The 115343-nt window shown below is 48.0% G+C and carries 114 protein-coding genes, 3 tRNA genes and 1 pseudogene (2 of these 118 cut by a window edge); 39 read left to right on the forward strand and 79 right to left on the reverse strand.

The features are described 5' to 3' along the window. A protein-coding gene (locus tag AC2T0J_RS19970) for a Maf family protein (RefSeq protein WP_489807493.1) crosses the window boundary here: on the forward strand, positions 1–422 show its 3' portion. It extends 196 nt beyond the left edge of the window; only the last 422 of its 618 coding nucleotides appear in the window; its start codon lies beyond the left edge, outside the window; it ends in the stop codon at positions 420–422. Here AC2T0J_RS19970 and AC2T0J_RS19975 read toward each other — a convergent pair. Together AC2T0J_RS19975 and rluC are read right to left on the reverse strand one after the other, a co-directional pair. Continuing rightward, positions 405–1064 (reverse strand): HAD family hydrolase, encoded by a 660-nt coding sequence (locus AC2T0J_RS19975; RefSeq protein ID WP_489807494.1) that lies wholly within the window; start codon positions 1062–1064, stop codon positions 405–407. The genes AC2T0J_RS19970 and AC2T0J_RS19975 overlap by 18 nt on opposite strands. Before the next feature lie 14 nt (positions 1065–1078). Next, positions 1079–2065 carry a 23S rRNA pseudouridine(955/2504/2580) synthase RluC gene (gene rluC, locus AC2T0J_RS19980; protein WP_489807495.1) on the reverse strand — a complete coding sequence of 329 codons (987 nt, stop codon included), beginning with the start codon at positions 2063–2065 and terminating at the stop codon, positions 1079–1081. Between the two features lie 662 nt (positions 2066–2727). On the opposite strand from rluC, the gene rne reads away from it, so the two are divergent. Both rne and AC2T0J_RS19990 read left to right on the forward strand, forming a co-directional pair. Then, positions 2728–5880 carry a ribonuclease E gene (rne, locus tag AC2T0J_RS19985; RefSeq protein WP_489807496.1) on the forward strand — a complete coding sequence of 1051 codons (3153 nt, stop codon included), beginning with the start codon at positions 2728–2730 and terminating at the stop codon, positions 5878–5880. A 63-nt stretch (positions 5881–5943) separates the two neighbouring features. Beyond that, positions 5944–6942 carry a phosphotransferase gene (locus AC2T0J_RS19990; protein ID WP_489807497.1) on the forward strand — a complete coding sequence of 333 codons (999 nt, stop codon included), beginning with the start codon at positions 5944–5946 and terminating at the stop codon, positions 6940–6942. A 23-nt stretch (positions 6943–6965) separates the two neighbouring features. Here the strand turns inward: AC2T0J_RS19990 and AC2T0J_RS19995 are convergent, their stop codons facing one another. The 3 genes and pseudogenes from AC2T0J_RS19995 to AC2T0J_RS20005 all read right to left on the reverse strand — a co-directional run bounded on the left by AC2T0J_RS19995 (position 6966) and on the right by AC2T0J_RS20005 (position 9254). Continuing rightward, a complete protein-coding gene (locus AC2T0J_RS19995) occupies positions 6966–7778 on the reverse strand; it encodes a DODA-type extradiol aromatic ring-opening family dioxygenase (RefSeq protein ID WP_489807498.1) in 813 nt (270 codons plus the stop codon). Between the two features lie 8 nt (positions 7779–7786). Next, on the reverse strand, positions 7787–8731 hold the full coding sequence (locus AC2T0J_RS20000; RefSeq protein ID WP_489807499.1) for a glutathione S-transferase family protein: 945 nt from the start codon (positions 8729–8731) through the stop codon (positions 7787–7789). Positions 8732–8793: 62 nt separating this feature from the next. Further along, a pseudogene (locus AC2T0J_RS20005) lies at positions 8794–9254 on the reverse strand (DoxX family protein). Between the two features lie 129 nt (positions 9255–9383). On the opposite strand from AC2T0J_RS20005, the gene AC2T0J_RS20010 reads away from it, so the two are divergent. After that, on the forward strand, positions 9384–10301 hold the full coding sequence (locus tag AC2T0J_RS20010; RefSeq protein WP_489807500.1) for a LysR family transcriptional regulator: 918 nt from the start codon (positions 9384–9386) through the stop codon (positions 10299–10301). Positions 10302–10313: 12 nt separating this feature from the next. Here AC2T0J_RS20010 and AC2T0J_RS20015 read toward each other — a convergent pair whose 3' ends face one another. Further along, the gene (locus tag AC2T0J_RS20015) at positions 10314–11231 is read right to left on the reverse strand and encodes an aminotransferase class IV (RefSeq protein WP_489807501.1); all 918 of its coding nucleotides are present in this window, start codon (positions 11229–11231) and stop codon (positions 10314–10316) included. Positions 11232–11515: 284 nt separating this feature from the next. On the opposite strand from AC2T0J_RS20015, the gene AC2T0J_RS20020 reads away from it, so the two are divergent. Together AC2T0J_RS20020 and AC2T0J_RS20025 are read left to right on the forward strand one after the other, a co-directional pair. After that, positions 11516–12238, forward strand: coding sequence for a sulfotransferase-like domain-containing protein (locus AC2T0J_RS20020; RefSeq protein ID WP_489807502.1), 723 nt, complete (start codon positions 11516–11518; stop codon positions 12236–12238). 609 nt (positions 12239–12847) lie between these two features. Next, entirely contained in the window at positions 12848–13687 is an 840-nt protein-coding gene (locus tag AC2T0J_RS20025) for a mechanosensitive ion channel family protein (RefSeq protein WP_489807503.1), read from the forward strand. A gap of 117 nt (positions 13688–13804) precedes the next feature. Here the strand turns inward: AC2T0J_RS20025 and AC2T0J_RS20030 are convergent, their stop codons facing one another. Both AC2T0J_RS20030 and topA read right to left on the reverse strand, forming a co-directional pair. Beyond that, complete coding sequence (locus AC2T0J_RS20030) at positions 13805–14353, reverse strand: DUF2058 domain-containing protein (RefSeq protein WP_489807504.1); 549 nt, start codon at positions 14351–14353, stop codon at positions 13805–13807. Positions 14354–14365: 12 nt separating this feature from the next. After that, positions 14366–16999 carry a type I DNA topoisomerase gene (topA, locus tag AC2T0J_RS20035; RefSeq protein WP_489807505.1) on the reverse strand — a complete coding sequence of 878 codons (2634 nt, stop codon included), beginning with the start codon at positions 16997–16999 and terminating at the stop codon, positions 14366–14368. A 381-nt stretch (positions 17000–17380) separates the two neighbouring features. Here topA and astB point away from each other — a divergent pair, with 381 nt between their 5' ends. Next, on the forward strand, positions 17381–18721 hold the full coding sequence (gene astB / locus AC2T0J_RS20040) for an N-succinylarginine dihydrolase (RefSeq protein WP_489807506.1): 1341 nt from the start codon (positions 17381–17383) through the stop codon (positions 18719–18721). A gap of 58 nt (positions 18722–18779) precedes the next feature. Here astB and AC2T0J_RS20045 read toward each other — a convergent pair whose 3' ends face one another. Next, positions 18780–21002, reverse strand: a complete 2223-nt coding sequence (locus tag AC2T0J_RS20045; protein WP_489807507.1) for an Ig-like domain-containing protein — start codon at positions 21000–21002, stop codon at positions 18780–18782. 112 nt (positions 21003–21114) lie between these two features. On the opposite strand from AC2T0J_RS20045, the gene AC2T0J_RS20050 reads away from it, so the two are divergent. Together AC2T0J_RS20050 and AC2T0J_RS20055 are read left to right on the forward strand one after the other, a co-directional pair. Then, entirely contained in the window at positions 21115–22470 is a 1356-nt protein-coding gene (locus AC2T0J_RS20050) for a dicarboxylate/amino acid:cation symporter (protein WP_489807508.1), read from the forward strand. A gap of 93 nt (positions 22471–22563) precedes the next feature. After that, on the forward strand, positions 22564–23142 hold the full coding sequence (locus AC2T0J_RS20055; protein ID WP_489807509.1) for a lipid-binding SYLF domain-containing protein: 579 nt from the start codon (positions 22564–22566) through the stop codon (positions 23140–23142). Positions 23143–23256: 114 nt separating this feature from the next. On the opposite strand, the gene AC2T0J_RS20060 is transcribed toward AC2T0J_RS20055, so the two are convergent. The 7 genes from AC2T0J_RS20060 to dnaQ all read right to left on the reverse strand — a co-directional run bounded on the left by AC2T0J_RS20060 (position 23257) and on the right by dnaQ (position 28018). Then, positions 23257–24489: a lipoprotein-releasing ABC transporter permease subunit gene (locus AC2T0J_RS20060; protein ID WP_489807510.1), complete on the reverse strand. Its 1233-nt coding sequence runs from the start codon at positions 24487–24489 to the stop codon at positions 23257–23259. Next, positions 24486–25181: a lipoprotein-releasing ABC transporter ATP-binding protein LolD gene (gene lolD, locus AC2T0J_RS20065; RefSeq protein ID WP_489807511.1), complete on the reverse strand. Its 696-nt coding sequence runs from the start codon at positions 25179–25181 to the stop codon at positions 24486–24488. The genes AC2T0J_RS20060 and lolD overlap by 4 nt, the downstream gene beginning before the upstream one ends. 221 nt (positions 25182–25402) lie before the next feature. After that, positions 25403–25479 (reverse strand) — tRNA-Asp (locus AC2T0J_RS20070). A 42-nt stretch (positions 25480–25521) separates the two neighbouring features. Continuing rightward, positions 25522–25598 (reverse strand) — tRNA-Asp (locus AC2T0J_RS20075). Positions 25599–25625: 27 nt separating this feature from the next. Beyond that, positions 25626–25702, reverse strand: a tRNA-Asp gene (locus tag AC2T0J_RS20080). Between the two features lie 186 nt (positions 25703–25888). Further along, a complete protein-coding gene (locus AC2T0J_RS20085; RefSeq protein WP_489807512.1) occupies positions 25889–27292 on the reverse strand; it encodes a TIGR03503 family protein in 1404 nt (467 codons plus the stop codon). 33 nt (positions 27293–27325) lie between these two features. Continuing rightward, the gene (gene dnaQ / locus AC2T0J_RS20090; RefSeq protein ID WP_489807513.1) at positions 27326–28018 is read right to left on the reverse strand and encodes a DNA polymerase III subunit epsilon; all 693 of its coding nucleotides are present in this window, start codon (positions 28016–28018) and stop codon (positions 27326–27328) included. An 86-nt stretch (positions 28019–28104) separates the two neighbouring features. Here dnaQ and rnhA point away from each other — a divergent pair, with 86 nt between their 5' ends. Beyond that, a complete protein-coding gene (gene rnhA / locus AC2T0J_RS20095; protein ID WP_489807514.1) occupies positions 28105–28569 on the forward strand; it encodes a ribonuclease HI in 465 nt (154 codons plus the stop codon). A gap of 44 nt (positions 28570–28613) precedes the next feature. Here rnhA and yghU read toward each other — a convergent pair whose 3' ends face one another. The 3 genes from yghU to AC2T0J_RS20110 all read right to left on the reverse strand — a co-directional run bounded on the left by yghU (position 28614) and on the right by AC2T0J_RS20110 (position 30958). Beyond that, entirely contained in the window at positions 28614–29474 is an 861-nt protein-coding gene (gene yghU / locus AC2T0J_RS20100) for a glutathione-dependent disulfide-bond oxidoreductase (RefSeq protein ID WP_489807515.1), read from the reverse strand. A 69-nt stretch (positions 29475–29543) separates the two neighbouring features. Then, positions 29544–30521 carry an NAD(P)H-quinone oxidoreductase gene (locus tag AC2T0J_RS20105; RefSeq protein ID WP_489807516.1) on the reverse strand — a complete coding sequence of 326 codons (978 nt, stop codon included), beginning with the start codon at positions 30519–30521 and terminating at the stop codon, positions 29544–29546. An 11-nt stretch (positions 30522–30532) separates the two neighbouring features. Beyond that, positions 30533–30958, reverse strand: coding sequence for a GNAT family N-acetyltransferase (locus tag AC2T0J_RS20110; RefSeq protein WP_489807517.1), 426 nt, complete (start codon positions 30956–30958; stop codon positions 30533–30535). Positions 30959–31050: 92 nt separating this feature from the next. Between AC2T0J_RS20110 and AC2T0J_RS20115 the strand changes: the two genes are divergently transcribed. Then, positions 31051–32238 (forward strand): class I SAM-dependent rRNA methyltransferase, encoded by a 1188-nt coding sequence (locus AC2T0J_RS20115; protein ID WP_489807518.1) that lies wholly within the window; start codon positions 31051–31053, stop codon positions 32236–32238. 76 nt (positions 32239–32314) lie between these two features. Here AC2T0J_RS20115 and AC2T0J_RS20120 read toward each other — a convergent pair whose 3' ends face one another. The 6 genes from AC2T0J_RS20120 to AC2T0J_RS20145 all read right to left on the reverse strand — a co-directional run bounded on the left by AC2T0J_RS20120 (position 32315) and on the right by AC2T0J_RS20145 (position 41050). Continuing rightward, on the reverse strand, positions 32315–32617 hold the full coding sequence (locus AC2T0J_RS20120; RefSeq protein ID WP_489807519.1) for a PilZ domain-containing protein: 303 nt from the start codon (positions 32615–32617) through the stop codon (positions 32315–32317). Positions 32618–32787: 170 nt separating this feature from the next. After that, positions 32788–36684 (reverse strand): ATP-dependent RNA helicase HrpA, encoded by a 3897-nt coding sequence (gene hrpA / locus AC2T0J_RS20125; protein ID WP_489807520.1) that lies wholly within the window; start codon positions 36682–36684, stop codon positions 32788–32790. A gap of 145 nt (positions 36685–36829) precedes the next feature. Beyond that, positions 36830–37249, reverse strand: a complete 420-nt coding sequence (locus AC2T0J_RS20130; RefSeq protein ID WP_489807521.1) for a CBS domain-containing protein — start codon at positions 37247–37249, stop codon at positions 36830–36832. Between the two features lie 328 nt (positions 37250–37577). Next, the gene (locus AC2T0J_RS20135) at positions 37578–38600 is read right to left on the reverse strand and encodes an isoaspartyl peptidase/L-asparaginase family protein (protein WP_489807522.1); all 1023 of its coding nucleotides are present in this window, start codon (positions 38598–38600) and stop codon (positions 37578–37580) included. Between the two features lie 483 nt (positions 38601–39083). Next, positions 39084–39590 (reverse strand): hypothetical protein, encoded by a 507-nt coding sequence (locus tag AC2T0J_RS20140; RefSeq protein ID WP_489807523.1) that lies wholly within the window; start codon positions 39588–39590, stop codon positions 39084–39086. Between the two features lie 125 nt (positions 39591–39715). After that, positions 39716–41050 (reverse strand): DNA cytosine methyltransferase, encoded by a 1335-nt coding sequence (locus AC2T0J_RS20145; RefSeq protein WP_489807524.1) that lies wholly within the window; start codon positions 41048–41050, stop codon positions 39716–39718. A gap of 126 nt (positions 41051–41176) precedes the next feature. Between AC2T0J_RS20145 and AC2T0J_RS20150 the strand changes: the two genes are divergently transcribed. The 3 genes from AC2T0J_RS20150 to AC2T0J_RS20160 are packed head-to-tail and all read left to right on the forward strand — an operon-like array spanning position 41177 to position 41846. Continuing rightward, positions 41177–41404 (forward strand): hypothetical protein, encoded by a 228-nt coding sequence (locus tag AC2T0J_RS20150; protein ID WP_489807525.1) that lies wholly within the window; start codon positions 41177–41179, stop codon positions 41402–41404. Next, a complete protein-coding gene (locus AC2T0J_RS20155) occupies positions 41404–41640 on the forward strand; it encodes a hypothetical protein (RefSeq protein ID WP_489807526.1) in 237 nt (78 codons plus the stop codon). The genes AC2T0J_RS20150 and AC2T0J_RS20155 overlap by 1 nt, the downstream gene beginning before the upstream one ends. 26 nt (positions 41641–41666) lie before the next feature. Then, positions 41667–41846 (forward strand): hypothetical protein, encoded by a 180-nt coding sequence (locus AC2T0J_RS20160; RefSeq protein WP_489807527.1) that lies wholly within the window; start codon positions 41667–41669, stop codon positions 41844–41846. Between the two features lie 81 nt (positions 41847–41927). Here AC2T0J_RS20160 and AC2T0J_RS20165 read toward each other — a convergent pair whose 3' ends face one another. Together AC2T0J_RS20165 and AC2T0J_RS20170 are read right to left on the reverse strand one after the other, a co-directional pair. Further along, positions 41928–44339 (reverse strand): PKD domain-containing protein, encoded by a 2412-nt coding sequence (locus tag AC2T0J_RS20165; RefSeq protein ID WP_489807528.1) that lies wholly within the window; start codon positions 44337–44339, stop codon positions 41928–41930. Beyond that, the gene (locus tag AC2T0J_RS20170; RefSeq protein WP_489807529.1) at positions 44340–45170 is read right to left on the reverse strand and encodes a hypothetical protein; all 831 of its coding nucleotides are present in this window, start codon (positions 45168–45170) and stop codon (positions 44340–44342) included. A gap of 280 nt (positions 45171–45450) precedes the next feature. Here AC2T0J_RS20170 and AC2T0J_RS20175 point away from each other — a divergent pair, with 280 nt between their 5' ends. Beyond that, positions 45451–45789, forward strand: coding sequence for a hypothetical protein (locus AC2T0J_RS20175; RefSeq protein WP_489807530.1), 339 nt, complete (start codon positions 45451–45453; stop codon positions 45787–45789). On the opposite strand, the gene AC2T0J_RS20180 is transcribed toward AC2T0J_RS20175, so the two are convergent. The 43 genes from AC2T0J_RS20180 to AC2T0J_RS20390 form a co-directional block, all read right to left on the reverse strand. Beyond that, entirely contained in the window at positions 45786–53567 is a 7782-nt protein-coding gene (locus AC2T0J_RS20180) for an LPD38 domain-containing protein (RefSeq protein WP_489807531.1), read from the reverse strand. The two genes, AC2T0J_RS20175 and AC2T0J_RS20180, sit on opposite strands and share 4 nt — an antisense overlap. 7 nt (positions 53568–53574) lie before the next feature. Further along, entirely contained in the window at positions 53575–54864 is a 1290-nt protein-coding gene (locus AC2T0J_RS20185; protein WP_489807532.1) for a hypothetical protein, read from the reverse strand. Further along, positions 54864–55121, reverse strand: a complete 258-nt coding sequence (locus AC2T0J_RS20190; RefSeq protein ID WP_489807533.1) for a hypothetical protein — start codon at positions 55119–55121, stop codon at positions 54864–54866. Before AC2T0J_RS20190 ends, AC2T0J_RS20185 begins: the two co-directional genes overlap by 1 nt. Positions 55122–55150: 29 nt before the next feature. Further along, positions 55151–55624: a hypothetical protein gene (locus AC2T0J_RS20195; RefSeq protein ID WP_489807534.1), complete on the reverse strand. Its 474-nt coding sequence runs from the start codon at positions 55622–55624 to the stop codon at positions 55151–55153. After that, entirely contained in the window at positions 55621–56199 is a 579-nt protein-coding gene (locus tag AC2T0J_RS20200; RefSeq protein WP_489807535.1) for a hypothetical protein, read from the reverse strand. The genes AC2T0J_RS20195 and AC2T0J_RS20200 overlap by 4 nt, the downstream gene beginning before the upstream one ends. A gap of 3 nt (positions 56200–56202) precedes the next feature. Continuing rightward, positions 56203–56589 carry a hypothetical protein gene (locus AC2T0J_RS20205; protein ID WP_489807536.1) on the reverse strand — a complete coding sequence of 129 codons (387 nt, stop codon included), beginning with the start codon at positions 56587–56589 and terminating at the stop codon, positions 56203–56205. A 43-nt stretch (positions 56590–56632) separates the two neighbouring features. Then, entirely contained in the window at positions 56633–56770 is a 138-nt protein-coding gene (locus AC2T0J_RS20210; protein ID WP_489807537.1) for a hypothetical protein, read from the reverse strand. A 28-nt stretch (positions 56771–56798) separates the two neighbouring features. Continuing rightward, positions 56799–57191, reverse strand: coding sequence for a hypothetical protein (locus tag AC2T0J_RS20215; RefSeq protein ID WP_489807538.1), 393 nt, complete (start codon positions 57189–57191; stop codon positions 56799–56801). After that, positions 57169–61338, reverse strand: a complete 4170-nt coding sequence (locus tag AC2T0J_RS20220) for a phage tail tip fiber protein (RefSeq protein ID WP_489807539.1) — start codon at positions 61336–61338, stop codon at positions 57169–57171. Before AC2T0J_RS20220 ends, AC2T0J_RS20215 begins: the two co-directional genes overlap by 23 nt. Then, a complete protein-coding gene (locus AC2T0J_RS20225) occupies positions 61331–62989 on the reverse strand; it encodes a hypothetical protein (protein WP_489807540.1) in 1659 nt (552 codons plus the stop codon). Before AC2T0J_RS20225 ends, AC2T0J_RS20220 begins: the two co-directional genes overlap by 8 nt. Continuing rightward, complete coding sequence (locus AC2T0J_RS20230; RefSeq protein ID WP_489807541.1) at positions 62989–63192, reverse strand: DUF7940 domain-containing protein; 204 nt, start codon at positions 63190–63192, stop codon at positions 62989–62991. The genes AC2T0J_RS20225 and AC2T0J_RS20230 overlap by 1 nt, the downstream gene beginning before the upstream one ends. Further along, positions 63189–63659, reverse strand: a complete 471-nt coding sequence (locus AC2T0J_RS20235; protein ID WP_489807542.1) for a hypothetical protein — start codon at positions 63657–63659, stop codon at positions 63189–63191. The genes AC2T0J_RS20230 and AC2T0J_RS20235 overlap by 4 nt, the downstream gene beginning before the upstream one ends. 9 nt (positions 63660–63668) lie before the next feature. Next, positions 63669–64763, reverse strand: a complete 1095-nt coding sequence (locus AC2T0J_RS20240) for a hypothetical protein (RefSeq protein WP_489807543.1) — start codon at positions 64761–64763, stop codon at positions 63669–63671. Further along, positions 64760–65371 carry a phage adaptor protein gene (locus AC2T0J_RS20245; protein WP_489807544.1) on the reverse strand — a complete coding sequence of 204 codons (612 nt, stop codon included), beginning with the start codon at positions 65369–65371 and terminating at the stop codon, positions 64760–64762. The genes AC2T0J_RS20240 and AC2T0J_RS20245 overlap by 4 nt, the downstream gene beginning before the upstream one ends. A gap of 3 nt (positions 65372–65374) precedes the next feature. Further along, positions 65375–66028 carry a phage adaptor protein gene (locus AC2T0J_RS20250; protein WP_489807545.1) on the reverse strand — a complete coding sequence of 218 codons (654 nt, stop codon included), beginning with the start codon at positions 66026–66028 and terminating at the stop codon, positions 65375–65377. 15 nt (positions 66029–66043) lie between these two features. After that, positions 66044–66391, reverse strand: a complete 348-nt coding sequence (locus AC2T0J_RS20255) for a hypothetical protein (RefSeq protein WP_489807546.1) — start codon at positions 66389–66391, stop codon at positions 66044–66046. Positions 66392–66450: 59 nt separating this feature from the next. Continuing rightward, positions 66451–67383: a phage major capsid protein gene (locus AC2T0J_RS20260; protein ID WP_489807547.1), complete on the reverse strand. Its 933-nt coding sequence runs from the start codon at positions 67381–67383 to the stop codon at positions 66451–66453. A gap of 35 nt (positions 67384–67418) precedes the next feature. Then, entirely contained in the window at positions 67419–68378 is a 960-nt protein-coding gene (locus AC2T0J_RS20265; protein WP_489807548.1) for a hypothetical protein, read from the reverse strand. A 131-nt stretch (positions 68379–68509) separates the two neighbouring features. Then, on the reverse strand, positions 68510–68752 hold the full coding sequence (locus AC2T0J_RS20270; protein WP_489807549.1) for a hypothetical protein: 243 nt from the start codon (positions 68750–68752) through the stop codon (positions 68510–68512). After that, complete coding sequence (locus AC2T0J_RS20275; RefSeq protein ID WP_489807550.1) at positions 68749–70731, reverse strand: portal protein; 1983 nt, start codon at positions 70729–70731, stop codon at positions 68749–68751. The genes AC2T0J_RS20270 and AC2T0J_RS20275 overlap by 4 nt, the downstream gene beginning before the upstream one ends. Then, positions 70731–72245 (reverse strand): terminase large subunit, encoded by a 1515-nt coding sequence (locus AC2T0J_RS20280; protein ID WP_489807551.1) that lies wholly within the window; start codon positions 72243–72245, stop codon positions 70731–70733. The genes AC2T0J_RS20275 and AC2T0J_RS20280 overlap by 1 nt, the downstream gene beginning before the upstream one ends. A 69-nt stretch (positions 72246–72314) precedes the next feature. Then, complete coding sequence (locus tag AC2T0J_RS20285; RefSeq protein ID WP_489807552.1) at positions 72315–72878, reverse strand: terminase small subunit; 564 nt, start codon at positions 72876–72878, stop codon at positions 72315–72317. Then, positions 72878–73135 (reverse strand): hypothetical protein, encoded by a 258-nt coding sequence (locus AC2T0J_RS20290; protein ID WP_489807553.1) that lies wholly within the window; start codon positions 73133–73135, stop codon positions 72878–72880. The genes AC2T0J_RS20285 and AC2T0J_RS20290 overlap by 1 nt, the downstream gene beginning before the upstream one ends. A 5-nt stretch (positions 73136–73140) precedes the next feature. Next, entirely contained in the window at positions 73141–73383 is a 243-nt protein-coding gene (locus tag AC2T0J_RS20295; RefSeq protein WP_489807554.1) for a hypothetical protein, read from the reverse strand. After that, entirely contained in the window at positions 73380–73787 is a 408-nt protein-coding gene (locus AC2T0J_RS20300; RefSeq protein WP_489807555.1) for a C40 family peptidase, read from the reverse strand. Before AC2T0J_RS20300 ends, AC2T0J_RS20295 begins: the two co-directional genes overlap by 4 nt. A gap of 5 nt (positions 73788–73792) precedes the next feature. Further along, the gene (locus tag AC2T0J_RS20305) at positions 73793–74110 is read right to left on the reverse strand and encodes an HP1 family phage holin (protein ID WP_489807556.1); all 318 of its coding nucleotides are present in this window, start codon (positions 74108–74110) and stop codon (positions 73793–73795) included. 33 nt (positions 74111–74143) lie between these two features. Further along, positions 74144–74659: a hypothetical protein gene (locus AC2T0J_RS20310; protein WP_489807557.1), complete on the reverse strand. Its 516-nt coding sequence runs from the start codon at positions 74657–74659 to the stop codon at positions 74144–74146. Then, a complete protein-coding gene (locus AC2T0J_RS20315) occupies positions 74656–75042 on the reverse strand; it encodes a M15 family metallopeptidase (RefSeq protein ID WP_489807558.1) in 387 nt (128 codons plus the stop codon). Before AC2T0J_RS20315 ends, AC2T0J_RS20310 begins: the two co-directional genes overlap by 4 nt. 102 nt (positions 75043–75144) lie before the next feature. Then, positions 75145–75348, reverse strand: coding sequence for a type II toxin-antitoxin system TacA family antitoxin (locus AC2T0J_RS20320; RefSeq protein ID WP_489807559.1), 204 nt, complete (start codon positions 75346–75348; stop codon positions 75145–75147). Between the two features lies 1 nt (position 75349). After that, positions 75350–75604, reverse strand: coding sequence for a hypothetical protein (locus AC2T0J_RS20325; protein ID WP_489807560.1), 255 nt, complete (start codon positions 75602–75604; stop codon positions 75350–75352). Between the two features lie 65 nt (positions 75605–75669). After that, positions 75670–76017, reverse strand: coding sequence for a hypothetical protein (locus AC2T0J_RS20330; RefSeq protein ID WP_489807561.1), 348 nt, complete (start codon positions 76015–76017; stop codon positions 75670–75672). A gap of 118 nt (positions 76018–76135) precedes the next feature. Next, positions 76136–76660: a hypothetical protein gene (locus tag AC2T0J_RS20335; RefSeq protein WP_489807562.1), complete on the reverse strand. Its 525-nt coding sequence runs from the start codon at positions 76658–76660 to the stop codon at positions 76136–76138. 18 nt (positions 76661–76678) lie between these two features. After that, on the reverse strand, positions 76679–77038 hold the full coding sequence (locus AC2T0J_RS20340) for a RusA family crossover junction endodeoxyribonuclease (protein WP_489807563.1): 360 nt from the start codon (positions 77036–77038) through the stop codon (positions 76679–76681). Further along, the gene (locus AC2T0J_RS20345; protein WP_489807564.1) at positions 77035–77331 is read right to left on the reverse strand and encodes a DUF1364 domain-containing protein; all 297 of its coding nucleotides are present in this window, start codon (positions 77329–77331) and stop codon (positions 77035–77037) included. Before AC2T0J_RS20345 ends, AC2T0J_RS20340 begins: the two co-directional genes overlap by 4 nt. Beyond that, positions 77331–77762, reverse strand: coding sequence for a hypothetical protein (locus AC2T0J_RS20350; RefSeq protein WP_489807565.1), 432 nt, complete (start codon positions 77760–77762; stop codon positions 77331–77333). Before AC2T0J_RS20350 ends, AC2T0J_RS20345 begins: the two co-directional genes overlap by 1 nt. Next, on the reverse strand, positions 77759–77950 hold the full coding sequence (locus AC2T0J_RS20355; protein WP_489807566.1) for a hypothetical protein: 192 nt from the start codon (positions 77948–77950) through the stop codon (positions 77759–77761). The genes AC2T0J_RS20350 and AC2T0J_RS20355 overlap by 4 nt, the downstream gene beginning before the upstream one ends. Continuing rightward, on the reverse strand, positions 77947–78120 hold the full coding sequence (locus AC2T0J_RS20360) for a hypothetical protein (protein ID WP_489807567.1): 174 nt from the start codon (positions 78118–78120) through the stop codon (positions 77947–77949). Before AC2T0J_RS20360 ends, AC2T0J_RS20355 begins: the two co-directional genes overlap by 4 nt. Next, positions 78117–78662 carry a DNA N-6-adenine-methyltransferase gene (locus AC2T0J_RS20365; protein ID WP_489807568.1) on the reverse strand — a complete coding sequence of 182 codons (546 nt, stop codon included), beginning with the start codon at positions 78660–78662 and terminating at the stop codon, positions 78117–78119. Before AC2T0J_RS20365 ends, AC2T0J_RS20360 begins: the two co-directional genes overlap by 4 nt. Then, positions 78662–79270 (reverse strand): DUF6475 domain-containing protein, encoded by a 609-nt coding sequence (locus tag AC2T0J_RS20370; RefSeq protein ID WP_489807569.1) that lies wholly within the window; start codon positions 79268–79270, stop codon positions 78662–78664. The genes AC2T0J_RS20365 and AC2T0J_RS20370 overlap by 1 nt, the downstream gene beginning before the upstream one ends. After that, positions 79263–80123: a replication protein gene (locus AC2T0J_RS20375; protein WP_489807570.1), complete on the reverse strand. Its 861-nt coding sequence runs from the start codon at positions 80121–80123 to the stop codon at positions 79263–79265. Before AC2T0J_RS20375 ends, AC2T0J_RS20370 begins: the two co-directional genes overlap by 8 nt. Positions 80124–80716: 593 nt before the next feature. Continuing rightward, positions 80717–81034 carry a hypothetical protein gene (locus AC2T0J_RS20380; protein WP_489807571.1) on the reverse strand — a complete coding sequence of 106 codons (318 nt, stop codon included), beginning with the start codon at positions 81032–81034 and terminating at the stop codon, positions 80717–80719. Further along, on the reverse strand, positions 81031–82050 hold the full coding sequence (locus tag AC2T0J_RS20385; RefSeq protein WP_489807572.1) for a phosphoadenosine phosphosulfate reductase domain-containing protein: 1020 nt from the start codon (positions 82048–82050) through the stop codon (positions 81031–81033). Before AC2T0J_RS20385 ends, AC2T0J_RS20380 begins: the two co-directional genes overlap by 4 nt. Beyond that, positions 82047–82298, reverse strand: coding sequence for a LexA family protein (locus AC2T0J_RS20390; RefSeq protein ID WP_489807573.1), 252 nt, complete (start codon positions 82296–82298; stop codon positions 82047–82049). The genes AC2T0J_RS20385 and AC2T0J_RS20390 overlap by 4 nt, the downstream gene beginning before the upstream one ends. A gap of 826 nt (positions 82299–83124) precedes the next feature. On the opposite strand from AC2T0J_RS20390, the gene AC2T0J_RS20395 reads away from it, so the two are divergent. Beyond that, on the forward strand, positions 83125–83559 hold the full coding sequence (locus tag AC2T0J_RS20395; protein WP_489807574.1) for a hypothetical protein: 435 nt from the start codon (positions 83125–83127) through the stop codon (positions 83557–83559). A gap of 250 nt (positions 83560–83809) precedes the next feature. Here the strand turns inward: AC2T0J_RS20395 and AC2T0J_RS20400 are convergent, their stop codons facing one another. Next, positions 83810–84106, reverse strand: coding sequence for a hypothetical protein (locus AC2T0J_RS20400; protein ID WP_489807575.1), 297 nt, complete (start codon positions 84104–84106; stop codon positions 83810–83812). A gap of 515 nt (positions 84107–84621) precedes the next feature. Further along, positions 84622–84855 carry a hypothetical protein gene (locus tag AC2T0J_RS20405; protein WP_489807576.1) on the reverse strand — a complete coding sequence of 78 codons (234 nt, stop codon included), beginning with the start codon at positions 84853–84855 and terminating at the stop codon, positions 84622–84624. A 220-nt stretch (positions 84856–85075) separates the two neighbouring features. Here AC2T0J_RS20405 and AC2T0J_RS20410 point away from each other — a divergent pair, with 220 nt between their 5' ends. From AC2T0J_RS20410 to AC2T0J_RS20470, 13 genes are all read left to right on the forward strand, one after another. Continuing rightward, complete coding sequence (locus tag AC2T0J_RS20410) at positions 85076–85492, forward strand: hypothetical protein (RefSeq protein WP_489807577.1); 417 nt, start codon at positions 85076–85078, stop codon at positions 85490–85492. A 141-nt stretch (positions 85493–85633) separates the two neighbouring features. Then, positions 85634–85909: a hypothetical protein gene (locus tag AC2T0J_RS20415; RefSeq protein ID WP_489807578.1), complete on the forward strand. Its 276-nt coding sequence runs from the start codon at positions 85634–85636 to the stop codon at positions 85907–85909. Positions 85910–86147: 238 nt separating this feature from the next. After that, positions 86148–86975 carry a RecT family recombinase gene (locus AC2T0J_RS20420; RefSeq protein ID WP_489807579.1) on the forward strand — a complete coding sequence of 276 codons (828 nt, stop codon included), beginning with the start codon at positions 86148–86150 and terminating at the stop codon, positions 86973–86975. Continuing rightward, positions 86972–88711, forward strand: coding sequence for a YqaJ viral recombinase family protein (locus AC2T0J_RS20425; RefSeq protein ID WP_489807580.1), 1740 nt, complete (start codon positions 86972–86974; stop codon positions 88709–88711). The genes AC2T0J_RS20420 and AC2T0J_RS20425 overlap by 4 nt, the downstream gene beginning before the upstream one ends. Then, entirely contained in the window at positions 88711–89598 is an 888-nt protein-coding gene (locus AC2T0J_RS20430) for a Gabija anti-defense Gad2 family protein (protein ID WP_489807581.1), read from the forward strand. Before AC2T0J_RS20425 ends, AC2T0J_RS20430 begins: the two co-directional genes overlap by 1 nt. Positions 89599–89660: 62 nt before the next feature. Then, positions 89661–90056 carry a hypothetical protein gene (locus AC2T0J_RS20435; protein WP_489807582.1) on the forward strand — a complete coding sequence of 132 codons (396 nt, stop codon included), beginning with the start codon at positions 89661–89663 and terminating at the stop codon, positions 90054–90056. Next, positions 90056–90958 carry a recombination-associated protein RdgC gene (locus tag AC2T0J_RS20440; protein ID WP_489807583.1) on the forward strand — a complete coding sequence of 301 codons (903 nt, stop codon included), beginning with the start codon at positions 90056–90058 and terminating at the stop codon, positions 90956–90958. Before AC2T0J_RS20435 ends, AC2T0J_RS20440 begins: the two co-directional genes overlap by 1 nt. Next, positions 90955–91536 (forward strand): hypothetical protein, encoded by a 582-nt coding sequence (locus AC2T0J_RS20445; protein ID WP_489807584.1) that lies wholly within the window; start codon positions 90955–90957, stop codon positions 91534–91536. Before AC2T0J_RS20440 ends, AC2T0J_RS20445 begins: the two co-directional genes overlap by 4 nt. Further along, a complete protein-coding gene (locus tag AC2T0J_RS20450) occupies positions 91536–91853 on the forward strand; it encodes a hypothetical protein (protein ID WP_489807585.1) in 318 nt (105 codons plus the stop codon). The genes AC2T0J_RS20445 and AC2T0J_RS20450 overlap by 1 nt, the downstream gene beginning before the upstream one ends. Before the next feature lie 8 nt (positions 91854–91861). Continuing rightward, on the forward strand, positions 91862–92344 hold the full coding sequence (locus AC2T0J_RS20455) for a hypothetical protein (RefSeq protein ID WP_489807586.1): 483 nt from the start codon (positions 91862–91864) through the stop codon (positions 92342–92344). Further along, positions 92341–92631, forward strand: coding sequence for a hypothetical protein (locus AC2T0J_RS20460; protein WP_489807587.1), 291 nt, complete (start codon positions 92341–92343; stop codon positions 92629–92631). Before AC2T0J_RS20455 ends, AC2T0J_RS20460 begins: the two co-directional genes overlap by 4 nt. Then, entirely contained in the window at positions 92624–93034 is a 411-nt protein-coding gene (locus AC2T0J_RS20465; RefSeq protein WP_489807588.1) for a hypothetical protein, read from the forward strand. Before AC2T0J_RS20460 ends, AC2T0J_RS20465 begins: the two co-directional genes overlap by 8 nt. Positions 93035–93211: 177 nt before the next feature. After that, the gene (locus AC2T0J_RS20470; RefSeq protein WP_489807589.1) at positions 93212–93445 is read left to right on the forward strand and encodes a hypothetical protein; all 234 of its coding nucleotides are present in this window, start codon (positions 93212–93214) and stop codon (positions 93443–93445) included. Here AC2T0J_RS20470 and AC2T0J_RS20475 read toward each other — a convergent pair. Beyond that, positions 93416–94627 carry a tyrosine-type recombinase/integrase gene (locus AC2T0J_RS20475; protein ID WP_489807590.1) on the reverse strand — a complete coding sequence of 404 codons (1212 nt, stop codon included), beginning with the start codon at positions 94625–94627 and terminating at the stop codon, positions 93416–93418. The two genes, AC2T0J_RS20470 and AC2T0J_RS20475, sit on opposite strands and share 30 nt — an antisense overlap. A 167-nt stretch (positions 94628–94794) precedes the next feature. On the opposite strand from AC2T0J_RS20475, the gene sbcB reads away from it, so the two are divergent. Together sbcB and AC2T0J_RS20485 are read left to right on the forward strand one after the other, a co-directional pair. Continuing rightward, complete coding sequence (gene sbcB, locus AC2T0J_RS20480) at positions 94795–96231, forward strand: exodeoxyribonuclease I (RefSeq protein ID WP_489807591.1); 1437 nt, start codon at positions 94795–94797, stop codon at positions 96229–96231. A gap of 107 nt (positions 96232–96338) precedes the next feature. Continuing rightward, positions 96339–97997 (forward strand): flagellar assembly protein A, encoded by a 1659-nt coding sequence (locus AC2T0J_RS20485; protein WP_489807592.1) that lies wholly within the window; start codon positions 96339–96341, stop codon positions 97995–97997. 54 nt (positions 97998–98051) lie between these two features. Here the strand turns inward: AC2T0J_RS20485 and AC2T0J_RS20490 are convergent, their stop codons facing one another. Together AC2T0J_RS20490 and AC2T0J_RS20495 are read right to left on the reverse strand one after the other, a co-directional pair. After that, complete coding sequence (locus tag AC2T0J_RS20490; RefSeq protein WP_489807593.1) at positions 98052–99470, reverse strand: transporter substrate-binding domain-containing protein; 1419 nt, start codon at positions 99468–99470, stop codon at positions 98052–98054. Positions 99471–99627: 157 nt separating this feature from the next. Next, on the reverse strand, positions 99628–100803 hold the full coding sequence (locus tag AC2T0J_RS20495) for a thiolase family protein (RefSeq protein ID WP_489807594.1): 1176 nt from the start codon (positions 100801–100803) through the stop codon (positions 99628–99630). Positions 100804–101057: 254 nt separating this feature from the next. Between AC2T0J_RS20495 and AC2T0J_RS20500 the strand changes: the two genes are divergently transcribed. Genes AC2T0J_RS20500 through AC2T0J_RS20525 form a run of 6 tightly spaced genes read left to right on the forward strand, consistent with a single transcriptional unit; the run spans position 101058 to position 107985 of the window. After that, positions 101058–101462 carry a MerR family transcriptional regulator gene (locus AC2T0J_RS20500; protein ID WP_489807595.1) on the forward strand — a complete coding sequence of 135 codons (405 nt, stop codon included), beginning with the start codon at positions 101058–101060 and terminating at the stop codon, positions 101460–101462. Between the two features lie 3 nt (positions 101463–101465). After that, positions 101466–102635: an isovaleryl-CoA dehydrogenase gene (locus AC2T0J_RS20505; protein ID WP_489807596.1), complete on the forward strand. Its 1170-nt coding sequence runs from the start codon at positions 101466–101468 to the stop codon at positions 102633–102635. Between the two features lie 42 nt (positions 102636–102677). After that, positions 102678–104285, forward strand: a complete 1608-nt coding sequence (locus AC2T0J_RS20510) for a carboxyl transferase domain-containing protein (protein ID WP_489807597.1) — start codon at positions 102678–102680, stop codon at positions 104283–104285. A gap of 9 nt (positions 104286–104294) precedes the next feature. Beyond that, a complete protein-coding gene (locus AC2T0J_RS20515; protein ID WP_489810373.1) occupies positions 104295–105095 on the forward strand; it encodes an enoyl-CoA hydratase/isomerase family protein in 801 nt (266 codons plus the stop codon). A 3-nt stretch (positions 105096–105098) separates the two neighbouring features. Beyond that, positions 105099–107075, forward strand: coding sequence for an acetyl/propionyl/methylcrotonyl-CoA carboxylase subunit alpha (locus AC2T0J_RS20520; protein ID WP_489807598.1), 1977 nt, complete (start codon positions 105099–105101; stop codon positions 107073–107075). Beyond that, a complete protein-coding gene (locus AC2T0J_RS20525) occupies positions 107068–107985 on the forward strand; it encodes a hydroxymethylglutaryl-CoA lyase (protein ID WP_489807599.1) in 918 nt (305 codons plus the stop codon). The genes AC2T0J_RS20520 and AC2T0J_RS20525 overlap by 8 nt, the downstream gene beginning before the upstream one ends. Before the next feature lie 26 nt (positions 107986–108011). Here AC2T0J_RS20525 and AC2T0J_RS20530 read toward each other — a convergent pair whose 3' ends face one another. Both AC2T0J_RS20530 and AC2T0J_RS20535 read right to left on the reverse strand, forming a co-directional pair. Next, the gene (locus AC2T0J_RS20530) at positions 108012–109187 is read right to left on the reverse strand and encodes an MFS transporter (RefSeq protein WP_489807600.1); all 1176 of its coding nucleotides are present in this window, start codon (positions 109185–109187) and stop codon (positions 108012–108014) included. Positions 109188–109324: 137 nt separating this feature from the next. Continuing rightward, positions 109325–109870: an SRPBCC family protein gene (locus AC2T0J_RS20535; protein ID WP_489807601.1), complete on the reverse strand. Its 546-nt coding sequence runs from the start codon at positions 109868–109870 to the stop codon at positions 109325–109327. Positions 109871–110429: 559 nt separating this feature from the next. Between AC2T0J_RS20535 and glgC the strand changes: the two genes are divergently transcribed. Then, entirely contained in the window at positions 110430–111704 is a 1275-nt protein-coding gene (gene glgC, locus AC2T0J_RS20540; protein WP_489807602.1) for a glucose-1-phosphate adenylyltransferase, read from the forward strand. A gap of 10 nt (positions 111705–111714) precedes the next feature. Here the strand turns inward: glgC and AC2T0J_RS20545 are convergent, their stop codons facing one another. Beyond that, positions 111715–113007 carry a spinster family MFS transporter gene (locus AC2T0J_RS20545; RefSeq protein ID WP_489807603.1) on the reverse strand — a complete coding sequence of 431 codons (1293 nt, stop codon included), beginning with the start codon at positions 113005–113007 and terminating at the stop codon, positions 111715–111717. Between the two features lie 125 nt (positions 113008–113132). Here AC2T0J_RS20545 and AC2T0J_RS20550 point away from each other — a divergent pair, with 125 nt between their 5' ends. Continuing rightward, complete coding sequence (locus AC2T0J_RS20550; RefSeq protein ID WP_489807604.1) at positions 113133–113951, forward strand: acyl-CoA thioesterase; 819 nt, start codon at positions 113133–113135, stop codon at positions 113949–113951. Positions 113952–114142: 191 nt separating this feature from the next. On the opposite strand, the gene AC2T0J_RS20555 is transcribed toward AC2T0J_RS20550, so the two are convergent. Continuing rightward, positions 114143–115343 carry the final stretch of a TonB-dependent receptor gene (locus AC2T0J_RS20555; protein ID WP_489807605.1) on the reverse strand. The gene runs 1751 nt beyond the window's last position, so 1201 of the gene's 2952 nt are visible here — the last part of the coding sequence; its start codon lies beyond the right edge, outside the window; its stop codon occupies positions 114143–114145.

Below are 115343 nucleotides of genomic sequence, written 5' to 3' on the forward strand. Positions count from 1 at the left end.
TGATTATTGGCGGCGACCAGGTCGCTACCATCACCGATAAAACCGGCCAGGCCCACGTACTCGGTAAACCCGGCACCCTGGATAAAGCCATCGAGCAACTAGAGCTGTGTTCGGGGAATAAAGTACGCTTTATTACCGCTCTCAGCCTGGTGCATCAGGCCGGGCAACGCGAACAAACCCGTTTTGAGGACGTATTTGTAACCTTCTCTGCGCTATCCGATTCAGTGATTGAACGGTATCTGTTAAAAGAGCAACCTTACGACTGCGCCGGCAGCTTTAAAGCCGAAGGCGCCGGTGTGTTGCTGTTTGACAGAATTGAATCCCGGGATCCCAACACCCTGATTGGACTGCCGGTAATGCTATTGCGGGATATGTTGGCTGACTGGCAAATTAATCTGCTCGATTTAACCTTGCATCATTAACAAGCCGTGCAACTCAGCAATAGAATGCACAATGGCTTTGGGGTGATGCCTGGCTAAATTAACCGGGGCGTGCACACCATAACTCACCCCTACCCGGTCCATGCCAATAGCCTGCGCCATTTGCATGTCATAGGTGGTATCACCAATCATCAGCGCCTGCCCGGCTGACAGACCGCGCTCTTCGAGCAATTGCAACAGCATGTCCGGTGAAGGTTTAGAGTCAGCCTCGTCGGCACAACGGGAAGTCGTAAAAAAATGGCCAGTACCGGTTTGCTCCCAGGCCCGGTTGAGTCCGCGTCGGGCCTTTCCTGTGGCCACCGCTAAAACATTACCAGCATCTTTAAGGGCAACAAGCATATCAGTTACCCCGGCAAACAATGGGCAAGGTGTGGTATCTGCACCAAGGTACACCTCTTTATACGCCAGGGTTAAACGCTCAGCCAATTCGTCATCATCGATATTAAATAACTGCTTAATGGCTGGCTTTAAGCTGATGCCAATAATGTGGCTGACAGCGTCTGTTGACGGGATAGCAACCTCACATCGCTCTGCTGCTTTTTGCATACAGCTGACAATTTTCGCCGCTGAATCCATTAATGTGCCATCCCAGTCAAAGATGATCAGTTCGTACTGTTTGGTCATAATGCCCTGCTTTCTTATACTTTTTTAAGCGTGTTAACGGCGTGCGTTAATTGCTCATCGTAGGGCGCCTTAAAGGTCACCATCTCCTCGTTTTTAGGATGCATAAGCCGTAAACTGGAAGCATGCAAAAACAGACGGTTGAGCCCGATGCGCTTCATTTGTTTGTCAAATTCCGCATCACCGTATTTATCATCACAGGCAATGGGATGCCCGGCATGTAAACAATGCACGCGGATCTGATGGGTCCGGCCGGTAATGGGCGAGGCCTCAACCAGCGTGGCATTGTCGAACGACTGCAGAATACGGTACCGGGTTTCAGAAGGTTTACCCTGTTCAGATACACTTACCAATCGCTCACCGGATTGCAAAATGTTTTTTTGTAATGGGGCCTTCACTTTAAATCGATTGTGAGGCCACTCGCCAGCAACCAGAGCATGGTAACGTTTATCCATCTGGCTGTTACGCAACTGCTCGTGCATGTGGCGCAACGCAGAACGCTTCTTGGCCACTAAGATACAGCCGGACGTATCCCGGTCCAGACGATGCACCAGTTCCATAAATTTAGCCTCTGGCCGCAGCGCGCGAAGCCCTTCAATTAAACCAAAGCTCAAACCGCTACCTCCGTGAACCGCTAATCCTGAAGGTTTGTTAAACACAATAATATGTGAGTCTTCAAACAGGATGTGCTGTTCCAGACTGGCAATCTTTTCCAGTTTAGGGGATGGCAGTTGCGGGGTTTCACTCACCCTGACCGGAGGAACCCGAATCAAATCTCCTGCTACCAGTTTGTATTCAGGCTTAACCCGTTTCTTATTAACCCGCACCTCACCTTTACGTAAAATACGGTAAATAAGGCTTTTGGGGACGCCTTTTAACAAGGTACGCAGAAAATTATCGATGCGTTGCCCGTCTAAGTCGGGTTCAACTTCAATAAATTGAACCTGGGATGTGGGGGAATTATTGTCTGGTATTGTCACTGTCGAAGCGTCGGCTGTTTTCATAGGCGGCGATTCTAACGTATTTCATCTGCACATTCACTTAAGTCGACCCGGGGGCAAACAAAAACTACACCATTAAAGGCCATTTAACCCGGCATTATATTCGGAAATCAACCTCAGACAGGGTTAATTAGTACCTAATTACGCGTTTGGCTTGCCTATTTCAACCCTTTGGTGCGATAATCAAATTGTTTTAACCGAAACGACACCGAAAGGTTTTCGTCAGACTCGTTGTTAAAATAACGTTAAACTAAAAAGTTAAACAACTGGTCGCAGAGTCTGTATTGCCACCAAACTACCCCATTGCGGAATTATCAATTGAGTAGGTAATACAACGTGCGTTGATGAACAATCACGTAGCTGAAAACTTGCGACAATGGCAAAAATAATGTGCCGTTTAGTTATACAGAATTGAATTGACATTGTTCACTGACCCGCGAAGTCCAGGTTGGTGCACAGATACAGAAAACTTGTACAGGGCCGTCGTTCCCGACACCCAATAAAGACAGAAACGCTTTTTTGAAGTAGTAAAAAGCGAATAAAATCAAGGGTAATACGACAAAACAACAAGATCCCTGCCCAACGTGAGGTTGCGCGGTGAGGTTTTGCACAGTCACTTTAATTGTGTATCTGAACGGCTGTAAGCAATAACAGAGTTAGATACAATGAAAAGAATGCTAATCAATGCAACTCAACAAGAAGAGTTGCGGGTTGCCCTGGTAGACGGGCAACGCTTGTATGATTTGGATATAGAAAGTCCCGGGCACGAGCAAAAGAAAGCGAATATCTACAAAGGTAAGATAACCCGTGTAGAACCCAGCTTGGAAGCTGCCTTTGTTGACTACGGTGCCGAGCGCCATGGTTTCCTTCCCCTCAAAGAAATCGCCCGCACTTATTTCCCGAAAAATTACAAACTCGAAGGTCGTCCGAACATTAAGGACGTCATCAAGGAAGGTCAGGAAGTTATCGTTCAAATCGATAAGGAAGAACGCGGCCAGAAAGGCGCAGCGCTGACTACTTTCCTGTCGCTGGCAGGTAGCTACCTGGTATTAATGCCCAATAATCCGCGTGCCGGTGGGATTTCTCGCCGTATCGAAGGCGATGAGCGTACCGATCTTAAAGCCGCACTGTCGAAGCTGGACCTGCCTGATGGCATGGGCCTGATTGTTCGTACCGCGGGTGTAGGTAAATCCTACGAAGAACTGGACTGGGATTTACGTGTTCTGCTGACACACTGGGAAGCGGTTTCCAAAGTCGCTGAAGAGCGCCCTGCGCCGTTCCTTATCCACCAGGAAAGTAACGTAATTGTACGTGCGATCCGAGACTATTTACGTCGCGATGTGGGTGAAATCCTGATCGACAAACAGGGTGTATACGAACAGGCATTACAGCACATTGAACTTGTACGTCCTGATTTTGCTAACCGCGTTAAACTATACAAAGGCGATGTACCACTGTTCAGTCATTACCAGATTGAAAGTCAGATTGAGTCGGCTTTCGAACGCGAAGTGCGCCTGCCTTCAGGCGGCTCAATTGTTATTGACCCGACCGAAGCACTCACCTCTATCGACATCAACTCTGCCCGCTCAACCAAGGGCGGCGATATTGAGGAAACCGCACTCAATACTAACCTTGAAGCCGCCGATGAAATTGCCCGCCAGTTACGCTTGCGAGACCTTGGTGGCCTTGTGGTTATCGACTTTATTGATATGACGCCAGTGAAGCATCAGCGTGAAGTTGAAAACCGCATGAAAGAAGCTGTACGTCCGGATCGTGCCCGTGTTCAACTGGGTCGTATTTCCCGCTTTGGCTTGCTTGAAATGTCCCGTCAGCGTCTTCGCCCGTCACTGGGTGAGTCAGCCCATAACGTGTGCCCACGTTGTTCCGGTCATGGCACCATCCGTGGCACAGAATCTTTAGCGCTGTCGATTCTGCGTATTCTTGAAGAAGAAGGTATTAAGGATAACACCGGTCAGATTGAAGCCCAGCTACCGGTGCCGGTTGCCACCTACCTGCTAAACGAAAAACGCAAAGCAGTTCAAAACATTGAGAAGCGTCATAACGTTAGCCTGATTATTATTCCGAATCCTAATCTTGATACCCCGCATTACCAGATCTTACGTCACCGTGCAGACGATGTGGTTTCTGACGCCAGTTACAATATCAGCCTGGCTGAAGTAGAAACTAAAGAAGCGTCACCTGGCGTTACCGCACCGGTTAAGCGTGAAGAACCGGCACTACAAGGACTGATTGCGCCAACCCAGGCACCGGTAGTTCCGCCTAAGGCTGAAGAGAAACCCGTTGAGCAGAAAACCGGCCTGCTGGCAGGACTTGGCAAATGGTTATCCGGCTTATTCTCCAGTGAAGAAGAGCAAGTCGAAGAAAAACCTAAGCCAAAAGCCAAGCCGCGTGATAACAACCAGAACAGCCGTCGTCGCAGCACTAATGACAGACGTCGTAATAACCGCTCTGGTAATAAAAACCGCCGCAACGACAATGACGATAAATCCACTGATAACACCAGTGAGAAATCGTCTGACAACAGCAACAACAAACGCCAGGACAAGCCCAAGCAGCCTCGTGGTCGTAACCGTTCGCGTAACAAAACGCAAACGGATAAAGCCGATAAGGCTAACGAAGAAGTGGCTGACAAAGCACAACAAACCGACAACGAAGCGGCTGAAAAGCCGGCCCGTAAAAAGCCAGCCAAAGAGCGTCGTCAGCGCCGTGAATTGAAAGGCAGTATCCGTGCAGAAGGCGGTACAGACAAGCACCCTGTACAAACCAAAGCGACTCAGGAAAAAGCTGAGCAAAAAGCTGCTGAAGCTGCTAAGGCAGAAGTCGCAAAGTCGGCAACTGAAACGCCGGCAGAAGCGCCGGTTACTCAGACTGAAACTCCAATAAAAGATGCTGTGACTCAGCCTCCTGCAACCGCAGAAGAGAAAGCCCAGGCTTCTCAGGCTCCGGTTGAGAGCGATCAGTCAGCAGCCGAAACAGTTGAAGCTACTCAACAACCTGAAGCTGCCGATGGTCAGGATGACGCCAGCCAACAGGACGATGACGACAAAGCGCGCGCTGAGAAAGGCTCTCGTAGCCGTAGCCGTCGCTCTCCTCGTCACGCGCGAGCAGCTGGCCAGCGTCGTAAGAAGGAAAAGTCAGATGATGAAACTCAGGCTCAGCCAGCACAGCAGGATGAACTGCAGTTTGATGCCCCTGAACCAGCAGCGACTGCAGATGCTGAAAAAGAAGCAGTAGCAACAACTGAAGCAGCAGAGTCGTCTGTGACTGAAGAGCCGAAGCAGGTAGAGATCAATCTGGAAGCCGAAGCCCAGAGTCCGGCCACCGTTGATGAAGCCCCGGTAGAGAAAGCGTCTGAAGAAACAGCGCCGGTCGAACAGCAAGCTCCTGTTTCAACCGAAGCAGTTGAAGAGCAAGCTGCCCCTGAAGCGGCTGAACCGGATGTCGCCGAAGCGCAGGAAAGCAAAGCCGAAGACACCCCTGCCGCAGAACCAGCGCCAGAGCCGGTGACTGAGTCGGCAGCAGTGGAATCATCGTCGGCATCTGTAGCCGAGACTGAACCGGCAAACGTTGCTCCCCCGGCGCCAGCTAAAGTCGCCATGGCCAGCAGTTTAGGTAAGTTGACGGCCTCTCACCCGATGACCAACCCAGCGCAAGTGGCTGCGTCAACGGAAGAGATCACCATTGTTAGCAGAGCTGATGAGCTGCGTCCTGCCCTGTCGGTATCTGGTCGCCTGGCAACCATGGCAAATGCTACCGCGGCAGCGTCGGCACCGACGACCCGTCCAGCCAGCCTGTAAAACGGTAACACTATCTAAAAGGCCAGCCATGCTGGCCTTTTTTGTTTAAGCGGTGTAATGATTATGAATTCACTATCATCCTTACCCTGGTTACAAACCCTGTTGCAGGACCCAGAAATTAGTCAGTTTGAACTGGTGCAGTCACTATGGAGTGATTTTGGCCAGCTGCTACGCTGTTACTCGCCTGCTCTCCAGACCAACGTAATCATCAAGCTGATTTCCCAGCCGGCAAGGTTCAGCCACCCGCGGGGCTGGAGTAGTCAGCAGAGTCTTAAACGTAAATGGCGCTCATATGAGATAGAGCAATATTTCTATACGCATTATGCGCCACTCTTTGCAGATTACGGTAATCTTGCCCAGTTGATAGCCTCAGACGCAGAAAGTAACGAGACAGGTACCCGTCTGGCACTGGTACTGAGCGATCTAAATAACGCTGGGTTTGACTATCGTCATCAGCAACTCAACACCAACGCTTGTAAACCCGTACTTGCCTGGATGGCCGCATTTCATGCCCGCTTTATTCATCAATCGCCTGCTGGTTTATGGTCCCAGGGCAGTTACTGGCACCTGGCTACCCGCCCCGACGAATACCATAAAATGGCAGAAGGGCCGCTTAAACATTTTGCCGCAGCCTTCGATAGATTATTGCAGCAGTGCCCCTATCGTACCCTGATCCACGGCGATGCGAAGGTGGCTAACTTTTGTTTCAGTGCTGACGGTCAGGCTGTCGCAGCCGTCGATTTTCAGTATGTGGGAGGCGGTATTGGCGTTCAGGATGTGGCATATTTTCTGGGCAGCGTATTGTCTGAGCAGGATCTGCTCAATCATACCGAAGACTGTCTCGATTATTATTTTAGTGAGTTGCACAGCGTCTTAAGCAATCAACTGGCGACTGCGGAATGTACAGCGGTGTGTGACAGCTGGCGACAGCTTTATTGCGTGGCCAATGCCGACTTTCACCGCTTTTTAGCTGGCTGGAGCCCTCAGCATTTTAAAATTAACCGAATGTTGCAACGGCAAACTGAACAAGCTATTGCACTGGTATCTGCCAGACAAGGTTAGATTTCGTCTGGCTGACCAGATTATTACGCCACCGGATTAAACCAGCCAAATGTACCGGCCTGCTTGTTTAGCACCAGAACTTTATCAGTCAGATCGGCCGCGCGACCCACAGCGCCATAACACACATGTAGCGGTATCAGATGTTCCTCCCGGGGGTGGCAAAAACGTGCACCCGGCGCCTGCTCCCAGCCCTTGAGCTTATCCTGGCGCTCAGCTTCACTTATCGACTGACTGGACAATACGTCTTTGAGCCAGTCTTCAAAGTCCTGATTCATGGCCCGAGTCTGTGGCGTATCAGGGGCAAAGAATGCCCGCATATTGTGAAAAGAAAATCCCGAGCCAAGAATAAGTAAATTGTCATAATCCAGGTTCGCCAACGCTTCACCGATGCGAATATGCACGGCCGCATCCAGGGTATCTACCAGTGACAGCTGGACACAAGGGATATCAGCGTCCGGATACATAATTTTAAGCGGGACAAACACCCCGTGGTCAAGTCCACGCTTAGGATCCTCCACGACTTCAATGCCACTTGTCCGGAGCGCTCCAGCGACCTGAAGAGCCAATTCAGGCTCACCTGCACAGGGATATTTAATCGCGTAACTTTCCGGCGGAAAACCATAATAGTCATAAATCAGTTCCGGCGTCGGATTGGTGGTCACTGTTGCCACCGACGCCTCCCAGTGCGCACTGATGATCAGAATAGCTTTCGGCCGGCGTATGGTACTTGCAAGTTGCGCAAGATGCTCCGTTAATGCACGGTGCCCTGGGTCGCCCAGTAGCGGCATCGGACCGCCGCCATGGGAAATATACAACACTTGTTGTGATGCTTGCATAACATCTCCTAAAATTGTGGACCGCGCGGCACTATCCCGCTAGGGTTTAACGCTTTAATGGAATAATAGCCCGCTTTTATGTGATCAATGTTTACCGTATCAGCAATACCGTCAAGCACCCAGAGCCGATGCATATAAGCATTAAGGTAAGGATAATCCCTGATCAGTTGGCGATTACACTTAAATAAACCGTAGTAGGCTGTATCAAATCGCACCAGGGTGACAAATAAGCGAATATCGGTTTCGGTCAGGGCATCGCCAAAAACAAACTGCCGACCATCAGCTAGTCTGGCTTCGAGCTTATCCAGTGTACTGAATACATTTTTATATGCTTCGTCATAAGCGGCCTGACTGGAAGCAAAGCCGGCCTGATAAACGCCATTATTTAACTTGTGGTAAATCTCTTCATTAAGCTCGTCAATCTTATTAGCCAGTGCTGCCGGGTAAAGATCCGGCCCGGTATTGACCAAATCACCGAAGGCCGTATTGAGCATCCGCAGGATATCCGCTGACTCATTGTTAACAATAGTTTGCTGCTTTTTATCCCACAGCACCGGTACCGTTGCCCGGCCGGTAAAATCCGGCGCGACCTGAGTATAAATCTGGTGTATGTAGGTTGCCTCATTTAGTTCATCATCGGTACTATCAGGATAGCCACCAAACTGCCAGCCCTCTGCGCTCAGGCGGGGATTCACCACGCTTACCGTGATAAGATCTGTTAGACCTTTTAGCGCTCGCACCGCTAGAGCACGTGATGCCCAGGGGCAAATATAGGCGACATATAAATGATAGCGGCCGGCTTCCGCTTTAAAACCGCCTGCGCCGGTTGGACCGGGTGAGCCATCGGCCGTTATCCAATGCCGAAAGGACGATACCTGACGAATAAAACGCCCAGCCTTATCTTTGTTCTGAACCGGTTGCCAATCGGCATCCCATTTTCCATCAACTAACATTCTGTCTCCTCCTGTGCAGGGTGCCTGCTCAAGCCTGGCGGCTGTTTAAGTGGGTGCTGTGTCTACGTCGGAGTCATGGCGCGGGCAATAACATTGTCGATTGCCAGACGGCCAGCACCAGTGATTGCCAACGAAACGGTGACTGCGAAAAGTACCAGTGCATATAGCCACCGTTAGATAAAAACAGGCCGTTTTGGATATGTGCGCTGAGGAGGGCAATCACCATAGTCAATGCGCTTACTGTGGCGGCTGGACGGGTCAATAACCCCAGCGCTAGCGCCAGGCCACCAAAGAACTCAGCACTGCCTGTCAGTAAGGCCATCAGGAAGCCCTGTTCCATTCACAGACTCGCCATATACTGACCGGTACCCTCAAGACCGTAACCACCAAACCAGGCAAATAACTTTTGTGCACCGTGGGCCGCCAGCGTAAGACCAACCGACCCCCGTAAAACCAGCGTAGCGACACCAACAATCTGAACGGAGCAACTTGGTGACGAATGCTTTAATAATAAATCTCTCATCGTATTAGGTGAATGTGGAAATAATTCAGTGCTGCTCCGTCTCGATAGTGATACTTTACTATCCACATATTGATTTATTAACAGGGTTAAAATAGAGTAATTATCAACGAATTATTGATAATAAAGACTATGGACAGATTAGATGGCATGCGAGCATTTGTGATGGTGGCCCGAAGCGGTTCATTTAGCGCAGCGGCAGATAAGCTCGATAGATCACCCCAGTTGATCAGTAAATATGTTTCGCAGCTCGAAGCACATCTGGCCACACGCCTGCTCAACCGCACCACCCGTAAAGTGCACCTGACCGAGGCCGGTCAACAGTATCTGCCACGGGCTAGTCGGATCTTGGATGAAATCGACGCCATGGAAAATCAGTTAGGCGATTTGCAACATAAAGCCCATGGCTTATTACGCATCAGTGCGCCGGTGGCGTTTTCTACCCGTCACCTGGCGCCACTGATTAATCAGTTTCAACAACAGTACCCTGATGTAAATGTGGACTTGCATCTTAACGATCGTAAAGTGGATATTGTTGAAGAGGGCTTTGATGTAGCGCTGCGGATTGGCCACCTGAAAAATTCATCACTGATCGCCAAGCGCCTGACCAACATAAACCTGGTGATGTGCGCCGCGCCGAAATATCTGGCCCAATATGGTGAGCCAAAAACCATGGAAGACCTGATTGAACACAACTATTTGCGCTACAGCTTACTGGATAACAACAACAGCCCGGCCGCTCATCAGTATTTAAACCAGCGCCCTCACCACGGCCTCGGCACGATAAGCTGTAATCATGGTGAATTCTTATGTCAGACCGCAGCGTTAGGCCAGGGAATAGTCCTGCAGCCCACGTTTATCTGCTTTGAAGAGGTGAACGCCGGCCGACTCAGACTCATTATGCGGGATAACGAACCCGAGCCTCTACATTTATATGCGGTTTATGCCCATCGACAACTGCTGGCGAGTAAGGTCAGAGCCTTTATCAACTTTGCTGCTGATTTCTATGGTGATACCCCCTACTGGGATAGCTGCCTGACCACGAACTAGCAAGCCCGCCGGTTATTGTGCCTCCGCCATGGCGTGATACAGCTCACGGATTTTTTTCACCATAGCGCCAGGTTTACCCGCACCAATGGTTCTGCCGTCCACATCCACCACCGGGGTTTGCGCGCCAAAGGTACCGGTAACAAAGGCTTCATCGGCGCTGTACACATCCACCAGGGAAAAGTTCTTTTCTAATACCGGGATACCGTTGGCCTTGCACACGTCAATGGTTTTCTGCCGGGTAATGCCTTTCATCGCGTAATCACCGGTGGAGGTCCACACTTCGCCTTTACGTACAATAAAGAAATTAGTTGAGTTACAGGTACTTACAAAGCCATGGGGATCGAGCATCAAGGCTTCATCGGCACCGGCTTTGTAAGACTGGATCATTGCCGTGATACAGTTAATTTTGCTGTGTGAGTTTAATCGTGGATCCTGAACATCGGGATGCCCGCGACGTACGTGTACGGTGAACAGATTAATGCCCCGCTCCACCGGTGCTAAATCCTGTGACTTATATTCAGCAATAATCACAATGGTTGGTCCCCACAGGCTCAGTCGCGGATCCTGATAAGGGGTTTTCTTTGGCCCTCGGGTAACCATCAGTCTGGCATGCACGCCGTCGGTCATATCATTGGCATCTACGGTTTGCTGCAACGCTTCTTTTAGTTCATTCCGGGTCTTGCCGATCTCCATATCCAGCGCTTTAGCGCCGGCAAACAGGCGGTCGAGGTGATCATCGATAAAGGAGAATTTGCCTTTATGTAAACGCAAACCTTCCCACACTCCGTCACCCAGCATAAAGCCACTGTCGTAGACCGACACTTTGGCCTGCTCCCGGGGCACCAGTTCTCCGTTAATATAAATTAAGATATTCTGATTACGTTCGTCATCGATGGAGGCGTGTGCACCGCCCGCTTTGTGTTCCTGCATGGCTTCCTCATTGCTGTTGTTATTGGCATTTTTATTGTGACCGAAAGTATACTTCAGTCCAAACCTTTTAACCTGTAAACACGGTGTTCAACATTCGCATCCCCGCATAAACGATTAAAAGCAACTAAATCATGGCGTTACCCTAGCATTTTCGAGTTCGCAAAACAAAATATTATATTGTATAAAATATTGAAAATAAGCTTGAAATAGTGCTGCCAGCGCGATTATGCTTGCGTTATCGGTCATTCAGCAATGGCCGGCTACAGATAAAAAGGAAGTTACCTATGCGAATAGCCATGTGGTCAGGCCCACGCAATCTCTCTACTGCTATGATGTATGCATTTGGCGCCCGTGCCGATTGTGCGGTATGGGATGAGCCATTTTATGCGCCCTATTTGAAACACAGCGGCCGGGTGCATCCAATGCAGGAAGAGATATTTGCACGTGAAGAAACCGATCCGGTGGCGGTGGCTAACCGTTGCGTTGGTCCAACGCCAGACAATAAACCGGTGTTCTATCAAAAACACATGCCCCATCATATGCTGGAAGCGTTTCCGCTAGACTGGTTATCTGACGTGTGTAATGTCTTTTTAATTCGTCATCCTGCCAGAGTGATCGCCAGCTACCATAAAAAAAATGGTGAACCCTGTCTGGAAGATATCGGTAGCCGTGCCCAGTGCGAGTTATTTAATAAAATAGTCGCGGAGTCAGGTCAATATCCTATCGTCGTAGATTCGTCTGATATCCGGCAGAACCCGCCGGTAATGCTGGAAAAGCTTTGCAACGCCATCGGTATACCCTGGGATCCTGCCATGCTTAGCTGGTCTGAAGGCGGCCACCCCAATGATGGCGCGTGGGCTGAGCACTGGTATCCGGAAGTCTGGAAAAGCTCCGGGTTTGCACGGGCAGAGCCTCCAGTCCCTCAACTTCCCGACGAGCTAAAAAGTGTACTTTATCAGGCGCAACCGTATTACGAGCAACTTGCAGCGCAAAAGATAACGCTCTGACCAGCCCTAAGCATACATCAAAGCCTGAGCTGATAAATTCTTCCCGGTTCAGGCAGCGCCAAATCTTATAAAGCATCCCCCAATCATAGACACATAAAACTATTGTGCTTTCAGCTTCATCAATACTAAAAGATGAGGCCGCCATATCAAATAAAGATTAGCCTTAAACAATTGTAGAATCTGCCGATATACTTCACTTGTGGGCAACTCAACACAGTGAAGCTACACTCGAAAAATTCGCCGTCGAGTTTCAAAGATCATATACAAGCCCTAGAGGCTGTTGATCTATAGTGGGCATTTTGCAGCAGTCCGTAGCCGGCTAGTGTACATCATTCAGGCCAGGCGGGTGTTTGCAGGTCTAGTGGGCCTAAATCAAAAACACCCAACGCTGTATAAATGGCGCACAAGCGCTGCTCGAAGGGGTCTCCATGAATGCATTTTACTCTTTGTTACAGCCCTTTGACTTAGAACCACTAGGACTGCAGGACTGTTTCGCGATTAAAATACTTTCATATAGATCAAAACTTGTACACCAAAAGTCAGCAAACCCTAGCTAAATTTATTTTTGTTGGTAATCTCCAATGCAGAGAGCACCATCAAGGAGATAAAATGGATTCTGTAGAGCAACAACTTACCACCTTTTACGAAAAGGCCATCACCTTAGGCACCGAGTATGGCGGGCGTTTAATTTTAGCCTTAATTGTACTGGTTATTGGCCTATGGATTATTAGCCGCATTAGTGATGCTGTGCGTAAGCATACAATTAAAGGTCTGCCAGATGAAACCCTGGCTAAGTTTCTTTCCAATTTGCTGGAAATCACGTTAAAAGTACTACTGGTGATCAGTGTTGCTTCCATGGTGGGCATAGAAACCACCTCCTTTGTTGCCATACTCGGTGCCGCAGGTTTAGCGGTTGGTTTAGCCTTGCAAGGCAGTCTTTCGAACTTTGCCGGCGGCGTTATGGTACTCATTTTTCGCCCCTTCAAAGTGGGAGACTATATTTCTGCCCAAGGTGAAGAAGGTGCTGTAAAAGACATCGGTATCTTTGTTACCACCCTGGAAACCTTCGACAAGCGCATACTCATTATTCCCAATGGCCCATTGGCCAATGGCAATATTACCAACTACACCGCCAGTAAGATTCGCGCCGTGGAAATTCCTATTGGTATATCTTATTCCGACGATATTGCTAAGGGTAAAGCGGCCATGGAAGCGGTGTTGGCCAATGATTCTCGTGTATTGCAAGACGAAGCCAATGTTGTAGCAGTGGTTGACCTCGGCAACAGTTCGGTAGATTTTCTAGTGCGTGCATTCGTTAAAACAGAAGATTACTGGTCGCTGTTCTTCGACATCCGCCCTATGCTAAAAGCCGCGGTGGAAGAAGCTGGCCTCACCATTCCGTTCCCGCAACGCGATGTTCACTTGTATCAAGAAGCGGTGAGCAACTAGCGCAAGAGAAAACTGATACCGTCTACCATCCCGATCAGCATGGGTAATTTATTACCATAACGCTAATGACTAGAAAGCCCGCATTAAGCGGGCTTTTTTAGTACTTTTAATACGCTATTACCAGGTCAAATCATCCGGGATTTCATACTCTGCATACCAGTCATCTTCTTCAGACTTTTCTTTATTCTCTTCACGAAGATCGGCGCGATATATCACCACTTTCGCATCACGTTCGGCAATTTTATCTGCAACCGGTGTAGGTATCAGCGCATAGTCATCATCCAATCTGACAACCGCTAATCGCGCATCAACCACCAATTTGTGCACTGCGTCACTGACATACATCCGCTTCACCACGTTGGTGTCAGTAAAATTAAGTACTGTATCGCCATTGCCTTTAGGCTGCTGATTAACCGTAATTAACTGACGAATTTGCGCTACTACGGCTTTTTTCTCAAGTTCCGCCTGACGCTGCTGGTTAAGCTCCCGGTCGCGCTGCTTCTTAGCCTCTGCTGCTTGCTGAGCGGCCAGCTTATTTTCGTCCTCGCCAACCGCAGTGCCTTTGTTTTTCAGCTTTTGCTTTTTGCGTTTATCCGCTCTTGCCTGTTTGGCTTTGGATTTATCTGCCAAACCGGCTTTGAGCAACTGGTCCTGTAATGATGCCATAATCCCGTCTGCCTACTTCTTCTTAGTGTCTTTGGCTTGCCATTTGCCGTCCTGATACCAGGCAGACCACCCTGTGGCTTTGCCCTTGGCATCTTCGGTCATGACGTATTGCTGCTTGGTCTTACGACTAAACCGCACAATGGCCGGGTTGCCGTCCGGATCGGTTTTCGGTGCATCGGCCAGGTAGTAAAACTTGGGCGATATCCGGTCGCGGAACCGCGCCAGCTCTTCCACCTTAGGCGCCCTGGTCTCCCGTGATTTAGGGAAATTATGGGCCGCCAGAAAAATACCGGAAGCGCCGTCTCTGAGCATAAAGTGAGCGTCACTTTTCTCACACTCGAGCTCGGGTAAATCAACCGGATCTTCCTTCGGTGGTGCAGGCTCGCCGTTGCGCAACAATTTACGGGTATTTTTACATTCACTGTTAGTACAGTCGAAGTACTTTCCAAAGCGACCGTTTTTCAGTTCCATATCACTGCCGCACTTGTCACACTCAATCAGCGGACCATCGTAACCTTTGATTTTAAACGTACCGGTTTCAACATAGGTGCCCGGACAGGCCGGCGAATTACCACAAACGTGCAGCTTGCGGGTTTCATCAACCAGATAGCTGTCCATGGCCGTACCGCATTCGGGACAGCGGCGTTTGGCGCGTAAATCCGCCGTTTCCTGCTCGTCGTCATTGTCGACTTTTACCACTTCCTCACCGGGGGTCAGGTTCATGGTGTTGGTACACCGCTCTTTAGGCGGCAGGTTGTAACCCGAGCAGCCTAAAAACACACCGGTACTGGCCGTGCGCACATTCATATGACGGCCACACTTGTCGCAGTTAATCTCAACCGGTACCGCCTGATTGGGGCGCATGCCGCCAGCTTCAGCTTCCTGCTCGGCAAGCAACAGCTTGCTGTAAAAGTCGCTGTAGAATTTATCCAGTACGGCTTTCCAGTTTTCGTGGCCTTCGGCGATTTCATCCAGCCGTTGTTCCATGTTGGCGGTAAAATCGTAACTCATCAGGCCGTCAAAGTTTTCCATCAGGCGATCGGTGACAATTTCACCCATCTTCTCGGCATAAAACCGTTTATTATCGAGGCGCACGTAGCCTCTGTCCTGAATGGTTGAGATAATGCTGGCGTAGGTAGACGGACGGCCAATACCACGCTTTTCCAGTTCCTTAACCAGCGAGGCTTCGTTAAAACGCGCCACCGGCTTGGTGAAGTGCTGTTTCGGATCCAGTTGCTTAAGCGCCAGTTTATCGCCAGGGTTAACGTCCGGCAGTAATTTATCTTCTTCACCTTTTTTACTTTTCTGTGGCTGTACTTTGGTCCAACCATCAAATTTAAGTACCCGGCCCTTGGCGACCAGCTCAAAATCCCCCGCCTTCACTTTCACTGTAGTGGCATCATATTTAGCCGGAGTCATCTGACAGGCCACAAACTGACGCCATATAAGCTCGTAGAGACGCTGTGCGTCGCGTTCCATGTCTTTTAATGCCGTTGCCAGGGTATTTACGTTAGACGGCCTGATGGCTTCGTGAGCTTCCTGCGCGCCCTCTTTACTGCCATAGCGAATTGGTGCACCAGGCAGGTACTTCGCTCCGAAGTTGTCATCGATATAACCACGACAGGCATCCAACGCTTCCTGACTGAGATTAGTTGAGTCGGTTCGCATATAGGTAATATGACCGGCTTCGTACAACCGCTGCGCCATCATCATGGTTTTCTTTACCCCAAAACCAAGACGAGTACTGGCCGCCTGTTGCAGGGTAGACGTGATAAACGGTGCCGACGGGCGACTCTGGGTGGGCTTGGACTCGCGGCTAACCACTTCATAATCAGCCGGTTTGAGCGCTGCCAGGGCATCGTCGGTTTGCGCTTTGTTTACCGGTTTGAAAGGCTTATCACCTTCTTTTACTACCTGCATGCGCAATGCATCACTGGCTGCGGTGGTCAGGTCTGCATGCACGTCCCAGAATTCTTCCGGCACGAAAGCCTTAATTTCACGTTCGCGCTCAACTACCAGACGCACAGCTACCGACTGCACCCGTCCGGCGGATAATCCGCGGGCTATTTTTTTCCACAACAACGGTGACACCATAAAGCCCACTACACGATCGAGGAAACGACGTGCCTGCTGCGCTTCAACCCGGTCCTGATTCACATCGCCCGGATGTTCAAAGGCTTCTTTGATGGCATTTTTGGTGATCTCATTAAATACTACCCGCTGATAGGTTTTGCCTTTCTGGCCCAGGATCTCCTGCAAATGCCAGGCAATGGCTTCCCCCTCGCGGTCCAAATCCGTTGCGAGATAGATGGTGTCAGCATCCTTGGCGAGCTTTTTCAGCTCATTAACGACTTTTTCCTTACCCTCTAATACCCGATAGTGTGCTTTCCAGTCGTGCTGAGGATCGACCCCCATGCGGTCAACCAGCTTTTTATACTCGTATTCACGCAGGTATTTGGTCTTGGCTTCCTCAGACAGTGTTTTCAGTTCTTTGGCTGGTTTTTTCGGCTCCACCTTGCCGAGCGCCTTGGTCGGCAGGTCGCGTACGTGGCCCACGGAAGATTTAACAATAAAATTTTTACCAAGATATTTATTTATTGTTTTGGCTTTGGCCGGAGACTCGACTATGACTAGTGATTTTGTCATAAATAAGAATTAAACCTTTGAATAAATTAAATTTTAGATAGCAAACCAGGAAGAAAATAAGGCAATTATAGTCACATAGTCTGGCGCTTCTTTTTTTAACATATATCGACAAAGTGAATGGAAAACAAGTTCTTCTTCATACTTATTCGTAAAGTTTATTTTTCACCCACCCCAAATAGCGTAGTTTTTAACCACTCAGATTGGCAGCGTAGTTAAAACACGTATAATGCGCCGGGTTGTCGCAAATAACGGCAGAAATTACAACACTAAAATAAAAAAAGTTGTACTTATATATAGCGTAATCATAGCTGCTATCAGGTTATTCTGCCCTTTTGCTCAACAACATGTTTACCGAATGACTAAAAATTAAGGCAGGTTGTCATGCAATATTGTGAAGCGAATTTTGACGGGCTGGTCGGCCCGACCCATAACTATGCCGGATTGTCTTTTGGCAATGTCGCGTCTTTCTCCAATGCGAATGCGATCAGCAACCCTAAAGAAGCCGCCAAACAGGGCCTGCAGAAAATGAAAGCGCTGTCTGACATGGGCATGGTACAGGGCGTGCTGGCACCGCAGGAACGCCCTGATCTGGCTACTCTGCGCCGTCTGGGATTCGCTGGCAATGATGCTAAGGTGCTTGAACAGGCTGCGGCCCAGGCCAGAGAAGTGTTTCTGGCTTGTTGCTCGGCCTCCAGTATGTGGACAGCCAATGCTGCAACCGTTTCACCCAGTGCCGATACCGCCGATGGCCGCGTGCACTTTACACCAGCTAACCTGACCAACAAATTTCACCGTTCACTGGAGCCACAGGTCACGGGCAATATTCTTAAGGCGACCTTTGCTAACAGCAAATATTTTGCTCACCATGCCCACTTACCCGACAACGATCATTTCGGCGACGAAGGCGCAGCAAACCACACCCGTTTGTGCAGTGCCTATGGTCATGCCGGCGTTGAGGTGTTTGTCTACGGCCGCCATGCCTTCCGTCATGATTTACCTCAGCCTACCCGTTACCCTGCCCGACAAACGTTCGAGGCTTGTCAGGCCGTGGCCCGGCTGCATGGCCTGAGCGACGAAAGTGTGGTGTATATCCAGCAAAATCCCGAGGTCATCGATCAGGGCGTATTCCATAACGATGTGATTGCCGTAGGTAATCAGAATGTGCTGTTTTATCATGAGCTTGCTTTCCATAATAGTGAAGCCGCGCTGGCTGAGGTACAAGCCAAATTCGGTGACAAACCGCTCCACTTTATCAAGGTAAAAAGTGATGAGGTTGGCCTGCAGGACGCCATTAAAACCTATCTATTTAACACGCAACTACTCACCTTACCCGATGGCAACATGACCATTATCGCGCCCTCAGAGTGTGAAGAAAACACCACCGTTGCCGCTTATCTGGCTGAGCTGGTTAACCGTGATACACCCATCAAAAGCGTTAATTACTTCGATGTAAAGCAAAGCATGCGCAATGGTGGTGGACCGGCTTGTCTGCGTCTGCGCGTTGCCCTGACCGACGCCGAACTGGCCGCCGTCAACCCGAGTACCGTTATGAATGATGTGCTGTTTACCCGCCTCAACAGCTGGGTAGACAAGCATTACCGTGACCGCTTAACCGAGCAGGATCTGTGCGATCCGCAACTGCTGGTTGAGTCTCGCACCGCTCTGGATGAACTTACCCAGATATTAAAGCTGGGATCGGTCTATCCCTTCCAGCAGGCTTAATCATTCGCTCAGAAAAACGCCGGCAATTGCCGGCGTTTTTAATACTTTTAGTCACGGCTTACAGGGTATCACCACAATTCGCGCTGACGCCCCATGGACTTGATGGTGGTGGCGCCCCCTGGGTGGTGCGATCATCGGTAGACACGCTCAGCCAGTAATTCATTGAATCGACCGATTCTGTTCCTGATGACTCACCACGGGCACTAATCGCCAGTTGCACCCACGCACCATATTGTTTCGGATAATTAAGGTTTATCAGGGCCTGCCCGTTTTCATCAGTGCTGGCGTCTGCATCGATAGCGCCAACATTACCCGGGGTCAGCTGACCGTCACCATTAAAATCTTCACCCACATCCAGTCGACCATTGCCGTTCAAATCTTCATTCGCGCAGACAGCGGTTGTCACTGAGTAGTAGATAGAATCATCTTCATCCCATAGCCAGTAACCTTTAGCATAAGCTGCATCATTGGTGGTTTCAGCCACCGGCGTAGCGCTGAAGGTTAACGCTGCGCCACTCACCGGGTTTGCGTCAGCATCGGTAACAAATACCGAGAACTCTTTGCGGTAAGAAGACTGCTGCGGTGCTTCAATCAGATTACCAGTACCTAAAGAGATATCAAAAGGACGGTCGCCCACAGTCAGTAAGGTAGAATCTTCAACCGTTGGCTCATCGTTCACATAGGCTCGTACTTCTACGCTCTGATAAGTACTCACCGCGTTAGACTCATAAACGGTTGTGGCAATACCACGGCGGTCTGTACGGCTTTGAGCGTCGGTCAGGTTGCCGTTAGACACATCATTTACTTCAAAGTTAACCAGCTTGTTACGCACCCGGTTACCGTCGGCATCCAGAACCACAGCAGAAATGGTGCTGGTCTGACCGTCAGGACCAATCGAGTCTGGCGTAGCATCCACGATAATGGTTTCTGCATCGGTAGCAATAAAGGCAATCTCAATTTGCGTAGAGACCTGCACACCCGCGCCGTCTGTACCGGTTGCTGAAATAGTTGCCAGTCCGGCATTACCTGAACTTACCGTAAGATCAGCAATACCACTGCCATCGGTCACCGCATCTGCGCTTACCACTGCACCACGCGAAATAGCAAAACTTATTGAACCGCCGGCAAATGGTGCCGCGTCACGTAACCAGCTAACCTGCAGATTGTAATCGGTATTGAGCGGAATATCCTGCTCAACATCATTCACATCCGGTGCATTAACAAAGACAAACTCATCCTGCTGCACTTCAATAGCGAAGCTGCTTTCAGTGTTCAGAGCGTTAGCGAATACCGTAAAGGTGCCCGCAGCAGGCGCGGTAAAGGCCACCGTAGCGCGTCCCTCAGCGCTGGTTTGCGGTGTCGCATCATCCAGCGTGGTAGCCGTCACATCGGTACCTGTTTCATCTTCAACCCGCAACGTCAGTGTTTCACTGGCGATACCAACATTATCGGAGTCCTGCAGACTAACGGTAAGGTTCACACTGTCGCCGATGATTGCCGACGTGGTGCCGTTAATTTCGATTTCCGTACCCACCACATTGATGCTCAGCGTTTGCGTTAGCGTTTGTTCGCCACTCACCGTTGCGGTAACGTTAATAGTGCGATTTTCCTTGTCGCCACCGGTACGCAACATCACTACAGCCGTGCCATTTTCGTCGGTAACCGGTTGAGTTTCAGCAATAGCGGCATTATTGTCGGCAGAGAACGTCACATTAATACCATCAAGCAGGATATTCTGTGCGTTTTTAACCACCGCCCACACTTCTACTTCATCTGAGCCGCTTGAAGACAACTGTGACTGACTGGCAAACAGTTCCAGGGATTCCGGTGTTTCCACATTGGCCGTGGTGCCACTGGAACTAAAGCCAATGCGGGCCGTCTCTCCGGTTTCCAGCGCGGCCTCTACCGCACCGGAGCCAGACAGCTCGCCCACAATAAGGGTAATGGTTGCCACCCCTTGATCGTTGGTCAGCGCCGTGCCCACATCGTTTGAAAAGCGTGCCAGGTTGGCAACGGTAAAACTAAATGTCACTACAGTGTTGGCAACCGGGCTACCGCCACTGTCGGTAACGGTTGCTGACAGAGTGAGTGGTGAGTCACCGGTAAGTGACGTACTGGTATTACCGTCACTGTCGGCAAGTGCTAAACTCACCGAGTAAGTGGGATCGGGTGTGTTGTCCCCGGTGTTATCTTCTCTGGAAACTGAACCACCGCCTCCACAGGCAACTAATAATAATAGTGCCCATGTGGCGGCTATTAAGCGTAGAGATTGCATTTTCATCGTCTTCCCGGACCTCTTTACCGTTATTGGGTCATTTTAAGTATTTAAAACTGCTATGAATCTGGCACACTAACTAAGAACTATAAATAAAATAACATTGCAGGGAATTTACATGTCTCAGTCTTCACACAAGTACAGTTTAACTGCACGGATCTTTATCGGCATGGTTGCCGGAATCATTATTGGTGCGCTGCTTCAATTTCTATTTGATGATAGCGGAGATTTGCGGTTTTCGATATTCTCAGTGGAAGTATCCACGTATGGCATTTTGGTCGAAGGTATATTTTCAACGCTCGGACAAATTTTTATTTCGAGCCTGAAAATGCTTGTTGTACCATTAGTTTTTGTTTCTTTGATCTGCGGTACCAGCAGTTTATCGGAGCCATCTAAGCTCGGTCGGCTGGGGGCTAAGTCCATTGGCCTTTACATCTTGACCACCGCTATTGCCGTTACCCTGGCGATTATGGGTGGTTTGCTGGTGTCACCCGGCGAAGGGCTTAATCTGCAAAGCGAAACCACTTATGTCGCCAAAGAGGCGCCATCCTTATCACAGGTTATCGTGGACATGTTCCCGTCGAATCCGATCAATTCCATGGCCGAAGGTAACATGCTGCAAATCATTGTATTTGCCGTATTACTGGGTGTAGCCATGGCCATGACCGGCGACGCAGGTAAGCGTTTGGCAGCTTTCTTCGAAGACGTTAATACCGTTATCATGCGCTTGGTTACTATTATTATGAATCTGGCGCCTTATGGTGTATTTGTGCTAATGGCCAAGCTATTTGCCACTATTGGTCTGGAAACCATTGGTGGATTACTGTGGTATTTCTTCCTGGTACTGGCAGTGCTGGTGATCCACGCACTGGTTACCTACCCGGTATTACTCAAAGTCTTCAGCGGTATGAACCCGCTAATCCTGCTACAAAAAATGCGTGATGCGGCCCTGTTTGCATTCAGTACATCCAGCAGCAGCGCCACGCTGCCGGTTACAATGGAAACTGCGCGCAATAAATTGGGTATTGGTAAATCCGTATCGTCGTTCACACTGCCACTGGGCGCCACAATCAACATGGATGGCACCGCAATTATGCAAGGTGTTGCCACGGTATTCATTGCCCAGGTTTACGGTGTAGACCTGTCTTTAGGTGACTACGTGATGGTGGTATTAACCGCCACCTTAGCGTCAGTGGGTACTGCCGGGGTGCCCGGTGTTGGCCTGATCATGCTGGCCATGGTTTTACAACAGGTAAACCTGCCGGTTGAAGGGATTGCGCTTATCATCGGAGTAGACCGCTTACTGGATATGACCCGCACCGCGGTTAACATTACCGGCGACTGTACCGTAGCAACCATCATCGCTAAATCAGAAGGTGACCTGGATGAAGCCATCTTTAATGATCCGAACGCCGGTCATCAACAGGAAGACGTAGACTTCGAACACTTTGATAGGAATGAGGAACGCGCCTAAGCAGGTGTCGAATCTCCGAGGCAAAATATCAACTTCTCCGGCTTTGCTTCGTATCAGCTATAGTTAAGTCGGATTTCCTAAAGGAGTTTTCAGGTGCAACAATTCAAACAAATTTTACAGTACTCATTGTCTGCAGTGTTTATCATTGCCCTGACCGCATGCGCATCTATGGGCAGTGGTACGGTGGCGCAGAAGCGCCAGGCAATATTAACCATGCAGGATAAGGCTCTCACACGCCTGTACAGCGAAAAGCCGGACACCCGGGCCCAACTGGCCAATGCGCCAGGTTATGCAGTATTCAGCAGCGCTAACATCAACCTGATTTTTCTGGCAGCCGGTACCGGCTATGGTGTGGTGAATAACAATCTCACAGGCAGTAAAACCTATATGAACATGGCCGAGGGTGGCGTAGGGCTTGGATTAGGGGCGAAGGATTATCGCATCGTCATGGTGTTCCATACCAAAGCGTCGATGGAATATTTTATTGAGCACGGCTGGACTGCCGGCGGCAATGCCGATGCCACGGTCAAAGCGGGCAATAAAGGTGGGTCTATTGATGGTGAAGGCTACGTAGGCAGCATCACTGTATATAGCATGACTGAAAGCGGCCTCGCACTACAGGCTACCGTAAAGGGCACTAAGTTCTGGGTAGATAAAGAGTTGAACCAGTAGTTAGAAGCAGCCTAAAAGGCCGCTTCCCGTATCCCGGAAACGCCAAAGGCGTTATCCGGGATCTCCATAAAAGGCTGACTCAGCACTCCAAACCGCTGAATGATGCAGAACCACTTAATGTAAAGCCCGGGCAGGTTGGATTGCAGCGGCTTTCTGTGCTGGGTAAAGCGTAGCCAGTACCGACAGTACAATGGCGACTAAAACCGTAAGCAACACATCATTGACCTGCAATTGTGAGGGTAAAAAATCGATAAAATAAATATCGCCCGACAGCACTTCAACCCCTAACAGGTCTTCCAGCTTACCCACAATCAACGACAAATTCGGCGCCGTGATCACCGCCAGTAACGTGCCCCAGAAGACGCCGATAAAACCATTTAATAGCCCCTGAAACACAAAGGTATTACGGATTTGATTATCCGTAGCGCCCATGGTTTTTAAAATAGCGATAGACGACTGTTTTTCTTTTACCGCCATCACCAGCGACGAAACAATATTAAAGCAGGCCACGGCAATAACCAGTGATAAGGCAATGTACACCACTACTCTTACCAGGCGGATATCGTCATACAAGTGGCCCTGGGTCCGGGTCCAGTCAGACATATATACCGCCTGAGGAAAGCCATAACCAACTTCGCGGATAATGGAATAGGCAGCAAAAGGGTCGTAAAATTGAAAACGCAGCCCCTGTGCGCCGGATTTGATACCCGCCTGCTCAGATGCCGTTTCAAGATGCATAATGCCTATCAGGTTATCCAGCTCGCCGCCCACATTAATACTCCCTGCCACAGTGAGATACAGATTCTTGGGTGCTGCGAACGTTAAATCTTCTGTGACTGAGGGGATCACCACACTGATTTTATCACCGGGTGTGAGTGCCAGTTTGTTGAGGATCCCCTTACCCAGCAACACCTGATTGGGTCCCTGCCGGAGCTGCCGCCAGTCGGTCTCAGTGATTTCATTTTGCCAGCGCGTCGGAATCGCCGCATTAATCTGTATACCGGTTAGCTCAACGGCTTTGAGTTTACTGCCCTGTTGAATCATGCCAGTAATTTTAGTGTATGGCTCTACTTCCTTAATACGGGGATCTTCGCCCAGTACCTGTCGGTAAACCCGCCAGTCCACAATGCCCTGCTGGTTAATCGAGAAGAGTTCGGCATGGGGAATAATAGCCAGCAAACGCTCGCGTAACTCGCGTTCGAAACCATTCATAACACTCAGCAGAATAATTAGTACAAAGCAGCCTAAGCCTATTCCCAGCGTCGACGACAAAGACACAAAGGAGATAAAACGGTTACTACTTTTACCGCGTCGGAAACGACGCGCCAGTTGTAAGCTGAGGTTCACAGCGGACTCCGCTGAGCTACCAGAGAGCCATCGGTGAGTTGCAATACCCGGTCCATAGCATTAGCCAGGGCAATATCATGAGTTACCACAATAAAGCTGGTGCCCATTTGCTCACTGAGTTCACACAACAACTGATATATTTGATCGCCGGTTTTCTTATCAAGGTTACCGGTAGGTTCATCGGCCAGCACGATAGACGGGTTATTTACCAGGGCTCTGGCAATGGCAACCCGCTGACGCTCGCCACCAGACAGCGCTGCCGGCTGATGACTTAAACGGTGGCTTAAACCGACTTTTTCAAGTAACGCCCCGGCCTGCTTTTCTGCCTCTGCTTTGCCAGTACCTGCAATGAGTAACGGCATCGCGACATTTTCCAGCGCACTAAACTCAGCCAGCAAATGATGAAACTGATAAATAAAGCCAAGCTCATTATTACGCAATGCGGCCTGTTGATTGGCATTAAGTCCAGCCAGTGAACGGCCGTTAATGGTCACGTCACCGGTGGTAGGCAAATCGAGCCCGCCAAGAATATGTAATAAGGTACTTTTACCCGAGCCTGAGCTACCTAATATGGCAACTTTTTCGCCCCGGGCGAGGGTAAATGATACATCACTGAGTACCGATACTTTTTCGTTACCATCATGATAGGTTTTGGTGACGTCCCGGCAAACCAATACCGCTTTTTCTGCCATGCTGTCCTCTTAACTGAATGCAGCGATAATATTTATTATCATGGGTTTGCAAGTGTACTCGATAGGACAGACAAGGTATAGAACCAGTCAGGGCTCAGTACCGTTAAATTAGCGCATAACAGAGTTAGTTAAGCCAGAGAGGATCGCGCAGACGAGCGAAAACAGCTATAAAATAAGCTTGCTGATATAAGAAAAGGATTATTTGATTCTCGACAGAGAAATGGCGGAGCGGACGGGACTCGAACCCGCGACCCCCGGCGTGACAGGCCGGTATTCTAACCAACTGAACTACCGCTCCAACGGTATGCGTAGTGGTATACGCTTTTTTGAATCAGGCTAATGGCGGAGCGGACGGGACTCGAACCCGCGACCCCCGGCGTGACAGGCCGGTATTCTAACCAACTGAACTACCGCTCCATAAAGCCTTTAGTCACAACTGAAAAGTGGCGGAGCGGACGGGACTCGAACCCGCGACCCCCGGCGTGACAGGCCGGTATTCTAACCAACTGAACTACCGCTCCACATTTTCAATCATTTCAGTAAGTTACTTGGGTAAGTACTTTACCCTGTCCCTCACTGCGGCGCAGATGATACGTATTACCCCGAAAGGAGTCAACGGTTTTTTTCACGAAAATGTCATTCTTTGGATCGTTTGCCTGATAATTCGCCACGTTGACCGAAAAGCCAGCAAAACCGGCGCTTGCAGGTTATTCTTTAGGCTTTTTAAACTTGCCCAGCAGGCCGCCTAAGAATCCCGGTTTCGCCGCCTCGGCAGGCTTAGCTGCCGCTTTCCCATCAGCCTTTGCTTTCGCTGGCTGAGCACTGCCTTTGCTTTTACGACGTTTCAGTAAAATAATTACGACCGCGCCCAGCAGCCCAACCCCAACAATACTGCCGTTAACGATAATCAGCCACAACATCAGGGTATCATCGTCCATGCCCTCTTCTTCGGCTTGTTGCACGGAAGGTTCCGGGATCACCTCATCCACATTATTTTCGACGGCTGACTCCACCACTTCAGGTTCGGGTAATTCGGGCTCAGCCACCAGAAACGTAAATTCAGGCACATCAAGGATAAAATCACGGCCATTTACCGTTTTGCCGTACGCGGTCATTTTAACCCTGAAAATGCCATAGTCGTACGCAATGATAAGGTATTCACGAACGTCCCCACCCAACTCTGTAAGCGAAAAGTTGCGCACGTCAGCGTTAGGATAACGTACCTTACCGTCCACCAGTAAGGTGTTAATGTCCACCAGATCACGGTCTACATCGATCAGCAGTTTGTGATAATCGTTCCCGCCGCCGTCGAGTTCAACGTCTATTTTAACGGGGTTGGGATAAAGCCTGAGTGGCGGGTCGACCTGTTCACGGGTAAACATAGGCGTGGTGACCCGAAAAACCGGTTGCCACTCACCGGCTGGCACATTCAGATTAAACTGTCCGGTAAACACCCCATCCAGCGGCGCCTCATCCATGCCGCGGCCGTTATCTTCAAAGGTCGCAATTTGCTGATCATCTGCACCGAAGTTATCGTAGTTGGGGTTATTCGTGCTCACCAGATCAATGGTCAGCTCAACCACATCACGAAACTGGCTGTAATCGATCGGCTTATCGCCGTTGGTCAGGTAGGCCGTTTGTTTGAGAATTTCACCAGAAAATAAAATGGGTGGTAACGGCTCGGCATGCAAGGCAATGTCAGACAACACCATCACCCGGCTGCCTTCCACAATTTGCCCCACCGCCTGCCATGGACCGGGTACCGGATTTTTAATACTGATCATGTCGTAAGTGTCAGAATCGAACCAGAAGATGTCATCCCCCTCTACCTGCGACTGGAATATCTTGGAGCCATCCGGCCTTACCAGCACCACCGGCGCTGAACCGTAGTCGCGAAAGAATACCATGGTGACTTCTTTCACATTATGATCAATACGAAAACGGTTTTGGAGCAGCTTTATACCGTTCTCGTATTCGTTACCGATGAGAGCAATGGGTGATTCACTCTCGGTTTGCTCAGCAGTTGGCTCAGGCTCCTGCTCTGTTGGCTGCTGAGCACTTACCGTAAAGGCCAGTGCTACACTCAAGATTGTCAGTAATACTCTGCTCACCCAATTAGCCCTGTGTTGGCAAAATTCACCGGTTTACTGGCGCCAGATTGGATTTTGTACCAGGTCCAGACGCGCCTCATGCTGTGTTAATTCATCGGCAGTAGCTTGAATAACCTTTAATTTTTTTCCGTTACGGGGAATTCGGCGGATCACCTCAGCACCACCGGTATTGGCCTGATTGTTACCGCTAAGATTCAGATCGGTCTGGCCACCGGTCATCATCAGGTACACGTCGGCCAGGATCTCGGCATCCAGTAAGGCGCCGTGCAGTTCACGATGGCTGTTGTCGATACCATAACGCTTACATAGCGCATCAAGGTTATTTTTTTGACCCGGATGCATATCACGGGCCAGTACCAGGGTATCCAGCACGCCACAAATTTCTTTGGTTTTGATGCTCGCGGTGGGGCCATGCATGGCAAATTCGTGGTCCATAAAGCCTACGTCGAAGGGCGCATTATGAATGACTAACTGGCCGCCGCGGATAAACTCGATAAATTCACCGGCCACATCGGCAAATACCGGCTTGTCGGCCAGAAACTCGTTGGTAATACCGTGAACCTCAATGGCTTCCTGCTCAATTTCCCGCTTGGGATTGATATAAACATGGAAGTGATTGCCCGTAAGACGACGGTTGATAACTTCCACACACCCTATTTCGATGATCCGGTGGCCTTCTTTTGGATCAATACCCGTTGTTTCTGTATCCAGTACAATTTGACGCATAAACCACTCTTATCTTAGTGCTGTTTGCGGTAGTATACCAAGCCACTGCCAAGTGACCACGCTTGAGGTTAAAAAAAGGAGAATCCGTGGCTCAACAATCTGTGCATATTTATACCGACGGCTCTTGTTTAGGCAATCCCGGCCCTGGTGGCTATGGCGCGATTTTGATTTACGGCAAGCACCGTAAAGAGATCAGCGAAGGATTTACGCTTACCACTAACAATCGCATGGAACTACTGGCCACTATAGAAGCGCTTAAATTGCTCACCAAGCCCTGCCAGGTAGAACTGACCACCGACAGTCAGTATGTAAAAAACGGCATCAACCAGTGGATCCACAACTGGCGGCGCAATGGCTGGCGCACCAAAGATAAGAAAGCGGTTAAAAATGCCGACCTGTGGCAGGCCCTCGATGAGGTGATCCAGCAACATGAGGTTAACTGGCACTGGGTAAAAGGTCACAGTGGCCACCCGGAAAACGAACGCTGCGATGATCTGGCCCGGAACGCCGCAGAATCACCTACCAAAGAAGATACCGGTTATAACCCGTGATTCACTAAAAAGCGCCCGGTTCAGGGCGCTTTAGGTCAGACATCTCAGGCCGGCTTTTTCGCCAGCACTTTATCAATATCCGCAGCCTCATGGCGTTCACGAAGTTGTTCCCACTCTTCACCAAAGGTGCGATTAACAATGCGGCCACGCTGCACTGCTTCGCGAGCCTGAACCCGCTCGGCCCAGCGCCGCACGTGGATATAGGTATGAACCTGCAAAAACTCTGCGGCGTCATACAGATAGCCCAGTGCAAGACAGCCATACCAGGGCCAGATGGCCATATCGGCAATGGTGTATTCATCGCCCGCCATGTAGGTATTTTGAGCCAGATGCTTATCCAGCACATCCAATTGGCGCTTTGCTTCCATGGCAAACCGATTAATCGGGTATTCCTGCTTTTCGTCGGCATAGGCATAAAAATGACCAAAACCGCCGCCCAGGAATGGCGCTGAGCCCTGCGCCCAGAACAACCAGTTAAAGGTTTGCGTTCTGGCCAGGCCTTCTGCTGGCAAGAACTTACCAAACTTTTCCGCCAGATAGACCAAAATAGACGCTGATTCGAATACATTTACCTCTTTATCACCGGACTTATCTACCAGAGCCGGAATTTTCGAATTCGGATTCACCGCCACAAAGCCCGATGAGAACTGATCAGAATCACCAATATTAATCAGAAACGCATCATACTCTGCCGCGGTAATCCCGGCCGCCAGTAATTCTTCCAGCATAATAGTGACTTTCTGGCCATTGGGTGTACCCAACGAATAAAGCTGTAATGGATGCTCTCCTACCGGCAGTTCCCGCTCAAAACGGGCACCAGATTCGGGGCTATTGATGTTAGCCCATTTATTGCCACCGGCTGCGTCGTTTACCCAAACCTTTGGCGGAACATATTGTTCACTCATAACATCTCCTGAAAAAACATATTACATTTGAAGCAGTAAACACCTGACTCAGTTATTGCCAGCACTGAATTACCAACTGATGACAACCTTACCGCTGGTGTTGTTACTCAGCACCTGTTGATGTGCCTGCTCAATTTCACTCACTGTATAGACCGTATCAATCGGCACTTTTAATTCACCATTGCTAAACGCTGGTAAACAATTCCGACTAAAGGCCTCTACCAGCCGTGCTTTATAATCTGTGTCGCGATTACGCAGCGTAGTGCCGCGTACGCTGGCACGCTTACCTAAAAGTAACGCCATATCGAGTTTGTCAGCGAAACGCCCGGCCATCATGGCCAGGTAGACTACTGTGCCGTCGGTGGCGAGCACTTTAAGATTACGGTTAAGGTAATCGCCGGCGACCATGTCCAGCACCATATTAACGCCTTCAGGCCAGTGTGCCTTGAGCTCAGCGACAAAGTCTTGCTGTTTATAATTCACCAGTAATTCGGCCCCGGCCGCTTCACAAGCGGCCAGTTTTTGTGCGGATGAGGCCGTGGTAGCGGTCCTAATATCCCACCATTTACACAGTTGCAGGGCAGCCAGCCCTACCCCGCTGGCTCCTGCATGAATAAGGGCTTTCTGGCCATTGTCTATCTGACCAACCCAGCGCAGGGCCTGATAAGCGGTTAAAAACACTTCACTTAAGCCGGCCGCTTCAGTATCTGATACCCCCTCAGGTACTGCCATCAGGTGACTTGCTTCTATGGCCACATATTCAGCGTAACCACCACCTGAAACAATGGCACACACCCGCTGTCCGGGCTGCCAGTCAGACACCTCTTCGCCAACCGACTCAATAACACCGCTCACTTCCAGTCCTAAAATCGGGCTTTCGCCCCTGGGCGGCGGATAGTGCCCTGCGCGCTGGAGTAAATCAGCACGATTAACCGCAAATGCGGACACTTTAACCAGCACCTGAGTGGTTGTGGGAGCAGGTAAATCAGTGGTTTGCTGCGACAAACCCGACTCCATATTACCTTCGGTATGTTGAATAAATTGCATGGAAAAACTCATTATTGATAAATATCCGGCTGCCAGATTTGCATTAACGGACTGGCGTCTTCCACCGGTGTAAAGCCGTATTTTGTATATAAACCATGAGCATCTTTAGTGGCCAGCATAAATCGTCTGAGCCCTTGTAAATCAGGATGGGCAACCACCGCATCCAGTATTTCACGGCTCACACCGTGCCCGCGCCACTGAGGCAACACAAAGACATCGGCCAGATAGCCAAAAGTGGCCCTGTCGGTGATCATCCTGGCAAACCCCACGGTATGTTGCTGCGTATCAAGCGCCGCAAAACACAGTGAATTTTCAAGCGCCTTTTGTAAAGTTGCCGCGGGTATGTTTTTCGCCCAGTAACTGTTACGGATAAACTGATGAATAGTTTGAAAATCCATGTCATACAAATGAGTAGTGATAATAACGGCAGAAGACATAGCCAGTCCCATGGCAAATAAACCGGGCCGTGCAGTGAACGGCAATAACCAGTATACTGCGCGCCGGTCGAACTTAAGAAGAATGCCAGAGTATGCCTGCTACCGTTATATTGCAAGAAGGTCGCGAGAAATCGCTTAAACGTCATCACCCCTGGGTATTTGATGGTGCCGTTGCGCATGTTAAAGGTCGCTACCGCAGCGGTGATACCGTAGACGTAGTCGCCGCTGACGGCGCATGGTTAGGCCGTGGCGCTTATTCCCCATCTTCACAAATACGGGTCCGCATCTGGACTTTCGATCAACAGGAAGTCATTGATAACGCGTTTTTTCTGCGTCGTATCGAGCAAGCCTGGCAGCTTCGCCAACGCCTTATGCAGCAGGCCAACACCAATGCCTGCCGGCTGGTTGCGGCCGAGTCCGATGGCTTACCCGGCGTAACCATCGATCTGTATAACAACCTTGCAGTGTTGCAGCTTCTGAGCGCCGGTGCTGATAAACACCGCAGTAAAATTGTCTGGGCGTTGCAAAAGCTACTGCCGGATGTGGCAATATTTGAACGCAGCGATGTGGATGTGAGAAGCAAAGAAGGGCTTGAGCCGCTTATTCAGCCCCTACATGGTGACATCCCCAAAGAAGTAGAAATCGTTGAACACGGCGTAAAAATTCTGGTTAACCCGCACACAGGTCATAAAACCGGCTTTTATCTCGACCAGCGAGAAAACCGTCTGGCAGCCAGTCGCTATGCCAATCAGGCCAGCGTACTGAACTGTTTTAGTTATACCGGCACCTTCGCCTGTTATGCCCTTAACGGCGGTGCCTCTCACGTGACTAACGTAGACGTTTCGCAACCGGCGCTGGATATGGCCAGTCGACATATCGAACTCAATGGTTTTGCAGCGGAGCAATGCCGGCAGGTAAAAGGCGATGTCTTTGAGGTGCTGCGCAACTACCATAGCCAACAACAGCAATTTGATATGGTGATCCTCGACCCGCCCAAATTTGTCGACAGCAAAGCTTCGCTGAAACGGGCCTGCCGCGGCTATAAAGATATCAACATGTACGGCATTCATGCCGTTAAACCCGGCGGTAATTTGCTAACGTTTAGTTGCTCGGGCTTAATGGAACAGTCGCTATTCCAGAAAATTGTGGCGGATGCGGCATTGGATGCCGGTCGGCGGGTGCAAATTCTTGAGCACTTATCCCAGGCACCAGATCATCCGGTTGGCCTGAATTACCCGGAAGGCTATTATCTTAAAGGACTGGTATGTGTGGTGCTGTAAGCATTTAGCAGTACATCATACGATGTAAACACCAGCGCTGCCCCTGCAGGTAGCGCTCAGACCGATATCCTTTAGCTTACTTCATTTCAGAGATTTCAACACCCACAATACAACTGCTATCTGACTCTGGTACGCAACGCACCACCTTAGCCACGGCGGATAACGAGGGTATTTGTGAACTGGTTGAATCGATGCTGACGCTCACCTCAGTACCAACTTCAATTGACGGCTCATCGACTTCCAGCGACATACCGGTCGCACTGATATCCTTACATACGGCCTGGAGTGTCCTGCTCGACTCATCATCGATTATTTGTAACTGACACGGAGAGTTCACCATCATCCTGAAAAAGTTGCGCTTATCATCGTATCCTAACATTTACTTACTTCTCCTCTCACCTTAACTGCAAATGGAAAGGCAAAACCGCCCCACTACTAACAAGTTTATAGGGGGACATCCGTGAGTTGTCAATGTAATTTCAGACCAGCCCGAGGGTTAAGTTTAAAATAACGTTATTTGTTGGTTTAAAAAATCCCATGTCTAACCAACTAATAGGCTTCAAGGACGCTTAACACCCGTTTAGCTGAGATCGGATAAGCCGTGCCAAGTTGCTGAGCAAACAAAGAAACCCTGAGTTCTTCAATCATCCAGCGTACTGCCGCCAGCTCGGTGGGCACTTTTTCAGCATGGTATTTGTTCAATACCGTCGCGTAGGCCTGCTCCACTTTATCAAGGGTAATTTGCTGTAAGCGGTCGCGATTGGGGTCGACCGGCAGTTTTTCCAGCCTGCGGGCTAGCGCCTTAATATAGCGGTTCCAATCAGCCAGTCGGGCAAATCCGACCTCAGCCACAAACCCCTGATAAACCAGCGTACCAAGGTGCTGTTTGATGTGATTGAGGCCAGCCACCATGTCCAGTGATACTTTCCCTTTCATTTTCTTCTGGCACTGATGAGCCAGCGTCAGCCCCGTTTCTACCTGCTGTGCAATGGCCAGGACCGACTCGTTAATGTTCGCCCGAACATGATCAAGACAACGGTCGAAGCTTTCTTTATCGCGAATGACCAGTTCGTGCTGAGCCTGGTATTCATGGCTGAGCGCGTCTATGCCAGCCAGAATACAATCGTCGATAAGCGCTTTGATCTGACCAAAGGGATTAAAATAAAGCCCCAGTTTGGCTTTGTTGGGCAGCTTCTGCTCCAGGTAGTTCACCGGCGATGGCATTCCCAGCATTAGTAAGCGGTTAAGCCCCTGCTGATGTAGCGCATTGGCTTTTTCCTGCTCCGCTACCAACTCAATATCCACACGGCCATTATGATTCACCAGCGCGGGATATGCCTGCACCTCAAAGCCGCCGTGTTTCTGGGTAAAGCTGACAGGCAGGCTATCGAAATCCCAGGCAGTGATATCCTTGCGTTCAAGTTCCGGTGTAGCAGCCTGTTCAAAGGTTTCTTTTACCCGCCCTTGCAGTTGGTCTTTCAAGGCTTGCAAATCATCGCCCCGGCCAAGTACATTATTGTCAGCATCCAGCACAGCAAAATGCATTATCAGGTGGTTATCCAGTTGCTCAGGCTGCCACTGGTCGGGCTCTACTCTTATCCCTGTCATCCTCAGCAGTTTTAGGGTCAGTGCATCGAGTAGCTTAATCGGCTTGCCGGACTTTTCTTCCTGTATACGCATGTCTGCCAGTGCCGCCTGGGCGTAATTAGGGGCAGGTACGAAGTTGCGACGCAGGCGTTTAGGCAGACTTTTTATCAGCTGGATCACCCGCTCTTCGCGCAGGCCCGGTACCTGCCAGTCAAAGCCGTCTTCCGCCACCTGATTAAGCAGTGGTAATGGAATGCTAACCGTTACGCCGTCATCTTCAGCGTTAGGCTCAAAATGGTAGCTCAGTGGCAGGGTTATATTACCCTGCTGCCAAACGTCCGGAAAAGCATTGGCCGCCGAAGTGCCGGGTTGCTCGCGAAACACATCCTGCTCGGTAAGACGTAAAAAGTCGGTTGAAGACTGCTGCTTCAACCACTTTTTAAAAGCCGCGTCATTGTTCACCTCTACCGGCAGTTTATCGGCATAGAAATCCACCAGGATTTGTTCATCAACCATGAGATCCCGACGCCGGGTTTTCTGCTCCCAGCCATCAGCCAGCTCAAGCAATGCCTGATTATCCTCTAAAAAGGCATAACGAAGCTTGGTTTCGCCATTAACCAATGCCTCGCGGATAAAGAGCTGATGACAGGTGGCCGGATCAATCTGGCTGTAGGTCACGTAACGCTGCGCCACAATCGGCAGGCCAAACAAGGTCACCCGCTCACTGGCCGTTACTGCACCGCGCTTTTTCGACCAGTGGGGCTCGGCATAATTGCGTTTAACCAGATGCCCGCCCAGTGCTTCCAGCCATTGCGGTTCAATTCTGGCCACCATCCGACCAAACAACTTGGAGGTTTCCACCAGTTCAGCAGCCACAATCCATTTGGGATTCGCTTTAGCCAGACCAGAGCCGGGGAAGATCATAAATTTGGTATTGCGTGCACCAAGGTATTCGCGGTCTTTGTCTTTCATGCCCACATGGGATAACAGACCGCTACACAGTGCCTGGTGGATGGCCTGGTAATCAGCAGCCTGACTGGTAATTCGCAAATCGATTTCGGCAACAGATTTACGTAACTGACTAACAATATCCTGCCATTCGCGCATGCGCAGGTAGTTAATAAAATGACCATGACACCATTTGCGCAACTGACTGTTCGACAGTGCCTTCTGCTGTTCCCGAAAGGCCGTCCACAAATTCCATAAGGCAATAAAGTCAGAGTCTTTATCGGCAAACTCACTGTGCGCTTCATCGGCCTGCGCCCGTTTATCCTGAGGACGCTCGCGGGGATCCTGAATTGATAGCCCGGCAGCAATCACCATCACTTCCATCAGCGCGTTAAACTCACCGGCAGCCACCACCATTCGGGCATAGCGCGGATCCACCGGTAAGCGGGATATCTGCCGACCCAGTTTGGTTAACGCCACCCGGCCTTTTCTACGGGTAATGGCTTCAATTTCTTCCAGCAAACGAAAACCATCGTTAATTTGACGGCTGTCCGGCGGCTGCACAAAATCAAACTGATTAATGTCACCCAGGCCCAGACTGGCCATTTGCAGGATAACTGACGCCAGATTGGTACGCAGAATTTCAGGATCCGTAAACGCCGGGCGGGCATCGTAATCCTGCTCTGAGTACAGGCGAATACAAATCCCTTCTGATACCCGGCCACATCGACCAGCTCGCTGATTAGCCGAAGCCTGAGAGATAGGCTCAATAGGCAGACGCTGCACTTTACTGCGCACGCTATAGCGGGAAATACGCGCCGTGCCGGGGTCGATAACATATTTTATGCCCGGCACTGTTAACGAGGTTTCCGCTACGTTGGTCGACAGTACGATGCGCCGCCCGCTGTGCGACTGAAAGATCCGCTGTTGCTCAGAAGCCGATAACCTGGCATAGAGCGGAATGATTTCGGTATGCCGGTACTGACGGCGACTCAGTGCATCCTGAGTATCGCGAATTTCACGTTCACCGCTTAGAAACACCAGAATGTCACCTGGTGGTTCGCGCATCAGCTCATCTACCGCGTGGATGATACGCTCTACCTGGTCAGCATCATCCTCGGCATCTTGAGGATCGTGATAGCGAATTTCCACCGGGAAGGTTCTGCCACTCACTTCGATAATCGGTGCATCATTGAAATAGCGCGAGAAACGCTCAGGATCGATAGTCGCTGAGGTAATAATGACTTTCAGCTCCGGACGTTTGGCCAGCAGTTGCTTTAAATAGCCAATCAAAAAGTCGATATTCAGGCTGCGCTCATGAGCTTCATCAATAATAATAGTGTCGTACTGATTAAGAAAACGGTCCTGTTGCATTTCTGCCAGCAGCATACCGTCGGTCATCAGCTTCACCAGGCTGTTATCGCTGACCTGATCAGAAAAGCGAATTTTAAAGCCAACTAAATCACCAATGGTGGTATTAAGTTCATCAGCAATACGGTTGGCCACGCTGCGGGCAGCCAGTCGCCGCGGCTGGGTGTGTGCAATGGTACCGGCCACGCCCCGGCCCAGCTCAAGGCAGATTTTAGGGATCTGGGTAGTTTTACCGGAGCCGGTCTCACCGGCGATGATCACAACCTGGTTATCGGCAATAGCCTGTTTGATGTCATCCTTTCGATCGCTGACCGGCAGAGGCGGATAATCTATGTCCGGAATAGACGTCTGGCGTGCCGAGCACTTTGCCACCGACGCATTAATTCGACCGATGATGTATTCAAGTTGCTGCTGATTGCCCTCATTAGTTAAATCGGCCTTTGCCAGTTTTTGTAACTGGCGGCGTAAAGGAAACCTGTCTTTAATGAGACATTGCGGCAATTGACTGAGTAACGCACTGATCGGCGAAGGCTTTGACATAAAAGCAGATACTATCCGGAAACTAAAAACCGCAGCGATCCTAGAAGAACCGCAACCATTTTTCCAGTCTCAATATCACGAATGCCAGTGTGCTGGTCTTTGATTAAGCCAGCATCGCTATATAAATCAGGCGTTATCAGCCTTGTCAGGCCGTTTTGGGATATTCCGCGTGTAAGTGTTTATCGATGGCAAACAGGATCTGACTGCGAGTAATGCAGCCAACCAATTTGTTATCACTGTTAACGACCGGATACACTTTAGGTTTTTCTACCAACAGTTTCTCCGCTACTTCCAGAATCGACATATCATCACGAACCGTCAGTACGGGGGTTTTCATGATGTCACCCACCCGACATACCTGCTCACGGTAATAGGTCGATTCCACCATGGCTTTGATGCAGTCCTGTTCGGATAAAAAGCCACACAACTCGCCTGCACTGTCCAGCACCGGTCCGCCGGACTGTTTGTTTTGCAATAGCATTTCTACCGCTTCAGCCACCGGCATGGACTCGGTGAGCTTAACCGGATGCTGACTCATGTATTTACCTACCAGTAACGATTCCATAAATCCTCCTTTGCCACAATTAAACCTTACGCTCTGCTGTGGCGTGATTGTTATTATCAAGAGGGTGATAGCGCATACTACAGCTATATAACGGGGCTCAAATGCCCGGTTATTAAGACAGCCTCAGGGGCGTCTTGCCCTGTAATAAGCCTAGTTCAGAATGCAATGGAATGTTAGCTTTTTATTAACACTACTTTGGTCGTAATTATGGGGAATTTTAGGAGGATAGAAAGGTATTTTCTGCAAGCCGGTTTACCATAGAAGCGCTACTAGTATCACCTTGTTAAGCATACCGGGCATTAAAAAATAGCAATGCCCGGTATTAGTTTTACTCAACCCATTCTTTGTAAATGCCAACTTTGAGATTACCCTCAGTATCAATTTGCGCCCGGTACATCCCGGCTGAATTAAACACCGCCGCAATATTGCCATCACGGTCAATCGCGATAATACCGCCATCGCCGCCGGCTTCAACCAGCACATCGTTGATCACCGTATTAGCCGCTTTATCAAGGCTGACGCCGGTATACTTCATCCGTGAACAAATGTCTGCGGCCACATGGTAACGAATAAAATACTCACCGTGGCCAGTAGCTGATACCGCGCAGCTGTTATTATCGGCCCAGGTACCGGCACCAATAACCGGCGAGTCACCAATCCGACCATAACGCTTGGCTGTCATACCACCGGTAGACGTGCCGGCGACCAGATTACCCTGCTTATCAATTACCACAGCTCCAACCGTCCCAAAGCGCTCGTTGCCCTGTTGACCGCCATAAGCAATACCCGCTTTTAAAATACGTTCCCGGGCTTTTTCCAACGCTTTGTAACGACGATCAGTATCAAAAATATGGTTATCTACTGGCACCATGCCGCGCGACAAGGCAAATTCCTCGGCGCCTTTGCCACTTAGCATGACATGCGGAGAATGTTCCATAACCGCTTGCGCGGCGGCGATCGGGCTGGCGATGGTTTTAACGCCTGCTACCGCACCGGCATTGAGTGTCCCACCGTGCATCATGGACGCATCCAGTTCATGTTCTCCATCAAAAGTGTATACCGCGCCAATACCGGCGTTAAATAATGGCGATTGCTCCAGCACCTGAATGGTTTCTACCACAGCGGTTTCACCATCTACGCCGGACTCGAGTAACGCGTAACCTTTCCTAACCGCTTCGGTGAGTTTCGCAACGTAGGCTTTCTCACGCTCCGGGGTCATGTTCTTTTTTAGTATTGTGCCGGCACCACCATGAATGACAATGGCAACATCAGCAGCCAGGGCCTGAAAGGATAAGCCCAGTACGCACAAAGAAGCGGCCAGAAGCGGTTTCATAGATAAATGATTCAACATTAATGGTTCCCCCAAATTATTATCATTGTGTGATTTACTCTACTGCGTATTGCCTGCGGCGACCAGAATCATTCAACCTGAGATACCGGGACTTCCTCCCGAACACGGATTTTCTGGCTTCTCCCCCAGTTAACCATGTTAGGATGTCGCTATAAAAGCAAAAGCGTTACGGATTAAACGACCTAAACCATGAGTACTACCAGTTCTGCAACCTTCCTCTGGCATGATTACAGCACATCACTATAAACAAAGGGCTTCAATCCTATTTTAAAAATATTCAACTCAATTTCGACACAATTTTATAAAAACGCGCTTTTAGCACCGGGACCGTACTTGAACCGGCTTAGCAAAAATACCTGTCGGCCTGAGTCGCTTGTTATCAGGGTTGTGTAGAGGTGGTCACAGACTAACCCCGACTAAAACAGACAGAAAGTGACCCCATTATGACCCCAAAATGAATCATCCTTAAGGTTTAGTTTTTTACTATGCAGCGCCCTGCATTATTTCCAAGGTATTTGCCCAAGTCCTCTTTATCTCTCCCTGATAGCCTCTTACAAAGTGAATTGCGGCAAACGGGAATCCTATATCAAAACCTATTGAACGACCGGTTCCAAAAATCAATTCTTCTTTTACACCAGATTTTTCTTTCACCAACATTAATCGAGGCTGAGAACTGTAAAGCTTGGATAGTGGTAACAGTAAAACGGTATTCTCCGCAATATCAAAACAATGACTCATTACATCCGTAAGAATGCTGTAAGGAGGATTTGTTACGATCCAGTCAACCTTATCGCTGTATTTAAAAAAGCAACGCCCCTGCTCTATCTCGCACCAATCAGATCCAGGCATTAAATTAAAAAAAGCTCCATCCCCTTTGAATGGCTCCAATATCTTACCAACTGGATTGAAGTGTTTTACCACAGCTGCCGCTATCAATGGATTTGTATAGTGAATATCCGAGTAACCAGATAAACTAACAGTTTTCACCATAACTTACCGTTTCCGTTAAATTTATTTAATGCCGTAATGCGATTCAAGTTTGGTTACTTCGTCCGGGTTTTCATCCCGCCATTGCTGCCAGCTTTCTTCTGTTAACTTCCACTCTACCCACTCTTTCAGATCAGGCTTGCCAGCAAACGGGGCCTTGTCTGCAGGCGTTCACACTCGACCGGGGTAAGGCGTCGCACCTGATAATTATCAAGAATGCTCGGTGCTCCTTGCCCCGGTTTTCCACCACCAGTTGATATGGCACCAGAAATCTGCCCGTCACCATTTTCAAACCTGACTTCTGCCCGTGAGTTTTCTGCAAAAGCTAAAACATGAGGCTTATCCCCGCCGCCTTGACTCGCCTTTAATGCGGGTGATATCGGGCCACCCAATTCAGCAGTTGCGCCACCTTCCCGGCCACGCAAACTGACAGATTGCACCGAATTAAAAACAACGTTTTCAGCGCCATTATTGCGACCTAAAGAAAAAGCTACGTATTTATTGGTGCCTGGGTCTTGTGTGCCGTGAACAACTAAATCTTTTGCTGACTTATAATCTCTCGCTGAAAGTGTCGCTGAAACGTCACCAGTGCCATACTCACCTGATGATTGATAATCAAAAGTATCAATAATAAAATTATCTGAATCGGCGCGGTGACTGTGGTTAGCTTGTGCGCGAAGCGACCTTGCTACACTGCTTTCAATGCCTGCACCAGCAATTCCGGTAATTTCTTCCCTCGCTTCTCTGCTCGGCGCAATATCCCTGCGCACGCTGTCTGACTCAAAAAGTACTTCTGCGGGATTAAACCCACTTCTAGCACTTGCCACAACGAACACACGTCGGCGTCGTTGGGCCACTCCGAAATATTGGGCATCAAGGGTTCGCCACGCGACTGTTCTTTTGGGTCCAACAATACAACCACCGAGCGACCACTTTGGGATATGCTGGCTATTTTTTTTATCCCATCGCCAGTGCTTGGCTGATTTTCCTGATGCTGGCTTGCCTGGTGGGGTAATTTCATCATGCTCACCGACAAGCCCAGCGAGGAAGCAACCAAAGGCATTGTCTTTGTCTGAGAGTACGCCTGGTACGTTTTCCCAGACGATGATACTGGCGGGTTGTTTGTTTCGTTGTCGAATAAAGTCGTTTGCATCACATAGCCTCATATAGCTAAGGGTTAACTGGCCCCTGTCATCGTCCAGACCTTCACGTAATCCGGCCACTGAAAACGCCTGACAAGGTGTGCCAGCGACTAATACGTCAGGGGCAGGCACACTGCCCCACAGTACCTTTTGGTGAATACGTGTTAAATCGCCAAGGTTTGGCACCTGCGGCCAATGGTGAGCCAGTACCGCACAAGGAAAGGGCTCTATTTCTGCAAACCATGTAGGCTTCCAACCTATTGATTCCCAAGCTAGTGAGGCAGATTCGATACCGCTGCAGGCTGATCCGTAAGTAAGCATTTTACCACTTTTTAAAACCGTTTACCGTGTAAACAAATAATAGTATAATCTGTTTACCGTGTAAACAATGATTCGACAAAAGTTTGTTTACCGTGTAACTTTTAATTATTATCCGGGGCTTTTAGCGTGGAACAATCAAACGAAGTGGCTCAGAGCAAAGAAGAACGCCAGCAAACCATTGCCAATGCGCGGTTAAAGCATCACCAGGAACAGCTGAAAGTAAAAAGGCGGCTGGATGCCTATGTATTGCCCGAAACCAAAGACACGCTGAAAGACATTAAGAAGCGGTATAAATTGCGCAATGAGGGCGAGGCCGTGGATAAAATGGCTGAGCTGGCGAAGAAACAAGACTGATGCGCGAACTGTGGGCCACCAAAAACACGTACACCGTATTCAAAGACGGTGAGCCCGTTGGCTGGATACGCTTTGTACGCTGGGAGGCTCGCCCGGGGTGGTTTATTGAAGAATTATCGGAGGGGCTGCCGGTGACCCTGGCGGATTTTGATGCCGATGCGGCCCGGGCGAAACTGGATGCCGCGGGTTACACTTACGAACCCGGGGATAACAAACCCAAGTATCTTTACAGTTAAACTTTCCGTTAAATATTGGTGGTGAAATGAGTATTGATTTTTATGAATTGCCAGAAATTGAAGATAATCAAGTAATTAAACTTTTTGATAAAGATGACTGCTTTGTTGTTGTTGCTAAACACAATACCCTTGGCGGTGTTTGCGATTGCTGTAGAAGGTTAGACGAATCTGATTTTGTCAGGTTTGAAATTGTAACAATTGAATAGACTTTCCGTTAAATGTTCGCAGCAGTGTTTTATATTCGCAGCTGCTCCGAACATTTAACGGAAATTGACTGAACGCCATTATTATATCATCGAGCGAATAGCACGTTTTATAGGACGTGGTACCAGCCGGCGAATAATGCCGCCATCATCCAGCGTAAACCCATTGAGATAGAAACTAACTGAACTACTCGCTGTGGCCCCCTCACTGTCTGTCACTGTCAGGCGGAACGTCAGTTGTTGCGGGGCTGTATCGGCAGGCACGGTAAACGTTGCGGTGTCGCTATTCGCCCCGGCTAACATCATCGTATCGCCTCTAGTTTGCGTCCAGGCGTAGCTAACAATAGGATTATCACCAGTTGATGAGGCACCAGATAACGTGCCTGTGTCGCCGTCATCCAGTTTGTTGTTTGGCGTTGTGGCGATAGCAAAGAGATCGTTTGTCGGTGCCTCTGTCGAAACCGTTTCAAATGCGCTGGCGTTAGATAGCCCGTTAGGGCCCTCAGATTTAGCATAGACGTCATATGCTGTATTATACGCTAAACCGCTAAACACACCGGTGTCTGATTCGATACCGTTACAGAAGTACCTGTACCCCGCCGCCCCTGCTACAGGATTTGCAGTCACGGTAATAGTATTACCGCTTACAGAGGTAGTTATTGTAGGAGCTTCAAGCTGTGTTGGTACAACGTTAGAATATTGACGAACCCGTACAGCATGGAAGCTAATTTCTTCATCCTGTACTGGAGTAGTATCAATGATTACACCTTCAATAAAGGGTACTAAAGCCTGAGTGTAGTCAAAACCAGTAATGTCGATATCGTATAGTGCAGCACTACCTGCCATAAAACTCATTTTGTTCTGGAACGGACAGATACGTAGACCAAAGTCAAATTTAACAGTAGCACGTTCCTGGCCAGCTACGTTATTAACTTGTCCAATTCGTTGTTCGCTGACATTGACAGTAGTAGTGCTACCATCAATAGTAGCCTTCATCTGAACGGCTATATCGTCAGTAGAACTGGATGCTGCACTTCGTGAAGGGAAGAATATCGACAATACATGATTGCCAGTAGCATCCTTCAGACCACAACGAATAGTTTGCCGCGCCTGTGAGTTCTTACCAATACGTTCGAAGTCAATTTGAGTAATATCATTGGCTTCGAGGTCCACAGTAGTAGAGAACTCCGCAGATGCAGTATCTTTAGTCTGAGGCAACGTCAGATTAGTAAGGTCACGATATGCCTCTGTTTTAGTACTGGTTGTGTGAGAGTAAGTAGCATTCGGAGCTATAGTGGCGCCATCAGTAATACTTTCAAACAATACATCTTCTGAGGCATATGGGTAGAACAACTGCCACGTATGAGGAACATCTACTATTTCAGCTATACCGATACTAGAATATCCGTCTGTATCAGTAGAGGCTGTGAATAGATAAAACTTACCACGCCATGCAAACTCCATTGGAGTCATAGCTTGGTCGTAGTCGTACTCCCCAAAAGAGCCAGGCTCGTAGTAAAAGTTAGGAGGTGACACTGGGCGAAACTCGTGGTCTACTAATAGCTCACAAGGACGGCGCATAGTTGGACCTGTACCTGCTGGCTGAGGCAAGTAACGTGCAATTACCCGGTAGTACTGTCCTTCCTTGCGTGCAGTATGAACCAGGTCCAGTGGATACTGCGAGCCTGTCTGTGTCCCAAAGTTAAACGGCTGTAGGTCGATAACATTACGACGATAGTACTTGTATCTATCCCAAAATTTACCATCATCAGACGTTACAATGTAGCGGCCTGCATTGTCTTCTACAAAGGCACCACCTTGTAGTACAACACCTATGTAATTAGCTGCTATTTCATCGAATGGATTCTTACCACTGAGCAGATATCCAGAATGTCCATCCCCTGGAAGTTCAGTATTCTCATACCGTACTGAGGACGGAGTACCTGCCACAAAATCTACACCATTATCACTTGTAGTGTAGAAAGTGGTTTGTGCATCATTAGTCAATGCACCTGCCGCAGTATTTTCGTGATAAGAGAGTACAACTTCTCCACCAATAAGCGTAGGCGTAGGCGTTTCAGTTTGATTCAGATTACCAGTAAATATTGGGTTAGTCTTTTTATCAATGTGATCAAACTCTGGACGTCCACTAATATCGTCCCACTCATGCCACGCATTACCGTCAGTGATAGGCCCCAGAGCTTCTTCATATACTCGTAGCCAGATGCCCCCAGTACTACCGCCAGTCGCGTGGTCAGTAGAGCTATCTAACTTTACTGGATATTGCTCATGAGGCCAATTAGGTATACCAGCAGTAGACATAGGGAAGGGCCAAAATTCTTTCCCGAACGCCATAGTAGAAGGGCGCCGGAATAACACGCCCAGTTTATTAATAGACCGTTTCAGTCCAGGATACGGATAGGGTAATGCCCCTTGAGGTGGGTCGTATGTAGCTTGTGAACCGTAGTTATTAGCTGGACCATAATAATTATACATTTAGACACCTACAGACTTTAATTTCACGCTGGCGGATAACTCGTTTACCTCATCCATTACTATCCACCATACATCTGAATTCTGCGGTAGTGTGCCAACAGGGATGTTAACCACTGCATTACCTGCTGAATATGTGACGTTGCCTGTAAAAACAACAGTGTCACTAGAGGTATCAATTATCCGGGTATACACACTGCCGTCAGGCAGATCATTGTCAGAATTAAACGTTAGACGGCTGTTAGTTACAGTTGGTCCAGCTGGGATGGATTCTATTGTCAAATCGTCGGCCTCACAGCCAACGCCAGTTAACACGATGCCGTGCCGGCCACTCGCTACAACATTGCTGTTAGGATGGGCATAGGATGTGGATATAAGGAGCTGTTCAGCCGTCTCGGCTGTTAGGTCTGTTACATAAATCTGTATGTCAGATCCGTCAAATACCGCCCTGAGTCGATATGTTTTACTAGGGCTGAAATCAGGTATAACCGTTCCGGCTATTCTGGTCGGAGAACCATTCTCTACACTGACCAGAATGACCTCGTTTTGACCATTACCACCTTTAATCCAAATGTTAAAATGGTTATTTGCATCCAGGTGATGAAATACAATACCGTTTGATTCAGGGCTGCCGTTTGGATAAATAGTTACACTAACCTCGTCGGCCGCACTACCCTGAGCAGTTACAAAGCTGTAACCGTATGGATTTCGAGTCAGCTTGCGTAAACGCCCACCAACAACTGACAAAGATGTTGCAGGGTCCTCACGGCCAGAATAAAGCAATTCTTGGTTAACTATCTCACCGTCTGATTGGGTAAATGTATAAGTGGCCATGATGTTTACTCCTAAAAGTGGCGCACACAAAACAGCAGTGGTGGATAAATCACCACTGCGCTATACTCAAAATTTAGTTATTTAATTGGCTTGTTTGTTGATGGGTAAATATAAAAAAAGGCAACTGCTAAGGAAAATTAAGTACGTAATTGCTTTGCTATTTGGGTTGGTTATACCGGCTTTTATCGGCGTTACTAATGTCTACCCACTACCTTGGTAGCAATTAACTAAATCCACTATTTTTAGCAAAAATAAATCACTCAAATACAAAGGAGCTATCATGAGCGACTTAGAAATATTCTTCTATTACTTTGTAGAAAGGGGGTTGTATCTATTACCGATGAATTTAGTTTTAATAACCATTTTTTCAGTTATTTTTAAAAACCCGTTAAGCTCTACAAACATTAGAAATAGAAAGCTCCATTTTATTTACTTTCTATTAACATCAATAATTACAAGCATATTTACATACATTGGTAACTTCGCTGGAAGTAAAATTTCAATTATTGAGGTACCTTTATTTGTGATGTCAGGCATTGCAATTATTTATGTTTGCTACACCCCTGTATACTTGGGGGTAATATACTTTAAAGGTGGAAGTAAGGCCCCGGTTGATTAGTCCTCTTTCCTTCGGTTGTAAATAGCGTTAAACCTGTCAACGGCGTTATCCATTTGCTTTTCAATTTGTTCAACTTTGACTTTATTTTCTTTCTCGATGTAATAATCGCGTCGCTTCCGGAGGACCTTTAATCGCTTTTTAGTAGACCTAGCCCGCTCCACTAGGCTTAGAGTGCCTTTGTGCTTTTTCATAAACTCAAGGCGATCTCTACCTTTTAATGAGTCAAGTTCAGCGCGAATAGTTTCTACCTCATCCAATCGTTCATAGAATTTTTGCTGGTCGCCATAATCATTCGTTTCACCATAAAAGCGGCGAAGGAACGGGGTTCGACTGGGTTCAAATTCACCTTTTGTGGCTCGAGCTGTAGTTTCTGCTGTGTTCATTGCGAAGCGGCCCACGCCGCCGCCAATGTATTCAAGCATGTAACGGATTGATTCTGGATGAACATCTACCACACCTTCTCGGTATTCGCTTCCGCCCGTTAATTCATTGAGCCATAGAGCAGTATCTTTGTATGCCTGATTGGTTGATTTGAAATACGTTGCCGCGTCTGATTTTTTAGTGTCAAAGCGATCATTACTGTCGTTGTAAATGCGACTGCCAAAGAAATTGGTATTGGTTACCAGGTCGGTCGCTGGCTTTCCTATTTGCGGCATCACCGTTTTAACAGTGGTTTCCAATCCATCACTTCCCTCAGACAAACCAAGCGGAACGAATGACCCCATAATAGCTTTAACCAGGAAACCAACATTCTCTGACAGTTCCCCCCCGTTCACATAGGATTCAGCAGCTACGCCAAAGTTACCAAAAATGTTGTAACCGTAAGGCATTGGAAAGGTAACGTAATCCTTGCCGCCCGGCACCATGATCACAAAGTTACGCTCTTTCACATGATTAGGTAATTTATCCCAGTAGCTTTCTCCATCATCATCCTCGCCAGCTATCAGCCGATTGAGATAAGCCATGGCAAAGGATATGCCTGAAATCGTAATGCCAGCCTTTTGAGCAAGATTGAGCTTGCGCTTTCCGTTAACGGTTTTTGGTGTGAAAATCGCTCGAGCAAAGTTGGCGGTACCCTGTATGCCCGCGTTAGCAAACAGGTAAAGTGAGTTAAGCCAAGTGCCGCCCTGACCCTTGCGGTTAAAGTTAACAGTTAGATTCTTGGCCAGAACGCCTGCCTGATGCTTGCTTATGCCATTATCCATGGCATTTTTATACACAGATAAACGAATGGCATTCTCTACGGCGGAGTTGTAGTCTTCAATGAACTGCCAGGCATCACGCGCATATTTCTCAATGCCTTTTTTAGTCTGCAGCGTCATCATTTTCTTTAAATCTCTGGACTGTGTTTCCAGATCTTTCATATCAAAGTAACCGGTCTTGGCGCCAGACTTTCTAAAATCATCGAAATGACCGGACCAGATAGTGTCTGTGCGGTTGTCGCGCAGCGCCCGGCGTATCCCCATGAATGACTTAGGTAAGTCCTTAATAACGCCGGCGCTAAAGGATTTAATATCCACGCCTTTAATGCGGCCGTCATCCACATCACTTTCAGCTGCCAGGTTATACAGCGCGGTTTGCACATCGCGGGTAAAGTTGGTCAGCATGAATTCAGGGTTGGCAGACGTTGAAACTGTTGCCAGATACCGGTTAACCATGCCCAAGGCACGGGTAATGCGATTACCGTTATCAACGCCGACATTTTTCATTTGCATCGCCAGTACCGGATCATCCAGTTTAACGAAATACTGACTACCGCCGCGCTTGGTGGCAAACCACTCTGACGTTGGGTTACCCGCAAGGGCTGACATTTCACCGACAGTCATTGGTCCTTCAATCACCTTTCCGTCTTTGTCGGTGGTGCGCTTCATTGGTCCTTGTGTGGTGTAGACGTTCCATAATTCAGGGTTGGGTGCAACGTCTATCAAATCCAGTAGCGCATTCCCTACTTCGTTTTTGTGCCCCCTGGTAATGGCTTTTTGAGTATCAGCAAAGGCATGCAACAAAGGACTTTCAGCCTTTGATTTACGGCCCAATGCGCGAATACTCTCTTTACCCTTAATATTAAAGCCCATACCGGTACCCTTGGGCTTGCCGCCTTCATCCTTGGCCTGGCCTTTTAATGGCACGTAATGATCGTAGCTACTCTGCAGGCCGCCAAAGGTTTCTTCATCAATAAGCCCCTGTTCAAGCATCTGCTGAGTGCGAGCGTCAATCATTTCACGGACAGTGCCGGCCAGTTTTTCAAATTGCTTTCTGCGCGGATCCCGGTTTACCGCCTGGACAATGCCGGCCGCTTCAGCATCAGTCATGCCTGAGCCGGCATTCATTTCTGGGTTGATAGTGTTGATATACGCATTGCGTTCCGGCGCATGCAGCGCATAAAGGTAAAGATCCAACTCACTTTGCTCGATGTTGTTCTTTGCCATGCGCTCTGCGATGGGTTCAAGGTAGTCATTCTCCAGCTGCCTGAAATCTTCCTCTACCTTGCCGTAATACAGCGATTCCTTGCCATATACGTCAGCGTTATCAGGAATAGCAGTTCCAGACTTCCTGATCTCTGTCTGCGCACGCTTAACCCGGTTGAACTTGTCCTGGATAAAACGCAAGGCATATTCCGTTTTGGTTTCTTCTGGTAAGGTGAACGGTGCGGCATCATCGGTGGTGCGAAACATGATGTTATTTGTTGGTACATATCCATTGTAAGTTGAGTTGTACTTTAACCTTGATAATATTTTGGGGTTTTTAAGCAAAGGTTCACCGTCAGAACCTTTACCAACTTCTTCACCTTGTACTAAGTAGACTTTCGCACCATCAATGACATAGCTCATGTGGGCGTCAGATTGTATGTTGCCTGACTCATCAAACTCAAAAGCGCCTTTTAATTTATGAAATTTTGCTCTGAATACACTTACTCCTGCTTCAAGTCTTCCATTGGCATGATTTTTTGACTTTCCACTTTCCGGAAGCTCGTTGAATCTAATGAAAGTGTCTTTAAACTTATTTTCATTCTCTTTGACTTTTTCGCTAACTTGTTTAGCTGCTTTATTAAGTGATGATAATTCTTCTTCTGTTGGTGAGGTTATCCAATCTTTACCCGCACCTATCAATTCTCCATCCTCATTATATTTCGCCCAATGAAGACTGTTAGGTATAGCTAAACGAAACCCACTATCTTCATCAACAAATTTAAAATCAAACCCATTTATGCTAAATACTTCTATAGTTTCACCTTTTTCTTTAATGTTTTTTAAAGTGATACTATCAACCTTTCCGCCGTTCCTGTCGCCAATCATAAAGCTGGTTCCACTTTTTTTCTTAGAGCCTTTTTGGGCCGCGTTTCTAGCCTGTCTGAGTAGGTAGAATAAATCGCTATCCTTGATCTTGGCAAGACCGGGCAACCCTAACTTGCGTAGCCCGGCGCGGATCATGCCAAGTATTTCACGCGCAAGACGTTTGACGCTGGGTTTATTGTCTTGCTGCATGTGCGCTAACAGTTCATCCATGAGCACACGGTTTTTAATTTCCTGCGGTATATTTGTTCCCTCAAGGCCATCAATGTAGCTGTCAAGATTGATGCCGTGTCGCTTAGATGTATCGCGCAACCCCTTGAGTCCACCATTGGCAATAAACAATTCATTTAGCTTTTTAGTGACATTCTTGCCAAACAGGTTTGCTATACCCTGGTGCCCGTAAACCTCATGGAAAAGCGTTGTTTCAATGTCCAGTTCACTGCTATGCTTATCTAACACAACATGCACTTTACCTTTATGGAATACGCCTTTTACTTGATACTCAGCGCCCTGGGCTTTTGCGGCCTCTTTTATTTCCTGAGGAAGATCGTCATACGTTCCGGAAACAATAACGTCACCCAGAGCCGTGCCACTGAGCCCACCGGTAAACCGGTCGATGACTTTATTAGCATCAGCACGACTGATGGGCATATCACCGGTACCACTGCCGACAACACCCGAGTCAAGCGAGAATAAAGCGACATTACCATCTTCTGTTTGTTTACTCTTGATAGTTCGGAAAAATCGATCGAACGCCTTATTAATTTTTTTAGCTTCAGATTCTGTAGGATATGGATAAGTACCTTCGTCAGTAGCGTTCCACCCTTTTTCACTCACAATGTTAGCTAGGTAATCATTTGACTGTTTTGAGTCATCCAACTTATCAATAATGTATCGCTCAAATGAGCGGGCTGACATTTCTACCTTAGTGTCCCAATAACGTTTACTGTGGCGTTTATCCAACTCACCGCTTCGAGAAGGCAGAGATGTATCTTCAATAGCGTTCATTACATTAATAAATGCCTCGCGCATTTCGGGGCGAATACCATCAATGCGTTTATATCGATTTTCATGAGTCATATATGACTCTTTGCCGGTCGCGCCAGTGGCAAAATAATTATCCAGCGCGTGGAACCACTCATGCGCCAAGGAGCCAGAGCCTGATTTTTTTGTAAGGTTAATGACCATTCTTCCTGGTTCGTAGTGTGCAGCTGCAACCATGCCATTTCCACCACGACCACGCGCACCAAACGCTAGGCCTAATTTACCATTGAGCGATAACGCGCGAGGTGGGATGCCAAGCACTTCAGCAAGATCGATTAGCCCGTCATAAGCCTGATTTAAATCCTGCTGCCGGCGTTTGTTTTCAACATAATTACCAAACTGAACCCCGCGGAAACCGAATTCTTCCGCAAACAACTCTGGTGTAACGTTCCCCTCAAATCGAGCAGGGCCAACACGCTTTCTATTCTCAGGGCGTCGCATTTCTGGCGTTTCTTTCATTTTCGCCAGTTTCATTTCTATTTCATCGCGGCTATCACGTAAAGCAGCTCTGGCGTCAACAATATTATCGTACTCAGCAATCCTCAGAACGCCATTTGCACCTTTCCAACCAAGGAAATAATTTTTATCGTATCGATCCTGATAAATAGATATTTTTGTTTTCCGCCTGGTAGGCTGGCCATCTTCTTTTTCTAGTTGGCTTTTTAAGAATTTCACTGCCTCCGCTTCAGTATCGAATGAAAGGTCATACAAATCTTTTCCGTCGCGGCGAATAAAGAATTTCGTTTTTGGTGTATCGTATTTTTCACCACGAAACATGCTGAAGCTACCAGAATCAATACGCCAGCGTTTACCTGCTTTCTTTATCGCTTCAGGCTTAACCCCTTCAAATGCGTCAACTGACTCAGAAATACCACTAAATCTCCCACCCATTGACCGGACTTTTCGTTTTGCTTCATCGATTGTTAACGTACCATCAGTTAATCCGCTTACAGTATTTCTTACTTTATTTACGGTTTCAGTCCATCGTGGCATTTTATAGCGCGTTCGAGGCTTGCTTGGAATGCTGTCTTTCAGCATTGAAATGAAGCCGAGAACTTTTTTATCTGCACCATCTTGAGCCATTTTTTCATAGTTAGGGTCAGGGAATGATTTGCTAAGCGGAACTTCTGAAACGTCCATTTCCTCTTTAACAGCATCACTAAATCCAGACCAAACATGCTTTCTGGCGCCATGAAGCTTTTCGCCAAAATCGTCAATTTGCTCGATCACCTGATCTTTGCGGCCTTTCGCTTTTGACTCTACTGGCAATGTAAAAGGCTGCTTTGATTTACGTGGGCGCTGAGTCCAAGCCTTAAAGTCATCAACGTTGGTTTCGGTAATCTCGCCCAGGCCATTCCAGTTTTCATCATAATTGGATAAATAACCCTTTCTGGCTGATTCGACATTATCAAAGCCCATCATCACTTTAACTTCGTCAAAATTACCGGTGGCCGGATCAATCTGATCAACAACAAATACTTTCTGGCTGTCGGGATTGTCGCCAATAAAGACGTCAATCGAATCACCATCAGCACCGGTGGTGCCTTTAATGTCGCCGTAATGGTGTTTCATCTTTGAAGACCACTCATTACCATCAGGGTCGATACCAGTGCGCGTGGAGCCTTTTGGGTTCTCAATGGAAATATCAAAGCCGTGAAGTTTTACTTTACCCTTCTTATAATTGCCGGCTTCTTTCTGCGCCTGCGTGGGCTCAGGAAGGTTATTAGTGGGGCTGGTAGCCGCCTCGTTTGCGGCGGCTTCAATTACTGCTGATTGGTTTTGTGGTTCAGTACCTGTTTGCCAATTTCCACTTTCCATAGCATCTTCATTGCTACCGGTAAGCAACTGGTCTTCACCAGTTGCTTCATATCCTTGATTCGATTTTCCAATTAACTGATCAGGTGAAACAGATCCAGCTTCCCCCAGCAACAAACGATTACTACCTGGCGTATAAACCTCTCCACTGTTTCCGGGAGACTTTTCTTTTTTCACTGTGGTGCGTTTGTCAATCGAAGACTGCGAGATTTCTTGCGCTGCTCCTTGCTGTTGCAGAGTTTCATCATTGCTTCCATCAACCGTCCATCCATAACCCCCATTAATTTTTACTACGGTGGGATTTAGTCCTTTCTCTCTGGCACTGCGAAACTCTTTCGTCAACTCAACTGCACGACGACCACCAAACGGCTTGCCATTTCGCTTAACCTGCACGTTGCGGCTATCCCCGGAAAACACTATATCCTTGTCAGGCAATTGACGCTGCGCACTCTCATTGACCTGATCAGCGAATGCCTGGGCCTGCTGCATAGGCCGGCCATCTTCGCCATAAATCACATCAGAGCGATCCGGTAATCGACGTGGCCGCTCAAACTGACCATCGATTATCGGGGCGTCAAACGCAGCACCAACGGGCACTGAATTAGGTGTTTCTCGGTATTGTTCGTATTCACCTTCGTAGGTATAAGGCTGCATCTGGCCACGGTATGGAATGTCATTTTGACCAAACTGCCAGTTAGGTTGCCAGGTCTCTGCGGTTTCGCCGGGTATAACAGTCACATCACTGGTGTTTAGCGCTCCATCTGGTTCAGGCTGAATGTGTGCGAACGGATCCGGCGTGATATTTTCGGTTAAGTCGGTTTCTTCGGTGTCGCTAAGTTTTGGCGCTGGCTCACCACGGTACTTTTTGTAAGTCGCTTGACCTGCCTCAGTACCACCACGGATGGTGCCGCCCACGGCAGCGCCTCCTACAAATGCTTCGTCCAGATTTTCAAATTCATCAATTGACTTGCCAGTCCCCCATTGCGCTAACGCTTCTTGCCCCGTTTCGGTTACGCCTTCGCCCAGTGCAGATTGGCCAATGCGTTTTATTACGTTTTTACCTTCGCCACCAAACACACGGCCAAGTGAGGATTCAACGCCCAGCCTTTCTAATCCGGCCTGACCAAACCCAGACGCGGCTGCTCGCCAAGGTTGCTTTTTGTCTTCTGGCTGTGCCTCATATGCCTCATTCGACATACCCACGCCCATGGCAAACAATGCGGCAGGGTTTAGCGCTGAGGCCATCATAGGGATAGACTGAGCAGTCATTTCACCCACATAACTTGCAGCATCACTGACAGAGCCGATATCCTTGTAAGACTCTACGGTAGGCGAGTACGCTTGCTGCTCTTGCTGATTACGTCTTATGCCTTCATCGGCCCATTGAGATAACGAGCCACCTTGACCGATAGCACGCCCTATTGCGTTGGTCTGCTCTTCTTGTGGCACACCAACATCAGTAAAGCCTTTTACGGCGCGATAACCTAACTCTTGAAGTTGATCAACACCGGCACCCAAAGCAGGCAATATGCCCGATTCGCCTTGTTGGGCATCTGGCAAATCAGCAAACGGGTTATTCTGTGCGTCAGGAAGATCAGCAAATGGGTTATTCTGGTCAATAGCCATTTATCACCTACAGGTTAATTTGGTCTTGTGGAACGCCCATTTCAATAAGGCGTTGAATGACAGCGTTGCGATCTTTGCCGCTTTGAATTGCAGAGGCAGCTTGTTGTAACACTTGGTTATACTGGCCATCAGGCTGCTGGGTTTGCGAACTGGCCGGCCCTTGTTGTGAGGCAGGCTGGTTATTTTCAGCCATCAAATACCCGGCATACTCTTGTATGATGCTTTGGGTTAACTGCTGGCGTTCTGCCGGATTGTCTGAGTATTGCGCGTCCTCCCATCGCGGATCGTTTTGAGCTAACTCAAGCGCATTCTTTCTAAGCGTTGCTCCGCTGGGGTCTTTCTGCGACATATAGCGGGCCCGCACTAATTCTTCTGGGCTTATCCCGGTCATTTGCGATAACATGATGATTGTCTGCACCTCCGCAGGGACGTTACTTCCTTGGCTCGACGTTTGAACCCCTAGCGCCCTGTCAGCACTTCGGTTTAATTGATCGTAAACACCGCTGCCTTCCATTGTTTTAGCCATATTCCTCATGACCGCTGCAGTTCCAAGTAATTCATCGCCTGTAAAAACTCTATCAGGATCATCAGGGTCAATGCCGCGCATCTCGCTAATGTATGACGTGTACGCCCCTTTATCGGTAGTGACTCTAACAGGTAACTTCGTCGAACCGCCATCCAACTGCTCAAACCCCACAATGGAAATATCGCGGATCACGCCGCCATCACGGCCCTTCATTTTCCCGACATTTCGATTTAGTTGCGATTTAAACAAACCGTTTGCGTTAGCTATGGCGGCAGTATTATCGTTTTTATCAATACTATCGCCGAGTGCAATTGCATATTGCCTGCCTAACTCGTTCTGCATAAGCTCAAGATTGGTGCCTTTAAAGCTTTCATCCTGATCAAAGCCTTCCCAGTTACCCGTTGCTCTGTACATATTCAGTCGCTCTAATGCGTTCTTTTTGGCGCGATCCGTTTTGGCTGAATTGAGATTGAACTCGGCAGCACTGTTTTTCGTTTTGGCGGTTTGATTTTGGGTTTTCATGGTATCAAGATTAATACCGCGAGTTTCATCCCGGTACGCGTTTGCACTGGGCAGATCGTCGGCCTGATTTTGCAATAAACTATTATTTAACCCCATTCTCTCCATGCTGGCGCCGTGCTGCTCTTCCTGCATCCCCATGCGCTTGCGTTGCAATCCCATTTGCTGGTCAAACCGCAGATCGCTTTCTTCATTGCGATAGTGCCGGTCCATCATGTTAAAGCCGGTGCGAAACCCTTGAACCAAACTCATTAGAATAACTCCGATAGTAATAACGCGGCACCCAAACCAATACCGCCTGAGGCAAGTGCTGATAACCCCATTGATGCGCCGGCCACACCACTGGCCATATTTGCGCCGATAGTAGCGCCGGTCGACAGCCCAACACCGGCGTTTGTTTTCTTGGCGGCAGCATCGGCGGCTTGAATATTTTTATTGGCAATGTTACGTTGTGTTTCGGATTGAGCCGACTGACGCATTCCTGACAAAGCTCTTTGCTTTGTAGCCATGCCTGTATTTACCACTCCGTATCCCATGATTACCCCCCGTAGGTGCCATTGCTGAAGTTTGAGCGTGAACCGGCCGCACCGGTAATCAATCCCATTCGCTGATCTTGATTTGCCAGGCGCGTGTTATTTTTTGCATCAGCCAATGATAATGCCTGCCGCATAGAGTTTTGCCGTGATGACTTGGCTTGCTGCTGGGCATTCTGCTGCACCCCGTAGCGGCTCATTTGCAGGCTGCCTGCACTCATTTGCGGATTGCTAAATGACGCAACGTTACTTGCAGAAATGCGTGACAATTGTTCGTCCAGCAACTCTCTTGACTGGGCCAAGTCAACCATGCGCTGCTCAAAAGGCTGAAAACGCTGCAGGTAGTCACTGTATTGACTGTCAATAATGTTGGCGTAAGTTTTCGACGCATAATCATCATCGTCAGGGCTAACATAACCGCCGCTTGCCTGACCAATCTGGCTGGAGTACTGCCCTCTTAAATTGTCATAAAAATTCATTGGCCACCGCCTGAATTACTGGTCTGGAGCCCATAACGCGTACCAGCCCCGACCACTGCCCCGGCTAATTCTCTGTTTTGGTCTCGCTTGTTAAGCGCCAATCTTGTGTCGTTGTAAGCTTCTTGACTGGATAAACTGGCCATATCCGCCATACCACCAACGGCCGTGGTTGCCTGCCCCTGCCCCATGGCCACAACATTGCCTATTTCGCCGAGGTAGCGATTTTGCTGCCCTACTTGTGCCCGGCTGATATTGTCGACTTTCGCACCACGCTTATTGGTGTCCAGCCCAGTCATTGCTTCTTTTGCCATTCCTGAGTTGGGGTTAATAGCGCGAGCATTCAGGCCGTTGACCGTATCATTCACCGCCTGGCTGTATGCTGCCTCTACTGGCAGTGCAGCAAGTCCGGCAGCCTGATTGTATTGGCTATCAGAATTAAGTCGGTCGACGTTATCCATATAGTCGTTTTCAAATGGCTTATACGTGTTTAAATAATTCTGCCACTGCTTCATGGAGACACGCGCAAGCGCTCGTTCTTGTTGAGTTTCTTCAATTTCAGAGCCGCCGCCACCCATAATCTAAACCTCTTTTCTGTAGTAAGTTGCACCGTTTGATGCAGAATCGATAACAAAGCCGTGCTTTATGGCTAACCGCTTAAACCCTTTCCGATACGACCGAAACAAAATAAATGTCATGCCTGTGTGCTTTACCATCCGCTCTATTGACTGAAAATCATTAACGGCTGTTTCCGGGTTGTTATGTATCCCCAGGGCAATAAATACGCCCCGCTGGCTATTAGCGTCAACGATATGCCGCAACACAAAGCAAAACGCTTCAGTGCTTACACAAAACGCTGAATGGCTTTCAATTTCTCTTTTTAGTCGGGTAAATGTATTTTGCTCACCAAAACGCTGATCCATTGCATTTATTTGAAATTGAAAATTATCAAACTGGTCTTTTTTCATAATAAAAAACCCCGTCAATGCGGGGTTGTATTAGTGGTTTCGGTTACCGTTTGGCGAATTTCTCTTTTACCTGCCGGGAGTGGCTAATTAAGCGCTCACCGTCAGGGCCGATATTAATACCCTGGGCTTTTAAGTGAGCAAACGTTTTTATAATCGCGTCCAACTGATCACCAGTAGGCATGTAGGATTTCTTGCGTAATTTAGCAGGGTTAATTGGCGTCTTGATTTTCAATGGTATAAACCTTTGCGTAGTAATGAGGATGATACACTTTGGCAAAATGGGTGCCGGGCTGATCGACGACTATCTCAACCTGGCCATCATCGATCACAAATTGCTGTCCTTGCCAAACCAACACCGCACCGATGGGAAGCGGGATAACAAATTCACCATTCACCCATTCACCTTCTGAAAAGTGTTTTTTAGGCATCATGGAATTAAGGTCTCTGTCAAAATACGCATCACTTATTGCATAGCCTTCAGACTTTGCAATCGTTTTGCCAGGCTGAAGCGGGAAGTCACCAGGGCGACCAAACACTTTAACTTCCACCATTCCTGTAGACGCGTCACAGATGAAGTAATTACTTTTTGTTTGCGATGACATAGCCTTTCGCCTGATATTCAATCCACGTCTGACTGCCGTTGGAGACTAGCCTCAATCTGAATGATGTTTGACTGATATTGGCTGCAACTGAAACTGGCAACGTCTGATAACTATAACTACCGTCAACGGTTGTCGTGGTACTCATGGAGTCGAGCAGTGTGTTAGTTGTCGTACCATCATACAACTCTAGGGTTAGCGTGATATTCGATGACACGCCGCCGACCGGATCGGTGTGATGAATAATTATCGAAATAACAGAATTAACGACCCCGGTAGCACCTGCACTAATTGTTGTATCCAGAATAATTCCATCAGTTAATGATGAGCCAACTAGGACCTCTGTTTCGATGGGCGTCGACTTTGTTATCGCCTCATCGATAATTTTAATAGTACCAACCGTTAAATCTCTAATGTAGGTTCCATAAAGGCCATTAGAGTTCATCATAAGTTGATTACTATTGTTGTATATCGAAATACTCCTGGCACGCACCTCGCCAGTATTGGTGAGGGCAAACTTGGCGTTACCCAACGTGCGGTTATCAGTGTCGGTATCGGGGTTGTAGTAAGTCGTTGATCCAAACCACATTGCAAGCGAACTATCAGGATCAAAGGCCATAGAATAGCCGCCGTTCTCAATCCAAAATTCATTCGCCTCTAATTTGGCGCCGTACAACTTCGCAGCATCTAGGCGTGTATTTACCAGTACATTACCTTCAAATACAGTGCTTAACTCTACTGCTAGGGTGCCGATAAATGCAGCTCCAATGACAGCTTCGCTCAAGAAAACCTGCCCGCCTTCCACACCAAACACTGACTTCCACTGCCCATTGCTGGGATTAAATACAGCAAACCTGTCTGATGCAACAGTCAATGACGTTTTGCCATCAAGCACCATAAATCCTATGCCATGCCGAAGGTCTTCAACTTGCGCCTGTACGCCCCACTGCGCCGAGTATGAACCATTCAAATCAACGGATACTTGTGTGATTTGTGAAATGGAATAATCGTTGCCGCCATAACTCACCGTGTAATCCGCGATTTCTTGAGCAACTGCCTCAGTATCAGTCACCACCACCTGATTAACTTTGTCAGCAAAAGCGCTAGTGATATCACCATTGTTATCTACAAACTCTGACTTTAGCGCGGATACCGCTGTTGACGTTGCAGAATCGGCTTGTGTTTTGGTGTAATAGTCATTGGTCAGCGTGGCCTTTCTTGCATAAGCAGGATCAAGCGTTTGACTCTTGAATGTAGTTAACGCCTGGATAATAGCGGTATCGGCACCGGTTTTGGTGTAGTAGTTAAGTGCCAGGTCGGCGCTGTTAGTGTAATTCTGCTCAATGGTTTCAGAATTAAATAAAGTGATTGCCTCAGAAATGGCTTCATTAGCTTGCGTTTTCGTATAGTACGCAACCTGCAGATCTGCGGTAGTGGTGTATTGTTCCTGCAAAATACCGCTTTGAAATGTGCTTATTGCGGTACTTATCGCTGTATCTGACTCTGTTTTTGTATAGTGGTTTGTTGTTAATGTTGAATTTGTAACATAGTTGTCCTTAAGAGTGCTGGACTCAAACGCCGTAATGGCGCTGGAAATAGCGGTATCCGCTTCAGTTTTTGTGTAATAACTTAACTCTAACGCTGAATTAGTAACATAGGTTGGCGATATTGTTGTTGATAGAAAATTGGTTAGTGCACTGCTTATTGCCAGATTAGACTGTGTGATCGTGTAGTAATCTGTCTTGAGCGTAGCTTGGCTGGCATAAATGTCATCGGCCGTGAATGCTTTAAATTCTGTGATAGCCTGCGCGATAGCGCTATCTGCCTGAGACTTTGAATAGTAATCTTTTGTAAGCTCTGCCCCAGTGACAAAATTAGGATCCAGATAATCCGTTTTAAACGACTCAATTCGACCAGCAATTGCCGCATCCCTGGCAGATTGCGAATAATATGTTGTCGATGTATTCGCTACTGACAGAAATAAACCATCTGATACGCTTGCCTCGGTTTCTAATACCGCCTGGCTTATCGCCTCATCAACATCGTTCTTTGTATAGTAATCACTAGTGAGCGTTGATACCGAAACAAAGTTTTCATCAAGATAGCTTGTCCGGTGTTCAGTGATTGCTTGCGATATTGCAGTGTCAGATTGCGACTTGGTGTAATAATTAACAGACAAATCGCTCGACGTTACAAAATTTTGATCAAGATAAGACGTCTTAAAATTAGTGATAGCCTGAGAAATTGCGCTATCAGTATCAGATGACGTGTAATATGACTCATCTAATACAGATAACACCAACTCATCCACATCGACAAAACCAGTTTCAAGCTGAAATATCGCCTGAGATATCGCTCCATCCACACCAGACTTAGTGTAATACTCTCGCTGCAGATAGGCTGTCGTTGCATAATTGGGCTGAATAAATTCAGTGTTGAATTCCTGAATAGCCCCGGCGATTGCCGCATCCCTGGCAGAAGTGGTATAAAACGTTTGATTGATGTTTGCTACTGCTGCAAAAGATGCCTCGGCCAACTGCGATGTTAATGATTCGACAGCTTGTGAAATGGCAATATCCGTTGTCGATTTTGTATAGTAGTCGCTGGTTAATGTAGCATTGGTGACAAAGTTTGGGTCAATGTACGTTGATGCTAGCTCAACGACCGCATTGGATATCGCTTGGTCAGCATCAGTTTTGGTGTAGTAATTTAGTTCTAAGCTGGCATTAGTTACCAGGTTAACATCAACGTAGTCGGTTTGGAATTCTGTAATCGCTTGAGAAATAGCACTGTCAGCAGTAGTTTTTGTGTAGTAATTTTGCTCAAGCAATGCCGTAGTTGTGAAGTTGTCAGCCAGGTAACCATTTTGAAACGTTGTTATAGCTTGTGATATCGCGCTATTTGCATCCGTCTTTGTGTAGTAGTCCGTGGTCAAAACAGCGACAGTGGCATAATTTTCAGCAAGGTAACCACTTCGGAAAGTTTCAATCGCACCGGCGACATACGTGTCGGTTTCCGTCGATGTGTAGTAGTTGGACTCTATTTCAGCAAAGCTCTGATCATATTGATCTACAATAGCTTGCAATGCGCTTGCTCTGGCGCTTGATTCGGCAATAATTCTATCAGATAAGCTCTTGGCCTCTGACCATATTAATGCCGTCTGATTATCAAAGTACGTGGTCAACTCTGCATGTTGAAGCTCTAATGCTTCACGCCTAGCCGTTTCTTCGGATAAAAGATCATCGCGGACAGATTGCAACTCAGATATCCGAGTATTCTTTTCCGTGGTCAGATCAGCAATGAGTTGATTGCGGGTATTTAACAGCCTGACTAATTTATCTGTGTTGCTTTCATGGCTATTGACTATCGAGTTAAATAAACCGTCCGCCAGGGTACCAACATCGCTGTTTAAGCCATCAATAAGTTGTGACTTATCAAACGCCTCCTGAGCTTTAGCGTCAGTATCAGAAATAATCTGCCCTAGTTCGGCAAGCGCATCATTAAAACTAGACTGAAATTCGCTTAACGCCTGCTCACTTTCTTCCTGAAACTCGTCAAGCTGATCCTGCACACTACGCATGGTTTTTGCGTAGACACCGGATGAGTTATGAACAGGGCCAGCCGTACCAACATTATTGACGAAGCGCACCCAATAATAATAACCGGTATCATGCAGTACGGCGTCAACGTAAAGCGAGCCTGATACCGTTGCGACCAGAACAGCCTCACCTGGATCGCGAGGATCAGTCATATCACCAAGCGAATTTACAGTATTTCGCCATATCTCTGCATAATTGTGACCAGCGTAGCTTGGCGTATCCCATTGCACCATAATGGTAGTAAAGCCAGCTGTCGCAATGACGTTCTCAGGTTTGGTTGGCGTTTCTGCGTCAGGCTCTGAGGGGCCACTGCCACCGCCCACTACTATAGTGCTTGATCCGCCACCTCCTACACTTCCCACATAACGGCCACTGCTATCAAGCAATCCGTAATTGATTAGATCGCGCACAAGCACAGCGCGATCTTGAGTGTTTCTTGTTTGGCCAGTTAATACCGCGATATTTTTTGCAATAGAATCAACATGACGCTGTTGGTCAGGGCGTTCAAATCTGGCCGACCCCGTAACCCCAAGAAACGCTTTTTTAGCCAACGCGTAATTCCTCTGGTGAGGTAGCTATTATTACCGACTCTATTTCATCAGTCCCGCTTAACGTGAAAGAAAGACGGCGAGCTCGGAAAGAAGGGAGTCTGAAAAATTGATCTGCGCCCGATAGTGACAGCGTGAGAATATTTATGCCGTCTGCAGTCAGAGTAAATTGAGTATTATCGAGTGTTTCGCCGCGGATCTTTACACACGACAGCATGCTATCAGTTAAATCAAAGTCCTTTGATTGCCAAGTGTAAGTTAGCTCCTCGCCATTATCGAAGCTCACCAACGCATCATTCACAACAAGATAAAGCTTTCCACTTTTCGTATCGTAAAATCCAGCATCGGCATAGAAATCAAGCTCAACGAAATCACCATTCCGCAAATCAAAAACAAATCCAGCAGTACCACCGTAGAATGCGACATAATACTCACCATATCGGTAAGCGCGAATGGTGTCTGGCTGAAGTGACTGCCAGTATTCCTTTGATAGCAAGGTGGTTGTAACTATTTGTGCACCATTATGACTGATCGAAACGAGGCCATCATGACTGGCATAAAGCGCGGCCTCTCCCATATCAACCAACGATTGCCCGGAAACGCAAGGTAGCGCCGCATCCAGCACGGTAACTGTAAAGCTATCTGGCAGTGTACCAGACATGATTGCCGGTTTATTATCAGTAGCGACAACAATGCCTCCGCTCATTTCTGCTAGACCGACTACATTGTCAGGTAAAGACTGCCTGTACCCCGTTGGGTACGCATAAGGCAAATATGGCTCACTGGGTATGATGGCGTTATCCGCAAACCCGATCGCTACGCCAAAAGTCGTGACAATCAACCCTTGCATATCGCTGGGCGGCTTGTCGTAATCATCGGTCGCCAGTAGTGCTCCTAATTCGTAGGATTGTTTATTATCCTGATAAGACGTATCGGTAACCGGTATTTCATCTACTAGGTATAGCTCAGTCGCATCGCCGCTTGTGGCTGTCCGGTAAATTCGTCGTAGCGTGATGTTTTGATCGGCAAACCCGCCATTATCGTAAAAGCTTAACGTTACCACGTCACTGGAACTGAACAGCTCAATGTTTGGTGTTATTGGGCTAGGAGGACCTTCTTCACCGTAGGCCGTAACATACGTGCACACATAAAATCGGGTTTCATCATCATCAGTATCAACGTTGATATAGCCGCTTTCTGATTCGATGGTGTAATTCGCAGGGTCATCACCTTCATCAAGATCAAGAGATTGATCGTGATAGGTAACCAAGAACAAAAATGACTCAGGATTATCTACGCCAAGTTGATAATCAGCAAAGGGCAGAACGCCTGCACCTGTTGCGATCGCACTATTCGTATATTTAGGCTCGCCATCACCGGTGAAATAAACGCGCTGATAATCATCTTGAGCGATAGGGCTATTAACCGCACTCACATCACCATCCCAACTAAACCAGTAGTCATCACCATACAGGAATATGGTTTTTGCGTTCGTCGCAAGATCTGGTGTTCCTTCTGCACTGTTACTTTTTAGAGGGCGTATATTCCCGTTTCGTACCCGACAATTACTTGCCACCTGAGATTGAGACTCAGCAATCAACCTGGGCGATACCGCATTAACCAACCCTTTAAACGTAGGTACGACTAATCTCACTACTCACCCGAAAGATCTTTTTGTTTTACGACTCGAACAAATGCGATTGCGACACCAATGACGGCATTAATAATAACCATCCAGCCGGGTCCAACCCCTATTTTTGGTAAAAAATACAGAAGCATATTTACCAAAGGAACTATCACTGCCAGCCGAAAAGACCATAAGCGCCAGGCGCTTTGCCAGTTATCGATGAGCTTCATGCGTTGATATCCCAGTAGGTAGTGATTTGTTCGGTGGCCAGTAACAGCGCCTCGCGTAAATCGCCCAGTGTGACATCGTCCATTACGCCGGTACCGGTGGGCGCCAGCGACCATTTGAGTGTATAGCTATCCAGTTCGCCGGTTAGCGCAATCACCCGGGCCGTCATCGCGGCAATACTATCTTTGTCTGCCTGGTACTCATTACCCGCCGTGGTGGTCACGGTGAGACTTTGAATATTGGCCAGCCGTCCCGCCTTAAACGCTTCAACCGCCACTTGCGCAGCCTGCGCATCCAGCTCACTCTGAGTTAACCAGGTAACTGTTTCGCCGGTCAGGTCCACCACTTCGCCGTTGAGCTTTTCCCAGTCGCCGGTGTCGGCGTTTTCAATCAGCGTGGTTGTGCGCGCCTTGCCGTTAATGGTTTCCTGCATTAACAGCGTGGTGTCGTTGGTTTGTGTAATCGTCATAACAATCCTTTACATGGTGTATTCAAGTTCGGCCGTGGTCGTACCATCGGCGCACAATATGATGTCCGCGTTTCCGCCCGGCAGGCCGGATGTGGTTAAATCCAGAATGAGCATACGCGGGGAAGACAGCGCATTGACGGAGAACCCACCGGATATACCGGTCACAACATCGGTACCCTGCGGCGTTCTTAGTCTTAATGTGCCGGAATTAACCTGAATACCGGCTGGTACCGAGAATTCATTAATTTCAATATAAAACCGAGCTGAGGTAGCGGTAGTCGCGAAACCATGTATAAGCGCGCGACCGTTGGCAGCGGTTGCGAACTTCCTGAGGTTTAAGTTATGTTCACCATAAAAATCAAACGGGCCAGACCACTCATTGTCGCTGAGCATGGTCCGGAAAGCGGCCCTAGGTGCGCCGCCACTGTGACTTAACGCTAGCTGCGATTGGCGGGCGGCGTTGTAACGCATATTAATGATGGCTGCCGCCCAGCCAAACGCCGGGTAACCGTTAGGTGCATCACCATCACGACCAAACATAGTGGGATAAATGGTAGCGCCTGCTACAATTGATGGAGCATTGCCGGTACTCAGCAGGCCAGCATCACCTACTTTCATCAAGCGGTTGGCCGTGTTATCCGTCGAACTGGTTGTTACATCTTTATCTGCCGCTGTACCTAACAGATTATTAATACCATTAGGCGTCATGACAGTGAGCACATCACCATTGATACTGGTTACTGTTGCCCAGTTATCCGGGGTATAAAACCAATCTGTCATTTCTTCTTCACGGTTTTGCCATTTCTGCTGTACGGCAAGAACCTTGGCGGCAATCTCTGCACTGGTTTGCGAAGTAAAGTTTCTGACAATGGCGTAATCGCCGTTGGTAACGGTGGTTTCAGCAAATGCACCGCCCGTAACAATATTACGAATACGGATTTGCGTGTTGGTGTCTACCTGGTATATTTCGTAGAACTTATTGCCATCGACCGTAAATAAATCACCCAACTGCACATTGGCAATATTGATAAACGATGTACCGTTGCCGGTAGCAGTGTTTTGCCCGTTATTAACGGAAACGGTACCCGTTTTATATAGACTCATAAGAACTCTGGAATATCCAGTTTGATGTTGCCAGGCGTGTTGTTCAGCATGATTTCTTCGGCTTTGCGATTGATTGCTTCTGAGAACAACTGTTCGTAGTAACTTACTTCGTTAGGGGCGTGCCATTCGGTGTCGGGATGGCGCTTTAATATTGATAGCGCACCGGCCCGCAAGGCTTCGGCGTTTTCGTCAAACGCTGAATCTGGTATTTGTGTGGCGTTGAAAGCAGGCTTAACTGCGATGGTGACAGTGAGCGTTTCGCTTGAGTCAGGAACTGGCACCAATTTAACTTTTCGGTCAAACTTGCCAAGGTAATATTTGGGAGTGCCTTGATAGTTGACCATATTGTCATGCTGTGCGAACTGTAGCGCATCGGTATCACTCCGCTTGACGCTGAGCACTGATACCACTTCCGTATCTGCACTACTCGTTTCAATGGCGTATTCAGCTTGGCCGGCAACCACGTTAATAGTTACCTCCTCTTGCATGGCGTGAACCACACGAAAGAAGTGCCGGGCCGCATCTTTAATAGCATTGGCAGCGGTGAACGCAGGGACATTCGGTGCGTAAGGTGCCACCAGTGTCAGCATGTCGTTAAACTGGGTCATGCGTTATCCCTGCTCACGGCTTGGGTTCATTGCCAGATCGACGCTTGATTTATTACCCAGCGCCCGCTCAAACACGCTGTAATGTGCCGAGGCCCGTGCGGCATTGGCCGCATAATCAGCATCTTTCGAGTACGCCTGGTAAAGCATGTACTCTTTAATAGCGTTGAAATAGCTGTCATCAACACCAATAGTCGTCGTGTCAGTTTCAAAATTAGAAATGGACACGGCTGCAGGTGCTGTAGAGTAAACAATTTGCAAATCAGCGGCAGTAGCCGGTTGCGGGTAAACATACGCGGTTTTTGGATCGCGTTCATCAAAGACCCAGTTTGTTACCGTGCTGCCTTCTGTCTTGTGCCAATTCGGTATTTGGTCATCCAAGGTGCGACGGTCGGTTTTGCGCACGGGATTGCCTGTAGTTACATCGCTAACAATATCCATCCAGCGTAAACCGTCACTAGGCAGTGTCTGCTTTGACTGATTAGGTGTTAACGAAAACGCGATATTCTTGGTGCTGGCATCCGGTCGAAGATTTACCACTGCCAGCACAGCATTATTATAACCGTTCAGCAGTTCCGTATTTGGCCAGCGTGTACCGGTAATATCCACTAATGTGGATCTGACCTGATCAATAACGTCTATGACTTTGCGTGTTGACATTGGTAAACCTCGTTATTATTCGCCGGTAGCAGCTTTAGGCGGTCGGCCGGGCTTTTTGGGTGCAGACTTTTCTGCTTCCATCGCCTCGATTTTGGCTTTGAGCGCGGCGTTTTCTTCGGCCAGTTCTGCGCTTTCTTCAGACTTTCGAGCCATTGCAGGATCTTGCTTATTCTGGCGGGCTAAAAACTCAGACTCAGAAATCTCAACCAGACCAAACTTACCCTTTCGATACTGCTTAACTAATTCTGGGGTAGCTTGAAATACTCGGCCTGATGCTGATTTGAGAAAATCAGGGGCTGGAATTTCAGCTTCCTGACCTTGGACGTCGACAGCGCCCGGTGTAATGGGTTTTACTTGTGCCATGATGGCTCCTTAAACAAAAAAGCCCCCAATAAAGGGGGCTGTTAATTGACTTTCGGGGTTTAGCCTAATTCCCAAACACCGTGACCCAATTGCTCAGACATTAACACGTCAAAGCCGTAAACGAACAATGAGCGAACCAGGTCGCCAAAGTCGTTAGGGTTTTTCAGTGTTTCCATTTCGGTGATTTGTGCTGCAAATGACAGCGCAGATTTATGACCAAATAACACGTCATACGCACCACTGGTTACACGCAAGTTGCGTGAAGAGTAAATGTGCAAACGGTCAATCATGCCGATTTTACCGGAACGCAGAGTTGAGTTACCGTCACCGGTCAAACTCGCGTCTTTCAGTTCTGACGTCTTAATGCGAGCACACATTGAAGGCGGCAGGATCACGTAACGGTCTTCATCCGGCGTGTCGGTTTCGTCCAGGCAAACACCACAACGCTCAACGAGCACATCAACAATGTTTCCTTTGGTGACACTGAGTGGTGATGCCGCAGTACCCAGATTCAACGAGCCTGAGTCTTTACCCGCGGTTGCACCGGCGTTAACCGCAGCAGCTGCAGCGTAAATAGAGCCGAGGATATTCTTATCAACACGGCGCTTCATTTTCATGCCGCCGTCCTGTGAGAACGTATCCATCAGATTGATATCTGATTGATATTCGTCGACGCTGTTTACTTTAAATGCAAAGTAATGACCCTGATCGACAGTCAGTGAGACCGGCGCGCTTTCAGGCTCTTCATACGAGAGATTTTGACCTTTCTCGTAATCGTTGATGGTGATATCAGGAACGGTCCGAATGTTCACTTTATCGCCGAAGTCTTTGATTTCGCCTTCGTAGTCCGTGTTAGCGATTTCCATGTACACACAGTTTTCGTAGTACTTGGTCAGTAATTTCTTTGACCAAATCTCAGGAATAAAGTGTGAATCGTTGTTTGCACCAGTAGATGAATAGTTAACACTACCGGAAGCGACTGGATAACCCATGAGAGTAATCTCCTAATGGCCAGCCCACGCGGGATTTAACTTATAACTGTACCCGCCGAATAGGCTGCGAATAATTTCCGCTCCCACTCTTCAAACTCTTGCCGCTTTAACTTGCCTTTGTTGTAGTCGTCATACAGTTTTTCAATCTGTTCTTTCGTCCACACATTGTCGTCACCGGCAGCATCCCCAGGGGCGCGGCTGGTCACGTCGACATGTTCTTGCAGCGGATTGTTATTAAAGCGGGAGCCCTCTTGGGCTTTAAAGGCGGTAAAGAAGTACGCAGTACGCTTTATGTCACCGCGAGAATATGCGCGGTTCATCAGAGTGTTTCGGGTTTCGCCGCTGGCGTCGTCAATTTCTGACAGCCATTCGTGGAACATTGGATCGGTATTGACCTGCTCAAAATCAATTTTCGACTGACTTAGAGTGCTAACCAGTTCACGCTCGCGCATTGACGCGGTTGTTTCCTGAGTAGCCCGCTCGTTGTTGTCGAGTTTGTTTTGCAGGTTTGAAACCAGATCCCTTAATTGTTTCACTTCCGCATTGCCGGCGCCCGCTTGTCGTGCGACGGCTTTGGCAAATTCTTCGCCGTATTCCTCAACCAGATCTTTATCCAACTGAATCTCACCGCTGAGGTCCTGATTACCCGCCTGTTGCTGTTGCTCTAATTGTTGCTTCAGTTGGGTGTTATCATTTTCCAGCGACTGGAGACGTTGCTGCAGTCCGGTATCGGGTGTGCGTTGCTGAGCTGCTTCCAGTTCATCACGCAACTTTTTTGTATCGGCGTTGTACTTGCCTTGTAACACGCGGTATTTATGTTCCCAGGTTTGATCAGAATCCGGCGCTTTGGGCTCGGGTGCTCTGTTTTGCTGGGGCGGCTTGGCGTCTTCACCAGTGTTCCCGGCTTCGGGAGTTGGCTTGTCACCTTCACTCTGTTTACGTATCAATTCGTTTGCTTCTTCGTCTGCGTTTTGCAGTGCCGTTGGTAAGCCCATCTTGTCTTTTCCTTTAGTGAGTCAGTGTTATGGAGTCGCGTTTAGCGGTATTCCGACTGGTGTTCACGGTTATTGGATATAAAAAAAGGCCGCCGTAGCGACCTTGTGTTTCCCTTGCGGGAGGATTAACGTTACTTTGCAATCTGAGCCAGTGCGGTATTCGGATCGTTGAGCAGCGTCAATAATTCTTCCAGGGTGTGTATTGCCCCCTGGTTCTTAAACATTTGTTCGATATTGCCGGATGACTTGAGCGCTTCAACGCTTTGTTTTTCCAGCATTTCGATAATTTCAATAATTTTGGCGTATTGTTCCGGCTTGGTGTTACGCAGGAAAATAATTGCCTTGAGTTGTGATTCGTTAAATCCGGTGATCACTGCGGCTGCCCTTGCTCTGCCTGGTTACCCATAGCTTGCTGTTGAGCGGCAATTTCATTGGCGAGTTTTTGCCGAAGTTCTTCCTCGGTGGGAACAAACCGGTTAGCCGGTAAATCCGCCGACTTTGCAGCGCTTTCGAGTAGTACCCGTCGACCCTCAGGACCAATAATTTGCATATCAGTCGGATTATTAGTGCTGGCCAGGAACTCGGCTTGGCGCATGGCGGTGGCCTCTTTGTGCATCAACGCATCGGATCCGCGCGCTTTCACCTGGGCGTCGCCTTTAATATCGTCGGGAACGTCCGTGTCGAGCATGGCACTGATATAGAGGTTTGATACCAGCGGCTCAATCACATCAATGTCAACGCCTCGCACCACGTTTTTCATGGATTTGCTGGCCGCATTCATGAGCATGGATAACCCGGACGCTGTTTTACCGGCACCGGCCGCTTGGTCTGAGCCATACGCGTAAGCAGGAATGCCGCTTTTATCGTCGGCGTAGCGCTCAAAACGCTCATAAACCGTTAGCAACTCGTTAGCTTTAATGTCAGGACTGAAAAAATTGACGCCCGGCCGGTTTTGCCCGGCACCATTTAAACCCTTACTGCTAAATTGCCAGATTTTACCAGGGTGAATGTTTGTTACGTTAAATCCTTGGGGTATTTGCGCGAGATCTACCGACACCTGCGGCTGCGCACCAATTGCCATATTATTAATTAACGCTCGCATTGTAGCGTTAGCTGAGTCCTGAATATCCTCAATGATTTCAGCCAGCGCTTCACCGCAAAACGAATTTGGTACATCGCGGAATGTGGCTTTGTAATACCCTGGGCGCCCGTTTGGATCTGGGTTTACAGTAGCTTTAATCGTGTAATTCCCGACCACGACCACGGTTACCGGGTATTCGGCATACTCGTCATCAATTTGCTGCTGAATGCCCCAATCGATTAATTGCTTACCTTGGATCCAGCCGGTGAATTCCAGACCGTCAATGTTTTCGTAGTTATGAAAAGTGAAATTGCGCTTACCTTCCAACCGCTCCCGCTCTGAGTCGTTAAATACCCACTGACGCAGGCCATGACGATAGTCACGCAGGGCCATGACGATATTCTGGCTGTTATAGCCCTTAGAGCCCCGCATTGCTGCCAGGGTGTTAGCAGTAAACCTTACGTGCTCAATATGCCAGTGATCACCAATTTTGGTCGTGGACGGCGACGGGTAGAAATCAAACGGGGATACCCGGCGAAATTTGCGAACCAATTTATCTTCGACAATCGGGGTATGCTGCCCGGTTCTTTTGTCCTGCTGCCACTTAACCCGCTTCTCACGTCGATAGATTGGGCCTTTCAGCACAGCAAATGGGTACGTCACTAAATCATCCAGGAACGCATCAAACTCGCTCCTGAAATCACCCTCTACCATCATATCTTCGATATGCTCGGCCATTTTCTCCATTCTGGCCTCGGCTTCTTCGTTTATCTCCGATTTGATCCGGTCTTCGTGCTGCTTTAATACCTGCTCAGTCATCGCCATGACTTCTTCACGACTGCCAGCGGTACGCATTGCGTTTTGTATTGCGATGGAAATAATGTTTTGCGCTATTTCTGGGGGTAATTCTGGTACCGGCGTGGGTTCAATACTAAATGGCCGATCGTCGCTGGATGCGAACAGATCAGACAGCCAGGCTTTTGCCGCGTGAATTTTGGTACCGGTGAGATTCATGTAAACCTCACTACCGCCCTGTTTACGGATTTTTGATAGCTTTTCCGGGCTATATTCGCCCTTCCGTCGACGCAGACAATTAGTTAACCGATCGGCAATGTCCATTTTATGGTTTTTTGCCGTCTGCCAGCACGCTAATACATGCTGAGCTAGATTATCAGTAATACGCGGCTGTTTGTCGCGCTGCGCATCAATCTTTGCGTCTTTGTCATCGTCCTGCTCTTTTTGCAGTTGCAACGCATTTTTAACTTGCAGCATTATGCCCAGCCTCCTGAGTCTTGCACCTGGACCTCTGCAAATCCGGTGTGGAATGATTCGTTCATGCGATCCCTGATTTCGTTTAATGCCACTGCAAATGTTCTAAACGCGTCTGACGGATGACTCGCTTCATCGTGTACGGGCTGAGATTTCCACACGCCGTGCTTGTCATCCCAATCTTTGCGATAGGCTGACAGGCCAGAGAACCCTACTTCCGTCCTTGACTCATCAAACCAACACAACGGCAATACGGTTCGGACTGCCTCAATACCGTCGGCAATAGACAGTTTAGGCGCGGTAATAAAATCAATACCCAGAGATTGGGCTGTTTCCAGTCGAGATTTACCCGTTCCGAGCTCTCTCACCGCAATATCATGCGGCGCTACGTGAAATCCGTAGTTGTAGTGGTACTTCTCCCTACGTTCATCGAGCATACGTTTGTAAAACGCTAAACCTTCGCCTGAGTTTTGGTAATAGTCGATAATCCGGTACTCCCGGCCAACCTGCTGAACAAACCAAATACTCATGGTGTCCGACATACCCAGATCCCAAAACGTATGGACCAGAGCGCTTGGCTCAAACGGTACACGGGTTAACCGGCCGCTGGCGTAAATGTCGTTTATCTGTCGGCGGTAATAGGCGCCCTCGATGGACTGCTCAAAAGCTTCTTCCGGAGTCGCAGGGTATTCGCGCCTTATATCAGCGCCGAGTGACTTTTCTTTTGCTGTGTACCAGGCTAACTGCCCGTTCGTGAGTCGTATCGCGTACTTTTGTTCGAGTTTGTATTTGTACTCAAGCAATCTATCAGGGATAACAACATTGTCATCTTCCAACGAGTAGTCCGGATTCTCATGCCATGGGAAAAAGAAAATCTCCCAATCCATCTGACCGGGATCCGCCCCTTTGCGTTGCCGGTTAAGTGCCTCTTGGCAATAATCGTAAAAATAACCGGCTTTACCTTCCGCCGTTGACTCAATGGTGATCACGCAGTCTTTCGACACTGCCTCAAACGCACCGGTTACAATCTCTTTGGCTTTGTGCGGGAACTTGGCGCAAATCTTACCGAACTCACTGATGTGCAAATATGTGAGCGTGCCACCACGAAACGATGTACCTACAGCAATCGCTGAGCCATTGGCAAATACCAATTCACCGGCCCGGGCAATTTGTGCCGGCATCATCGCTTGTAGTGTTGGTGGCAGGTTGTTGTACGCAAACTCTACCTTTTCGCGGAACAGTCTGATTGAATCATCACGACTATGCGTAATTACTGCGCACCTGGTATTGTCGTTAAACAAACAGGCGTCCAGCATAAATATCATTGTGAAAGTCGTGAAGCCCAACTGCCTAGCCTTCAGAATGATATTTCGGTAGTGCATCCCCTCAAAAAACGTCATCTGAGCGTCATTGAGTTTGAACTTGATTTTTTTGCCGGATTTATCTGTTATGTAATACAGATTATTGATTCGCCAGCGCCAATCACTGAGATTCTTCTTTAACTCTTCCTCAGTCATTTTGCATCAATATCCAGATTTAAAAGTATTTACCCCGTATATTTTTTATTTTATTGGGTAGCTATTCATTTATTTTGCATGTTTAGGCAAAACTGATCGCTTATCGCCGCTTTCTGCTGATATTTCAGCAATCAGATTATTTACTGTGAACTCGCCTTCAAATTCACGTTTCTCTTTGAATGCCTGAATATCGATATGCTTGCCCAGTAACTCAAGGTTCTTCACCTTGTCGGGCCATTTGATTTTACGTAACACCATTTCAATATCACCAGCCATCACCGTTTGAATATCAAGACCACTGATAGTGGTTCGCCAGGCCTTCGGCCACTGATTTAAAGGCTTGAGCGAGGTCAGGTCGTCTTCAAATATGTCGCAAACGTCCATTTCATCGATTTCAACCAGGCGTTTCAGTACGTAATCAGCGTTGATTTTGTTACGCTCGTTGCGCTCAGACTGCAATTCCTGAACCCTTATCCTAATCTTATCCTGATTGAAGAATTGAACCGCTTTGACGTTGACGGTTTCAGGCTTCATTTTTTCGCAGTTATAGGCGAGTCTGAATGCTTCCGATTTGTTACCAGTATTAAGAAATTGCTGACAGGCTTCTTCTTGTTTTGAGGTTAACTTTGCCATTACTCGCAACACTCCCATAACGGCTTACGGCGAGTATCTACGCAGATATCAATAATATCCCTCTCTAAAACTCGTAATTCGCCAACTAGGGCAATGGGATGAAATGAACCCACAAAACAATTACCAACACTGCAATCATCATTCACGATACAGACGGCAGCAGATTGCATTTCGCCTGACTTTGCTTTTTCCACCAGCGATTCGAGCATGCTAATTAGCTCTTGATTGGGTTGTGCTTTGATTTCAGTCAGGCTCATAGTGGTTACTTTGGTTCTCTAAACATTTTACCCGGGCCAGTAATTACCCAGCGGTATTTTTGGTCGGTAAACAGGTCAAGTCTGAACAGCTGGTCTTTTGTTACCATGTCGATACCACTTTCCGGCACCCAGCTGTCATCTGACTTTTGAAATTCGAGCGTTGCCGTTCCTGTGCTGTTGGCCTCAAAGCGAAAGCCAAGGTCGCGTTGCCCGCCAAATGGTTTACTGTCTGTTAATTCGGTTTTCATTTTGGGAGCCTTGTACTTAACCAGTAAATTATGATTGGTGTGATGTAGTGTGCGTATTTGTCATTCACGGCATCGGAAGCGTATGCAACTAGCTCACTGCAGAACCATCCGTGCTCATCATGTGAGTTTTTACGCCTAAAGAAAATTCCCCAGAGCCCGCGCTTATCGAATGGGGCGCCAAGCTTTGATTTTGCTTTTTCGATATTGCCAAGGAGACAACGGCGCTCGGTGTGAGTGTAACGCGCTTCGAATTCTGCTATTGGGGTGAACTTAACGCCGATTGGGCCCATGGCCTCAAGAACGTGGTCACCGTCTATCATTCCAACGTGTGACCAAGCGGCGGCGGTGCGCCATCTTACCAACCGTGAAATCCAATGATTATTACGGCCGAAGATGACGATCATGACTATTACTTCATGTTACCCGGGGCGTTATTTGCCATTGCCTGCATTGTTGCCTCGTGCAGTTCTTGCTTGCGGCGCTCGTCAGCCGCCTTGAACGCCAAGTCTTTCTGTTTGTACCACCACGTCAGTAGATAGGTAGCGCTACCGATAAATATACCGAAAAATATCCCGAACTCTTGAGAGGTGACGAATCCCCACAAAGCCGTCAGTGCCCCGCTAATGTATGTTGTTGCGCTGGCTTTATCGATCATTGATTTTTCGTCTTTTGGTTGTTCGTTAAAAGTGTGCATGATGATTGTCAACAGGAGATGCAGTGAATACATAATGCTGTATATTCATACATACAAAATTATCAATTAGTTTAACTTTTGCTTCCAAGTTGAGAGCCCTTTGCCAACTTCCCGGAGTCCAAAATACGCGCCTGGTAATCCAAACAGGGTCATCACGACGAATTCACTGGGCACGTCGGCATAAAATACGTATGCAATACCCGCTATTAGTGAGACTGTGGCTTGTATTGGCCGCACCCAACGTATTTTACTCTCCTGGCTGTCGCCGTTACGGATTGTTTGCTGGGTTTCGCTGTGCGCTTTTTGATTATCTTCCAACTCTAAGCGCTTCATTTCAGCGATGTGGTGCCGGATGGATTTTTCTTCTTCCATCGCTATGCGCTGCAATTCGGCGTGAGTGGCCGGGTCCATCTGTAAAGTATCAAGCGCCTGTTGTGGGTCGTCGGTACCGGTGGCAGTTGCGACCATCGACATACCAGCTGCTACAGCGCCGGGAACGTTGCCGGTAAGTAGTGAGCCCACCAGGGCCGCAGATTTACCGCCGTTCTCTTTTAACCAGCCACCTACGCTATCCCAGTTCATTCTGCTATCTCGAAATGTGGCGCATCAACAAATGATTTCCACAGGCCACCCCAGCGAATACTGATACCTAACCGGTGACCGGCCTCAAGCATTGCCGCGGCAACCTGGGCTAAATCTCCCATATCATAACTGGCTTTACCGTCTACATAGGCAAATACGTCGACCGCGTTACCCGTTTGGTGGTGTGATTTGTTTTGATATCCGTCTCTCTGAGATTTGCCAGCGTCGAACAGTGCTTTTTGCTGGTCCGGAGTCCGGTAACCGCCAGTAACGGGAATACCAAAATCTACTTTAGTTAATTCGATGGCGAGTTTAACCACTTCAACCAGTTTAGGGTTAACGCCGTCTAAATGGCGTTTACTTCTTTCACTGAGTTGAAACATTACTTTCCTTCAGGCATAAAAAAAGCCCCGAGGGATTAACCTTGGGGCTTTTGGTGTACTTCTGCGAGTATGGTGAAATCTTATGCAAACCTCGGCAAATAGTCAACCACTTTGTTTTGCTCTTTTTTGAGCCTCTTCAACAGCCAGGCCGAGCATAAAACTGGCAATGGTTTCACCATGTTTTAAGTTGGCGACAATTAGCGACTTATCATCAGGGTGACAGCGCATTTGTATCTGCGCTGTGGCTTTCTCTGACGCAGGCTTGGCAGCGTGGCGCTTGCCTGAGTTGTGATGTTGTTTAGTCATTTCAAAACCCAATTTCGTCATTAAATTCATCAGTCTGGGCCATTAATGTGTTGTGAAGCTGAGCAACGCCAATATCGCACGAATCCCAAACCCAGCATCCCTTTTCTGTCCTTGCCATATTTAATGCTGTTTTTAATATTAATTGCGTATCCTCGATCGGCAGTTTAACTATTTTTCTTGATATGGTTTCACATTGATTTGAGTTATTTAGGCGTTTTGTACCCGTTTTTTTGTATACGCCGAGCAACTTTAACACCGCTTGATCACCATCGCGGGAAATGGTGACCCGGGGAGAACCCCCGAGCCAATCTTTAGAAACCCTCACTTTTTAGCTAAAAACTCTCGGTTAACCTGCTCTGATGTTTCTGAGTCAGGGTTAATTCCCAGCATGGTCATTACAAAAGATGCGGCGGCCATTTCTGACATAGTTAAAAAATCATCAGAATCATAACCAACATTAACAATGTTGCCTCCACCGGTGTAACCTGTGACAACTACGCCATTTTTCCATGCTAAATAGCGATTTTGAAATTTAAATACTATTGTGTTGTTCGATTCGATGTGGCACTGGCAATCCCATTCGCCGCCTTCTTTCTCTAATGCATCATTAATAAGAAATTCAACTTCTGAACAAAAGTCGTGGTTTTCTTTTTGAAATTCTGTAAGCATTTTCTTTTCCTCTTAGTCTCAGTTCCGCTGAGCCGGTATACCGTCTTGGTATGGTTTAAAGATACACCTACAATTATTATTTGTCAATACAAATAATAAAATTAATTTAAACTATTTTTCAGGCTGCATCCTCATCACTATCACTCATTGCGGCTCGCAAATGACTTAGTGCCTCGCTGTTCCATTCAAAAAGTTTTTGCAATATGGCGCTGTAAGTCTGGTCGATTTTAGGTGGTAGCTTATTGCCATTTATTTTCAAGCGGCGACATATTTCACTTTTACTGACCGGCTTTACTTCCTGCTCCCCGGTCGCTCGATTCATACGCATAGCGGGTTGCTGAATTTCTTTAATGGCGCAATTGATAAGCTTGGATACCGCTTCAATCTCTACATTAAGACCTGCACGAATCATCACGCTCATAACGCCAGCTTTAACGATAAAACCGCAGCGACGATCATCCGCGTAAATCAGCTTGGCGAGATAATAAGCATGCCTATCCAGTTTTTTACCTGTATTTGGATGGGCCATTGCGAGCATTGCGGCCACCTCCATTTTATTGTCAGGCACTCCACCCGCAGGCATGCCGTCGATTTGTTTTGATTTCGTTGTCAATTTCGCTAGCTCTTTTTCAGGACACGCCATTTTTCACCTCGCGCACGGCTAAGCCGCTTTCTTTTTAGAAATTCTAACAATGACCTTGCCACCCTTAAGCAGATCACATTTTGTACTGGTTAACTTGACTATTTGACTGTCATCTTTGAAAACACCGGCAGACTCAAGCGCATCCAGCAATGCTTTGTTGATATTGTCCAGATCACGTTTCCTTTTGTCTGGCGGGTACACTTCTATATCAACCTCAATTTCTTCAGTAACGTAATTACAGACTTTCTTCTCCATTGCTGCCGCCAGTACTTCAACTCTAAAAGCTTTACCTTCAGGCTTAATATAACGGCCACCTCTCGGCCCCTGGCCGTAATAGTGATTTACAGTTGGTGGATAAGGTAGCTCAAGTTTAATCATGCGATTTTCATTAGCCCCTGTTCTAACCAGATTGCTCTAGTGCGTTCTGCACCCTCTTTTGCCATCAACTTCAACTCAAGGCGGCTGTAATTAGTTTTTAATCGTCCGTCTATCGCATCATGGCAGGCGCTGCAGCAAAATGCTGCCTCAGTATCATCCGGTTTCATTCCCATACCTGAGTTACTGCCGACGTGCGCTAAAACGGTTGTTTCATTGTTAAAGTTGCATATACCTGGTATTCGAACCTGGCAATCTTGCCCTCTCGCTGAGTTGCGCAGTTTTTTGCTTTTCATTACGCCGCTGCCCCCATGTTTTCCTTGCATGGCCAGGGAACATAAACCCCCATTTTTTCAGCCAGCGTCTTATTCAAAATGTCGTAAATTGCCGGATAATCAGCTGTGCTCGCCTGCGTGGTGGATTTCTTACCGTTGTACGCATGCTGAACTGGGCGCCATAGGTGCTCTTTTACCGCTGCCGCGGTCCAGGTGATTTCCTGTCGCTTCGACATTTCCAGCACCTGGCGCACATCAAAACCCTGTCGGTTTAATTCGTCAGCAACCATACTCAGCCACAAGTGGAGCGAATTATTTTGCAGTTGGCTACGCTGCTTTTCTGTTGTGGTTTGAATCATTAACCACTTATCATTCTCCCACTTGTTTCGCAGCTCCTGAATGGCTTCCTCAAGTGACTGACGGCTGTTGATGACTCGAAACTGACCTTTCATCGTTCAGACCTCCGGCGGCGCGCACCCATTGCCCGGTAGAGCTGATTGACAACGATTACCGAGCATGTGGCTATCACCGCTAATACGGCCAAGCCGTTAACCGTAGTTAGCTCCGCAATTACCAGCATGGCACCAATGCAATAAGCAATGGCGATAACCAGCGCAGAAATGATGATTTTATCTTTCACGCCAACTCCTTAAACATCTGTTCGAAATCCTCAAAGATATTTCCTGGCTGTTTGTTTGCCCGTTCCTCGGCAGCGTCTAGTGCCTCCTTGCGTTTACGCATTTGAGCGCTGGCGCTTTCTTCCTTTGCGTATGGTGGGCGGATCCAGTTGGTTGGTTGCGGGTTGCTCACGCTGCATGCTCCTTACTTTCGATTGCGCCCTTCTCCATCAAAGCGGTTTTTGCAATATAGGTAGTGTGGCAATAACCGATGCGGTGAGGATCAAAGACAAAAATAACCTGACCTTTTGGGTTATCTTTTGCTGGTACGCCATTTTTAATAAAACCAATGCGGCCGTTTTGGTAAGTTTTATCAGCCTTACTGCCTGAAGCTATAAGCACTCTTATTTCGGTAACGTATGGCAATAGGTAAGCGCCCCATTCGTTCGACAAGTCGTGGTTAAGCAGCATAACAGTGCCGCGCCCAGCCAATTGGGCCTCAATAGCCTTTTTAATGAATGGGAAAGGGTTAGAATATGGAGGATTACACCAAAGCCATTTGCCGAACGTGCCACCGGCCTTTGTCCAATCCTGCTTTAACGCATCATCTTCGATTGTCCAGTATTCAGGGCACTTAGCGGTGCTATGCTCGGCGCAAACGTCAAAACCAAAGCAAAATTCTTGATCCAGCGCGTGGAATATTTCTGGCGGTGTTGCCCAGGTATCGTTTGACATTACGCTGACTCCCTTTTGCTTTTATCTTCCAGTGAAGTGCCTTTCTGCCGGGATTTTACGCCCTGTTCTATAGCGCTTAATGCTGCGCCCTGCTCTGCCTTGTGCTTCTGGATATCCGCAAGCCCGGCGATATGACTGGGAAGTTGATCGATCGGTCTGCGTTCAAAGTCTGTATAGGTGCTGACAAAACGCTTTTGCATGAATTCCAAGTCTTTTATGGATAGGCTGCACAGGTGTGGCCACCCCCCTAAACTATTTACAGTCGCAGCGGTTATGGGATCCTTGAACTTGGGTGTTCTCCAGGTGCCACAGCCGCTAATCGCTTTCATGACGTTTAGCCATTGCATTTCGGCTTGGCCTTTCAAATTCTCAAGCGCCTGCTTTTCCGACACCTCAAAGAATCGAACTATGTCAGCTGGCTTAGGTGGGTACTGGCCGCGTTCAGGGTCCGTTATGTGCCGAGTGAGCCCCTTGCAAACGTCTTCGATTGGGTAAGGCTTTAACGCTGCCCACCAGATTTTTACCAGCATTTCGCTGCACTCTTTGCTGTACACTTCCAGCGTTCCATAAAGCGCTTCTGCGAATCTTGTTCTATCAGAATCAATCATGGCTACCTCCGTTTACAAAGTCCGTAAATACACGTTGATTGTTTTCAGAAACTCGCTGCTGTCGGGTTTGGAAGTTTCCGGGCTGCGGTGGAGTCTTTGGCTCAAATAGCCCTTGGTAGCCGTTTGAAATAGAGTTTTGAATTATGGCTTCGATGTCGTGACCTTTTGCGTGCCATGTAGCCAGTTGTTTGAGTTGCATGTTTGCAGCTCTGAGCGTGAACGGCTTTTTAATTTCGATGCGGTGCTCTACCAGTTCGGTCCAAAGTGAATGACTTAGGAAGCTTGGCAGTTCAAGGTTTAACACTTCAGATTTGACGTTTGGTTTTTTAGGTTTCGCCTTATCTTTTGTAATATTTTCTCTTGTTTGTTTTTCTTTTATTTTGTGTGAGTCGTTTTTGACTGGTTTTTCAGTCGTTTTTGACTGGTGGTTAGTCGTTTTTGACTGGTTTGTAAGTCGTTTTTGACTGGTTTCACTTTCAGTCGTTTTTGACTGGTTTTCAAAAGGGAGCCACTCAGAAATGGTAGTATTTATGCCTATTTTTCTCCCTTCTCTGATTAATATTTTTCGCTCAACGAGGCCATTTTTGATTTTATTGATATTGCCCTTTGTACCTTCAGACAACCCCATGAATTCAGCGAACTGGCTTTCGCTAATCCAGTCCATTTTTTTCTTGTAGCCAAAGGTCTTTTCAATAATGCAATCGATTAGAGCCCTTTCTCGACCATTGAGCTTGTAAACTCCGAACTTTCCAAGCTCAGCATTTATGCTGTTAGCCAACATAATAAAGCCTTCGCTTGTATCAGCTATCACAACCGGCCTCTCGAATTTGTATATTTCTGCAGTTTGCGTCATAATGACTCCTGATTGATATGAAACCCGCGATTTGGTTTGCCGACCTAGCGGGTTTTTTATTGTCTAGCGTTCGGCCCTTACGGGCTGAGCGCGATTTAAATAGTGCCGGTTACCCTCTTCCGGCGTTACGTCATGCCAGTACAAATCTGACCTTCTTGTAACGGAGCATCAAAATTCGGTTGATGACCCTAGTTCGTATGGGTTACCGCTAACAGTGACGAACATGTTTAGCGGAGTTACTACACCCTTCTCTTCTTCAATGTATAGGTAAAGCGCGGCCGCAAATGTGCAACCCTTAACGCTTTGGTGTAACCGCCTGACGGACGCTACTTGAATCTACTTCGCGCTACCCGTAGCATTGCCGTTTAAGTGACGGGTGCTTCCCAAGCAGTTACCCAAAACGCACTCTTTCGAGTGATCGCCCCTCTTTCGCCACTGTCGTGGCTAACAGCTGTAATAGAACTCATTTAACTCTGGCTTGTATATTCAGCTGATCTAGTTGTCCGGTAACTACAGGCATGAGGACACATAATTCAGTACAACTGGGCTACGCATATACCAGACGCTATTCAATACCAGCCAACTGCGCCGACTCAAAAATGGTAAGCGCGCATACCACGCCCCAAAATGCGAAAAACGCAATCTTTTCCTTGTTGCGCTCCAAGGCTGGAAACTTTCTTTTCAGCCACCAAATAAAAGCACTTCTCATGGTTTTCTATCCCCTTGTTCAGTTTTTCCCGCACCGGACAGCTGGTAGGCTGTTCGTACAACAAATGGGAGGATTGATGATGTTGAAATACACTAAAATCGTTAGCGCAAGACACTGCATTGTTGTTATGACCATTGAAATCATTGACGGCCGCGAGGTTTACCGGGTTCGCACATACCCACAGCGCCAGTAGCGTGTTCATGCGGCCACCTCTTGGAATAAATCTATCTGACCAAACGGCTCACAAGAATTTGCACAAACGTTGGTATCCCGCATGCTGCGAATGGTGTATAAAATCTCGTCGCGGCTCATTCCTTCGAAATGTTCAGCGATCGACTGAATTGAATTTGTACCACGGTACATTACGCCTTTTTCAAACCCTGAACCCTCGTTCAACCTTCCGTTGCCGTTCTCAATAACCTGTAACCACAGTTCAAGTAAATCAGGTTCATCGCGCATGGCCAGCGCTACTTTGTTTACAGATTTTTTAATGCAAAACACGCAATTGCCCAGATGCTCGTCGATACCTAAATCAAAAGTCTGTTTTCCCCAAAAGTTAAGAACGTCTTGTTTCTCGACTTCCTCCAACTCGCACAGATAGCGTAAGCCCGCAGAATTAAGCGCATTAACTCGCGCTTTAATTAAATCCCGAGTTGAGCCAACTAAACGCCATTGCATTAAATCGCTACCGTTTAACGCATCGTTGAATAAATGGTGCAGTTCAGCGCTGTGCAATCGATGCTTGCGCAGTTGCTGCCAGCACGTTTTGCCAAAATACCGCCCCGGCTCGTCAGAGCGGTAACCAATCCAGTTTGACCGCTCATTCCAACCCATCAGTTGACAATACTTAGTGTTGATTTCTTCTTTCATCCGGGTTGTACACCACGCGCTTGCAACTGTGGGAATACCGTGCTTTTTCATCATTTGTGCAAACGGGCCATTAATTAGGTCCAGTCCAATTTCATTCACGGAGACCACTTCCACGGTCTGCCCCTGCCTTACGCCCACCGGTTGATTGAAGTTGCCGCGCAAACAATGTAGATGAATACCAAAATGCTTTACCACACTCCGGATAAACTCATAAGTTTTAGGGTGCTCTGCCCCGGTATCCATAAAAACATACTCAACATCCCAGCCCTCACTGATGCGCTTTTGCTCCATCAAGTGAACCAAGTAAGCTGATGTTCTGCCGCCTGAAAAGCTGACTACGTGCTTCATGCGGCCTCGCCTTTCGGCCAGCTGGCCATGAACTGCTTGAATTTGATGGTGCGCTGGTAGCATTTGCGCCCTGGCACCTGTTTTAAAAAGCCTTTGTTCACCAGTGCCACTACGTTACCCCAGGCAGCATTCGGGTTTACGCTGAATGAATCAGCCATTTCCCTACATGTAGGAAAGTTGTCAAACCGGCGCATGTAAATATCGATGTAGGCCATATAGCGGTATTGGGTGTCGGTTGGTATAGTCATGATTAACCGCCTTTTCTCTGTATGAGAATTGACAGAATCAAAATATCGATAACGCTGATGACTAAAAAGGAAATTAGTAGCGCTATGAAAACCGGCCCATCTGATGCAAAAAAAATCAAACCTAAGCTTGCCAACAGACTAATTAAGGGCGCAATACCCATGCACTTTCGGCTAGTTCGGAAAGATAAGTATTTCGCTGCGGCCTGCTTGAAGTACTGGTATATAAATATAGGTGTACCGGTAGTCGCTTTCGCAGTACATGAAAGAACGCTGCGCATAGAGGCCGGTAATTTCGAATATGTTTTATGGTTAACGCCTATTTTCCCATTGGCGTACTTTTTTATGCATGCGCATTTCCACTCTAAGGAAATAGCCCGGCGAGTCCGAATAAAAAGCATGGAGCTAAAAACGGTCAGAGCTTTAAGAAAGTGATCAGAGGTTGGCATTAGGCTGCCTCCCCTCTCGTCGGATCGGGGAATACATCGTCAAAATTACAGTCAACACCCAACTTATTGAATCCAGCGACAATCTGCCGGCAGTCGTTTATATTTGGTGTCCGGAAGCCTATTTCATAATTTCTTATGCGACTACCAGTGCTCCACCCAATAGCATTCGCCAATGACTGTGAAGAAATTTTATGCTTTATTCTGAAATCTCTTAACTGGCTCACCTTATCTTTCACCTGTCACGTATTTTAAATACATTTTTCACGTTTCGTGACAAATAGTCAAGCGATTAGAAGCAATATTTATTTTTTTACTTTGCCGGATGACACGTATTGTGTTAATTTTGGTTATATTATTTTGATAAATGAAAAGTGAACATAATGAGTGATGCGGCAACTAAATCTCGGATAGATCCTGAGCTTAAAATGCTAATAGCAAAAAGAGTGTCTGAGTTGGTAAAAAGCACCGGGCTTGACCCCGATGTTGTCGGATTTCGTTGTGGATGGAAAAGCAGAAGCAGACTGATTAATTACATGACTGGCCACAGAACGCCAGGCATTGCAGAACTCATGCAGCTTGATAAAGCACTAGAGCCCATTTTAGGGCCGTACGCCAGTTTCTATGTACTTTATGGAAAATCTATAAGTGACGCTGCAGGCGAGCCGATGTCAAACGAATTGCCAATTAGCGTAGCTACTCGAAGTTTGCGTGATTTGATATCTGGTTATGCTGAAATGAATAGGATAGAGGTTGAACCAAAGTTAACACTATCCAAAATGATAGAAGACTTCCTTGCTCTTTGCAGAAAGAAATAGATCGAAATAATGATGTTGAAACAAAAAATTCATTACATCTGTTATTCTTACTCACTGATTATGCTCTTGATACTGCTATTCCCTCCTTTCGTAGGAATAAACAGCGGTGGCTCAATTCGCAACCTTGGCTTTTCTTTTATTCTAAACTCCCCGAATGGAATTAGATCTGTAGTAAATACAGATCTTCTCGCAATAGAAATAGCAGGGGCTACATTAATTTTTGCTTCAATTTTAATAGCCCATAATTCAATTAAGACCTTTTTATTTGAATCTTAGTTACGTTTTTATAGCTTGACTTGTCCTTTGCTTTTTTAGATCTTTGCTCGCAATTCATAATTACTTTCTTCCTCCACATTACGAGCCTTTCAATTTGGTCATCTGGTTGAGTTTTATATATTTCGTAATATTCATCAAGAAGCCTTTCCGAGTTCGCAGTTAGGTTAATTTCAGAATCTATGCGCCATTGCTTTATTAATCCATTGAGTTTGATTGCGCCAAAAGTGCCAAATATTAAAACCACAAAAACCATTTCCAGTCCGTTAGCCATTTGTTACTCCTTGGTTTTTAGTGAACGATATTATAACTGCCAGCGCATAATAAACACACATCATTGTTATTATTGCGTTAAAAGCAGGTATTAAATTGCTTATCACCCATCCTAAGTAATCAGTCTTTAAAATTGCCCTATCTATGTATCTACCCACCTGGACAAACCCCATAATTAAGAATGACAAAAGAACTGCCATGCTAAAAAAGGAATACTCTAGCCTTTTCTTTGTACAGATAAACACTGATATATAAACGAAGGCAAAGTCAGCAAACCCCATCCCAAGATACCAGACTTGCCAGTCATAGTATTGGGACGGATAAAGCTTTGTGAGGATCCCGGAGAGCCACTCTAGAGACAAATGTATACTAGATGTGATAATCATAAGTAATACAACCCATTCAAATGAATGGTGTTTCGAGCCTCCTGTTTCTCTCAGTGACTTAAATAAAAATATTATTGAAAGGGCCGCCGCCTCAATGACAAGCGACCATTTATTTATTTCAAATAGAACTTCATTCATTTAACGTTTTTTTTGGCGGCTCGTTGCCTCCACCATTACCGCTTAAAGTTTGTATAAAACAATAAAACGGAATTGCTGAAGAGCACGTTATCGCCTCACTCCCTTTCTCTTTTTTCGGCGGCGGCTCGTTGCCACCCCCATTTCCACTGGCTAATGCTTCGCCTACGAAAATTAAACCAGAAGTTGACAACACAATGCAAATTATTGACTTAGCTATTTTTTTCATTTGATAGAACCCTAATGTAGATAGACAAGAAAAACTGTTTTTATATACAGTCCTTTCCATGCTACCCCTATTAGATACACCTATCAATTCAACTCCCCTCAAATATAACATTACGAGAATATTTTGTCACGTTTCGTGTTGACATTATTTTCATGTTGGTCAATAATCATCACATATCGAAACATTAGTTAACCCGTAACGAAACAAGGGAGTTATAAAGATGACGTCTTTCCCAGTAACAACTCAAATCGATCGCCACTGCAACCCACCGGTTGCGGCCCCTATTCAACTAAACCCTGATATGGCGGTATTTCGCTTAGTGCAACGTCATTGCCCTTGGTACGTCGATGCCAGCCTGATTGATGTTGTAGCGGTGGCGTATGAGAACTTCACAACAAGCGGCAAGGCAGTTATTACAACTGTTGACGGTGACGCCATTTTTACTCGCCATGGCATTAAAGAAGCCTTTACGGAAGAAACGGACTTACTCGATGCAATGATCGATAAGTTAGAGGCCGACCCTATCGACGCGCAGCGTTATTACAAAAACAAAATCAACGAAATGGCTATTGATGCAATGTACGAAGCTATTTACCAGCAAAACTACGAGTTGGCAGATATTAAGGAAGTGGCATGAGTTACTTTGAATTATTCCTAATTTTTATAGGCTTCGCGGCTTTTGGCTTTGCTTTCGCCTTTTGGTTAGCCAGAGGCATGCACGGCGACGACGAAGAATAGAAAAGCCCCTTTCAAAACTGAAAAAAGGAGATAAAAGACGATGTGCAATTGTTTTGAAGAAACACTAGAGCGAGTCAAAGAACATGTAAAACAACAGTTACCCAAAGATGCTGAAGACTTGAAAGCGGACTGGGAAGGTAGAGCATTTATGCTAAGCCAGGGCGAGTTCGCGCCGACAAGCCCGAAAATCGAATACAGCTTTCAACCGATGAAAAACGACGGAACGCCGACCAAGAATCGCCGCAAAGACACGGTTAGCATTTTAGCCAGTCATTGCTGTTATTGCGGTGAAAAGTACGACAGGCCTGAAAAGTAAAAAGCCCCTGTTACGGGGCCTCAACCAACGGCCGTCATTGTTTGCAGACGAAAGCGGCCAATCAGCAATGAGGATAATACCATGAAACAAAAATTTATTAACACGTTACCTAACATGGTAACAAAAGAACTTCGCGCTCAAATCATAGATGTCATTCAGCGCGGAATCTGCTCCCCCCAGGATATAGCAAACTTTGCCCTATCGCTCGCTACTGACTCTGAGCGCCGGGAGGTGAAGCATGGGTAATTCAGACATCATCCAAAGCCAACACAGTGTAACCACTAACGTTACACCTCAAGGATTAATCCTTAACAGCCAGGCAATGTCTCAAATAATTGCTTTCTCTGAAATGATGGCTCAGGGGCATTGCACGGTTCCTAAGCACCTTCAGGGTAACTCAGCTGACTGCATGGCTATTGTTATGCAATCCGCTCGCTGGAATATGGATCCTTTCGCTGTCGCTCAAAAGACGCACATCGTTAACGGCAATCTTGGTTATGAGGCCCAACTTGTTAATGCTGTTGTTATCGCCAACGCTCCAATCAAAGAGCGGTTGAAATTCAAATACTACGGTGATTGGGATGCTTACATTGCCAGTGGATTGAGAAAGGAAAATGAAGCTGTTCTGGGCGTAGAGGTGTCAGCAACGTTTAAAAGTGAAAGCGAGGCGCGTTCGTTAAAAGTCGATCTCGCCTTAATCACCACCCGAAATTCCCCCAACTGGAAAAGCGACCCTCGCCAGCAGATTGCCTATGTAGGCACAAAGCGGTGGGCTCGCCTTTACTGTCCAGAAGTTATTTTGGGTGTTTATACGCCCGATGAATTTGATGAGCCAGGGAAGCGAGAAGAGCGCTCTGTTAACGAGGCTCCTCAGCGCTCTGATTCATCAGAGAAACCAGAATACACGCAGGATAAATTTGATTCACTTTCACCCAAATGGATCAAGTTTATATCGGCCGGCAAAGCAACGCCTGATGACATTATCGAGAGTATTTCTTCAGAGTTTTCTGTGCCTGATGAAATACAAGAACAGATCCGCAATCTCGGACAGGGAGAAACAGCATGAAAAAGTTAGATTTAGTTCAAGGTACCAAAGAATGGCTGGAAGCTCGTGCTAAGTATTTCACAGCATCTGAAGCGCCAGCCATGATGGGCGCCCACAAAAACATCAGTCGCACCAACCTACTCGACCACAAGAAAGGTTGGACGTCAATTGTTGACGACTACACCCTTAGGCTTTTCGAGCGCGGCCATGAGGCCGAAGAAATGGCCCGGCCGATTGCCAGCCAGGTGATTGGTGAGGCTTTATTGCCTGCCGTGGCCATTGATGACGAAATAACCTATCTCGCCTCTTTCGATGGCATTACGATGTTTGAAGATATTCTTTTCGAGCACAAACTCTGGAACAAAACGCTTGCTGAAAACGTGCTAAACAATGTTCTAGAGCCGCATTACTACTGGCAGTTAGAGCATCAATTATTGGTATCTGGTGCGGAAAAGGTTTTATTCGTTACCAGTGATGGCACTGCCAACAATTTTCAACATATGTTTTATGAGTCAGTGCCAGAACGCCGTGAAAAACTAATAAAAGGCTGGGCTCAGTTTTCAAAAGATTTAATGGCGCACACGCCGGAAGCTAAATCAGAAAAAGTTAAAGCTGAAAAAGCAGACATTTCTTTGCCAACCATCAACTACAAAATGAATGGCCTGGCACTTGAATCAAACCTTGAAGCGTATAAGCAAGCCGCGCTCGATCTGGTAGAACAATCACAGAAGCCGCTGGAAAGCGATCAAGACTTCGCTAATGCCGAAGCCCGGCAAAAGGTATTCAGCAAAGCTGAGGGCGATATTAAAGACGCTTGCGACCGGGTAATGGGTGAAATCGATAGCATTGACGCCTTTGTCAAAGATATGCGCTTTATCGCAGAGAACATCCGTCAGGCTCGTCTGGCCGAGGGCAAACAGATTAAAGCGCGTAAAGAAGAAATCCGCGCCGAAGTTATGTCATCAGCAAACGCGGAAATCATTGCCGCGAAGAGCGAGGCGGAAAACAAAATCAACGCTAACCTGCCTGCTCTGTCCGTCAATATCGCCAATGCCATGAAAGGCAAGCGCACCATTGATTCACTCAAAGATGCAGCAGCTGGCGAAGTGGCCCAGGCTAAAATAGAAATCAATGAGTACGTTGAATTAGCCATGGGTAACGCGCTGTGCCTTTCCACTAAAGCACAAGGTTATGACTTCCTCTTTAACGACTGGCAGCAAATTGCATTCAAGGCCACTGACGACTTTAAGGCGCTTGTTAAATCAAGAATTGCTGACCACAAAGAGCGCGAAGCCAAGCGTGAGGAAGAACAACGCGCACGTATCCATGCTGAGGAAGAAGCCAAGGCAAAACGTGAAGCAGAGGCGAAGTTACGCGCAGAAGAAGCGGCTAAGCGTAAAGCTGAACAGGAACGCCGGGCGGCAGAGCAGGCAGCTAAGCGCGATCAGGAAATGCTGGAGCAACAAGCCTCAGCAGCTAAAGCGCAAGCCGAAGTTGATAAACAGTCCAAACAGGAGGTAACCGCCAATGAAGCGTCAGAAGTTGAAAGCGAACCGGAAGCGAAGCCAACGCAATACCTGGGCCACCCTGGCAGCAAAAAGCCGGACACAGCCAAGCGTAAGCTAAGCATGCTGGAAATCAACGGCATCATTAACTTTGTATCGTCAATTACGGCCAGCGAAGAAACGCCGTTCTCAGAAGAACTTCAGCGCCGGGCTGATAATTACATTCAGAAACATAGCAGTGAGGCGGCGTAATGAGACCAGCTAAAGCAAAAACAATCAAAAAAGTCATTAAGTCTAAGATTGATGATTGGCTTTCTTCTCTGCCTGATGAATTGTCAAAAAAGGTTAAAAATAAGATTATCGTTAGTGGCGGATGCATTACAAGCATGCTGCGCGGTGAACAAATAAACGATTTTGATTTTTATCTAAAGGATAAAGATTCTGCGCTCCTTATTGCTCAACACTACTGTAATTTGCATTGTTATGAAGGCATATCAGTTGTTGAGGAAAGATCAGAGAACATCAAAGGCGAACTTGAAGACAGAGTAATTATAGTCGTTCAAAGTGAAGGTGTTTCTGGTGAAAACCCTGATGAGATTGACGAGTCTAAAGAGTGGGCAGACGACGAAGCAACTGACGAACAGCCGAAAGATAAATACAAGCCACAATTCATAAGCCGTAACGCTATCACTCTATCTGGGAAAGTTCAGATCATTACGCGTTTTTTTGGTGATGCTGAAGAAATACATAAAAATTTCGACTTCATTCACGCTACATGCTGGTATGAAAGTGATGGCGGCAAGCTTGAATTGCCACAAAAAGCGCTAGAGTCAATATTAAGCCAATCTCTTTACTATTCAGGGTCTCTTTACCCAATAGCTTCAATATTCCGAGTTCAAAAATTCGTAAATCGCGGATGGCGAATTACAGCTGGTGAATTGCTGAAAATTATGTGGCAGATAAGCGAAGTTGATATGTCTGACCACAAGATTCTCACAGATCAACTGACAGGTGTTGATGCAGCATACATGAATGGCCTTATCTGTGCCCTTGCTGATGTTAACGGAGATAAGATAAATAGCACATATGTTGGAGAAATTATTAACAGGATTTTCAATAGCGAATCTTCTGGCGAATAGATGGAATGGACGCGGCTTAGGCCGCTCCCTGTAACTTTTCTTACTAAAAGGTAATAAATCTTATGAGTAAATTTGAATTGCGCGTTGACGCTCAAGTTCGCTACTGGAAAGACGCGATTGTGAACGGCGTTCAAAGTGAAGAAAGTGAGCATGTGCCCTTTGTTGATGGCGATATCTGGACCCCTCGAATCGATCTGAACGAAGGAAAGGTTATCGATTGGCCGCAAGGTACTGTTGCTCAATTTCACTTTAAAGTTTGCGATGCTGGCGAATATTTCGTTACCACTGATGACGGTGAGTTTAAATGGGGTGGTTATTACGTTCCCAATGAATTCCTTTGTCACGGTGATAATGGTTACGGCGATTACATAATTTTTAATGTTGATGAGGACGGCTTAATCCTGAAATACAGAAAGCCAGAATTTGATGCGGATGAATGGAAAAAGGTGGCAGCATAATGATTTTCAAGAACGCTAAATTTTACAACCTGACAGGCGAGGTTAATCTGGCTGAAATTGAAAGCCAGTTAACTGAGCTGGCATTTCGCCCATGTGGCAGCATGGAAACATCAACTATGGGCTGGGCCAGCCCGGTACCGCAGGGTCAATTACTCTGCCATGTGGCCAATGGCTTTTACACTGTTGCACTGAAAATGGAAGAACGGCTACTCCCCTCTCGAGTAATTAATCGTGAGCTAAGCGAAAAGGTTGAAGCCATTGAAGCCGAAACGGGCTCACCAGTGGGCAAAAAAGCACAGATGGATTTAAAGCAGGAAATCATAACCCGGTTATTGCCACAGGCATTTACTGACCATTCCTACACCCGTGGAACGGTTATCCCTGAAAGAAACCTGGTGATTGTTTACGCGACCAGTGATTCGGCCGCTGAAGCATTCTTGGCGATGCTGCGCAAAACATTGGGTAGCCTGCCTGTAGCGCCGTTAGTTCGCCAGTCTCTGCAGTCTGAGTTAACAAGTTGGTTAACCGATGATGTGCCCGAAATGATTGAGTTGATGGAAGAAACCGAACTTAAATCAACCGACGATACCGGCAGTACCATTAAGGCCAAAAATACGGCGCTTGATAGCGAAGAAATCCAGCAACACCTTGATGCTGGCAAGCTGGTTCAGAAAGTCGCTATCGAGTACGACGAAGCATTTAGCGCAGTATTCGATAACGATGGCTCATTAAAGCGTATTAAGTTCGCTGATCGGGTTATTGAAGAAAACGCCGACATTCCAAAAGACCAGGTAGCCGCGAAGTTCGATTCTGATGTAGTGCTGGGTGTTAGCTTGCTGACTCAATTTGCCGAGTACATGCGCTCTGTCTTGAAGTTGGATGAAGAATCGGAGGTTTTATGAGTTACGTATTAGACAAGGCACAGTTTTTAAAAGAAGTAGCCAACCACAACTTAACAGTTTTGCGCGATGACGGTGTTTATCGGCACTTGCGCTTCAAACAGCTTGGTACCAGTAATCAATATTTTGACATTATCACTTGGCCCGGGCATTTGGCATATACGGGCGACATGGGAAGTTACATGTTTTGCCGTACTGAGGATATGTTCAACTTCTTCCGGGACGAGAGTGCCGACTGGGGCATTAATCGTGGCTATTGGTCTGAAAAGGTTCAAGCCAGTGACCGGGATGGCGTGAAAGAATTCAGTTGGGATCGGTTCGTTAGCAACCTTAATGATTACTGCGATAGCAATGAACAACTTGCCTTCTTGAAAGATGAATTGGAATGCGTTGAGAATGACGGTTATGGCGCATGTTCATTTATTCGTGAATTTGACAACGATAACGAAGCCGGTCTGAGACTAGATGATTTTTGGGAGTGTAATAACGAAGAATACACCATTCGGTTTACTTGGTGTTGCTTCGCTCTCGTATGGGGCATTCAGCAATATGATGCCTTACAAAATCAGGAGGCAGCATAATGGAAGCCGTTAACAAAAACTACCAGGCAGCAATGCTAATGCTTAGACGCGGTGGTTGGTGGACAGCTGGCGAACTATCAAAAGCCATGGGGTTTAATCCTCGCTATGCCAGTGGTGTTTTACTGCGTCTTCGAAATTCTCAGCGCTATAAAACTGAGGAAACCCCGCTTCCAGGCAGAAAAGTAAAAGTGATTGCTATCGGCGGACCAACTAAAGCCGGGCGCAAGAAAATTAAACCGGAGCCAAACCCGGCTAACTGGAACGCTGCGTTGGCATTCAAGCCGCCCCGGCAAAATTCATCGCTTTATTGCTGTTAGGAGGGGTTATGTCAGACCTAAACAAAATCATCAACGAGCAGCGTGAGCGGATTGCGGAGTTGGAAAAAGAAGTTAGTAAGAAAACCGCAGCTTTCGAATACATTGACAGATATGCGAGCGAGCTAGAAAAGCGAGCCGAAGCCGCTGAGAAAGAGATTAAGCGTTTAAAAAGTATGTTTCACAAATGGAAAGAAGAGAAAGAGAACGCTGTTTGGGAGAGTGATACCATATTTAATGCACTCCTGTTATCTTCACAAGCTTATTTTATAGACCCGGACGCAGACCTTTCGTCAAGAGAATGGTTTAAAAAGCATGTTGAATTATCTATTAACAAATTCGCCATCGAGCAGCAGATTAAGGCGCTTGAATTGGCGGTGAATGAAAACTCTAAAGAAATCCCATTTCCTTATCAACACAGTTCCAACATTGTTTATGTTGATGATATTAAATTCGACATTGAACAACTACGCAAGGAGCAAGAGAAGTTATGAAAAGCAGCATAATAGAGATAACAGTAAGCGGAAAAACTGGCTCAGGTAAAAGTGAAGCGTTGGAAGTTATTAGCCAAGCTCTTTTTTCACATTACGGAATTAATGTAAACATTACTGGCAGCACTTGCCAAGGCTCAATAGATGAAGCAAAAGAGACGGGGCAAAGCGCAAAGCACAATAATACTGTTTTTGTTTTGTATGAGCAGAATATAAGCGGGCAGTTAACTGAGCATAAGCCTAAGGCTCAAGGGATTTCGCAACTGCGCAAGGAGAAGAATAATGGGTAGCGGAGTAACAGTAAGTAACACCGCATCGGTGAGTCAGCAAGACATTATCGACTCACTAACAGAGCAACTAGCAAAGGCTAATGAGCGTATTGATGAGTTGGAGAAAAGACAACTGCCATACGTGCCATACGGAACCATGGCTATAACATCAGAAGCTTTTTATGAGCTTTGCCGGCAAGAACGACGCGCCGAAGCTGCGGAAAAACGCCTGAAAAAAGTTGATAACGAAAATATAGAAATCACGAGCGGAATAGACTCATTGTCTACAGATTACAATTACAGTGGCGATGAATCTGAAAAAAAGGCTTGCAGGCTATGTGTTTATGGTGATGACAACGCAATTAAAAATTTAGAGGTATTTTTGATTGGGAAGTTACGCCAACAACTAAGCGGGGGTGAGTGATTCATGATTGAAAGAATTTTACCTAACATGCGAATTGAGGATTATGAGACCGATATTTCCAATCGCCCTGTAAGGTTCTTTTATGTTGATAATTCCGCAAAAGCTAAAGTCAAATCAGTTAACGGCTACTAGGTAAAGCAGCGTAAGCGTAAAGCAATGCGTAAAAGGTGAATGAAGATGGAAGAAAAGAAAATTGAAATCAAAGGCCCGTACTTTATGGGCCGGGATGAACTATTTGCAAAGCTGGCAATTAGTGAGGCAACCTTTAGAGCCCTGACCAATCCAAAGTCAGAGTATTACGATCCGGCGTTCCCGAAGCCATGTCGCCTATTCACCGGGCAAAAGCTTCGTTATTCATCGGTTGATGTTGACGCCTATATTTTAAGCCTCTCCCATAGTAGTGCGGCGTGATTCTTCTTGCGCCGCTTTACTTATCATTTCGCACCACATTTCGTAAGCCTCGCGCTGCTCATTTATCCAGTCGTGCTTATTATAAACGGCCATAATGCCGCCGAGCTCATGGCCGATCATCTTCTCAGTAACATGCGGCAACACCCCAACTTCTGATAGCCTGGTTGATACCGTTCGCCGGAAGTCATGCGCTTTAAATGGCGGTATATTGTGTTCTTTAAGCATGTTGGCGCGGGTCCGGTTGATAAATCGAGTGATTGACGATGTAGTTAAGCAGGTACCGCGGTGCTCACCTGGTATTAAATAGCCACCCATACCGTAAGCATCATCAAGTTCGCGAATTATTGACTCTGCTTTGGATGGTATCGGCCGGCGCACGGTTTTTCCGTTTTTGCTTCGCTCAGCTGGCAAAGTCCATATCCTCCTTTCTAAATCGAATTCAGACCGATCAGCCTCGCGAACTTCAGAATTGCGGGCGCCAAAAATAATTAATAACTTAATACAGGATTTAATTGCCGGGGTGGCTTTGGACCGGTTTAAGTAGCCCCAGAGGATCCCGACTTCGTGCATCTGCAAATGGCGCTGTCCAACTTTAGACTTTGCGCCTACCGCGTCAACTTTAAAATCCAACACCTCCGAATCAGTAATGATTGAGCGCTGCTTACACCACCGTAGCATGGCCTTAAGTGATTTAAGGACCGTTCCGGCGTTTACGAGGCTGCTGCGGCTGGCCACCTTATCAAAATAGGTTATCCATTCATCGCGCCTGGCCGTCTGAACGTCATAGCCAAACATAGATTCTTTGAAGTAAACGCTGGCGTGTGAATTATAAAGAGTCTGGGTCTTTGGTTTTAAGTGCGCAACTTTCTTTTCAAGCCATTCTTTTGCGCAATCTTCAATAGTTACCCTTCTGGCTTTCTTTGTGTGAAGTTTTGGGTCGTGGCCGTCAATGATAAGCCGGTTGTAGCCAGTTACTCTTTCCCTGGCATCAGTGAGGCTAAGTGCCGGGTATGTGCCAAACGTCATACGGCCCTGCTTGCCTTCAAAGCGGTAACGGTAAACCCAGCTTAGCTTGCCATTAAGGCCGCAACTGATATACAGTCCGTCTCTATCGGGGATCAATTTGGTGGATTTGTTTTTCTTTCCGTGTAAGGCTTGGAGCTTCGATTCTGTAAGGGCCACAAGGATTCTACCATTTCAACATTGCACTTCGACATTTCGACACAGCATCGCAACTTTATTGCATATTGTAAATAGTCGGAAATAACTGGAAATAGCCAATATGAATGCAAAGGCAACCATGAAACATAGAAGAAACGCGGCTTTGATGGCAAAAATAGGCGGTAATAGTGCAAGATAATACATTTACATTTTTATGGCATGATTACGAAACCTGGGGAGTCAGCCCGCAAAAAGACCAGCCCAGTCAGTTCGCTGCCATCCGCACCGATCAGGATCTCAATGAAGTGGGCAAACCCATTAATATAATGTGCCGCATTAGCAACGATTACCTGCCCCATCCGCAGGCCGCACTGGTGACCAAGCTGACACCACAACACACTCTGCGCGATGGTGTGACCGAAGCAGACTTTGCCGCTAAAGTACATCAGGCCATGAGCGAACCCAATACCTGCGTGGTGGGCTACAACAGTATTCGCTTCGACGATGAAGTGAGTCGCCATTTGTTTTATCGAAACTTTTACGACCCTTATGGCCGGGAATGGCAAAACGGCAATAGTCGCTGGGACATAATTGATCTGGTCCGTGCCTGCTACGCACTCCGCCCGGAGGGCATTGAATGGCCACTAAGGGAAGACGGCAGTCCGAGCTTTAAGCTTGAATTACTCACCGCGGCAAACGGTATCGACCATGGCCAGGCGCACGACGCCCTGGCTGATGTGCGGGCAACCATTGCGCTGGCCCGTCTGATTAAGGAAAAACAGCCTAAGTTATATGACTATGCTTTTTCGTTACGTCAGAAAGCCCAGGTGATTAAACAGATAAACCTGCAGCAACTTACGCCACTGGTACATGTCTCGTCTAAAATCCCCGCCAGTCAGGGCTGCTGCACGTGGATCCTGCCGGTTGCTCTGCACCCCACCAACCCCAATGCCATTATCTGTGTGGATTTAAGCAAAGACCCGGCAGCCCTCTTAAGTGAGAATGCAGACACGCTGCGTAGCCTGCTGTATGCGCGTCAGGAGAGCTTTGAAGAAGGCCAGCAACGTCCCGGCATCAAACTTATCCATATTAACCGTTCACCCTTTATCACCACCGCCAAGGCGCTGACCGAAGACAATGCAGAGCGCCTGGGTCTTAACCGTGAGCAGTGCCTGAATAATTACAAACGTCTGGCCGAAGATACTGCCTGGCGGGATACGTTAATTGAACTCTATAATGAACCCCATGAAGAGAGCGAAGTCGATGCCGATCATGCACTTTACAGCGGCGGCTTTTTAACTAACGAAGAGAAACACTGGTGCGACGATGTTCGTCAGGCTCAGCCAGAGCAGCTTAGCGTACTTGCTGAGCGCATGCAGAATCCAAAACTCAGAACCCTACTGTTTCGTTATCGGGCCAGAAACTATCCTCACACCCTAACCTTTGAAGAAAGCCAGCGGTGGCAGCAACACCGCCAATTTAGATTGACAGCGCCTGATTCTCCCGCCAGTATCACCATAGATGCTTACCTGCTGGAGCTGGAGCAACTGGCCATGCAACATGCAGAAAATAATGAGCACAAAGCGATATTGAAAGCGTTATACGATTACGCACAAAATTTGTAGTATTTGTGTAGGCTCTTCCGCTACAGAAATACCCAAAGTTGCAGATATAGAATAATAATAATGGCGACTTGTTCACGTGCGCGAAGCGCTAACAAACAGGAATGGCAATGCAAGGTGTAAGTTTTTCTTTTGATACCAACCGGGAAAAGGTAACGTTAACCATCTCTCCCGGCGAATTGGAACAGGAGCTCTCGGCAGAAGAGGTCCACAAAGCACTGTGTGAACAGGGCTTTAATGAAGTCTATTTGTCAGAGAATGCCATCAAGACGGCCTGTGATAAGGCTAATCACCTGTTCAAAACCCGTGACAGTTCTCAACAGGTTGTCGAACAGGTAGGCGAACGACGCCACACCGAAGTTGAGTTTCGTATCAGTGAAGACAACATGAGCGCCTATGCCATCCTCACGGCCCCACATGGCGGAAAATTGCCCCAGGCGGAACAAGTCCAGCTTATGGCAAAAAATAACGGTATCCGCCGTGGTGTTGGCATAAAACGCATTCGCTCATTATTGGCCCGAGTCGCTGAAGCAGAGCCAGGCAGTCATGTCGAAGGACAAATCGCCAAGGGCCTTCCCCCTCGCGACGGCCACTCGTCTAAACAAGTGCCGTTGGTCCCCAACGCGCTGGAACGAGTGCTCAAACCCCAGGCCAAAACCGATAAAAAAGTCGATTTACGTAATCTTGGTGAAATCGTCTGCGTAAAAGCCGGCGCAGAAGTATTACGTCGTGAACCGCCCGGAAAAGGTCGCCATGGCTATGATGTACGCGGCAACGTGCTAACGTCAAAAGTTGGCGACTGGGTGCCACTCAACCTGGGCAGCGGCACCGCGCTTAGCGATCACGATGAAAACCTGGTGGTCTCCACCATTGCGGGCATGCCAAAATACCACAATCTAATCATGCAGATTGACGATACGTTTATATGCCAGGGCGTTAACGTCGGTACCGGTCACATTACCTATGAGGGCTCTGTACTGGTTAATGGCGACATTACCGAAAATATGATAGTCAAAGCCAAAGGTGATGTCACCGTGAATGGCTTTGCCGAATCGGCGCAGATCCAGGCTGACGGCGACGTGATCATAACCGAAGGCGCCATGGGTAAGCAGTCAGATGATCATAACGAATATACCTGTACCATCCAGGCTGGCGGCAGCGTTTACCTGCAACATGGTCAGGGACTCGATATTATTTGTGGAGGCAACCTCAATGTGGGCCGCCAGCTTGCCCATTGCCGGGTGATTACCGGTGGACAGATTGTGGTGGGACAACCAGAGAATCCACAGGGTAATCTGTTTGCCTGTGAAATCAGTAGTCATGGCCCGGTTATCGCAGGTACAGTGGGTGCAGTCTCAGGCAGTACTTTGCGTATTGATTTCAGCATGGGCTTTAATCAGCTCCAGGCACGTAAAGACAGTTTTGAGGATCTGCTTCGTCAGCTCCGCGGGAATACTGAACGGCACAAACAGAAAATTGACAATATCAATAATCGGGTTGTCCCTAAATCTTTGCTTACCAAAGTCGATGAGGCCAGGGAAATGCTTAAAAACGAGGCCAACTTACTCACCTGGATGGAAAGCAAAGCCGTGGAAATGTCCCAGGCTAAGCAACAATATCAGGAAGCCGCTAAACTGATTGCCAATAAGAAACTTTACTCCGGCGTATCGGTAAAACTCAACAACCGTAACTGGCGCTCCGAACGCGAATATGACCGGGCACAAATCAGCTATGACATGCATCAGTGGAAATACGAGCCACTAATGTAAGCCATAAAAAAGGCCGCTTTTTTGTTGCCTTTTTTATGTTTATCTGACTTTTTATCAGGTTTCAGCGATCATAATCTTACCACTGTGATGGCGGCGTTCCAGATATAATGCCTGACTCGCTCTATCGTACCAGTCAGCAAAAATTTCTCCTTCCTGTAACGCTGCCAGTCCTATGGAAAACGGCAACAGACGGATGTCATCCCGCGAATGGGTCTCGATAGCATCCTTTAACCGTTCGGCCAGAATTTTCGATGCGGCAATAGGCGTTTGCGGGCAGAGTATGATGATCTGCTCGGCACTCCAGCGCCCGGCAATATCCACTTCACGTACACTGCGAAGACAGACTCTGGCCAGTTCACGCATGCCCTCTTCCGAGAATGGTTTATCGCCGGGATTGGGCCGGACATTCTGGGTAGAAAAATCAAACAGGATCAGCGTTGCGGCAGTATGGAACCGGTTAAACCGAGACACTTCATCCTCTGCCCGATGCAACATAAAATTGCGGTTATACAAATTGGTAGCGGTATCATGAGAAGAGAGAAACTCCAGCATGCGGTTTTTCTCCAGCAATACCGACTGCAGATTTTCCATTTCTTCCTGCTTTAAGTGTAATTCCCTACTGTATTTACGCATGATATTTCGTCGCCAGAACAGGGTAGCCAGAATGACTGCCACACAGGCAATACCCAGAACAGTCAGACGAAAGTCCTGATGGTACTGGCGCTTTACATTACTCCAACGCTTATAAATATCCACCCGGGCAGCTTCAGGAATACGCCTGATAGCGTCGTTAATTTCCTCAACTAATTCCGGATACGCTTTGTTTACCCCCATGCGCAGCGAATTATAGGGCTCGGCATAGCCGACAATTGCCATTTCCTGCATGTTCATTTTATTCAGTTCTGAATTGATGCTGAGCAGCGCTCCGGCAAATACATCAACGTCACCGCGGCTCAATGCCTTTAACCCCTCCCCTTCACTATCAAACAACTGCAAGCTGAGCTGCGGGTAATAACGGGTGAGGTATTCGGCCAGAAAGGAATCTTTCGCCACTCCTAGCAGTTGATTGTTGAGCCCTTCCAGGCCTTGGTACATCACTTTGGCTTCGCGGGCGATAAGTACATTCGGAGATTGAAAGTATGGCACGCTGAAATTAAGGTAGACATTGCGGTTCGCTGAATTGTTGAGCATCGACATCAGCATACAGCGGCCGGTTTGCACATACTCAAGGGACTGACGAAATGAGTCGGTTTCCACCAGCTTAAAATTGAGGTTAGCCAGTTCTCCCACCAGCTTAAGATAGTCGGCAGAAATCCCCACATGCTTGTTATTGCGAAGCATTTCGTAAGGTACCCAAGCGGGGTCAATGCAGTAAGTTACCGATTTTGGGCTGGCACTTGCCTTACCTGCAAAAATAGCGGCGCAGATAACAAAGCAAAGCGTAAATACTGTTCGTAATTTGAACATCACCATGTCATTTATTCTTGTTTTCACCAAGTATGCGTTGCAACGTGCTTTAAATCAACTCATTGAAACAATTACGAATAAAATCAATGTAATATTCAGTTTTTCTGGTTGGAAAACAAACACAGGGCCTCTACAGAGTCCCTGTGTTATCACGGCTAACGATTTACAGCATCTCTACCGCAAGTGCAACGCCCTCACCGCCACCAATACATAGTGAGGCAATACCTTTGCTGAGTCCTTTTTGCTTCAGGCCATGCAGCAGGGTAACCAGGATGCGGGCACCAGACGCACCAATCGGGTGACCCAGCGCACAGGCACCGCCCTTAATGTTAACCTTGCTTTCGTCCAGGCCGAGCTTTTTAATCGCCAGCATGGTCACCATGGCAAACGCTTCGTTGATCTCGAACAGATCTACATCGTCTTTGCCCCAGCCTGCTTTTTCCAGTACTTTTTCCATGGCACCTACTGGTGCAACGGTAAAATCTTCCGGCGCAATGGAGTTAGTCGCATGCGCTACCACTTTGGCCAGTGGCGTTAAACCCAGTTCAGCGGCTTTAGATTCACTCATTACCAGCAACGCTGCTGCGCCGTCAGAAATTGAGCTTGAGTTAGCTGCGGTTACCGTACCATCCCGCTTAAACGCCGGACGCAGAGACGGAATTTTATCCGGACGAGCTGAGCCAGGGCCTTCGTCGGTATCAACCACCACATCGCCTTTACGGGTTGCGATGGTCACTGGCACAATCTCGTCTCCAAACGTACCAGTGTTAATAGCTTCGTTGGCTTTCGATAATGAACTAATAGCAAATTCATCCATCATTTCGCGGGTCAACCCCTCGGCGTCGGCAGTCGCCTGAGCAAAACAGCCCATAGCCTGACCGTCGTAGGCATTTTCCAGACCGTCCATCATCATGTGATCAAGCACTTTTCCATGTCCCATGCGATAACCACCGCGCGCTTTAGGCAACAAATAAGGCGCACCACTCATGCTTTCCATACCACCGGCAACAATCACTTCTGCACTACCCGACTTAATCATGTCAGACGCCAGCATCACAGCTTTTAACCCTGAACCACATACTTTGTTAATGGTTACCACGCCTGCCGATAACGGTAATTCTGCTTTCAGTGAAGCCTGTCTGGCTGGTGATTGTCCCAATCCTGCTGGCAGTACACAGCCCATAATGACTTCGTCTACTGCAGCAACGTCAATATCACCGCATGCTGCTTTAATCACTTCTGCGCCTAAATCAGTGGCTGGCAGCGTTGACAGCGATCCCATAAAACCACCCATGGGAGTGCGTTTCGCAGCTACAATAACGACAGATTCTTTACTCATAGTTTCCTTGCCTCAATTGAGATTTAAACAAATACAGATAACCACCTGCTCGAGCTTACTACTGCACATAGCCTACACCTGTATAAAAAAATAAACACACGACTTTGGTTTTATGTCAGCCGTAACGTTCATAAATTTGACGTTAAATAAATGTTACATTAAATTCACTTAAACCTAACCCTAACGTTAACGTAAATCAATTTTACCAGTACAGTTATCACGCCTTAAGGTTGGTGACAAGAAGGATACCGGCAATGACCAATCAAAATAATGAATCAACCTACTCTATTGGTGAACTCGCTAAAGAATTTGATATTACACCCCGTTCTATTCGCTTTTATGAAGAACAGGATTTATTAAGTCCCAAGCGTACCGGACAAACACGTATCTACTGTAACAAAGACCGGGTCAGGTTAAAGCTAATATTGCGTGGTAAGAGGTTGGGCTTCTCGTTAGCTGAAATCAAGAACCTGTTTGAACTCTACGATAGCAATGCCAACTCCATGCTGCAACTACAGGCCATGTTACAGATGACAGAACAAAAACGCGCCATTCTGCGCCAACAGCTCGACGACATTCAAATGCTCATGAACGAGCTTGATGAAGTAGAAAAGCGTTGTCGCGACGAATTGGCCGACTTAGAAAAAAGAGGTGGTTAAGCCATGACGACACATTATCCCACATTAAACTTTGATCTCGGTGAAGACATCGACATGCTGCGCGAACATGTTCGCCAGTTTGCCCTCCATGAAATTGCCCCGCTCGCCAACCAGGCAGATGAAGACAATGCCTTTCCCAACCAGTTGTGGCCAAAACTGGGTGACATGGGTCTGCTTGGTGTCACCGTTAGTGAACAATACGGTGGCTCAGAGATGGGCTATCTGGCCCACACTGTGGCGATGGAAGAGATCAGCCGTGCATCGGCCGGTATTGCTTTAAGCTACGGTGCCCACTCCAACCTGTGTGTGAATCAGATTTTCAAAAACGGCAATGACGCCCAGCGCGAAAAGTATCTGCCAAAGCTGGTCAGCGGTGATCACATTGGCGCCCTGGCCATGAGTGAACCCAATGCCGGCTCAGATGTAGTGAGCATGAAACTTAATGCCCGTAAGAGTGGTGATAAGTACATTCTCAACGGCAATAAAATGTGGATCACCAATGGCCCCGACGCCCATACCTTTGTGATTTATGCCAAAACCGATGTCAGCGCCGGGCCAAAAGGCATTACGGCTTTTATTGTCGAGCGAGACTTCCCCGGTTTTAGCCGCGCGCAAAAGCTCGATAAACTGGGTATGCGTTCATCCAATACCTGTGAACTGGTATTTGAGGACTGTGAAGTACCCGCCGAAAATATTTTAGGTGAAGAAGGTGGTGGTGTGCGCGTGCTGATGAGCGGCCTCGATTACGAAAGGCTGGTGTTATCCGGCGGCCCACTGGGCATTATGCAGGCCTGTATGGACGTAGTAGTGCCCTACATTCATGACCGCAAACAGTTTGGCCAGTCCATCGGTGAATTTCAGTTGGTGCAGGGTAAAGTGGCCGACATGTATACCCAAATGAACGCTGCACGCGCTTACGTGTATGCTGTTGCTAAAGCCTGTGATCGCGGCGAAACAGCACGTAAAGATGCTGCCGGTGCGATTCTGTATTCGGCGGAACTGGCTACCAAAATGGCGCTGGATGCCATCCAGTTACTCGGTGGCAACGGTTATATCAATGAGTTTCCAACCGGACGCCTGCTGCGCGATGCCAAGCTCTACGAAATTGGCGCAGGAACTTCCGAAATTCGCCGTATGCTGATTGGCCGTGAGCTGTTTAAAGAGTCAGCCTGAGCCAACCATCACCATTAACGACAGGACACCAGAGGAGGCACTATGCCGGTACTCACCAGTCAGGTTAATCCACAAAGCGATGCCTATAAACAAAACCAACAAGGCATGCAAAAAGTGGTGGATGATCTGCAAAATACCATCGCGACCATTTTACAAGGTGGTGGCGAAAAATACGTAGCCCGGCATAAAGCCAAGGGCAAATTGCTGGCCCGAGAGCGAATTGATGTGCTGCTGGATGCCGATTCGCCGTTTCTCGAAATTGGTCAGTTGGCCGCCCATAACGTGTATGGTGAAGATGTGCCGTGTGCCGGCGTAGTCGCCGGCATTGGCCTTATTCACGGCACCGAGTGTATGGTGGTCGCCAACGATGCTACTGTAAAAGGCGGTAGCTACTACCCGTTAACCGTAAAGAAACACCTCCGTGCCCAGGCCATTGCCGAGCAAAATCACCTGCCCTGTATTTACCTGGTCGACAGCGGTGGGGCTAACCTGCCCCACCAGGATGAAGTGTTCCCGGATCGCGACCATTTCGGGCGCATCTTCTTCAATCAGGCTCGGATGTCGTCAATGAACATACCGCAGATCGCGGTTGTCATGGGCTCCTGCACGGCGGGCGGCGCCTATGTCCCGGCCATGGCCGACGAAAGCATTATCGTTAAAGAGCAAGGCACTATTTTCCTCGCCGGACCGCCGCTGGTGAAAGCTGCCACCGGTGAAGAGGTCAGCGCCGAGGAGCTCGGTGGTGGCGACGTACATACCCGGGTCTCCGGTGTGGCCGACCATCTGGCCAATAACGACCTTCACGCGCTGGATATTGCCCGCAATGCGGTCGCCCGGCTAAACCGCCAGAAGCCGGAGACTACGGCCAATAAAGCTGTCAAACCACCACGCTATCCTATTGCTGAGCTGTACGGCATCGTGCCCCAGGATTTGCGCCAGCCTTTTGATGTCAGAGAGGTCATTGCGAGAATTGTCGATGACTCCGATTTTGATGAGTTTAAGGCCCGCTACGGCACTACATTGGTGTGCGGTTTCGCCCATCTTTACGGCATGCCGGTAGGCATTGTTGCCAATAATGGCATTCTGTTTGGCGAGTCAGCCCAAAAAGGGGCTCACTTTGTAGAGCTTTGCAGCCAACGTAAGATCCCACTGATATTCCTGCAAAACATCACCGGCTTTATGGTAGGTAAACAGTATGAAGCCTCGGGCATCGCTAAACACGGCGCTAAAATGGTGACCGCCGTGGCCTGCGCTAATGTGCCCAAACTCACCGTGCTGATAGGCGGCAGTTTTGGTGCCGGTAACTACGGCATGTGCGGCCGCGCCTACGACCCCAGGTTTATGTTTATGTGGCCTAATGCGCGAATCTCCGTGATGGGAGGTGAGCAGGCTGCTGGCGTTCTGGCGCAGGTCAAAAAAGACCAGGCCGAGCGCGCTGGTAGCAGTTGGACCGAGGCGGATGAGCACGCAGTTAAACAACCGGTTATCGACAGTTATGAGCAACAAGGCCACCCTTACTACGCCTCTGCCCGCCTGTGGGATGATGGCGTTATCGACCCGGTGGATACCCGCAAGGTACTAGGCCTGGCATTAAGCGCCAGTCTCAATAAACCCATCGACGATACGCAGTTTGGCGTATTCAGAATGTAGGGGAAAATGATGATCGAACACGTTTTATATGACGTTAACGAACAGGGCGTGGCGCGTATTACACTTAATCGCGCCGACAAGCACAATGCCTTCAATGAAGACATGATCGCCGGGTTAACCGCCAGTTTTGAGTGCGCCGGGGAAGATCCCGATGTCAAAGTGGTAGTTCTGGCCAGCAACGGCAAAAATTTCAGTGCTGGCGCTGACTTAAACTGGATGCAGAAAATGGCCGGGTATACCGAAGCACAAAATCGCGCCGACGCCATGAACCTGGCTACCATGTTGCATACCCTTTATACCCTGCCTAAACCCACTATTGCCCGGGTTCAGGGGGCGGCTTACGCCGGTGCAGTAGGCCTGATTGCCTGTTGTGACATCGCAATAGCCTGCAAACTGAGTAAATTTTGTCTGAGTGAGACCAAAATTGGCCTGGTGCCGGCCACCATCAGCCCCTACGTTATCGAAGCCATGGGTAAACGCATCGCAAAACGTTATTTTATGACCGCAGAAGTCTTTACAGCCCGCCGCGCCCGTCGTCTGGGTCTTATCAGCGAAGCTGTGAGCGAAGACCAGCTCGATGCCACCATCGAGCAACTTACCGATACACTGCGTCACAATAGCCCCAGGGCTGTCAGCGAAGCCAAGTTACTGGTTTATACTGTCGCCGCTCAACCTATTGACGAATCCATGCGAGAACTGACCAGCGACTGGATTGCCCGGATCCGCGTGTCCGATCAGGGTCAGGAAGGCCTCAATGCCTTTTTGCAGAAACGTCCGCCTAACTGGTTACCTGCAGGGTCAAAGGAGTAAATCATGTCAGTCACCAAACACATCAATAAAGTACTGATTGCCAACCGTGGCGAGATTGCCTGTCGGATAATCGCTACGGCGCGTCAGCAACATATCCGTTCTGTGGCGGTGTATTCTGAGGCTGACCAGCACGCCATGCATGTTAAGCAAGCCGACGAAGCCATCGCTATTGGCCCTGCCCCGGCCAGTCAGAGTTATCTGATGCAGGATAAAATCATTGCTGCAGCCAAACAGTGCGGCGCAGATGCCATTCACCCGGGCTACGGCTTTCTGTCGGAAAATGCCGTCTTTGCCAAACGCTGTGAGCAGGAAGGAATTATTTTTATTGGCCCACCGGCCGCTGCTATTGAGGCCATGGGCTCTAAATCCCGCGCCAAACAAATAATGGAAGATGCCGGGGTACCGCTGGTGCCCGGTTATCATGGCGATGAGCAAAGTGCTGAGTATTTACTGGCCGAAGCACGCCGGATCGGTTTTCCGGTAATGCTTAAAGCCGCTGCCGGCGGCGGTGGTAAGGGCATGCGTCAGGTAATGACCGAAGCGGATTTTCAGGAGGCACTGGACGCTGCCAAACGGGAAGCTAAAGCCAGCTTTGACGACGATCTGATGCTGGTCGAGAAGTTTTTAACCCAACCCCGTCATGTGGAAATTCAGGTATTTTGCGACCAGCACGGCAACGGTGTTTACCTGTACGACCGCGACTGCTCGGTACAGCGCCGTCATCAGAAAATCATTGAAGAAGCTCCCGCACCTGACATTAGCGAGCAGGTGCGTCAGCAGATGGGCGAAAGCGCCCTTGCTGCAGCCAAAGCCATAAACTATGTGGGCGCGGGTACGGTAGAGTTTTTGCTCGACGGCGATGATTTCTATTTTATGGAAATGAACACCCGCTTGCAGGTAGAGCACCCGGTTACAGAAATGGTCAGTGGCGAAGACCTGGTTGCCTGGCAACTTGCCGTGGCCGCCGGTCATCCGCTGCCGAAATCTCAGCAACAATTACGCTGTACCGGCCATGCTTTCGAAGTCAGGCTGTATGCCGAAGATCCGGATAACGCGTTTTTGCCGTCAACGGGTTTACTTAAACGTTTGCGTTTCCCGGCTACAAGCGAAGGGGTAAGAGTCGACACCGGATTTAGCGAAGGCGATACAGTCAGCGTGCATTACGACCCCATGCTGGCCAAACTGATTACTTACAGCGACAACCGTGACTCAGCACTGGCAAAAATGCTCAATTGCCTGGAGCGAACCCGGGTAACCGGCGTTACCACCAATTTACCCTATGTGCACCGCGTACTGGAAAACGCCGATTTTGCTGCGGCCAGATTAACGGTGCATTTTATTGCCGAGCATAGTGAGGCGCTGGTCCCCCCGGCGTTTAATCCGGATTACCTGCCCGCTATGGCATTTTGTCTGTATCAGACCATACAGTCTGATACCGCGCCACTGGGCGATGAATCGCTTAAGGGGTTCCGGTTGAATCACCAGCGCCAGTACTTTCTGGCGGTACAGTGTCAGCATAAAGCGTATCAGCTCTCTGTTACCGCTAAAGACGATCATCTCACCGTAACCTCAGAAGACAATCACTGGCAGGTCAGTGGCGACTGGCAAGGTGAAGCCCTTAACCTGACCGTCGATAATTACCAACGCCGCTATACCGTTTGCCCGGACAGCGTTGACGGCTGGGTACTGTTTGACGGAGCAAACGCCCTGCCCTTTGCTTTGCAACGTCCGGATTTCGGCCAGCATGAAGATGCCCACGAAAACGAATGCGTTGCTCCCATGAACGGCACGGTGGTTAAGCTATTGGTCGAGCCTGGCAGTAAGGTAACTAAAGGCACCTCGCTGCTGATCCTGGAAGCCATGAAAATGGAACACAACGTAAAAGCGCCAGCCGACGGTACGGTAGCAGAATTTTATTACCAGGCCGGCGATATGGTTGACGGTGGCACTGCCCTGCTGGAGTTTGTCGCTGATGAGTAGTTATCCGCAACAGGTCAGCATTGTTGAGGTAGGCGCTCGTGACGGTTTGCAAAATGAAGCCTCGGTCATCGAACTGCCGGTGAAACTGGCGTTTATAGATGGGCTGTTGCGTGCAGGGCTCAGACGTATAGAAGCCGGTAGTTTTGTTTCGCCTAAATGGGTACCACAAATGGCAGACAGCGCGGAGGTGTTCCGGGGGTTACCGTCGGACTCAGGCGCTACGTTCAGCGCTCTGACACCCAACGAGAGAGGCATGCTGGCGGCTATCGAGGCCGGCGTTGATGAAGTCGCGGTATTTGCTGCTGCCTCTGAAAGCTTTTCCCTGCGTAATATTAATTGCTCAATCGAGCAAAGCCTGGAACGCTTTGAACCGGTGTTCAGTTTAGCCCGCCAGCATAATTTGCCAGTTCGTGGCTATGTGTCTTGCGTGATGGGCTGCCCCTATGAGGGGCAAATCAGTCCGGATGCCGTGTTAGCGGTTAGCCAGACGTTACTCGACAAAGGCTGTTATGAAATTTCGCTCGGCGATACCATAGGTACCGGCACGCCGGGGCAGACTGAACGTTTGCTAAGCACCTTACTAACAACGATCCCAACATCAAAACTGGCAGTCCATTTTCACGATACCTACGGTCAGGCGCTGGCCAATATTCTGGTTGCCTTACAACATGGTATAAGCGTGATTGACTCAGCCGCCGGTGGCTTAGGCGGCTGCCCTTACGCGGCCGGAGCCAGCGGCAATGTAGCCACCGAAGACGTGGTGTATATGCTCAATGGGATGGGCATCGAGACCGGCGTTGATCTTGATGCGTTGGTCGCGGCATCCACCCAGATATTTAATCGTCTCAACCATGAGCCGGCGTCGCGGACAATGCGGGCCTTACTGGCCAAACACCACAATGTGATGTAGTTCGGTTGGCAGCCTGGCTATGCGGGTCAGGCTGTGTCCTGCTTTTCTTTTGGCAGCATAAAACTCAGCCCAATTCCCACCAGCAACATGGTTGCCATCGTTGCCACAATATTGATGTCAAAGGCCACTTTCAATGCTGCATAAAGAGCACCAAAACCCAGCAAAATAAGCCCGATTGCAGTATTACTGAATGCCACCAGCTCGGTGCGTTGCTGACCGTCTTTGACATCCAGGCTGTAGGTTTTTCGACCCGTGCGAACACCGGTATGGGCGACTGCCAGCACAAAAAACAAGCCGCCGGAAATCCACAGCGAATGGCCGGGCAAGAATAGCAGACCCGCGCAAGCGATGAGCGCCAGCACACCTGCCAGTTGCAGGGTCAGTCGGGCACTGTAATCAGCCACACTTCCCCATACAAAGGAAGACAACATAGTCGCAGCCGCCTGCGCTCCCAAATAAAACGGTAACAGGCTGGAGGCATCTTGCTCGGTTTCGAGCATAAAGTAAGGCGCTACCAGAGCACTGTGAACAAACAGCCCTCTGACCACAATAAATTTGTACACCACCGAATCGAAATCCCACCAACTATGGCTGCCTTGCTTTTCATCATCGTTTGCCTCGACACAGGTTTTTACCGGCAATAAAATAAACAGGCCGAGTAACATTGCTGTGACCGCGCCGATGAGCAAACCAAAGATCAGAGTTTCACCCAGTTTGTCAGCAAAATACACCAGTGGTACGGCGATAATGAGTGTTAATATGCCCGAGGTTGTGGAAGCAATCCCCAGTAATTTTCCCCGATCGCCTTTGTCCGCCACATCAGCCTGAATATCTTTCATGGTCAGCGAACAGGCCGAGCGGCCGAAACTCAATAAACACAAACCACCCAATACAAACCACCCGGCGGTTATGCCCTCGTAGCAAAAAGCGCCAAGAGTAATGACTAGCAGGGAAAACGACTGCACTACCATGCCCGACCGCCAGACATGATGACGCGCCGGATAATGGCGCAGTACCACACCAATGACCGCCTGAGGCAGTAAGGCACCAGACTCGCGGATGGGTACCAGCCAGCTAATCATCCAGGCAGGCGCCCCCAGAGCAAGCATCAGGGCTGGTAAGGTTGTTTTTGCTGAAATCAGCAGATCGGCCAGTTTCGTGCTGGCAAGGCTGGCAATTAAGCGACGTTTAGCAGAGTTCACAGCGCAGATACCGGTCTGAAAGACACCACTTTCGACCGCCTTAGTAATTGATTAGGCTGTAGTATACGCCGAAACTCCGGGTTGAGATCCACCGGCTTGCACAACAATACTAAAGACTAATACCGGGCGGTTTTCCGCTATCCCATGCTGTTTTCCACCAGGGTTTTGATATTTTCCAGACCAACCTGAATATCCTTGCCCAGTTTGTCATCGAAAAACAAAAGCTTGTATCGGTCAACAATACTCAGTCCAACATTACCACGGCTTGTCCAAATGAGTTCTGTGCCAGCATCCAGCGGTTTGACGCGCAGTTCCCCATTAGCACTGATGCCTTGCTCAGCATTATCAACGCTGTAAACCACTTGGCGGTTAAACTGCAGGGAGGTAATTTCGATACTGCCACGGCCAATAATGTCACTGCGCCAGCGCAGCCGCATCCCGATGGCACGATCCGGCCCATCATAGGTCATTACGGCGTTGGGATCCATCTGGTACCAGGTACTCCACTGCTCCCATTTGCGTAAATCAACAATGGCAGCGTAGACCTGATCAGCGGGCGCATTAATTTCGATGGAACGCTCAACTTCATACTCTTCAGGCAGAAAAAGTCCTGTCAGAATGACAAGAAAAGCCACAATAAATAGATTTATGAGCCATTTACCGCCCCACATAGTGTCTCCCATTAGAACCGTCCCGGCCAATTATAACATTAATTTAACAAAATGAGAGTTTAACAACCTTTTTTGTATGAACTAAATCAAATAAAGGTTTATCGCCCTCCGAGCGAGAAACTGACCTGTCTGTTCTTCTCGTCAATAAAACCGGCGCAACACTAGTAAACTATCCCTTTTGAAGCCCACAGTGCCTGGCTGTTAATCACGCATAGTTCTCGTTTACTCAGCGTCATTAATAACTCATAACCAGTTATCTGCTACCTTTTAAGTATAATCTGAACACACTGAAATTCATCTTTCCGGCAGAAACCTCTTAAACAGTCATTTCGCTATTCAGTCCAGCTTGCAATTTTGTCTGCACAGGCTGCCATTTTCGATTAACAGTTTCACTACAATAAAATTAATATTTATTTACACCGTCGACGCTTGAGCATTTATTATTCAAGGCGTAAGATGGTGAAAAATAATGTAATTTAATTACAAATAACCTATCCTTAAAAAATGGATACGGTCACGCAGACCGGCAGGTATTAGCCGTTACTACACAGCGCGTCGATGGAGAAACAGAATGTCCGACAAGAGTCCTCGTTATATCAGTAATCTTACCCGCGATACCTATGCACTTATTCTCGCCGGTGGCCGGGGGTCACGATTACACGAACTCACTACCTGGCGGGCCAAACCTGCACTCTATTTTGGCGGCAAATTCCGCATCATCGACTTCCCGCTTTCGAACTGTATTAACTCAGGCATCCGCAGAATTGGCGTCGTCACCCAGTATAAATCTCATTCTCTTATTCGCCATCTGGTGCGCGGTTGGGGGCACTTCAAAAAGGAACTGGGCGAGTCAGTGGAAATTTTGCCTGCATCACAGCGCTTTTCGGAAAACTGGTACGAAGGCACCGCTGACGCAGTATTCCAGAACATTGATATTATCCGCGATGAGCTGCCTAAATTTGTGATGATATTATCCGGCGATCATATTTACCGCATGGACTATGCCAACCTACTGGCCCGCCATGTGGAAACCGGCGCCAAGATGACCGTGTGCTGTATGAAGGTGCCACGGGAAGAGGCGGCTGGTGCATTTGGTGTCATGTCGGTCGACGAAGACTATCGCATTAAAGGATTTACCGAAAAACCAGCAAACCCGGATCCGGTACCCAACGAGCCGGATTTATGCCTGGCTTCCATGGGTAACTATGTATTTGATACTGAATTCTTGTTTGAGCAGCTGGCGCGTGATGCCGAAACGTCAGGCTCTGAACGGGATTTCGGTAAAGACATTATACCCAGCATTATCAAGGACCACGACGTATTTGCCTATCCTTTCCAAAGCAGCGAAAACGAACACGTTTACTGGCGCGATGTGGGCACATTGGATTCTTTCTGGGAAGCCAATATGGAAATGGTGGCGCCGGTGCCAGCACTCAATTTATACGATCGTAAATGGCCAATATGGACCTATCAGGAGCAATTGCCGCCAGCGAAGTTTGTTTGGGAAGATCACGACCGCCGCGGTGAAGCGATTAACTCTGTAGTCTCAGGCGGTTGCATTATTTCCGGCTCTACCCTGCGTCGCTCTCTGTGCTTCTCAAATGTCCGGGTCCATTCTTATGGCCTGATTGAGGAAGCCGTCATCCTCCCAGACGTAGAAATTAAGCGTCACTGTAAACTGCGCAAGGTAATCATTGACCGCGGTTGTATTATTCCCGAGGGCACTGTAATTGGCTACGATCACGACGAAGACCGCCGTCGCGGCTTCCGTGTTTCAGATAAAGGCGTGGTTCTGGTGACCCGGGAAATGCTCGGTCAGCCGGTGGGCGCCACCACCCTTTCCTAAGTCGGCGACATTACCGCAGGATCTGGCGTTTAGCCAGATCCTGCGGTAACCGTAACGACGTCCAGCCAAATACGATAATAGATAATAAAAACGGAATGGCTAGCCACTCAAAAGCAGTCACAAGGCCCTCCAGTTCCCCCTGAACGGCCGTATAATACTCACTCACTACACCAACAAACGTGGGGCCACCGCCCAGCGCTATCAGATTCAGTACAAAAAAGAATAAGGCGGTGGACATGGCCCGGCAATTTGCCGGAGACAGCGTTTGGGCCATAGCAAAACATGGCCCGAAATACGTACCGCTGGTCACCTGCAACAAAGTAAAACCGGCAATTCCTACCCACAATGACTCACTGTGAATAGCCAGCCAAAAGGCCGGTACGCCAACGCACAAAGCCAAGGCTGGCAAGCGCGCATAAGCCCCAGAGTTGCTGCGTCCCCAGCGATCGGCAATGACGCCACCGGCCCACACACCAATGGCATATAACGTACCGTTAATCACGCCAAAGACGACCAGCAACCATACAATATCCACATCACTGAAACGCCTTACAAAGTAATCCATTTGCCAGCCAATCACCGCATAATTAGCAAAGGATGACAACGTGATGCCCAGTACCATTCCCCACCAGCTGGGCGTTTTAAGCAGTACAACAATGCTATCGAGCATGGGCCGTTGCCGGTCTTGTTCAGTTTGCTGCCGAACGGGCTCTTTAACCGTGAGTTTCAGCACGATTGCCAGCACAATGCCGGGCACTCCCACCGCTATCATGACCGAGCGCCAGTTGGCCTCGCCGCCACTCAGTACATAAGCTGAAGCCAAATAGGCCAGCATAATGCCAAAAGGAATGCCCAGCGCATAAAGCGCCATCGCCGTGGCCCGCTCTTTGGACGCAAAGAGATCGGCGATAATGCTGTGCGCCGGTGGCGTGCCGCCAGCTTCGCCAATCCCCACGCCAATCCGGCATAATGCCAGTTGCAGGTAGTTGCCCGCGAGGCCCGACAGTGCGGTAAAGCCACTCCATAAACTTAACGAGACTGCAACGATATTGACGCGGCTGTATCGGTCTGCCAGCCAGGCCACCGGGATCCCCATAACGGTATATAACACGGCAAAATAAATGCCCTTAAGGTAACCCAACCGGGCATCATCGAGTCCTAAATCCTGTTTAATAAACGGCGACAAAATACCAATGATCTGACGGTCGATAAAATTAAACGCGTACACTAGCGTCAGCATCAGCAACACGTAATACCGATACCGGTCAGGCTGGTCAGTGGGGGTAACAGAATTAGGGTTCAAACATCACCTGTGATACAAATACACATTAACAAGCAGACTTATAGCTGAATATCATTAAGAATAAGTCGAAACGCGGCTAGCGAGCCGTGATAATACCACCCTATTTATCTGATGTTGAACTCTGTATGCACATAGACAAACTATTAGCCCTGACTTCCGACGTAACCCCACTCAATGACAACGAATGGCTGATGACCCATCCCGGCCTGCCCGATACCTGGGGCCAGGGGCGCACCGCATTTGGCGGTATCACTGCATGTTTCTTGCACCATGCCCTGGCTCAGGTGGTTGAAAAGGACCGCAGCTTACGTGCTTATCACACCAATTTTGTCGGGCCGGTGAGTTTCGATAAGCCAGTAGAACTTGTTGTAGAGAAACTGCGTTCGGGACGCAATATGTCGCAATACCTGGCAAAACTGCAACAGGATGACAAAGTGTGCGTATGCGTGCAGGCCTGTTTTGGCGTTGATCGCAACTCCAAAATACAGGTCGATAAACTGCCTGACCACGCGATGACGCTCCCCAAAAAAGCTAAATTTATTCCGCAAATCCCTAAGGTGACACCGCGTTTCTTTCGCCATTACGAAATTGCTGTGGAAGAAGGCCAAATCCCGTTTAGCTGGAGTAAGCACAGCCATTACCATGGCTGGATGCGGTTTAAGCAAGCGGTCAGCGATTTCAGCTACACCCACCTTATTTCACTCATTGATGCCTGGCCACCGGCCATCATTCAGCAGCTCAAGCTACCGGCACCGGTGAGTACGGTAAGCTGGGATATTGAGTTGGTTCAGCCACTGGCACTTAGCAGCGAAAACCCCTGGTTTGGTTATCAGGTAGATACCAAACTGGCGAACGGCGGTTATGCGCACACAGAAGCGACCATCTGGGACGATAAAGCGCGCGTTATCGCGCTTAGCCGTCAAACTATAGCGGTCTTTGATTAAGCGTCATCGGCGTGCGAACATAAAAAACCCGGCAACTGCCGGGTAAATTTTTTTAACGCACTTATTATTATTATAAAGCTAGCAAGGTAAATTGCCGGGCTGAGTTAAACAATGTCTGAACAAACCCGGCAATCTTTAACTAATCAGCGGAGAGCTACTGCTAACTCTCCATAAGTTGGTTGGGAACCTGATTAGTTAAATCCGTAGCGAACACCCAGCGCATAGCGTGTGCCATACTGGCGGGCAAACAGGAATTGTTCCTGATAACGACCGTAGCCCTGTTCAGTTTCATTGTTCAGGTTGAGCGCATCAAAGAACACGGTGAGATTTTCATTGATATCATAGTTAATGCTCATATCCACCTGACCATAGTCTTTAAAGAACTGTGGTGGCGCATCAGCGGATCCCTGAGCCTGCCCAACGCCTAACAGGTAATCATCACGCCAGGCGTAAGTCACTTTCACTGACAGGCCATCTTTCTCATAAAACGCCTGCAGGTTAGCTGAATCACCCAGTCCTGCGAGCGGTGCCTGTTGAGTAAGACTGTCTATGTCAAACTCCACATCACCGCTCACGAATGTAGCATTGACGTTAAAGCCGAAACCAGTTTCACCCAGCATGTGCTGCCAGGCAATTTCAACCCCATCAACCGATTTAGCGTCGGTATTATTAGGCTGGCTTACACTCCATACGATCAACGGATCATTGCTGTTAGGCTCAATCTGCTCGTCAGCATTACCGTGGCCATTAGCCAGCATTTGTTCAAAGATAGCCTTACTGGTGACCTGATCGCCACGGCCTTCAATATCTGCTACCGCCTGGTTATAACGAGGACCATCCAGGATATCGTGCAATCCATCAATGGTGGTTTCGGTAATAGTGTTCTGAATAAAGTTATCGACGTCTTTCTTAAACCAGCCGATGTAGGTATAGCTGGCTTCGTCATAATAATATTCCAGGGTGATATCCAGGTTGGTGGATTTATACGGCTGCAAGTTAGTATTGCCTTGCGAGCCTGACCGCGCGTTTGGCTTAGGGCTGCCAGTGAGAGCCCGACCGCCGGCGAGGTAACCTAAAGGCGCACGCGACATGGTTTTACCCCACGATACCCGTGCCAGTAAGTCGTCGGTTAGGTCTACACGAATATCCAGGGTCGGTAAAAAGGCATCGTGCTCTCCGGTTTGAGTCAGGTAATTATCCAGACCACCAGCTTCGTATTGCATGATCCACTCTGACTCGCCAACCCAGTTAACCTGCTTCTCAACCCGCTGTTTTACCCGGCTGGTTACATCAGTTTCCTCGTAACGGGCACCGGCAATAACCTGTACAGGGTAATCCTTAACGTCAAACTCCCATTCTGTTTGCAGATAAATACTGTTGGTGACCTCTTCT

It is taken from the genome of Alteromonas sp. ISO5 (genome assembly GCF_058105165.1).

Bases quoted from the DNA above. Each gene is read 5' to 3' on its own strand.
- dnaQ (WP_489807513.1), bottom strand. From the start codon at position 28,018: ATGCGTCAAATTGTACTGGATACAGAAACAACGGGTATTGATCCAAAA.
- AC2T0J_RS20190 (WP_489807533.1), bottom strand. From the start codon at position 55,121: ATGGCTACAAAGCAAAGAGCTTTGTCAGGAATGCGTCAGTCGGCTCAA.
- AC2T0J_RS20450 (WP_489807585.1), top strand. From the start codon at position 91,536: ATGGAAGCCGTTAACAAAAACTACCAGGCAGCAATGCTAATGCTTAGA.
- AC2T0J_RS20465 (WP_489807588.1), top strand. From the start codon at position 92,624: ATGGGTAGCGGAGTAACAGTAAGTAACACCGCATCGGTGAGTCAGCAA.
- AC2T0J_RS20470 (WP_489807589.1), top strand. From the start codon at position 93,212: ATGGAAGAAAAGAAAATTGAAATCAAAGGCCCGTACTTTATGGGCCGG.
- AC2T0J_RS20285 (WP_489807552.1), bottom strand. From the start codon at position 72,878: ATGGCAAAGTTAACCTCAAAACAAGAAGAAGCCTGTCAGCAATTTCTT.
- AC2T0J_RS20390 (WP_489807573.1), bottom strand. From the start codon at position 82,298: ATGACTATACCAACCGACACCCAATACCGCTATATGGCCTACATCGAT.
- AC2T0J_RS20380 (WP_489807571.1), bottom strand. From the start codon at position 81,034: ATGAACACGCTACTGGCGCTGTGGGTATGTGCGAACCCGGTAAACCTC.
- AC2T0J_RS19990 (WP_489807497.1), top strand. From the start codon at position 5,944: ATGAATTCACTATCATCCTTACCCTGGTTACAAACCCTGTTGCAGGAC.
- AC2T0J_RS20400 (WP_489807575.1), bottom strand. From the start codon at position 84,106: ATGGCTAACGGACTGGAAATGGTTTTTGTGGTTTTAATATTTGGCACT.
- AC2T0J_RS20245 (WP_489807544.1), bottom strand. From the start codon at position 65,371: ATGACCCAGTTTAACGACATGCTGACACTGGTGGCACCTTACGCACCG.
- AC2T0J_RS20365 (WP_489807568.1), bottom strand. From the start codon at position 78,662: ATGTCAAACGATACCTGGGCAACACCGCCAGAAATATTCCACGCGCTG.
- AC2T0J_RS20455 (WP_489807586.1), top strand. From the start codon at position 91,862: ATGTCAGACCTAAACAAAATCATCAACGAGCAGCGTGAGCGGATTGCG.
- AC2T0J_RS20395 (WP_489807574.1), top strand. From the start codon at position 83,125: ATGAGTGATGCGGCAACTAAATCTCGGATAGATCCTGAGCTTAAAATG.
- AC2T0J_RS20410 (WP_489807577.1), top strand. From the start codon at position 85,076: ATGACGTCTTTCCCAGTAACAACTCAAATCGATCGCCACTGCAACCCA.
- AC2T0J_RS20180 (WP_489807531.1), bottom strand. From the start codon at position 53,567: ATGGCTATTGACCAGAATAACCCATTTGCTGATCTTCCTGACGCACAG.
- rne (WP_489807496.1), top strand. From the start codon at position 2,728: ATGAAAAGAATGCTAATCAATGCAACTCAACAAGAAGAGTTGCGGGTT.
- AC2T0J_RS20425 (WP_489807580.1), top strand. From the start codon at position 86,972: ATGAAAAAGTTAGATTTAGTTCAAGGTACCAAAGAATGGCTGGAAGCT.
- AC2T0J_RS20535 (WP_489807601.1), bottom strand. From the start codon at position 109,870: ATGGGAGACACTATGTGGGGCGGTAAATGGCTCATAAATCTATTTATT.
- AC2T0J_RS20160 (WP_489807527.1), top strand. From the start codon at position 41,667: ATGAGTATTGATTTTTATGAATTGCCAGAAATTGAAGATAATCAAGTA.
- AC2T0J_RS20265 (WP_489807548.1), bottom strand. From the start codon at position 68,378: ATGGGCTTACCAACGGCACTGCAAAACGCAGACGAAGAAGCAAACGAA.
- AC2T0J_RS20460 (WP_489807587.1), top strand. From the start codon at position 92,341: ATGAAAAGCAGCATAATAGAGATAACAGTAAGCGGAAAAACTGGCTCA.
- AC2T0J_RS20440 (WP_489807583.1), top strand. From the start codon at position 90,056: ATGATTTTCAAGAACGCTAAATTTTACAACCTGACAGGCGAGGTTAAT.
- AC2T0J_RS20185 (WP_489807532.1), bottom strand. From the start codon at position 54,864: ATGAGTTTGGTTCAAGGGTTTCGCACCGGCTTTAACATGATGGACCGG.
- AC2T0J_RS20315 (WP_489807558.1), bottom strand. From the start codon at position 75,042: ATGTTTCAACTCAGTGAAAGAAGTAAACGCCATTTAGACGGCGTTAAC.
- AC2T0J_RS20250 (WP_489807545.1), bottom strand. From the start codon at position 66,028: ATGTCAACACGCAAAGTCATAGACGTTATTGATCAGGTCAGATCCACA.
- AC2T0J_RS20145 (WP_489807524.1), bottom strand. From the start codon at position 41,050: ATGCTTACTTACGGATCAGCCTGCAGCGGTATCGAATCTGCCTCACTA.
- AC2T0J_RS20320 (WP_489807559.1), bottom strand. From the start codon at position 75,348: ATGACTAAACAACATCACAACTCAGGCAAGCGCCACGCTGCCAAGCCT.
- AC2T0J_RS20205 (WP_489807536.1), bottom strand. From the start codon at position 56,589: ATGAAAAAAGACCAGTTTGATAATTTTCAATTTCAAATAAATGCAATG.
- AC2T0J_RS20295 (WP_489807554.1), bottom strand. From the start codon at position 73,383: ATGAAAACCGAATTAACAGACAGTAAACCATTTGGCGGGCAACGCGAC.
- AC2T0J_RS20045 (WP_489807507.1), bottom strand. From the start codon at position 21,002: ATGAAAATGCAATCTCTACGCTTAATAGCCGCCACATGGGCACTATTA.
- AC2T0J_RS20495 (WP_489807594.1), bottom strand. From the start codon at position 100,803: ATGAGTAAAGAATCTGTCGTTATTGTAGCTGCGAAACGCACTCCCATG.
- AC2T0J_RS20515 (WP_489810373.1), top strand. From the start codon at position 104,295: ATGATCGAACACGTTTTATATGACGTTAACGAACAGGGCGTGGCGCGT.
- AC2T0J_RS20280 (WP_489807551.1), bottom strand. From the start codon at position 72,245: ATGACTGAGGAAGAGTTAAAGAAGAATCTCAGTGATTGGCGCTGGCGA.
- AC2T0J_RS20500 (WP_489807595.1), top strand. From the start codon at position 101,058: ATGACCAATCAAAATAATGAATCAACCTACTCTATTGGTGAACTCGCT.
- AC2T0J_RS19975 (WP_489807494.1), bottom strand. From the start codon at position 1,064: ATGACCAAACAGTACGAACTGATCATCTTTGACTGGGATGGCACATTA.
- AC2T0J_RS20105 (WP_489807516.1), bottom strand. From the start codon at position 30,521: ATGCAATTTATTCAACATACCGAAGGTAATATGGAGTCGGGTTTGTCG.
- topA (WP_489807505.1), bottom strand. From the start codon at position 16,999: ATGACAAAATCACTAGTCATAGTCGAGTCTCCGGCCAAAGCCAAAACA.
- AC2T0J_RS20505 (WP_489807596.1), top strand. From the start codon at position 101,466: ATGACGACACATTATCCCACATTAAACTTTGATCTCGGTGAAGACATC.
- AC2T0J_RS20165 (WP_489807528.1), bottom strand. From the start codon at position 44,339: ATGTATAATTATTATGGTCCAGCTAATAACTACGGTTCACAAGCTACA.
- AC2T0J_RS20550 (WP_489807604.1), top strand. From the start codon at position 113,133: ATGCACATAGACAAACTATTAGCCCTGACTTCCGACGTAACCCCACTC.
- AC2T0J_RS20330 (WP_489807561.1), bottom strand. From the start codon at position 76,017: ATGCTTACAGAATTTCAAAAAGAAAACCACGACTTTTGTTCAGAAGTT.
- AC2T0J_RS20115 (WP_489807518.1), top strand. From the start codon at position 31,051: ATGCCTGCTACCGTTATATTGCAAGAAGGTCGCGAGAAATCGCTTAAA.
- AC2T0J_RS19995 (WP_489807498.1), bottom strand. From the start codon at position 7,778: ATGCAAGCATCACAACAAGTGTTGTATATTTCCCATGGCGGCGGTCCG.
- AC2T0J_RS20415 (WP_489807578.1), top strand. From the start codon at position 85,634: ATGTGCAATTGTTTTGAAGAAACACTAGAGCGAGTCAAAGAACATGTA.
- AC2T0J_RS20195 (WP_489807534.1), bottom strand. From the start codon at position 55,624: ATGAATTTTTATGACAATTTAAGAGGGCAGTACTCCAGCCAGATTGGT.
- AC2T0J_RS20170 (WP_489807529.1), bottom strand. From the start codon at position 45,170: ATGGCCACTTATACATTTACCCAATCAGACGGTGAGATAGTTAACCAA.
- AC2T0J_RS20445 (WP_489807584.1), top strand. From the start codon at position 90,955: ATGAGTTACGTATTAGACAAGGCACAGTTTTTAAAAGAAGTAGCCAAC.
- AC2T0J_RS20370 (WP_489807569.1), bottom strand. From the start codon at position 79,270: ATGATTGATTCTGATAGAACAAGATTCGCAGAAGCGCTTTATGGAACG.
- AC2T0J_RS20215 (WP_489807538.1), bottom strand. From the start codon at position 57,191: ATGTCATCGCAAACAAAAAGTAATTACTTCATCTGTGACGCGTCTACA.
- AC2T0J_RS20030 (WP_489807504.1), bottom strand. From the start codon at position 14,353: ATGGCATCATTACAGGACCAGTTGCTCAAAGCCGGTTTGGCAGATAAA.
- AC2T0J_RS20200 (WP_489807535.1), bottom strand. From the start codon at position 56,199: ATGGGTGGCGGCGGCTCTGAAATTGAAGAAACTCAACAAGAACGAGCG.
- AC2T0J_RS20525 (WP_489807599.1), top strand. From the start codon at position 107,068: ATGAGTAGTTATCCGCAACAGGTCAGCATTGTTGAGGTAGGCGCTCGT.
- AC2T0J_RS20240 (WP_489807543.1), bottom strand. From the start codon at position 64,763: ATGAGTCTATATAAAACGGGTACCGTTTCCGTTAATAACGGGCAAAAC.
- AC2T0J_RS20350 (WP_489807565.1), bottom strand. From the start codon at position 77,762: ATGAAAGGTCAGTTTCGAGTCATCAACAGCCGTCAGTCACTTGAGGAA.
- AC2T0J_RS20340 (WP_489807563.1), bottom strand. From the start codon at position 77,038: ATGATTAAACTTGAGCTACCTTATCCACCAACTGTAAATCACTATTAC.
- AC2T0J_RS20430 (WP_489807581.1), top strand. From the start codon at position 88,711: ATGAGACCAGCTAAAGCAAAAACAATCAAAAAAGTCATTAAGTCTAAG.
- glgC (WP_489807602.1), top strand. From the start codon at position 110,430: ATGTCCGACAAGAGTCCTCGTTATATCAGTAATCTTACCCGCGATACC.
- AC2T0J_RS20010 (WP_489807500.1), top strand. From the start codon at position 9,384: ATGGACAGATTAGATGGCATGCGAGCATTTGTGATGGTGGCCCGAAGC.
- rluC (WP_489807495.1), bottom strand. From the start codon at position 2,065: ATGAAAACAGCCGACGCTTCGACAGTGACAATACCAGACAATAATTCC.
- AC2T0J_RS20405 (WP_489807576.1), bottom strand. From the start codon at position 84,855: ATGAAAAAAATAGCTAAGTCAATAATTTGCATTGTGTTGTCAACTTCT.
- AC2T0J_RS20135 (WP_489807522.1), bottom strand. From the start codon at position 38,600: ATGTTGAATCATTTATCTATGAAACCGCTTCTGGCCGCTTCTTTGTGC.
- AC2T0J_RS20345 (WP_489807564.1), bottom strand. From the start codon at position 77,331: ATGAAAAGCAAAAAACTGCGCAACTCAGCGAGAGGGCAAGATTGCCAG.
- AC2T0J_RS20130 (WP_489807521.1), bottom strand. From the start codon at position 37,249: ATGGAATCGTTACTGGTAGGTAAATACATGAGTCAGCATCCGGTTAAG.
- AC2T0J_RS20210 (WP_489807537.1), bottom strand. From the start codon at position 56,770: ATGCCTACTGGTGATCAGTTGGACGCGATTATAAAAACGTTTGCTCAC.
- AC2T0J_RS20300 (WP_489807555.1), bottom strand. From the start codon at position 73,787: ATGATCGTCATCTTCGGCCGTAATAATCATTGGATTTCACGGTTGGTA.
- AC2T0J_RS20140 (WP_489807523.1), bottom strand. From the start codon at position 39,590: ATGGTGAAAACTGTTAGTTTATCTGGTTACTCGGATATTCACTATACA.
- AC2T0J_RS20435 (WP_489807582.1), top strand. From the start codon at position 89,661: ATGAGTAAATTTGAATTGCGCGTTGACGCTCAAGTTCGCTACTGGAAA.
- AC2T0J_RS20485 (WP_489807592.1), top strand. From the start codon at position 96,339: ATGCAAGGTGTAAGTTTTTCTTTTGATACCAACCGGGAAAAGGTAACG.
- hrpA (WP_489807520.1), bottom strand. From the start codon at position 36,684: ATGTCAAAGCCTTCGCCGATCAGTGCGTTACTCAGTCAATTGCCGCAA.
- AC2T0J_RS20015 (WP_489807501.1), bottom strand. From the start codon at position 11,231: ATGCAGGAACACAAAGCGGGCGGTGCACACGCCTCCATCGATGACGAA.
- astB (WP_489807506.1), top strand. From the start codon at position 17,381: ATGCAATATTGTGAAGCGAATTTTGACGGGCTGGTCGGCCCGACCCAT.
- AC2T0J_RS20050 (WP_489807508.1), top strand. From the start codon at position 21,115: ATGTCTCAGTCTTCACACAAGTACAGTTTAACTGCACGGATCTTTATC.
- AC2T0J_RS20420 (WP_489807579.1), top strand. From the start codon at position 86,148: ATGGGTAATTCAGACATCATCCAAAGCCAACACAGTGTAACCACTAAC.
- AC2T0J_RS20255 (WP_489807546.1), bottom strand. From the start codon at position 66,391: ATGGCACAAGTAAAACCCATTACACCGGGCGCTGTCGACGTCCAAGGT.
- lolD (WP_489807511.1), bottom strand. From the start codon at position 25,181: ATGGCAGAAAAAGCGGTATTGGTTTGCCGGGACGTCACCAAAACCTAT.
- AC2T0J_RS20385 (WP_489807572.1), bottom strand. From the start codon at position 82,050: ATGAAGCACGTAGTCAGCTTTTCAGGCGGCAGAACATCAGCTTACTTG.
- AC2T0J_RS20510 (WP_489807597.1), top strand. From the start codon at position 102,678: ATGCCGGTACTCACCAGTCAGGTTAATCCACAAAGCGATGCCTATAAA.
- AC2T0J_RS20120 (WP_489807519.1), bottom strand. From the start codon at position 32,617: ATGTTAGGATACGATGATAAGCGCAACTTTTTCAGGATGATGGTGAAC.
- yghU (WP_489807515.1), bottom strand. From the start codon at position 29,474: ATGAGTGAACAATATGTTCCGCCAAAGGTTTGGGTAAACGACGCAGCC.
- AC2T0J_RS20375 (WP_489807570.1), bottom strand. From the start codon at position 80,123: ATGACGCAAACTGCAGAAATATACAAATTCGAGAGGCCGGTTGTGATA.
- AC2T0J_RS20000 (WP_489807499.1), bottom strand. From the start codon at position 8,731: ATGTTAGTTGATGGAAAATGGGATGCCGATTGGCAACCGGTTCAGAAC.
- AC2T0J_RS20305 (WP_489807556.1), bottom strand. From the start codon at position 74,110: ATGTATTCACTGCATCTCCTGTTGACAATCATCATGCACACTTTTAAC.
- AC2T0J_RS20260 (WP_489807547.1), bottom strand. From the start codon at position 67,383: ATGGGTTATCCAGTCGCTTCCGGTAGTGTTAACTATTCATCTACTGGT.
- AC2T0J_RS20235 (WP_489807542.1), bottom strand. From the start codon at position 63,659: ATGACGATTACACAAACCAACGACACCACGCTGTTAATGCAGGAAACC.
- AC2T0J_RS20275 (WP_489807550.1), bottom strand. From the start codon at position 70,731: ATGCTGCAAGTTAAAAATGCGTTGCAACTGCAAAAAGAGCAGGACGAT.
- AC2T0J_RS20110 (WP_489807517.1), bottom strand. From the start codon at position 30,958: ATGTCTTCTGCCGTTATTATCACTACTCATTTGTATGACATGGATTTT.
- AC2T0J_RS20175 (WP_489807530.1), top strand. From the start codon at position 45,451: ATGAGCGACTTAGAAATATTCTTCTATTACTTTGTAGAAAGGGGGTTG.
- AC2T0J_RS20335 (WP_489807562.1), bottom strand. From the start codon at position 76,660: ATGGCGTGTCCTGAAAAAGAGCTAGCGAAATTGACAACGAAATCAAAA.
- AC2T0J_RS20155 (WP_489807526.1), top strand. From the start codon at position 41,404: ATGCGCGAACTGTGGGCCACCAAAAACACGTACACCGTATTCAAAGAC.
- AC2T0J_RS20025 (WP_489807503.1), top strand. From the start codon at position 12,848: ATGGATTCTGTAGAGCAACAACTTACCACCTTTTACGAAAAGGCCATC.
- AC2T0J_RS20490 (WP_489807593.1), bottom strand. From the start codon at position 99,470: ATGGTGATGTTCAAATTACGAACAGTATTTACGCTTTGCTTTGTTATC.
- AC2T0J_RS20020 (WP_489807502.1), top strand. From the start codon at position 11,516: ATGCGAATAGCCATGTGGTCAGGCCCACGCAATCTCTCTACTGCTATG.
- AC2T0J_RS20310 (WP_489807557.1), bottom strand. From the start codon at position 74,659: ATGAACTGGGATAGCGTAGGTGGCTGGTTAAAAGAGAACGGCGGTAAA.
- AC2T0J_RS20520 (WP_489807598.1), top strand. From the start codon at position 105,099: ATGTCAGTCACCAAACACATCAATAAAGTACTGATTGCCAACCGTGGC.
- AC2T0J_RS20290 (WP_489807553.1), bottom strand. From the start codon at position 73,135: ATGAGCCTGACTGAAATCAAAGCACAACCCAATCAAGAGCTAATTAGC.
- AC2T0J_RS20230 (WP_489807541.1), bottom strand. From the start codon at position 63,192: ATGAAGCTCATCGATAACTGGCAAAGCGCCTGGCGCTTATGGTCTTTT.